General features: G+C 60.1%; 83 protein-coding genes and 2 tRNA genes (1 of these 85 running past the window's edge). 32 read left to right on the forward strand and 53 right to left on the reverse strand.

The features are described from left to right. Positions 1 to 55: 55 nt before the first annotated feature. From IGS55_RS06895 to gluQRS, 7 genes are all read left to right on the forward strand, one after another. The gene (locus IGS55_RS06895) at positions 56 to 919 is read left to right on the forward strand and encodes an outer envelope protein (protein WP_442908146.1); all 864 of its coding nucleotides are present in this window, start codon (positions 56 to 58) and stop codon (positions 917 to 919) included. A gap of 78 nt (positions 920 to 997) precedes the next feature. After that, positions 998 to 2,851 carry a type VI secretion system baseplate subunit TssF gene (gene tssF, locus IGS55_RS06900; protein WP_230515621.1) on the forward strand — a complete coding sequence of 618 codons (1,854 nt, stop codon included), beginning with the start codon at positions 998 to 1,000 and terminating at the stop codon, positions 2,849 to 2,851. Then, complete coding sequence (tssG, locus tag IGS55_RS06905) at positions 2,815 to 3,855, forward strand: type VI secretion system baseplate subunit TssG (protein WP_230515622.1); 1,041 nt, start codon at positions 2,815 to 2,817, stop codon at positions 3,853 to 3,855. The genes tssF and tssG overlap by 37 nt, the downstream gene beginning before the upstream one ends. Before the next feature lie 77 nt (positions 3,856 to 3,932). Continuing rightward, positions 3,933 to 4,595 (forward strand): type VI secretion system Vgr family protein, encoded by a 663-nt coding sequence (locus tag IGS55_RS06910; RefSeq protein ID WP_230515623.1) that lies wholly within the window; start codon positions 3,933 to 3,935, stop codon positions 4,593 to 4,595. Between the two features lie 137 nt (positions 4,596 to 4,732). Further along, the gene (locus tag IGS55_RS06915; protein ID WP_230515624.1) at positions 4,733 to 4,885 is read left to right on the forward strand and encodes a hypothetical protein; all 153 of its coding nucleotides are present in this window, start codon (positions 4,733 to 4,735) and stop codon (positions 4,883 to 4,885) included. Between the two features lie 41 nt (positions 4,886 to 4,926). Further along, a complete protein-coding gene (locus IGS55_RS06920) occupies positions 4,927 to 5,139 on the forward strand; it encodes a hypothetical protein (RefSeq protein WP_230515625.1) in 213 nt (70 codons plus the stop codon). A 103-nt stretch (positions 5,140 to 5,242) separates the two neighbouring features. After that, complete coding sequence (gluQRS, locus tag IGS55_RS06925) at positions 5,243 to 6,169, forward strand: tRNA glutamyl-Q(34) synthetase GluQRS (RefSeq protein WP_230515626.1); 927 nt, start codon at positions 5,243 to 5,245, stop codon at positions 6,167 to 6,169. 76 nt (positions 6,170 to 6,245) lie between these two features. Here gluQRS and IGS55_RS06930 read toward each other — a convergent pair whose 3' ends face one another. Both IGS55_RS06930 and IGS55_RS06935 read right to left on the reverse strand, forming a co-directional pair. Continuing rightward, positions 6,246 to 8,477: a TonB-dependent receptor gene (locus tag IGS55_RS06930; RefSeq protein WP_230515627.1), complete on the reverse strand. Its 2,232-nt coding sequence runs from the start codon at positions 8,475 to 8,477 to the stop codon at positions 6,246 to 6,248. Between the two features lie 308 nt (positions 8,478 to 8,785). Further along, entirely contained in the window at positions 8,786 to 8,995 is a 210-nt protein-coding gene (locus IGS55_RS06935; protein WP_230515628.1) for a hypothetical protein, read from the reverse strand. On the opposite strand from IGS55_RS06935, the gene IGS55_RS06940 reads away from it, so the two are divergent. Together IGS55_RS06940 and bla are read left to right on the forward strand one after the other, a co-directional pair. Beyond that, complete coding sequence (locus IGS55_RS06940) at positions 8,994 to 11,648, forward strand: hybrid sensor histidine kinase/response regulator (protein ID WP_230515629.1); 2,655 nt, start codon at positions 8,994 to 8,996, stop codon at positions 11,646 to 11,648. The genes IGS55_RS06935 and IGS55_RS06940 overlap by 2 nt on opposite strands. A 13-nt stretch (positions 11,649 to 11,661) precedes the next feature. Beyond that, a complete protein-coding gene (gene bla / locus IGS55_RS06945; protein WP_230515630.1) occupies positions 11,662 to 12,555 on the forward strand; it encodes a class A beta-lactamase in 894 nt (297 codons plus the stop codon). Here the strand turns inward: bla and IGS55_RS06950 are convergent, their stop codons facing one another. From IGS55_RS06950 to IGS55_RS07005, 12 genes are all read right to left on the reverse strand, one after another. Continuing rightward, positions 12,556 to 12,990 carry a DUF695 domain-containing protein gene (locus tag IGS55_RS06950; protein ID WP_099410510.1) on the reverse strand — a complete coding sequence of 145 codons (435 nt, stop codon included), beginning with the start codon at positions 12,988 to 12,990 and terminating at the stop codon, positions 12,556 to 12,558. It abuts the gene before it with no gap. Positions 12,991 to 13,029: 39 nt separating this feature from the next. Next, a complete protein-coding gene (locus IGS55_RS06955; protein ID WP_230515631.1) occupies positions 13,030 to 13,674 on the reverse strand; it encodes a hypothetical protein in 645 nt (214 codons plus the stop codon). A gap of 112 nt (positions 13,675 to 13,786) precedes the next feature. Next, positions 13,787 to 14,053: a PAAR domain-containing protein gene (locus IGS55_RS06960; protein WP_230515632.1), complete on the reverse strand. Its 267-nt coding sequence runs from the start codon at positions 14,051 to 14,053 to the stop codon at positions 13,787 to 13,789. A 13-nt stretch (positions 14,054 to 14,066) separates the two neighbouring features. Next, positions 14,067 to 15,686: a type VI lipase adapter Tla3 domain-containing protein gene (locus tag IGS55_RS06965; protein WP_230515633.1), complete on the reverse strand. Its 1,620-nt coding sequence runs from the start codon at positions 15,684 to 15,686 to the stop codon at positions 14,067 to 14,069. Positions 15,687 to 15,766: 80 nt separating this feature from the next. Continuing rightward, on the reverse strand, positions 15,767 to 18,037 hold the full coding sequence (locus IGS55_RS06970; RefSeq protein WP_230515634.1) for a T6SS effector phospholipase Tle3 domain-containing protein: 2,271 nt from the start codon (positions 18,035 to 18,037) through the stop codon (positions 15,767 to 15,769). An 18-nt stretch (positions 18,038 to 18,055) separates the two neighbouring features. Continuing rightward, on the reverse strand, positions 18,056 to 20,851 hold the full coding sequence (locus IGS55_RS06975) for a type VI secretion system Vgr family protein (RefSeq protein WP_230515635.1): 2,796 nt from the start codon (positions 20,849 to 20,851) through the stop codon (positions 18,056 to 18,058). Between the two features lie 211 nt (positions 20,852 to 21,062). Further along, the gene (locus IGS55_RS06980) at positions 21,063 to 22,058 is read right to left on the reverse strand and encodes an extracellular catalytic domain type 1 short-chain-length polyhydroxyalkanoate depolymerase (RefSeq protein ID WP_230515636.1); all 996 of its coding nucleotides are present in this window, start codon (positions 22,056 to 22,058) and stop codon (positions 21,063 to 21,065) included. A 124-nt stretch (positions 22,059 to 22,182) separates the two neighbouring features. Then, positions 22,183 to 24,393, reverse strand: a complete 2,211-nt coding sequence (locus IGS55_RS06985; RefSeq protein WP_230515637.1) for a TonB-dependent receptor — start codon at positions 24,391 to 24,393, stop codon at positions 22,183 to 22,185. Between the two features lie 147 nt (positions 24,394 to 24,540). Beyond that, complete coding sequence (locus IGS55_RS06990; RefSeq protein ID WP_230515638.1) at positions 24,541 to 25,350, reverse strand: alpha/beta fold hydrolase; 810 nt, start codon at positions 25,348 to 25,350, stop codon at positions 24,541 to 24,543. 126 nt (positions 25,351 to 25,476) lie between these two features. Then, positions 25,477 to 26,115, reverse strand: coding sequence for a TetR/AcrR family transcriptional regulator (locus tag IGS55_RS06995; RefSeq protein WP_035825265.1), 639 nt, complete (start codon positions 26,113 to 26,115; stop codon positions 25,477 to 25,479). Positions 26,116 to 26,221: 106 nt separating this feature from the next. Further along, complete coding sequence (locus IGS55_RS07000) at positions 26,222 to 27,178, reverse strand: bifunctional helix-turn-helix transcriptional regulator/GNAT family N-acetyltransferase (RefSeq protein WP_230515639.1); 957 nt, start codon at positions 27,176 to 27,178, stop codon at positions 26,222 to 26,224. 83 nt (positions 27,179 to 27,261) lie between these two features. Then, positions 27,262 to 27,753, reverse strand: coding sequence for a hypothetical protein (locus tag IGS55_RS07005; protein ID WP_230515640.1), 492 nt, complete (start codon positions 27,751 to 27,753; stop codon positions 27,262 to 27,264). A gap of 73 nt (positions 27,754 to 27,826) precedes the next feature. Between IGS55_RS07005 and IGS55_RS07010 the strand changes: the two genes are divergently transcribed. Further along, positions 27,827 to 29,038: a DUF1566 domain-containing protein gene (locus IGS55_RS07010; RefSeq protein WP_230515641.1), complete on the forward strand. Its 1,212-nt coding sequence runs from the start codon at positions 27,827 to 27,829 to the stop codon at positions 29,036 to 29,038. 13 nt (positions 29,039 to 29,051) lie between these two features. Here IGS55_RS07010 and IGS55_RS07015 read toward each other — a convergent pair whose 3' ends face one another. Then, positions 29,052 to 29,768 (reverse strand): SDR family NAD(P)-dependent oxidoreductase, encoded by a 717-nt coding sequence (locus tag IGS55_RS07015; RefSeq protein ID WP_230515642.1) that lies wholly within the window; start codon positions 29,766 to 29,768, stop codon positions 29,052 to 29,054. Positions 29,769 to 29,920: 152 nt separating this feature from the next. Here IGS55_RS07015 and IGS55_RS07020 point away from each other — a divergent pair, with 152 nt between their 5' ends. Both IGS55_RS07020 and IGS55_RS07025 read left to right on the forward strand, forming a co-directional pair. After that, entirely contained in the window at positions 29,921 to 31,225 is a 1,305-nt protein-coding gene (locus tag IGS55_RS07020) for an MFS transporter (RefSeq protein WP_230515643.1), read from the forward strand. Between the two features lie 337 nt (positions 31,226 to 31,562). Further along, positions 31,563 to 33,143, forward strand: a complete 1,581-nt coding sequence (locus IGS55_RS07025; protein ID WP_230515644.1) for an isocitrate lyase — start codon at positions 31,563 to 31,565, stop codon at positions 33,141 to 33,143. A 331-nt stretch (positions 33,144 to 33,474) separates the two neighbouring features. On the opposite strand, the gene IGS55_RS07030 is transcribed toward IGS55_RS07025, so the two are convergent. After that, positions 33,475 to 33,861, reverse strand: a complete 387-nt coding sequence (locus IGS55_RS07030) for a BPSL0067 family protein (RefSeq protein ID WP_230515645.1) — start codon at positions 33,859 to 33,861, stop codon at positions 33,475 to 33,477. Between the two features lie 751 nt (positions 33,862 to 34,612). Here IGS55_RS07030 and IGS55_RS07035 point away from each other — a divergent pair. The 7 genes from IGS55_RS07035 to IGS55_RS07065 all read left to right on the forward strand — a co-directional run bounded on the left by IGS55_RS07035 (position 34,613) and on the right by IGS55_RS07065 (position 43,552). After that, on the forward strand, positions 34,613 to 35,350 hold the full coding sequence (locus tag IGS55_RS07035) for a LemA family protein (protein ID WP_230515646.1): 738 nt from the start codon (positions 34,613 to 34,615) through the stop codon (positions 35,348 to 35,350). Continuing rightward, positions 35,347 to 37,080 carry an MAG1210 family protein gene (locus tag IGS55_RS07040; RefSeq protein WP_230515647.1) on the forward strand — a complete coding sequence of 578 codons (1,734 nt, stop codon included), beginning with the start codon at positions 35,347 to 35,349 and terminating at the stop codon, positions 37,078 to 37,080. The genes IGS55_RS07035 and IGS55_RS07040 overlap by 4 nt, the downstream gene beginning before the upstream one ends. A 712-nt stretch (positions 37,081 to 37,792) precedes the next feature. Continuing rightward, positions 37,793 to 38,704: a phosphoribosyltransferase-like protein gene (locus tag IGS55_RS07045; protein WP_230515648.1), complete on the forward strand. Its 912-nt coding sequence runs from the start codon at positions 37,793 to 37,795 to the stop codon at positions 38,702 to 38,704. A gap of 3 nt (positions 38,705 to 38,707) precedes the next feature. Beyond that, positions 38,708 to 40,711 carry an ORC-CDC6 family AAA ATPase gene (locus tag IGS55_RS07050; protein ID WP_230515649.1) on the forward strand — a complete coding sequence of 668 codons (2,004 nt, stop codon included), beginning with the start codon at positions 38,708 to 38,710 and terminating at the stop codon, positions 40,709 to 40,711. Continuing rightward, positions 40,692 to 41,636, forward strand: a complete 945-nt coding sequence (locus IGS55_RS07055) for a hypothetical protein (protein WP_230515650.1) — start codon at positions 40,692 to 40,694, stop codon at positions 41,634 to 41,636. Before IGS55_RS07050 ends, IGS55_RS07055 begins: the two co-directional genes overlap by 20 nt. A 17-nt stretch (positions 41,637 to 41,653) precedes the next feature. Beyond that, a complete protein-coding gene (locus IGS55_RS07060) occupies positions 41,654 to 42,325 on the forward strand; it encodes a dUTP diphosphatase (protein WP_230515651.1) in 672 nt (223 codons plus the stop codon). Between the two features lie 6 nt (positions 42,326 to 42,331). Continuing rightward, positions 42,332 to 43,552 carry an N-6 DNA methylase gene (locus IGS55_RS07065; RefSeq protein ID WP_230515652.1) on the forward strand — a complete coding sequence of 407 codons (1,221 nt, stop codon included), beginning with the start codon at positions 42,332 to 42,334 and terminating at the stop codon, positions 43,550 to 43,552. Between the two features lie 252 nt (positions 43,553 to 43,804). Here the strand turns inward: IGS55_RS07065 and IGS55_RS07070 are convergent, their stop codons facing one another. The 4 genes from IGS55_RS07070 to acs all read right to left on the reverse strand — a co-directional run bounded on the left by IGS55_RS07070 (position 43,805) and on the right by acs (position 47,408). Further along, entirely contained in the window at positions 43,805 to 44,005 is a 201-nt protein-coding gene (locus IGS55_RS07070) for a helix-turn-helix transcriptional regulator (protein ID WP_092798225.1), read from the reverse strand. A gap of 137 nt (positions 44,006 to 44,142) precedes the next feature. After that, positions 44,143 to 44,697 carry an integrase domain-containing protein gene (locus tag IGS55_RS07075; protein WP_230515653.1) on the reverse strand — a complete coding sequence of 185 codons (555 nt, stop codon included), beginning with the start codon at positions 44,695 to 44,697 and terminating at the stop codon, positions 44,143 to 44,145. Positions 44,698 to 45,058: 361 nt separating this feature from the next. Continuing rightward, positions 45,059 to 45,149: transfer RNA gene (locus tag IGS55_RS07080), tRNA-Ser, on the reverse strand. A 252-nt stretch (positions 45,150 to 45,401) separates the two neighbouring features. After that, positions 45,402 to 47,408, reverse strand: coding sequence for an acetate--CoA ligase (gene acs / locus IGS55_RS07085; RefSeq protein WP_230515654.1), 2,007 nt, complete (start codon positions 47,406 to 47,408; stop codon positions 45,402 to 45,404). A 294-nt stretch (positions 47,409 to 47,702) separates the two neighbouring features. Here acs and IGS55_RS07090 point away from each other — a divergent pair, with 294 nt between their 5' ends. From IGS55_RS07090 to IGS55_RS07105, 4 genes are all read left to right on the forward strand, one after another. Further along, positions 47,703 to 48,317, forward strand: a complete 615-nt coding sequence (locus IGS55_RS07090) for a YqhA family protein (protein ID WP_230515655.1) — start codon at positions 47,703 to 47,705, stop codon at positions 48,315 to 48,317. Between the two features lie 168 nt (positions 48,318 to 48,485). Beyond that, on the forward strand, positions 48,486 to 50,027 hold the full coding sequence (locus tag IGS55_RS07095) for a fumarate hydratase (protein ID WP_070218188.1): 1,542 nt from the start codon (positions 48,486 to 48,488) through the stop codon (positions 50,025 to 50,027). Between the two features lie 66 nt (positions 50,028 to 50,093). Then, positions 50,094 to 50,939 carry a glutamate racemase gene (murI, locus tag IGS55_RS07100; protein WP_230515656.1) on the forward strand — a complete coding sequence of 282 codons (846 nt, stop codon included), beginning with the start codon at positions 50,094 to 50,096 and terminating at the stop codon, positions 50,937 to 50,939. Positions 50,940 to 51,072: 133 nt separating this feature from the next. Beyond that, positions 51,073 to 51,148, forward strand: a tRNA-His gene (locus tag IGS55_RS07105). An 82-nt stretch (positions 51,149 to 51,230) separates the two neighbouring features. Here IGS55_RS07105 and IGS55_RS07110 read toward each other — a convergent pair. The 3 genes from IGS55_RS07110 to IGS55_RS07120 all read right to left on the reverse strand — a co-directional run bounded on the left by IGS55_RS07110 (position 51,231) and on the right by IGS55_RS07120 (position 52,679). Next, on the reverse strand, positions 51,231 to 51,698 hold the full coding sequence (locus IGS55_RS07110; RefSeq protein WP_329958114.1) for an STY0301 family protein: 468 nt from the start codon (positions 51,696 to 51,698) through the stop codon (positions 51,231 to 51,233). Continuing rightward, positions 51,695 to 52,081 carry a BPSL0067 family protein gene (locus tag IGS55_RS07115; protein ID WP_070291164.1) on the reverse strand — a complete coding sequence of 129 codons (387 nt, stop codon included), beginning with the start codon at positions 52,079 to 52,081 and terminating at the stop codon, positions 51,695 to 51,697. Before IGS55_RS07115 ends, IGS55_RS07110 begins: the two co-directional genes overlap by 4 nt. Before the next feature lie 151 nt (positions 52,082 to 52,232). Then, positions 52,233 to 52,679: a response regulator gene (locus IGS55_RS07120; protein WP_230515658.1), complete on the reverse strand. Its 447-nt coding sequence runs from the start codon at positions 52,677 to 52,679 to the stop codon at positions 52,233 to 52,235. Between the two features lie 288 nt (positions 52,680 to 52,967). Between IGS55_RS07120 and IGS55_RS07125 the strand changes: the two genes are divergently transcribed. Together IGS55_RS07125 and IGS55_RS07130 are read left to right on the forward strand one after the other, a co-directional pair. After that, positions 52,968 to 55,079, forward strand: a complete 2,112-nt coding sequence (locus tag IGS55_RS07125; RefSeq protein WP_230515659.1) for a TonB-dependent receptor family protein — start codon at positions 52,968 to 52,970, stop codon at positions 55,077 to 55,079. Between the two features lie 281 nt (positions 55,080 to 55,360). Beyond that, complete coding sequence (locus IGS55_RS07130; protein WP_034760117.1) at positions 55,361 to 55,810, forward strand: hypothetical protein; 450 nt, start codon at positions 55,361 to 55,363, stop codon at positions 55,808 to 55,810. Positions 55,811 to 56,129: 319 nt separating this feature from the next. Here the strand turns inward: IGS55_RS07130 and IGS55_RS07135 are convergent, their stop codons facing one another. The 21 genes from IGS55_RS07135 to IGS55_RS07235 all read right to left on the reverse strand — a co-directional run bounded on the left by IGS55_RS07135 (position 56,130) and on the right by IGS55_RS07235 (position 81,830). After that, complete coding sequence (locus IGS55_RS07135) at positions 56,130 to 56,519, reverse strand: hypothetical protein (protein ID WP_230515660.1); 390 nt, start codon at positions 56,517 to 56,519, stop codon at positions 56,130 to 56,132. 150 nt (positions 56,520 to 56,669) lie between these two features. Further along, positions 56,670 to 57,242, reverse strand: coding sequence for a hypothetical protein (locus IGS55_RS07140; protein ID WP_230515661.1), 573 nt, complete (start codon positions 57,240 to 57,242; stop codon positions 56,670 to 56,672). Between the two features lie 168 nt (positions 57,243 to 57,410). Then, positions 57,411 to 57,758, reverse strand: a complete 348-nt coding sequence (locus tag IGS55_RS07145; protein WP_034760455.1) for an energy transducer TonB — start codon at positions 57,756 to 57,758, stop codon at positions 57,411 to 57,413. Positions 57,759 to 57,821: 63 nt separating this feature from the next. Then, complete coding sequence (locus tag IGS55_RS07150) at positions 57,822 to 59,576, reverse strand: methyl-accepting chemotaxis protein (RefSeq protein ID WP_230515662.1); 1,755 nt, start codon at positions 59,574 to 59,576, stop codon at positions 57,822 to 57,824. 520 nt (positions 59,577 to 60,096) lie between these two features. Then, positions 60,097 to 60,558: a hypothetical protein gene (locus tag IGS55_RS07155; protein WP_230515663.1), complete on the reverse strand. Its 462-nt coding sequence runs from the start codon at positions 60,556 to 60,558 to the stop codon at positions 60,097 to 60,099. Further along, complete coding sequence (gene dusA, locus IGS55_RS07160; protein ID WP_442908150.1) at positions 60,558 to 61,508, reverse strand: tRNA dihydrouridine(20/20a) synthase DusA; 951 nt, start codon at positions 61,506 to 61,508, stop codon at positions 60,558 to 60,560. The genes IGS55_RS07155 and dusA overlap by 1 nt, the downstream gene beginning before the upstream one ends. A 164-nt stretch (positions 61,509 to 61,672) precedes the next feature. Next, positions 61,673 to 63,505, reverse strand: a complete 1,833-nt coding sequence (gene typA, locus IGS55_RS07165; protein ID WP_092716010.1) for a translational GTPase TypA — start codon at positions 63,503 to 63,505, stop codon at positions 61,673 to 61,675. A 254-nt stretch (positions 63,506 to 63,759) separates the two neighbouring features. Beyond that, positions 63,760 to 64,695 carry a tRNA pseudouridine(55) synthase TruB gene (gene truB, locus IGS55_RS07170; protein ID WP_230515665.1) on the reverse strand — a complete coding sequence of 312 codons (936 nt, stop codon included), beginning with the start codon at positions 64,693 to 64,695 and terminating at the stop codon, positions 63,760 to 63,762. A 2-nt stretch (positions 64,696 to 64,697) separates the two neighbouring features. Continuing rightward, the gene (gene rbfA / locus IGS55_RS07175; RefSeq protein WP_035825200.1) at positions 64,698 to 65,114 is read right to left on the reverse strand and encodes a 30S ribosome-binding factor RbfA; all 417 of its coding nucleotides are present in this window, start codon (positions 65,112 to 65,114) and stop codon (positions 64,698 to 64,700) included. Between the two features lie 120 nt (positions 65,115 to 65,234). Continuing rightward, positions 65,235 to 68,093 (reverse strand): translation initiation factor IF-2, encoded by a 2,859-nt coding sequence (gene infB, locus IGS55_RS07180; protein ID WP_034760145.1) that lies wholly within the window; start codon positions 68,091 to 68,093, stop codon positions 65,235 to 65,237. 46 nt (positions 68,094 to 68,139) lie between these two features. After that, positions 68,140 to 69,705 carry a transcription termination factor NusA gene (nusA, locus tag IGS55_RS07185; RefSeq protein ID WP_034760148.1) on the reverse strand — a complete coding sequence of 522 codons (1,566 nt, stop codon included), beginning with the start codon at positions 69,703 to 69,705 and terminating at the stop codon, positions 68,140 to 68,142. Continuing rightward, positions 69,702 to 70,190: a ribosome maturation factor RimP gene (gene rimP, locus IGS55_RS07190; protein WP_034760462.1), complete on the reverse strand. Its 489-nt coding sequence runs from the start codon at positions 70,188 to 70,190 to the stop codon at positions 69,702 to 69,704. The genes nusA and rimP overlap by 4 nt, the downstream gene beginning before the upstream one ends. A gap of 345 nt (positions 70,191 to 70,535) precedes the next feature. Beyond that, positions 70,536 to 72,623 carry a 23S rRNA pseudouridine(2605) synthase RluB gene (gene rluB, locus IGS55_RS07195; RefSeq protein WP_230515666.1) on the reverse strand — a complete coding sequence of 696 codons (2,088 nt, stop codon included), beginning with the start codon at positions 72,621 to 72,623 and terminating at the stop codon, positions 70,536 to 70,538. Continuing rightward, on the reverse strand, positions 72,616 to 73,410 hold the full coding sequence (scpB, locus tag IGS55_RS07200) for an SMC-Scp complex subunit ScpB (protein WP_034760153.1): 795 nt from the start codon (positions 73,408 to 73,410) through the stop codon (positions 72,616 to 72,618). Before scpB ends, rluB begins: the two co-directional genes overlap by 8 nt. A 204-nt stretch (positions 73,411 to 73,614) precedes the next feature. Further along, the gene (locus IGS55_RS07205) at positions 73,615 to 73,791 is read right to left on the reverse strand and encodes a hypothetical protein (RefSeq protein ID WP_160309317.1); all 177 of its coding nucleotides are present in this window, start codon (positions 73,789 to 73,791) and stop codon (positions 73,615 to 73,617) included. Between the two features lie 19 nt (positions 73,792 to 73,810). Then, positions 73,811 to 74,830 (reverse strand): glucokinase, encoded by a 1,020-nt coding sequence (locus tag IGS55_RS07210; protein WP_139090176.1) that lies wholly within the window; start codon positions 74,828 to 74,830, stop codon positions 73,811 to 73,813. A 378-nt stretch (positions 74,831 to 75,208) separates the two neighbouring features. After that, a complete protein-coding gene (locus tag IGS55_RS07215) occupies positions 75,209 to 76,171 on the reverse strand; it encodes a VTT domain-containing protein (protein ID WP_230515667.1) in 963 nt (320 codons plus the stop codon). A 27-nt stretch (positions 76,172 to 76,198) separates the two neighbouring features. Then, on the reverse strand, positions 76,199 to 77,890 hold the full coding sequence (locus IGS55_RS07220; protein ID WP_034760163.1) for an ABC transporter ATP-binding protein: 1,692 nt from the start codon (positions 77,888 to 77,890) through the stop codon (positions 76,199 to 76,201). A gap of 9 nt (positions 77,891 to 77,899) precedes the next feature. Then, positions 77,900 to 79,009, reverse strand: coding sequence for an ABC transporter permease (locus tag IGS55_RS07225; RefSeq protein ID WP_230515668.1), 1,110 nt, complete (start codon positions 79,007 to 79,009; stop codon positions 77,900 to 77,902). 9 nt (positions 79,010 to 79,018) lie between these two features. Further along, positions 79,019 to 79,957 carry an ABC transporter permease gene (locus tag IGS55_RS07230; protein WP_131374152.1) on the reverse strand — a complete coding sequence of 313 codons (939 nt, stop codon included), beginning with the start codon at positions 79,955 to 79,957 and terminating at the stop codon, positions 79,019 to 79,021. A 28-nt stretch (positions 79,958 to 79,985) separates the two neighbouring features. Then, complete coding sequence (locus IGS55_RS07235; RefSeq protein WP_230515669.1) at positions 79,986 to 81,830, reverse strand: ABC transporter substrate-binding protein; 1,845 nt, start codon at positions 81,828 to 81,830, stop codon at positions 79,986 to 79,988. Between the two features lie 611 nt (positions 81,831 to 82,441). Between IGS55_RS07235 and IGS55_RS07240 the strand changes: the two genes are divergently transcribed. From IGS55_RS07240 to IGS55_RS07250, 3 genes are all read left to right on the forward strand, one after another. Beyond that, entirely contained in the window at positions 82,442 to 85,234 is a 2,793-nt protein-coding gene (locus IGS55_RS07240; RefSeq protein ID WP_230537170.1) for a TonB-dependent receptor, read from the forward strand. A gap of 359 nt (positions 85,235 to 85,593) precedes the next feature. Then, positions 85,594 to 88,263: a TonB-dependent receptor gene (locus IGS55_RS07245; protein WP_230515671.1), complete on the forward strand. Its 2,670-nt coding sequence runs from the start codon at positions 85,594 to 85,596 to the stop codon at positions 88,261 to 88,263. A 355-nt stretch (positions 88,264 to 88,618) separates the two neighbouring features. Then, complete coding sequence (locus tag IGS55_RS07250; protein WP_230515672.1) at positions 88,619 to 91,465, forward strand: TonB-dependent receptor; 2,847 nt, start codon at positions 88,619 to 88,621, stop codon at positions 91,463 to 91,465. A gap of 83 nt (positions 91,466 to 91,548) precedes the next feature. Here the strand turns inward: IGS55_RS07250 and aroG are convergent, their stop codons facing one another. After that, positions 91,549 to 92,613 carry a 3-deoxy-7-phosphoheptulonate synthase AroG gene (aroG, locus tag IGS55_RS07255; RefSeq protein ID WP_329958115.1) on the reverse strand — a complete coding sequence of 355 codons (1,065 nt, stop codon included), beginning with the start codon at positions 92,611 to 92,613 and terminating at the stop codon, positions 91,549 to 91,551. Positions 92,614 to 93,111: 498 nt separating this feature from the next. Between aroG and IGS55_RS07260 the strand changes: the two genes are divergently transcribed. Further along, entirely contained in the window at positions 93,112 to 95,958 is a 2,847-nt protein-coding gene (locus tag IGS55_RS07260) for a TonB-dependent receptor (RefSeq protein WP_230515674.1), read from the forward strand. A 139-nt stretch (positions 95,959 to 96,097) separates the two neighbouring features. Here IGS55_RS07260 and tldD read toward each other — a convergent pair whose 3' ends face one another. From tldD to IGS55_RS07275, 3 genes are read right to left on the reverse strand one after another with little or no spacing between them, the layout of a single operon-like run. Continuing rightward, the gene (tldD, locus tag IGS55_RS07265) at positions 96,098 to 97,558 is read right to left on the reverse strand and encodes a metalloprotease TldD (RefSeq protein ID WP_139090169.1); all 1,461 of its coding nucleotides are present in this window, start codon (positions 97,556 to 97,558) and stop codon (positions 96,098 to 96,100) included. Between the two features lie 24 nt (positions 97,559 to 97,582). Further along, positions 97,583 to 98,383, reverse strand: coding sequence for a carbon-nitrogen hydrolase family protein (locus tag IGS55_RS07270; protein ID WP_268991801.1), 801 nt, complete (start codon positions 98,381 to 98,383; stop codon positions 97,583 to 97,585). 30 nt (positions 98,384 to 98,413) lie between these two features. Further along, entirely contained in the window at positions 98,414 to 102,595 is a 4,182-nt protein-coding gene (locus tag IGS55_RS07275; RefSeq protein ID WP_329958116.1) for a YhdP family protein, read from the reverse strand. Positions 102,596 to 102,852: 257 nt separating this feature from the next. Here IGS55_RS07275 and glnE point away from each other — a divergent pair, with 257 nt between their 5' ends. Further along, on the forward strand, positions 102,853 to 105,606 hold the full coding sequence (gene glnE, locus IGS55_RS07280) for a bifunctional [glutamate--ammonia ligase]-adenylyl-L-tyrosine phosphorylase/[glutamate--ammonia-ligase] adenylyltransferase (RefSeq protein WP_230515677.1): 2,754 nt from the start codon (positions 102,853 to 102,855) through the stop codon (positions 105,604 to 105,606). 13 nt (positions 105,607 to 105,619) lie between these two features. After that, the gene (locus tag IGS55_RS07285; protein ID WP_230515678.1) at positions 105,620 to 106,384 is read left to right on the forward strand and encodes a YoaK family protein; all 765 of its coding nucleotides are present in this window, start codon (positions 105,620 to 105,622) and stop codon (positions 106,382 to 106,384) included. A 195-nt stretch (positions 106,385 to 106,579) separates the two neighbouring features. Here IGS55_RS07285 and gap read toward each other — a convergent pair whose 3' ends face one another. Both gap and tkt read right to left on the reverse strand, forming a co-directional pair. Further along, positions 106,580 to 107,590 (reverse strand): type I glyceraldehyde-3-phosphate dehydrogenase, encoded by a 1,011-nt coding sequence (gap, locus tag IGS55_RS07290; RefSeq protein WP_046685413.1) that lies wholly within the window; start codon positions 107,588 to 107,590, stop codon positions 106,580 to 106,582. 76 nt (positions 107,591 to 107,666) lie between these two features. Further along, the gene (tkt, locus tag IGS55_RS07295; RefSeq protein ID WP_230515679.1) at positions 107,667 to 109,664 is read right to left on the reverse strand and encodes a transketolase; all 1,998 of its coding nucleotides are present in this window, start codon (positions 109,662 to 109,664) and stop codon (positions 107,667 to 107,669) included. 188 nt (positions 109,665 to 109,852) lie between these two features. Between tkt and IGS55_RS07300 the strand changes: the two genes are divergently transcribed. Continuing rightward, positions 109,853 to 110,578 carry a 16S rRNA (uracil(1498)-N(3))-methyltransferase gene (locus tag IGS55_RS07300; protein WP_230515680.1) on the forward strand — a complete coding sequence of 242 codons (726 nt, stop codon included), beginning with the start codon at positions 109,853 to 109,855 and terminating at the stop codon, positions 110,576 to 110,578. Positions 110,579 to 110,686: 108 nt separating this feature from the next. Here the strand turns inward: IGS55_RS07300 and IGS55_RS07305 are convergent, their stop codons facing one another. From IGS55_RS07305 to IGS55_RS07315, 3 genes are all read right to left on the reverse strand, one after another. Further along, entirely contained in the window at positions 110,687 to 113,743 is a 3,057-nt protein-coding gene (locus tag IGS55_RS07305) for a TonB-dependent receptor (RefSeq protein WP_230515681.1), read from the reverse strand. A 561-nt stretch (positions 113,744 to 114,304) separates the two neighbouring features. Beyond that, positions 114,305 to 115,099: a tetratricopeptide repeat protein gene (locus IGS55_RS07310; RefSeq protein WP_230515682.1), complete on the reverse strand. Its 795-nt coding sequence runs from the start codon at positions 115,097 to 115,099 to the stop codon at positions 114,305 to 114,307. 17 nt (positions 115,100 to 115,116) lie between these two features. Then, a protein-coding gene (locus IGS55_RS07315) for a hypothetical protein (protein WP_230515683.1) crosses the window boundary here: on the reverse strand, positions 115,117 to 115,343 show its 3' portion. Its footprint extends 76 nt past the window's final position; 227 of the gene's 303 nt are visible here — the last part of the coding sequence; its start codon lies beyond the right edge, outside the window — the gene reads right to left on this strand; the stop codon is at positions 115,117 to 115,119.

Raw genomic sequence — 115,343 nt, forward strand, 5'->3', positions numbered from 1 at the left:
CACTACGCACCCTGCTATCCCCGTTCCCGTTTTCTCACACCATCAGGAGCCGAAAGTGCCAAAAACCCTACCGTGTCTGTTGCTCTGCCTCACTACCACCCTCGGCGCGGGCGCGACCGCCCAGGCTGCCGAATGGAGCGATACCGCGCTGAGCTGGCGCGCCGGCAACGACTACCGCGAGCCGTTCAATCCGGACGACATCAAGAAAAACATCTTCGCCATCACGCACGCCAGCGGCTACAAATACGGCAGCAATTTCGTCAACCTCGATTTCCTCATGTCCGACAGCAAGGACCCTGGCGCACTGGGCAAAACGTCCGGCGCGCAAGAGGCCTATCTGGTCTACCGCAACACCATCGACATCGGCAAGGTGCGCGGCAGCGACATCAAGTTCGGCCCCGTGCGCGGCGTCGGCGTCACACTGGGCTTCGACGTCAACACCAAGAACGACGTCGGCTACAACTCGCGCAAGCGCATGCTCGTGGCCGGCCCGACCCTGATGTGGGACGTGCCCGGCTTCTTCAACACCAGCCTGCTGTTGCTGCGCGAAAGCAACGCCCCCAGCGGCGCCTTCCCGCCCATCTCGCAAGTGACGGGCCGCTACACGTATAAAACGCACGCCATGCTGACGGGCGCCTGGGGCATCCCCCTGTCGCCGCTGTTCTCGTTCGAAGGCTTCTTCAACCTCATCGATTCAAAAGGCAAGGATGAAGTGGGCCGTGACACGGCGGTGGAAACGAACATCGACATGCAAGTGATGTTCGACGTGGGCGCGGCCCTGGGCAGCGCCAAGAACACCTTCCGCGTGGGCCTGGAATACCAGTACTGGAAGAACAAATTCGGCAACTCGCCCGCCACCACGGGCAACGTGGGCCAGACGGCGAGGACGCCGATGATACGTGCGGAGTATCATTTCTAAAATACATTGTTACGCATCAACACTCACGGTCGCGCCTGATGCCAGCATGAAGCTTTCCTGCTGGCGGAGAGCGCGACCGTGGAACAACTATTACCGTATTACGAGCGCGAGCTGGGCTTGTTCCGCCAGTACACGCGCGAGTTTTCCAGCCGCTATCCGAAGGCGGCCGGGCGCCTGCTGATCGCCGGCGAGACGTGCGAAGACCCGCACGTCGAGCGCCTGATCCAGTCCGTTGCCCTGCTCACTGCCAGGGTCGCCAAGCGCCTCGACGACGCCTATCCGCAATTTACCCATTCCCTGCTCGAAACCCTGTACCCGCACTACCTGCGGCCTTTTCCATCGTGCTCCATCGTGCGCATCGCCGCCGACGAAGCGCCGGGCGGCAGCCAGCTGGCCCAGGTGGTGCATATTGCGCGCGGCACGGTGCTGCGCTCGCAGCCGGTGCAGGGCGTGGCTTGCAAATTCACGAGCGCATACGACGTGACCCTGGCGCCGCTGGCCATTTCCCGCCTGCACTTTTCACCGATCATCGACGCCCCGCCCGGCCTGCCCCTGCCCGATGGCGCCAGCGCCTTGCTCAGCATTCAGTTCACCAGCGGCAGCGACAACTACCACCTTGACCAGGCCGGCTTTGCCAGCCTGCGCCTGTTTGCCGATGGCGAACCATCGGTGCGCGCGGCCCTGCTCGACGCCCTGTTCCTGCACGGCGCGGGCGCGTACGTGGCGCTCGACGAACACGGCCCATGGCAAGCCGTCGATGGCGCGCCGCTGGCGCCGGCCGGCTATGCGGACGGCGACGCGCTGATCCCCATTTCCGCCCGCTCGCACCCGGCCCTGCGCCTGCTGACCGAATATTTCGCGTTTCCGGAAAAATTCCATTTCATCGATATCGCCTGGTCCCTGCTGGCGCCCTTGCTGCCGAAACAGTGCCGCCAGTTCACCTTGCACCTGCCGCTCAAGGGCGTGCGCAGCGACAGCCACGAAGCGCGGCTGTTGTCCGGCGTCAGCCGCGACAACCTGCTGCCTGGCTGCACGCCTGTCGTCAACCTGTTTGCCAAGTCCGGCGTGCCGATCCGCCTCACGCATACCGAGCCCGACTACGCCCTGGTGGCCGATGCCACGCATGCGTTTGCCTATGACGTCCACAGCATCGAGACCGTCACCCTCGTGCGCAAGGACGAGGCCGGCGAGCGCCAGAGCACCTTCTTGCCGCTGTATGCCTCGCTGCAAGGTGCACAGGCGGAGCATGGCCAAGAGCATGGACAGTACTGGCTGGCGCGCCGCGACGAAGCCGTGGCGGCTATCAGTCCCGGCCATGAAACGCGGTTGAGCCTGATCGACCCGCAGTTTTCACCGGGCAGCGCGGCGTGTGCCACCGTCTCGACGCAGCTGCTGTGCAGCAACCGCGACTTGCCCACGCAGTTGCACTACGGCTTGCCCGGCGGCGACCTGCTGGCCGAAGACGTGCCCGACGGCATCCCCGCGCGTTTCCTGCGCAAGCCCACGCCCAGCGTGCGTTTTCTGGCGGACACGCACTGGCGGCTGATTGCGCACCTGTCGCTCAACTATTCCAGCCTGACGCAAGCGGGCCTGGGCGAATTCCAGAAAATGCTGGGCCTGTACGACCTGCCGCGCTCGCCCACCACGCAACGCCTGATCCAGGGCATCGTCACACTCGAACACGGCAGTACGCGTGCGTGGATGCCCACCGTGCCGTTTCCCACCTTGATGCCCGGCATCGCCATCCGTGTGGGCATCGACGAGCAAGCCTTCGTCGGCAACAGCATCTATATTTTTGCCCAGGTGCTGCAACGCTATTTCGCCCTGAACAGCCAGCTCAACTGCTTTAGCCAACTGACGCTGCTGTCGCACCGCAGCGGCGAGGAACTGATACGATGCCCGGAACGCAGCGCCGACGCCACGCCAGCGTGATCCAGCAATTGCTCGATGCGCCGCAGCGCTTCGAGTGCTTCCAGGCCCTGCGCCTGCTGCTGGCCTGGCTGGCCGAACACGGCATCGACGAGCACACGGCGCTGGCAAAGCTCATACGCTTCGACAATAGCGTCTCGCTGCGATTTCCCGCCAGCCAGGTCGAGGCGCTCACAACCGGCGGCGCCGACGATGCGGATTCCCTGCTGCAAGCACTGCTGTCCGGCCAAGGCCAGCACATCCACCTCACGCCCGCCTTCATGGGCCTGCTGGGTTGCCAGGGAAGCTTGCCCAGCCACTATTCGGAACGCATTGCCGCGCACCAATACAGCGAACGCAACACCGGCCCGCGCGCCTTTCTCGACCTGTTTTCCAGCCGCGCCGTAGCCCTGTTTTACCAGGCCTGGCAAAAATACCGCATCGAGCAGGCCGGCCACAGCGGGGACTTCCTGTCGCGCCTGCTGGCCCTGGCCGCGTGCCGCCCGCAACAGGACGAGGCGGCAGCCGGCCTGTACAGCGGCCTGCTCCAGCAGCGCAACATCTCGTCCATCGTCATGGCGCGCATTCTCGGCGCGCACTTTGGCGTGCCCTGCCACATCGACGAGGCGACCGGTGTCATGGACGCCCTGCCGCCGCGCGAACAGACGGCGCTGGGCGGGGAAAACGCCGTGCTGGGCCAGCGCGCCATCGTCGGCAAGCGCTGCCGCCGCCCCGACCTGGCCGTGCGCCTGCGCCTCGGTCCGCTCACGGCGCAGCAGCACGCCAGCTTCCTGCCGCGCGGCCCCGCCAGCGAGGCACTGCGGCATATGCTGACGCTGTTCGGCCAGCCGCTCGTGCGCTACGACATCGTGCTGGTGCTGCACGCCAGCGAGGTGCGGGGCGTGGCCTTGACGGCCCCGCAGCAAGGCGGGCTCGGCTGCAACAGCTTCCTCGGCAGTGCAGCTCCGCCGCGCCACCGCGATGACATGGAGTACGCCATGCAATTGATGCCCTCACTCAACGATTAAAACTTGCGGCTGCGCAACACACTTGTGTTCGCGATTGCTACAGTCGGCAAACTATCTCTACCATAAAGCGACGCGCGATGAGCCAGTTCCCCGATACGACAGCGGCATGGACGGCATTAGCGGGCGACATGCAGGGCCAGCGCCTGCTGCGCCTGCGCTTTCCGCATGGCGATAGTCCCGCCGGCATCCAGTTCCTCGCCAACAGCCTGGCCGCCAGCGAAAGTCTGTCGCGCGACTTTTCCTATGTGGTGGAAGTGCTGTCCGACGACGCCGCCATCGCCCTCGACAAAGTCATGGGCAAGATGGTGACCATCGAACTGGTGCGCGAAGACGGCACCCTGCGCTACTTCAATGGCTATGTCTTCGAGTTCCGCTTCCTGCGCACGGACGGCGGCTTCGCGTTTTATGAAATGGTGCTGGAACCGTGGCTGTCGCACCTGCACTTGCGGCAAAACAACGTCGCCTTCCACGGCTTGACGGTGGCGGCGCTGACGGACCAGGTCTTCGATGACTACCTGATGCGCGACTACAAGCTGGCCGCCAGCGGAGCCGACCCCGCGATCACCTACACCTGCCAGCACAACGAGAGCGACCACAACCTGCTGCACCGCCACTGGGAGCAACTGGGCTGGCACTACCGCTACGAACATCGCTTTGACGGCCACACCTTGTGGCTGGGCGACGACAGCACCAGCAGCAAGCCCATCGATGGCGCATCGAACGCCATGCCATTCCGGTAAACAAAGATATTTGCGTAGCAAAAGGAATGGCAAAAGCAAATACACAATTTGGTAGCGGTGGTGCAACACAATATTACGTTTCCCCATCAGACATAGGTAGTCTTACTCCTGGCATAAGAAGAAAGATATAAATTAAAATGAAAGACAAAAAATATTGGAAAAACAACGGAACTAAAGAAAATCCCACATACGATTTCATATATCCTGATTCATGGAGCGAAGAAGAAATAATTGAGGAAAATAAAAAAAATATTGAAGCAATAAAAAAAATAAAAAATTCGAATGGGTAAATCATCTAGAGCATATGCCGAAAAATATAATGACAGCACTAATGAATGAGATTGAACAAGGAAATATACTAGAAAGCATAAGCAACAATAACTGGCCAAACAATGGAAGCATTGTAGTTAGTTTCAGAGATAAATTTCATGGGGAAAACAAAAAATTAAATGGAATTCAATGGCGCGAATTAAATGACCCACATTATTGCAAAGAAGAGATAGCGGAGATTTTCAATAAAATAGAGTATTTGCTGATCAACTAATCTGTCACCTATTTGACACGCCTCGTTCGCTCCCCGATACTTGCGCCAACCATAGCCAATTCCGCAAGTGCAGCTACCTGTGTAGCTGCTTGCGTCAGCACGAATGAACCGCTCTTTCTCCACCGCCCCCTACATCGGCCGCTTCGCCCCCTCCCCCTCCGGTCCCCTGCACATGGGCTCGCTCGTAGCCGCCATGGCCAGCTATCTCGATGCCAAGGTGCATCAGGGCACGTGGCTGCTGCGTATCGAGGATCTGGACTACGACCGCAATGTCGAGGGCGCCGATCTGGCGATCCTGGCCAGCCTGCAGCGCTGCGGCATGCACTGGGATGGCGAGGCGACGTGGCAGAGCCGCAGGCTGCCGCTGTACGAGGCGGCGCTGAAACAGTTACAGGACGATGGCCTCGTGTACGCGTGCGGCTGTTCGCGCAAGGAGATTCAGGATTCGGTACTGCAGGCGGGTGCGCCCAAGAGCGGCGCCGCAGTGTATCCGGGCACGTGCCGCCATGGCCTGGCGCCGGGCAAGGCCGCGCGGGCCTGGCGGCTGCGCGTGCCGCAGGGGCCGCAAGCCGGGTACGGTTTTACCGACCGCTGGGCTGGTCCACAGCGGCAAGACCTCACCAGCGAGGTGGGCGACTTCATCGTGCTGCGCGGCGACGGTTTTTGGGCGTATCAACTGGCCGTGGTGGTCGACGATGGCGCGCAGGGCATCACGCAGGTGGTGCGCGGCGCGGATCTGCTCGATTCCACGCCGCGCCAGCTGTATCTGCAGGATGTGCTGGGCTTGCCCCATCCCGGCTTTTTGCACGTGCCCGTCGTCACCAATGACAGCGGCGAGAAACTGTCGAAACAGACGGGCGCCCTCGCCTTCGATACGGGCACCGATGCGGCAGAACTGCTGGCGTCGGCACTGCTGCCGGCTGCCCGCTTCCTCGGCCTCGACGTGCGCACCGACAACGTGGAGGACTTCTGGCGGCAAGCCGTGCCCGCCTGGGCGCAGCGACTGGCGCGCCTTCCCGAGCGGGCATAAAAAAACCCGCCGCGGCGCGAGCCGGGCGGGTTAAAGCAGGCGTCAGCCGCAAGGGCTGGCGCCAGGCATCAGGCAATTAGAAGTTGCCTTTAAATTGCACCCCAAACTGACGTGGCTCATTGATGAAACCCGTACGGTTGTTGAAGTCGATGGCGCCCGTGATACGCTGGGTGTCGGTGATGTTGCGGCCAAACGCGGCCACTTCATACTTGCCGGCATCCCAGGTGTAACCCACGCGCAAGCCGCCCTCGACCATCGGCTTGCCGGTGAACTCGGTTGCCTCATACAGGAAGAAATTGATCTTGCTGCGGTAAGCCCAGTCCGTGAAGACGAAGAATTCGCCGTTTTCCATCGGGATCGAATAACGGCCCGTGGCGGTGATCGTCCACTTCGGCGCTTGCGGCAATGGATTGCCGTCGATGATGGCACGGTTGCCAGTGGTCAGCGAATCGGTCACGGTGCAACGCGTTTGGGCGCAGGTAGCGATCGACAGGCTCGGGTCCTTGATTTCCGTGAAGTTGTAGCTGCCGCCCAGGGACATCTTCAGGCTCGGCGTGACAAAACCTTCCAGTTCCAGTTCCGCGCCGCGGCCGTTCGTCTTGGCCGCATTGATCAGGCGCGTGATGTTCGACGTGCCGCCCACCACCGTCAGCTGCTGGTTTTTCACCTGGTAGTCATACACGCTGAACGCGACGCGGGCGCGGCGGTTGAACAGGTCGGCCTTGATACCCGCTTCGTACGAGGTAATCGTTTCCGCATCGGCCACGGTGACAGGCACGCTGGTGCTGGCCGGGGCGATACTAGGCGCGCGGAAACCGGTGGCGATACGCGCGTAGAAGTTCACGTCCTTGTTGTATTTATAGGTGCCGCTCAAGTCCCAGTTGACCTTGGCTTTGCTGACATCGGCGCTGGTCGGGTTGACCTGCACGATGTTGGTCGCTTCCACCGTGTCGAAATCCTTCTTGTCCTTGGTGTAGCGCAAACCGGCGCGCAGCATGAGGTCATCGTTGACGGCGTAGTTGACGGAACCGAAGGTAGCCCAGGCCGAGTTCTTCTGGCGGCTGGCCAGGTGCGTGGTCAGCGCATGCGTGTTGCTATCGAAATTGTCGGTGAAACCGTTGGCGTTTTCATTGAAGTAGTACACGCCAGCCTGCCAGTTCAAGGGACCGGCATTCTTCGATTCGGCGCGGAATTCCTGCGAGTATTGCTTCACGCTGGTGATGCCGCCGGCCGTTTCAACCTGGAAAGGAATGAAGCCGGGACCCGCCGGCGTGCCGCCGTCGATGTCGCCATGCGACACGTAATTGCCGACCTGTTCAAAGCCGGTGATCGAATACAACTTGACGCCGTCCAGGTCCCAGCTCAGGCGGGCGCTGGCGCCGTTGGTGCGCAGGCGCTGGAAATTCGGCGCATTCGTAAACGACTTGTTCGGGTCGAAACCGTCGACGATGTCGTTCGTGCCCTGCTTGATCATGTTGGCGTAGAAGACGCGCGCGCTGCCCGTGGTGTTGCGCTGGTGCACATTGAACAGGGCGTTGAACGTGGTGTTCGGTGCGTACAGCAATTGCACGCGTTCCGCATGTTCGTTGTAGCCGTCCAGCGCGTCTTTCTGGCCCGTAAAGGTATTGTCGACGTAATCGTCGCGGTGCTGGCGCAGGGTCGAGAAGCGCAGCGCCCATTCTTTGCTCAGCGGCACGTTGACGGCGCCGTCGAAGTTGGTCGTCTTGTGCGTGGCGGCCGAAACGTTGTAATAGCCTTCAATCTTGTCCAGCTTCGGCTTGACGGATTCGAACTTGACCACGCCGGCCGGCGTATTGCGGCCGAACAAAGTGCCTTGCGGGCCGCGCAGCACTTCCACGCCAGCCACGTCGAAAATCGGATAGCCCTTGAGGATGGGATTTTCTTGCACGACATCATCGTAAATCAGGGAAACAGGTTGCGATGCGAAGATGTTGAAGTCGGTATTGCCATAGCCGCGGATGTAGAAGCGGGGGAAGGTACGGCCGTTCGACGATTCCACGTTCAGGCTCGGCACTTTGCCGGCCAGCACGCGGATATCCTGACCGCTGGACACCAGCACGTCGAGCTTCTCGTCGCGCAGCAGCGACACGGAGACGGGCACGTCGCGGATATTTTCCTTGCGGCGCTGTGCCGTGACGGTCACGGTTTCCAGCTGGCTGGCGGCAGGGGCCGTATCAGCAGCGACTTCATCAGCGTAAGCCGAGCCGATAGGCAAGGCAGCGGACAGTGCCAGCATTGCGGCGCTTTTGGCGCACAAACGCTTGTGCATCTTGGACATCTTGATCATGTGGTTTCCCAGAAGTTTAAAAAAAGAATTGCGAAATCTGTCTTTCTTGCAACCTGTCTCCGGGTTATATACGGCGCTGGACCATCGTTTGCACCATCACGGTGCAGCAGCGCGAGCGGATGTTCCCCCGCTCTCGGCGTCACTGGCTCTGTCCTGGCTGTCACTCAAGTTGACAGCGGTTCCGGCCGCATCTCTGGGATGTCTGATGAACACCAACTTTTAAGTAAGGCGCCAATTTAATTCAAGCGCCTTATGCGCTGCAAGAATATTGTTATGTAAAATATTTATTCACCAACATAAAAGCCTCACTAGTGGTTATTCAGCCACAATACGCTCAGTGGCTTGCTGTTTTGCCCGTTTTCCCGCCCTGGCACCGCCATTGCGGCGAGGCGGCGAAATGCTGCCTGCAAGACGGGCCCGGGCCGGTATTTGACTGTAATATCGCCATACTTGAGCTTGCCGTGCTGCCCCATCCCAGTGCAGCGGCGGCGCGCAGCACCATTGCCGACCTTATCCATGCCAGAACCGAGCCAGCACAGCCACGACATTCCTTCCTCCCCCGCCGCCGCCCAGGCCGCGCATAGGCTGCTGGGCGCCCATTGCGACATCGTCTGGAGCACGAAAACCTTCGGCCAGTTCGATGCCGACCAGCCTTCCTGGCGCGCCTTCACGGGCCAGACGGAAGCCGAACTGCTGGGCCGCGGCTGGCTCCATGCGCTGCACCCGGACGACCGCAACTTGCCTTACGTTATGCCGTCACACATGACGACCGTGTTCGAAGCGGAATACCGGCTGCGCCACGTCAGCGGCGCCTACCGCAATATGCTCGTGCGCATGCTGCCCGTGCTGGCGCCCGACGGCAGCATTCTTGAATGGCTGGGTTCGCATTGCGACGTGACGCAGCAGCGGCAGACGGAACAGCGGCTGCGCCTGGCCATGCAGGGCGGCCGCATGGGCACGTGGGAAATCGACCTGGGCAGCGGCAGCATGGCCGGCTCCGATGCGTTCAAGGCCAATCTGGGCCTGCCTCCTGACAGCCACATCGATTACGCGCAGCTGACGGGCGCCATGCTCGACGGCGACCTGCAGCAATGGCAAGCGGTGGTGCACGCAGCCATTGCCAGCGCCGGCGATTTCGAGATCGACATCCGCGTGCGCTGGCCCAATGGCGCGCTGCACTGGGCGCACATGCGCGGCACCTGCGCCAGCGATGGCGCCGGCAACGTGATCGCCCTGTCCGGCATCTCGCTCGACCTGACGGCCAGCAAGCAGAACGAGGAAACCCTGCGCCTGACCCTGGCGGCCGGCGAAGTGGCCACCTGGAACTGGGACATCGTCGCGGACCGCGTCACGGCCGACAGCAATATGGCGCGCTTGTTCCCCGTACATGCCGATGCGACCACGGCGGCGCCGCTGGCGCGCTACCTGGACATCATCCATCCCGATGACCGCGAGCAAGTCAGCGCGCAGCTTGCCCAGGCGCTGCAGGCGCACGCGCCGTTCGAGGCCAGCTACCGCGTCGCGGCCGGCGATGGCCAGTACCGCTCGGTCATCGCGCGGGCCCGCGCGGAATACGCGCCCGATGGCACACCGTTGCAATTGCCGGGTGTGCTGCTCGACATCACGCGCCAGAAACAGGTGGAAGATGCGCTGCGCCGCAGCGAGGAACGCTACCGCACCCTGATCGAGCTGATGGACCAGGCCTTTTGCGTCATTGAAATGCTGTACGACGAGCAAGGCCGCCCTGTGGACTTCCGCTACCTGGAAGGCAACGCCGCCTTCGTCAAGCAATCGGGCCTCGACAATGCCATCGGCAAGACCATCCGCAGCTTCGTGCCCGACCACGACCAGCACTGGTTCGACCTGTACGACCAGGTCGTCAAGACGGGCGAGCCCGTGCGCTACGAAAACGAAGCCGTGGCCATGGAGCGCTGGTTCGAAGTCTTCGCGGCGCGCCTGGGCGGCCCCGGCAGCCGCCTGCTGACGGTGCTGTTCAGCGACATCAGCGAGCGCAAGCGCTCGGAACAACAGCTGCGCCAGCTGGCCGACAACCTGTCCGAGATGGACCGGCGCAAGACGGAATTCCTCGCCACCCTGGCGCACGAACTGCGCAATCCGCTGGCACCGATCCGCAACGGCTTGCAGATCATGCGCCTGGCCGCCGACAAGCCCGCCACCGTGTCGCGCGTGCGCGATGTGATGGAACGGCAAGTCAATCAGATGGTGCATCTGGTCAACGACTTGCTGGACGTGGCGCGCATCACGCGGGGCCAGATCGAACTCAAGCTCGAGCGCGCGGACTTGAAAACCATCATCGCCAGCGCCGTGGAAACAAGCATGCCGCTAATCGAAGCGAGCCATCACCAGTTGCAGGTGGTGCTCGACGAGCAGGCGCTGCCGCTCGAAGCCGACCCCACTCGGCTGGCCCAGGTACTGGGCAATTTGCTCAACAACGCCGCCAAGTACACACCCACGGGCGGCCATATCAGCTTGCGCGCGGTACGCGATGGCAACGAGGTCTTGATCGAGGTCAGGGACAGCGGCGTGGGCATCCCCGCCGAATCAATCGCCACCGTTTTCGACATGTTTACCCAGGTGGGACAGAACATGGGCCGCGCCCAGGGCGGACTGGGCATCGGCCTGTCGCTGGTGCGGCGCCTGGCCGAGTTGCACGGCGGTAGCGCCACGGCGGCCAGTCCCGGTGTCGGCCTGGGCAGCACATTTACCGTGCGCCTGCCGCTGCTGAACGAGGAAGCCACAGCCCCCGCCACACCGGACGCGCCTGCACCCGGCGCCAGTGCCCGCCGTTTCCGCGTGCTGGTGGTCGACGACAATGTCGATGCGGCCGATACCCTCGCCGCCGTGCTCGACATGATGGGCCATGCCACGCAAGTGGCCCACGATGGCGCGCAGGCGCTGGCCGCGGCGCCGCAATTCCTGCCTGACGTCATCTTTCTCGACATCGGCTTGCCCGGCATGAACGGCTACGAAGTGGCGCGCGCGCTGCGCCGGATACCGGCCGGCGCCAACGTCGTGCTCGTCGCATTGACGGGCTGGGGCGCCGAAAACGACCGCAGCCAATCGAGCGCGGCCGGCTTCGACCACCACCTGACCAAACCGGCCAACCTGCTCGCCATCGGCGAACTGCTGGCCACCCTTTCCACTCCATAAACATTGACAGACCATGACTGAATCCACGAACCACGTTCGCCGCCACCTCCTGCTGGCCGCTGGCGCCACCCTGCTGTGCCCGGCACCTGTGCTGTTCGCCGCACCCGCCACCAGCATCGCCACCGCCCACACGCAACTGGCCGCGCTGGAACAGGCCGCCGGCGGACGCCTCGGCGTTGCCGCCTGGCGCCAGGGCAGCGAACTGCGCCTTGCCTACCGCGCCGACGAACGCTTTCCCCTGGCCAGCACCTTCAAGGCCATGCTGGCAGGCGCCGTGCTGGGCCGCAGCGTCAGCCAGCCAGGCTTGCTGGACCAGCACGTGCGTTACGAAAAAAAGGAACTGGTCACGTATTCGCCGATCACGGAAAAGCATCTGGCCGACGGCATGAGCGTGGCCGAGCTGTGCGCCGCCACCTTGCAGTACAGCGACAATAGCGCGGCCAATTTCTTGATGACATTATTGGGCGGGCCGCAAGCCGTGACGGCGTTTGCGCGCAGCATCGGCAATACGGTCTTCCAGCTGGAACGCTGGGAAACGGAACTCAACAGCGCCATCCCCGGCGAAGTGCGCGACACGGCCAGCCCTGCGTCGATGGCGCACAGCTTGCAGCAATTGTTGTTGGGAAATAGTTTACCCGCGCCGCAGCGCCAGCAACTGGACACCTGGATGCGCGGCAACACGACGGGCGACAAGCGCATCCGCGCCGGCGTGCCGGCCGGCTGGCAAGTGGCCGATAAAACGGGCTCGGGCGCCTACGGCAGCGTCAACGACATCGGCGTCGCCTACCCGGCCAGCGGCGCGCCGCTGCTCATCGCCGTGTACTACACGCGCGAACAAAAAAACGCGGACACGAATCAGGACATCATCACGGCCGCCACGCGCATCGTGACGGCGGCGTTGGTGTAATTACTTCGGCAGGGCGGCCATGAAGCTTGCATACGTGGACCAGGCGGGATCGGCCGCGCTGCGGATTTCAATCGGGAATTTCGGGCGCGGCGCCAGCGCCGTATTGAGGCGATTGAAAAACTCTTCGCCCGACTGCGTGTAATAAATCCACTCGCGCAAGTTCTCGCCCGTCGACACGAGAGCCAGCGTGGCGAAGCCCTCTTCTTCCACCACGGGCGCCAGCGCCGCTTCCAGCTCTTCCATGTGCTCGCGCTCGTTCGGCGCGGGCATGCCCGTTTCATCTTCATAACGCCAGGCGATGATGATGCGGTCCGGCTGCGACGACAGGTCCCAGTCGTCATGGAAAGTGTCGACATAGCGGTAGATGATGGCCATCTCGTCGCTATGCGTGACGATGGTGCCCCAGCTGCGGGCGGAAGTGGAATTTTCGTTCATGGTTGCAACAGTCAAAAAAATAAATCGAGGGGGCGCAGCTTACAGCACTGGCGGGCAAGTCACATTCCACGCGTCATACTGGGCACCGCTCTTGCGCAGCCAGACGCGGGCGTAGCTGTCGCGGTCGCTCTTGAACACCAGCGCATAGCGCTCTTCGGCGCGCGGCGCGGCGGCGCCCACGTCGACGGCCGCCAGCGAGAATTTCAGCGCGCGCAAAGGTGCGCATGCCGTATTGCCAGCCATCAGCAAGCGCGCCCGCTCCAGCAGCGGCTTCTGGTACAGCAACACGCCTTCCAGTTCCACATCGGGAATCCGTTGCAGCATGCGCACGGGTTCTGCCACCGCGCGGCAGGTGCCACGGTCGAGCCAGGCGTAATACTCCATGCCCGCCTCCTGCCAGCGCGCCTGCTTGCCCTCGCCGTGCAGCACGAACTTGGTGCGCTGCGTACGGCACAGCGCGCCATGGCCGCGATACGGCGGCGTTTCCACGCTGCCCACCACTTCGCTGCCGTGACCGCCGACCACGGGCACGCTCTCGAACACGGTACGCGTGGCCGGCTCGCCCGGATATTGCTGCGCATAAAACTCCAGCAAGGACGCGCGCTGCTGCGCATCCACCACCGCCTCGGCGGCACTGGCAGAGAGGCACACAGCCGACACTACACACAGCACCAATGGGCGCACGAAATATCCTGGCATGTATCCTGGCATGGCATTCCTTCAATCGACGTTCAGGGGCGGGTATCGCCCAAGCGCCGATTATATAGTTACCAGGAAATACAGGGAGGACGCGGCGTCAGGAGGTCCGGAAGTTGACGCCGCCAGCCAGCAGCCTGGCGCCGCAGGTGGTGGTGTCGCCTTCGAAAGCGATGGCGATGCCGTTGATGCTATGCCGGGACGAGCCGCTGGCAATCTTGCAGCCCTGATGTCCCTTGATGGGGCAGCTGCACAAGTCCCCGACGCAGGCGACAGCAACACCATTGACCGTGAAGTGCGTGGCGGCACAACTGAGCACCTTGCCGCCATGCGACGTAGTGTCGCCCAAGCGGATAACTTTGCGCATGCTGTCTCCCGTTCTACTTGCCCGCCGAGCTTTCCAGGATGGCTTCCACCGATGGCGCCGCGTAGTTGGCCGGGTCGACGGCCGGCGTGACGCGGCTGCGAAAGATATCGCCATTGGCATCCTGCTGCTGGCGTTTCGCATCCGATGGTGGCGTAATAAAAATGATGCTGGCCTCATTGCTGTCGCGTAAATTAATCGCCGCACTGGCGCCTCCATCGCGATAGCTTCCCATCACGCCGATGGCCATCTGCATGAACCACGTGGCCGCGCCCGTGTTGCCCAGGCGAAGATCGGTATTGATGAACTGCGCGCTCTTGCCGCTGTCGATTTCGGGGCCGCCCTGGTCCGCGTAGTCATGCAGCATACTTTCCAACATCAGCAACTGCTCCGGCTGGTTTCCCGTGCCGGCCACGATGCGCGAAGGCCCCTTTCCGCGCTCGGCTTCCGGCAAGGTCTGCAACGCCTGCCGCCAGCCCGCGTTAAAAATATTCTGACGCGCATCGCGCCGCGTCACGGGCTTGCCTTCCTCATCCGCGAACTTGACGAACACGGGCCGGTGCACGAATCCAAACGAAGGCAGGCGGTCGAAGGTTTCCATCTGTTCCCGGTTCCACGGAATAGGAAACCACGGCGTCGGCTTCCAGTCGCGCGGCGGACGATTTTCCCAGGGATTGAGTTTATCGAAGGTGTGCAAGCCGACGCCACGGATGTCGGGCCGCTGGGCGAAAGAGGCGGCAGCAGCGAGCCATTCGGCGACGGTGGGTTGGCGAGGTATGGGAGGAAAATCCGCTCCTAGTTCCTTATCTGGTTTCGCCAGAGATTCCATCAATTGATAATACATCGCTCTGAATTGCTCTTGTACGAAGTTATTTCCGGGATCGTCCCATATCGCTGGCCGCAAAAAATCAACACGTTCGCGCCGTGCCAGGATAAATACTGCCGTGGCATCAGGCATATCAGGAATAAAATATCCGTTCACTAATTTCCTTGCAGTGCCTGGCTTCCGGTTGCCATCCCGCGTGCCAACACTGTCCTCGGAATGCAAAACGATGTAGGGTACATCAGGATGCCTATCGAAAAAATCAAACACATCAATCAGCAATTGGTCAGGATGCTCATCCAGCTTCCAGGAAGCAATCGAAAACAAGTGCCAAGCCATTCCCGATGTGCCAGCGCCAGCCACGAGTCCCGCCATCGGCTCAGTTAAGCTCGGTTGTGCCGCCGGGTCAAGGATGGGAGTACCTGCATAGAACGATGGCAGCCCCCAGTATAACGGGGTAAAATTGACACCATTTTCCAGCGCGTCATAGGCCCTGCTGCCACCTTCCCCGTCCTTGTCATCACCCGTCCACGGGTATTTCTTGGGATCTTGTTCGCGTATGCTGGTGTAAGCACTTCCTTTTTGCAAGGCCTCCCACAATTTGCCCTGACGATATTTATCCAGCGTCACTCCCAATCCGATCACTTCCAGCACGTACTCTTGCTCTGGCTCCATAGGTATCTTTGGCTGTTGCGCCTGCAACTGTGACGCAATTTCACGCGCCTGGCTCTTCGATAAGGCACTGAGCCATAACAAACCAAAAAATAAAATCACAACAACTATTGATATTCCCAACCAACGAAGCGTCATCATGATTATCACCTTTCGGCCTGCAGTTTCGAAGGAACAATAGTCGGAAGAAAATTATTACCGACGGGGCTACGACAATCCATTTATTTTGCTTTTTTTTCAGTCACTATTTTTGTATTTTTTGTTTGTGACACTACAATTTTCCACAATGGCCCTGATAGCAAGGGTAATCCTGCGGGCAAAACTCCAGTGTTGTAATAGTTAATGGTGCCATTGATCACGGCACTTCTCCAGGCAGGCTCGACGGATAAATATGGCGCAAACTCCAATACGAACTTTTCTTTTATCCGTATTCCATTGCGCCCTTTTTCGTTACTCTTTAGGTTCTTCACCCGCCAATCCGCCACCGCACATAAATACGCATAAAACTGCGGGTCCGAACTAGCCTTGCCGCTGCCAATCGCCACGTCATATGCAGTTACCTGGCTGTGATTTTTGGCGCTACCGATAATCGAACTGTGGAAAGACTTGGCGCTGACTTCGCGCTGCCAGCGCAAGCGTGCCTCATTCGGGCTTTCCTGGATGGTTGCCAAGACATTGCCGTCCGTGTAGCGGGTGGCGGCAATAACGTTGCGTTGATCGAGCGGCCCTTTGCCATCGAGTTTCTTTTCCTTGTTATAGGCAGCCGTCATCAAGGCTAATTCGGCCCCGCGTATGGCTTCATCGCGCTCCGGAAAGCGGCGATAGCCGGCCGGATCCGGGCGATCCTCGACGCTTGTGTGCAGGCCGCTTCCACTGGTAAGTGCTACTGATGCATCGCAGGGATCGACTTCTTCCACAGGTCCTTGATCTTCAGGTTTACGGTTACGCATCATGGAAGTTTTGGGAATATTGGGCGAATCGATTTGCGAGGTGCCGCGCAAATCGGCCGGCACCGGCTGTTTCAATGTTTCGCCAGTGATGGTACGTATGCCGTTACGCTGTTCCGTCTTGCTCAACCTCGTATTGATAGGCCAGGCCACCGCCTTGTGTTGCGCACGGTATTTTCGTAATGAAACATCGACGTGTGCCTGTTCGCTTTCTGTCTTGAGACGCAGTGGAAAATCAAAAGGCGGCGGCTTGCCTACCAACGACACCGTGGTCTTTCCAGTGGCCGGATCCAGCCTGGTCTTGTTGCTGAATATCCGCTGATAAAATCTGCCGCCCAGTTCCGCCAGCGCATTGCGTACCTGCTCGCGTTCCACGATGCGGGTATGTCCAGTAAAAACGCTGTTTCCATCAATGCTGGACGTCTCCTCTTCTTCCATGAGTTCACTTCCCATTGCATAATCCGGCACGCCATCCCACCCCATGCCCTGGATATTATCCAGCGCCACCGTCATATCTTCAGGACAAAAATACAGATAGACCTTGCGCCGATTGTCACGGTCCTCTCCGCTCTGCCAGCGGCTGCCAACCATGCCGCGATGCTCATCCTTTTTCAGTTCGGCAAACGACGGCTGGCAGGCCTGGCCACTGCCCTTTGCCACACCGGCCACGATATTCGCCAAAGTCTTCAGGCGGGCGCCCATGGTCTGCGTACCACTGAGCAAATGGTAATAAGGCTTCATCGCCGCATCCTCGCCGCCATCGAACCAGGCCGCGCCTCGCATCAGCAGAGGCAGGCTGTCCACCAGGCTGTATGGCGGATGCGTGAGTATCAAATTATCGGCCGGCGCCAGCCCCTTTTCCATCAGCATGGCTTGCGCCAGCAGCGACAGCAGACAGCCCTGGCTGTGCGCAACGATGCTGACGGTGTCCTCGGCGTCGTAATCGCGGATCATGGAAATCAGTGCGGCCAGGCGCTGCGCCGCCAGCACCATATACATGCGCCCGGGTGCCGTCTTCAGTGGCCGCAAGGCATCCCCCATGGGATCGCCAGGCGCATAGATACCCGGACGCCACATGTCGGGCAAACTGCTGGTGGCGTTGCCGAACGGACCGCCTTCCTTGGACAGATCCTTGTCGAGGCGGTTGCCGTAGCGGTCAACAAACTGGCCATTGATCGTTTTGCATTTCACTCCCACTTCACGGTAGCCCCAGTAAAATGGAATCACCGGACTGTTGGTATCCTTGGCAATCGTACGCTTGAAGAACACGGCATCGGGATCATCTTCCAGCCTATCCTTGTCCGCCGCCACAGGCATGCGGTAAGAAGCTGGCGTAAAGCCGCGGCCCAGCCTTTGCTTCAATCCCTCGCACAGTCCATCTTCCACCGCCTTGTAGCTGACGCCCACATCGTTGACGCCGTGAATAACGATGATATTGCCCGGCAAGTTGCGGCGTATTTTCACCTTCTTGCAGACGGTGCGTTCGCAATGCAGGAGCGTCACGTCTTCGCCCACCACGTACGGCACTTTCGGATAGCTGCCCATCGCACTCTCCTGGCGTCATCAATCCTTGTTGTTGAACACTTCGATGGCGGCCAGGTGCATCGCCGCGCGCTCCAGCACCTCCGTCTTGCCGTTCCCGTCGCTGCGGCCATCGGCCAACGAGCCATCGCCCAGCTTCACGGCAAACTGGGCTTGCGGCGCCAGCTGGGGAGCTGGCGGCACGCCATCGACGGGACTGTCGTCGCCCTCGTATTGAAAAATGAATTGCTGATCGGCCTTGCCCTCGGCAAAGCTTGGCAACTGCACGTCCATGCTTTGCGGGTCATTGAAGACGAAGTTGGGCGCATTGAAGTTCAGTGGCGACTTGCTGCCAAAGGTGATGCCATCGGCGATGCGGATGAAAGCGCCGTGCTTGGAGATGAGCACGATCTCGTCAGCCATGCCCGTCAGCTTGCCCTCGCTGGCCGTCAGCTTCAGGTTTTTTCCCGCATTGATTTCCATGTCGTCATGCTGGCTTTGCAGCAGGAACTTTCCATGGTGGGCGATGGCGCGGATGCCGTCCGCATGGGCGAACAGGGAAATGCCCTTGCCCGCGTTCACGCTGTAACGCTGGCCCGCCACCGCTTGCAGGTGCTGCTGCGCCACCGTATCGATATTGCTGACGGCATAGCTGACGATGGCTTTCGAGCTGGCAAAGCTGATGCCGGCGGGGGCCGTCACGGTGATCGCCGCCGCACCGCCCAGTTCGGCACGGGGCTGCGTATTGCTGCCGCCTTCCCAGCCTTTCAAGCTTTGCTGCAACTCCTGCTGCGCCTCGTCCGCGTTCTCCAGCGCCTGATGCGTGGCCGCATACCTGCTCAGCGAGCGAAACAATTCCAGACAGTTTTCCATCAGCCCCAGATATTCGCTGCGCGCCATGTGACTGCCCTCGCCGTTCAAGCGCTTCCACGCAGAGATCAGCATGCCCTTGCCCGCCCGCATGGCCAATTGCTCATCGGTGCGCAGCTCGGCGCCCTCGCCGCGTGCCACACCTTGGCCGTTACGCCGGTCCTGCGTCAGCCAGCCCAGGTTAAGCTGGGTGGAAGCATGATCGCTGGCAAGCTGGGCATTGATTTGCCCGTGCACATCGTCAAAGCGCAACTGGTTGCCACGCGAGCCCTTGATCTCGCGGCTCTTGATACCGGACAAATAACGGTTGCCCGGCAAGTCGCCAGCCTTGCTCAAGGCAACCGGCTGCGCGCTATGGTTGTACAGCTGTCCCACGATAATGGGCCGGTCCGGGTCGCCACCGAGGAAGGCCAGCAAGACTTCGCTGCCCACGCGGGGCAAGCCCAGGTAACCGCACTGCTGCGCGCTACCGGGACCATTGCCCGCCCATGTCGATGCAACGCGCACCCAGGCCGAATCGGCATCCGTGTCGGAGGCGCCCGTGCCGCCTGCATGCTGGTGATCCAGCGTGCGCGTAGCGGGAAAGCGCACCTTGACCCGGCCCATCGCATCGCAATGGACTTCCTCATTCGCCGGCCCCACCACCACGGCGCTTTGCATGGTAACTGGCGGCAGGTCGATGCGCGTGTCGTAGGCCGGAACGATAGCCACGCCGCGCCGCACAGCGCTCAATTCGATATGCATGCGCAAGGGGCCGTCGTCCACCGCCGTCGCCAGTTCGCGCTGCGGCAGCGATGCATCATCGGCCAGCCAGCGATTGCGCGCGAACAAACGCGCTACCCTGGCGGCCAGTTCCCGGGGTAAATTATTCTGCGCCGCCACCTGCAGCGCCGTCACGACAAAATCGCGCTCGGCCGGCGGAAGTGCGTCGATATCGGGATGTTCGGCCAGGCTAAAGTATTCGCCCGGACACAGGTCGCGCACGCTGCCCTCGGCATGAAAGCAATGGCTTTCGTAGTCATGCTGCTGCATGGCCAGCATGCCCAGCTGACACAATGCATCATGATCGCTCCCCGCACGTGGCGGCAGCACGCGGTAGTCATCGAGGCTGGCGGCAACGGCATTGCCATGCATGCCTTGCCGGCCCCGCCCCATGGCGTCGGCAGTCATGAACGGCCGCGCGCGTGGATGTTCCTCATTCCAGCTATGGCGTGTCACCTTGCCGGCCTGCAACTTGCGGACTTCGTTCCACGACGTCAGGGTATCGCGCTGTTCCGTCGCCCGGTCCGCGTGATAGCGCACGGTATCCGCCATGTTTTTCCGCAAGCAATCGGCATGGTTAAACAGCACCAGGGTATGTGCCGGTTCCGCATGGGCATCCGTACTGTCCGCCGCACGAAAAAACCAGGCAACGCCGCTGCGTTTGAGCAGGCGCCGCACGAAGGCTGCATCGGACTCATTGTGCTGCATGACAAATTCGCGCTGCGGGTACGTGTGCGCCTCGAAGAAATCGGCAAACGCATACTGGAAGGCATGCGCCAGCACGGTATTGCTGCGTATCCACTCATCCAGCAGGGTCTTGACGATCTCGATATCCGTCAGGCGCCGGAAGACACGCGTATTACAGCGTTTTTCCATGATGGCGAACGCGTCCGTCAGCACCAGCTGGTAGCTGGACAGCCCGCCATCGCTGTCGCCGGCGCTCGCTTGCGTAACGAGGCCGCAGATGCTGCGTAGCTGACCCTGGTCGGTGACGATATCGATAGCGACGGGCAAGGCTATCAAACTACTGAGCGGCAAGTCGGCATGCGTCGAGACACACAGCACGCGGTATTCGAGGCCGCCACATATCGCCTCTCTGCCGGCAATGCGCTGCGGTATCAGCACACCTGCGGGCACCTTGGGCGAAACACCCAGGCGCAGGCGCAAGGGACGCTGGGCACCCGATATCAACTCGTCACCGTCCATGGCGTTCTCCTCGTTCACACTTGCCTCTAGTCAAGCTGGAGAACCGACAATGCCATGGGATGACAGGGAAATACTTGATATTTAGTAAGAATCCGCCAAGGTGCCCAATACTTCCATCAACCTTTTCCGCTTGGCCAGCAGGGCGGGCCTTGAGCAGCACAATGGAGCGCCATCGCAACGCCCCATGCTCCAAGCTGCATTCCTCACGCCATCAGCGCTGGTAATTCTTGAAGAAATTCCAGCTGATCACGGTGGCGTCCGGACCCAGTTCATCGCTGAAGGGCCAGCCGGGAGGGCCGCCGCTCCACGCGTGGTTCATGCCCTCGACCGTGTACTTTTGCGCGATGACGGCGCCGTTGTGCAGATACGTGTCGATGGAATAGCTGCGGCCGTACGGCACCGTCTGGCGCACGATGCTGTCGGCACGGTAGCGCACGCTGTCATTGTCGAGGCCATCGTCGCCGACATCGCTGGTCTGCAGGAATTGCTCGATGGTTTGCTCGCCGTTGACGGGGTTGACGACGATGTCGGACGTGCCGTGGAACACCATCGTCGGCATCAGCCTGCGCGGCGACCCGGAGCAGCGCCAGGCATCCTTGCCCCGCACTTTCGGGTCGAACGAGCTGCCGTTGAACAGCGAGTCGGCGGCCGTGACCAGGCCGGTGGCGCCCTTGTACATGCCGCCCGAATGCACCATCACGGCGGCGAACACGTCGGAATAACAGGCGGCCATGATGGAGGCCATGGCGCCGCCGGCCGAGATGCCCGTCACATACACGCGGCTGTCCTGCACCGCGTAGTTATTCTTGACCTTGTTCAAGATGCCCATCAGCACGGCCGGCTCGCCCGTGCCCCGCTCCTGGTTCAAGGGCAACATGAAATTCCAGCAGCGCATGGGGTTGGCCGTGACGTTCTGGCGCGGGTAGACGACGATGAAGTTTTCACTGTCGGCCAGCTGGTTGTAGCGGCTGACGGCGGCCATGCTGTTCGGTTCCGAACCGCAGCCGTGCAGCATCAGCACCACGGGCAGCGGCGTGTTCGGATTGTAATTGCTCGGCAGCCAGACCTGGTATTCGCGCGAGCCCCACAGACTCGCGTACAGGCCGAAGTCCCACTGTCCGGCGGCAGCCGGCAGCGCGGCCAGCAAGCCGCAGGCGGCGATGAGTACAGATAACAAGTGACGCAGTTGATGATTCAGATGTGCCATGCCAGTCTCCTGATTATTATTCACGACGAAAACAGCGACAACAAACCGGCTTGACGCCCGCCAAGCCGGCACTTCCGACCCGCGAGGCCCGACCCAACGGGTCCGGCCCCGGCAGTGAAGAACTCTAAAATTTGTAGCCTGCCTTGGCGATGATCTGGCGCGGCGGACCGTAGAAACCGTCGAGGATGAACACGGCCGGAATGTTGTAGCCATCCGTGCGGTAGCGCTTGTTGCCCAGGTTGCTGCCGTGCAGGCTGAAGGTCCAGTTCTTCGGCGCTTCCCACACGACGCCGGCCGTCCAGATGCTGTAGCCGCCCTGCGCCAGGGTTGCGCTCAAGTCCGTGGTCGGGTAGACCTTGCTGCGGTAGCCATAGCCGACCATGCTGCGCAAGGCGCCGCCGAACACGTCGCGGTCCGTGCGCGTCAGGTTCAAGCCCACTTGCCGGGCTGGCGTGTTGCTGAACTTTTGCGTATCCGCGATGTTCTTGCCGCCGCTCATGAACTCGTCGTAGCCGGCATCGAGCAGGGCAAGGAAGCCGTTGACTTCCCACTGGCGGTTGGGCCGCCACGAAAATTCGAACTCGGCGCCTTTCACGGTCGCCTTGCCCGCATTCGTGAAGTCGCCATAGAAGCCCGGCACGCCGCCCGGCTGCACGTAACTGGTGAAGACGGACAACTGGATATCCTTGTAGCGGTTGTAGAACAGGGCCACGTTGGCATCGAAGGTATCGTCCGGCGCCGCGTATTTCATGCCCACTTCCAGCGCGTCGAGTTTTTCATCCTTGTACGGCCGCGCGGAATCGGGCACCACCAGATTGTTGGCGCGCACGTTGTAGCCGCCCGACTTGAAACCGCGCGACAGGTTGCTGTAGAAATTCGTCGTCTTCGACGCTTCGTAGCGCACGGACAGTTTCGGCGAGGTATTACTCACCGACAAGGACTTGTCGAAGTCGGCCGCCGTCTGGATGGGCCGCGTGAAGTCCACGTCGGCAAAAGCGCGGTTGAGCACGATGGCGCGCTTTTCCTCGCGCGTGTGGCGCAAGCCCGCATTGATGCTCCACACCTTGCCCAGCGGCCAGGTCCAGTCCGTGTACAGCGCCGTGCTGTCCGTCTCGACCGTGCTGACGGCGGCCGTGAACTGGCGCCCCAGGAAATTGTTGTAGATGCCGCCGCCGGCCGTGCCTTCGAAGCGGTACAGGCCGATCACGCCGGCGCCGTAATTCCCGCTGTACGACGCCTGCAATTCCAGGCTCTTCTGCTCGTCGCGCGAGTCGCCGAACACGTCGGCAATCGGCTGCGGCAAGCCGTCGAAGTCGATGGTTTGCTCGGACGTGCTGCGCCGCTTGGCGCCGATCACTTTGACGGACCAGTCGTTCGACAAGGTGTAGTTGGCCACCAGCGAGCCGCCCCGGTTGTGCGTGAAGTTGTTGCCCGGCATACCGCTCTGGATGTCATACGCATCCGTGCTGGCGGGACGCTTGAGCGGGTCGAAGGCGCTCACGCCCATGCGCTGGAAGCCGCGCACGCCCGATTTGTCGTCCGTGGCGTCCAGGCTCAGCACGACGGTGAGGGGGATGTCCTGCGGAAAGTAGCCGACGGACAGGCGCGCGGCCGTGCTGTCCTGGTCGCTGACCTGTTCGCCATTGAAGGTGTTGCGGCCGAAACCGTCGCGGTCCAGCTTGGCAGCGGCCAGGCGCGCGCGCCAGGTGCCGCTCTCGTTGGCCAGGTTGAAGGCAGCCTTGAAGTTGCGCTGCTTGTAATTACCGATGCCCACTTCCGCCGAGGCGCCGTTTTCCTTCGCCAGGGGGCGCGAAATGTACTTGATGGCGCCGCCGATGGTGTTCTTGCCGTACAAGGTGCCTTGCGGGCCGCGCAGCACTTCGATGCGCTGCACGTCGAACACGTCGAGCAGCGCGCCTTGCGGGCGGGCCATATAGACGTCGTCGAAATAAATGCCCACGCCCGGGTCCACGCCCCAGACGGGGTCGGCCTGGCCCACGCCGCGGATGAAGGCCGTCAAGGTGGTATTCGTGCCGCGCGAAGCGTACACGGTCAGGTTCGGCACGCGCTCCTGCAAGTCGGCCAGGTTCTGGATATTCGCCCGTTCCAGGGCCTTGGCGGAAAACGCCGTGACGGCCAGCGGCACGTCCTGCAGCCGTTCTTCGCGGCGGCGGGCAGAAACGGTGACGGTTTCCATGCGCTCTTTCGCATCGCTGGCTTCCTGGGCGCTGGCGGCGGCAGACGTGGCGGCTTCCTGCGCCAGGGCCTGGGTGGAAAAGCTGAACGCACCGGCAAGAGCGAGGGCGGCGGGCATCAATTTCAAAGCAAGTTTCATAGCGTCTCCAATGTCAGGCTTGCTTACCACCAGGGAAGACGGCCGGAAGCCAGGATCACAAGACGTCACGGTACCCGCGCGCGTGAAGCGAGCACCTGCCCTGCGATGACTGTTTCCCGGCCCCAGCCCGTGCGGCGAGTGGCCTGTTTATTTTGAATGTGTGGCGAGGAAGGACTGCAACAAGGTATTCACACGCTGCGCCTGGTCCAGGGGCGTGGCGTGGCGCGAGTTCGCGATGATCTCGATCTCGCACTGCTGAAACTGTGCGGCAAAGGCCCGCTTGCTGGCGACGGGCGTGTAATCCTGGTCGGCCGCCATGATGAAGACGGGCATGGCCAGGGCCTGGAAATGGATGTCGATATCCCAGTGGAAAATGGCATCGAGCGCGGCCAGGTAGGCGCGCTTGTCCATGCCCGCCATCTGCGTGGCGAAGCGCTCGACGAGGGCTTGCTGGGCCGGATCGGGAAACAGTTTCTTGCCGATGATCCTGCCCATGGCTTTCAGGCCGAAGGTGGCAATCACCGTGCGCCGCAGCCAGTAGGCAAACAGCAGCGAGGTCGGCTTGCTGCCCTGGAACGGTTGCGAGTTGATCAGGCACAAGCTGGCCACCCTGCCCGGCGCGCGGTTGGCCATTTCCAGGCCCACCATGCCGCCCAGGGAAAAGCCGACGATGTGCGCGCGCGGCACGTCGAGCTGGTCCATCAAATTGAAAAGGTCGTTGGCGAAGTCGCCGATCTGCCAGTCGCCGTCAGGCGCAGGGCTGGCGCCATGGCCGCGCAGGTCGGGCACGATCAGGCGGTAGCTGCTGCCGAGGGCGTCGATCTGCGGGCGCCAGTCTGCGGCGCAGGAGCCGAGGCCGTGCAACAGGAAAATAGGCTCTGACTGCGCGGGATCTCCCTGCTCCCTGCCCAGGTCGAGGTAATGCAATGGAACATCGGATGTCGTGTGACGCCGCATTCTGTCTCCTTGCTGTTGAACATGCTTTGTGTTCAGGTGCAGGAATATGTTTTCCTGCTGTTGGAAAACATAATACGGAATCCGAATTCCGATTTCAAGTTAAATCGCTAAATATCTTAGCTTATCTCAGGTCAGGTAATTTAAAGCAACACGCACCAGTTCATCCTCGAGCGCCGCGCCCGACAAAAAGGACAGCGAACCCGTCAAGGTATGCTGGTTCAGGATGCCCAGCAGCACTGGCGGCACCACCATCATCGCTTGCGTGGGGTTAGGGTGGCGGATGCTGGACGACTTGCTGGCCAGCACGGCGACCGTGCGTTGCGAAATCAGATGATTGATCTGATGCACCCTGTCGCGAAATTGCGCATCCTGAGAGGCGCGCGTGATCAAGGCCCGCAAGACGCCGCTGCGCCCGCCGTTCACAGCCACGAACATGGCCACCATGGCGCGGATGAACTCTTCCAGGCTGCGCCCCTCCCACTGGCGCAGCTCCGTCAGGGTCTCGACTTTTTCCACCATGTCGGAAAAAAAGCGCTGCAGCAGCAAGCGGCTCAGGGTGTCCTTGTCGCCCAATAAACGGTAAAACGTGCCCACCGAGGTTTCCGCCAGTTTGGCCAGGTCGGCCACGCCGATTTCATCGAAACGGTTTTCCGCCAACAACTGTTCGCCCACTTGCAGCAGGCGCTCGAACGCCTGTTTGCTGCGCGCCTGGGTGGGCTCCGGTGGAACGATCATCTGCGGGAAGGGCATCGGGAAGGAAGGCATGCGGCGTCGGCGTCTCTCGATAGTGGAACCGTGGTTCCGTTATGGGAGCACTATTGTAACGCGGGAGACGGCCGATGGGGAGCGCCGCGTGGCGCCCTGGCGTGTGCTACCGGCCCTGCCACTCCATGTAGACGTCGGCGCGCTGGTAATGGGCGTCGCCGGCGGGCCGCGCCACGTGCGTAAAGCCGCTGCTTTCATACAGGCGGATGGCGGGCGCCAGCTTGCTGTTCGACTCGAGGAACAGCAGCTTGGCGCCGCTGGCCTCGAAGGCGTCGAACGCCCGTTCGATCAGCCGGCGCGCAATGCCCAGCCCCTGGCATTCCGGCGTGACGGCCATCTTCGACAGCTCGATGCCGGCATCGCCTGCGCGGATCAGCGCACACGTGCCGACGATCTTGCCGTCCAGACGCGCGAGGAAAATCTGCCCGCCAGCGTCGAGGATAGAGCGTTGCGGATCGGACAGCACCTTGTCGTCGAGCGCCTCGACATAGAAATAGCGCTCCAGCCATGCGATATTCAGGCGCTTGAAGTCGGCCGCGTACTGGGCGGCGTACGCGATGATCTCCACGGCGGCCCGCTCGCGCTGGCGCCGGCACGCGGCGATGGTCTCGCCAAAGCCCTGCGCCTGCAAGCGCGCTTCGGCCCGGTCCAGGCTGGCCATCAGTTGCGGCGTGCCGTGTTCGAACACGGCATCGACGGCGGCGCGCACGTCGTCCCACAGGGGCGCCATGTCGCGCAGCAAGGCTTGCCCGGCGTCGGACAGCGCCAGCAGGCGGCGCCGCTCATCCCTGGCGTCCGGCAGCTCCGTCACCACGCCGGCATCGAGCAGCTTGCGCCCCAGCTGCACCACCACCGGATGCGTCTGCCCGATCTGCGCGGCCAGGGCCGTGATCGCCGTGGGGCCATTGTCGCGCAGCAGTAATAACAAAGGGAAACAACGCGACGTCAGCTCGACCCCGGCCGCCAGATAGCTGGTATCGACACCGGCATACAGTTGATCGGAAAGACGGCGCAGGCGGCTGGCCAGCATCAGGGAGCCGTAGGTTTGCAGGGTGGAAGACATGTTGGGCAGGATATATGTAAGTAGTTACGTATACCCTAACGTAAACGGGCTTTCGGCGTCAAGCGTCGGCGCTTGTTCATCGCTTATTCATCATTATCCTCATCGGCCAGCGCCGCCTGCAGCCTGGCCTGAAACACAGTCTCGACGACCTCCCCCAGCCCCGGCCACACCTGCGTCAGCCAGCGCCTGCCCTCCTCGCTCACCTCGACATACGGCGCGTCGCGCCTGGCGCAGTCCAGGCCGATCGCGATGACTTGCTCCGCCTCCTCCAGGCCACCGGCGATCATGGCGTCGATGGGGCATGCAATCAGCTCGGCGGTCAGATGCGGACGCAGCAGGCAGGCTGGGGCGATGATGGCGAACGATGCTTCCGCATAATTCCAGCAATTGGTGGGCCAGTGGGCATTTTTCACGTTGTCCAGGAAGGCAGCATCACTGAGCGTATCCGGATGGGCTTGCGCCCGCGCATAAAAGGCGGCCAGGGCGACGAGTTGGGGCGGGGAAGTCCAGGTGGGCATAGCGCATTGATCCAGGCAAAGCCGCACCGGGCTGGCGGCAAAGGCGGACTGTAGCATGTTCAATCAGCACGCTGAAACACCAATGATCGGGGCATAATCATGGCCGACGCCACTTTCGCCAGCCACAGCCATGCCAACTGCCTTTGAACTCTGGAAAGCCGAATTACTAATTGTGGGCAACATCGTCCAGGATGACGATACCTCCACGCCGCCCGATGAAGCCCAGCGGCGTTTCCAGCGCTACGGCGCCATGCTCGACGCGCTGACGGGTGATGAGGGCGCGCACTACGCGCTGGCCATTTTTCAGTCCGTGCAAGCCGAACACGACTACGGCGCCTACCAGACGGCCAACCGCGCCGCCTGGCGCTTCGGCGAGACGGCGTATTGCACGGCCCTGCTGCACGAACTGCCGCGCCTGATCGCCACCCTGCCCGACTGGGCCGGCGACTTTCTCGTCGGCATCGCCAATGGTGCCGGCACGCCCCACGCCTCGGCAATTAGCTGCTTCAACACCCTGCTGGCCGCCGCGCCGCCCGCGCAGCAGGCGCTGATCGCGGCATTTATTGTCACGGAAGAAGACGATGGCTGGTTCGAGCATTGCCCGGGCGTGCTGGGCGCCGCTGCCGGCGAGCGCTACGCGGGCGTGATGCCTGGCCAGGACGGCGCCGCCGGCTATCAGCTGTTCCTGCTGCCCGGCGAAGCCGATGCCCTGCCCTGGCAAGCCGCGCTGGACTGGGCCGCGGCGCGCGGCGCCTGCTTGCCGACGCGCAGCGAGCTGGCCTTGCTGCACGCCAACTTGGGCCACGCTTTCCCGGACGCCTGGTACTGGTCGTCGGAAGCGGACGCCATCCTGCCCCGCATGGCCTGGAGCCACGATTTCGACAACGGCACCCAGTACAACTATCGCAAGACCTACGCCGGCCGCGCCTGCGCCGTGCGCCGGGTCGAACTGCCGCCAGCGGCCGCCGCGCCTGTCCCCTTGCGACAGGGCGAACGCTACGCCGGCCTGATCCTCGGCGCGGATGGCGCGCCCGATTACCACCTGGCGCTGCTGCCGGACGAGCCGGAACTGGAATACCAGTGCTGGCAAGCCGCATCCAACTGGGCCGCCGGCCTCGGCCATAGCCTGCCGGATCGGCGCGAGCAGACCTTGCTGTATGCGACCTTGAAAGACGCGTTCCGGCCGAACTGGTACTGGTCGAGCGAGCCGGGCGACAGCGAGGACGAAGCCTGGTGCAAGGATTTCGACACGGGCGTCGCCTACCAGAACGCGCGCGAATTTGACGGCTATGCACGCTGCGTGCGCCGGGTGCTTGTCGAGGTCGACGGCAAAGACGCGTAAAGCTTGGAGTAGGCTAGAAACGCTCGTCGCGCAACGCCGGCAGCACCAGTTCGCGCACGAACGAGGCATTCGACAGGTTCAGCAGCATACGCACGACGGCGACGACGTCATGCACGGGGATCAGCTCGCCCTCGCCCCGCGCGGCGGCGTCCGCCAGCGGCACGGACAAGCCATCGTAGGTATTCAGATAGCCGAGCTGCAGCGCCGTCACGGCCAGCCCCTGTACGCGGAAACCTTCGCGCAAGGCGTCGGCGATGCCGTTCAGGGCGAATTTCGAGGCGCTGAACGTCACTTCCGGGCGGCCGCTCTGGCGCAGGCCTGACGTCGAGCCCGTGAGGATCAGCTGCGGCTTGCTACTGTTGAGCAAGCGCGGCACCAGCCGCTTGAGCAGCAGGATGGTTGACGTGATGTTGGTATTGACCATGTCGACGATGGCCTCGTCCGCATCGCCGAGAAACGCGTAGTCGTCGCTGAAGGCCTTTTCTTCCCATATGCCCAGGTTGTAGATCACCGCGTCCAGCGCGGCGGGCGCTGCGTGGGCGATGCGTTCGACGGCCTCCGCGGGTGCGGCCAGGTCTGCCGCGATCCATTGCAGCTGTGTATCCTGGCCGGCAGGCAAGTCGGCGGGTTGCTGGCGCGATACGCCGATGACGGCATGGCCGTCAGCGAGCAAGCCGTCCACCAGCGCGCGTCCCAGGCCCCGGCTGGCGCCCACGATCATGATATGCATACTGTGTCCTTTCCAATGAAGTCAACGCGGATGATAGCGGCGTTGTATTAAGCACAGCTGAGGCGGCTCCCCATACGCGCCGCATTTACTCACGCGGCGGAAATGCGTATGCTAGATCTGGCAATCTCCGATAACACACAAGAACGAGACACATGCCTACTTCCAACACCGCCGCACTCCACGCCGCAAGCCGTCCCCTCACGCAACAAGACTATAAAACCCTGTCGCTGGCCGCTCTCGGCGGCGCGCTGGAATTCTACGATTTCATCATCTTCGTCTTCTTTGCCAACGCCATCGGCCAATTGTTCTTCCCGCCGGAAATGCCGGAATGGCTGCGCTTGCTGCAAACCTTCGGCATCTTTGCCGCCGGCTACGTCGTGCGTCCGCTGGGCGGCATCGTCATGGCCCACTTTGGCGACTTGCTCGGGCGCAAGCGCATGTTCACCCTCTCCATCCTGATGATGGCCGTGCCGACACTGCTGATCGGCCTGCTGCCCACCTACGCCAGCATCGGCCTGGCCGCCCCGCTGCTGTTGCTCTTGATGCGCATCTTCCAGGGCGCGGCCGTGGGCGGCGAAGTGCCGGGCGCCTGGGTGTTTGTCTCGGAACACGTGCCGAGCCGCTACACGGGCTTTGCCTGCGGCGTGCTGACGGCCGGCCTGACGGTGGGCATCCTGCTCGGTTCGCTCGTCGCGACGGGCCTCAACACCGTCTATACGCCGGCGGAAATCAGCGAGGGCGCCTGGCGCTATCCCTTCCTGCTGGGCGGCATCTTCGGCTTCGGCGCCATGTATCTGCGCCGCTGGCTGCATGAAACCCCCGTCTTTGCGGAAATGCAGCAACGCAAGGCGCTGGCCACGGAAATGCCCCTGAAATCCGTGCTGCGCAGCCACCGCGGCGCCGTCGCGGTGTCGATGCTGCTGACGTGGATGTTGTCGGCCGGCATCGTCGTCGTCATCTTGATGACGCCCGCCCTGCTGCAAAAGATCCACCACATCGCCCCGCGCACCACCCTGGTCGCCAATACCGTGGCAACCCTGTGCCTGGCCTTCGGCTGCATCATCGCCGGCATGCTGGCCGATCGCCTGGGCGGCAAGCGCGTGATCTTCACCGGTTCCGTGCTGCTGGCCATCAGCACGTATCTCTTCTACACCACCGTCGGCACCCGCCCCGACCTGCTGCTGCCCCTGTACGCGATGACGGGCCTGTTCGTCGGCGTCGTCGGCGCCGTGCCCTACGTGCTGGTGCAAGCGTTCCCCGCGCAGGTGCGCTTCTCGGGACTGTCGTTTTCCTACAACTTGTCATACGCGATTTTCGGCGGTCTGACGCCCGTGGTCGTGACCCTGATGCTGAAGAACAATGTGCTGGGTCCCGCCTATTACGTGATCGGCGTGTGCGTGATCGGCATGCTGACGGCGCTGTTCATCAAGGATCAGCGGCAGACCGTGGGACGCTAAATCAGCCGCCAGCGGCCAAGGCCACCTTCGGGTGGCTTTTTTTTCGCCCCGATTTGTCGCGCTGCACCAAATTCTGAAAAGACGTTTCACATCGCAAAATCTCAAGCGGCAAACTCAGCCATGAATCCTCTCACTTTTTGAAAATTCATTTCACATCATGAAAAATAATAATTAAGACCTTAAAAAACAAAGACTTAATTTAAGTTATATGTCTTATATAAGACTTGAAGATGAGCGCGAATCGGCCTACTATTTAGTCATGCAGTTTGCTTCGACAAGACGTTGTGGCGCACTCGGCGATTTTCTCAAACATAGCTTTTCTTTTTAGGAGATTCACATGTCCCAATATCAAGACGACATCAAGGCTGTTGCTGGTTTGAAAGACCAACAAGGCAGCGCATGGAACGCCATCAATCCCGAGTCCGCCGCCCGCATGCGCGCCCAGAACAAGTTCAAGACCGGCCTGGACATCGCCAAGTACACGGCGAAGATCATGCGCAACGACATGGCCGCCTACGATGCGGACCCATCCAAGTACACCCAATCGCTCGGTTGCTGGCATGGTTTCATCGGTCAGCAGAAGATGATCTCGATCAAGAAGCACTTCAACAGCACCGACCGCCGTTACCTCTACCTGTCCGGCTGGATGGTCGCCGCCCTGCGCTCCGAGTTCGGCCCGCTGCCGGACCAGTCGATGCATGAAAAAACCGCCGTCTCGGCCCTGATCAAGGAGCTGTACACCTTCCTGCGCCAGGCCGATGCCCGCGAACTGGGCGGCCTGTTCCGCCAGCTGGACGCGGCCCAAGGTGCTGACAAGCAAGCGATCCAGGCCAAGATCGACGGCCACGTCACCCACGTCGTGCCCATCATCGCCGACATCGACGCCGGTTTCGGCAATGCCGAAGCCACCTATTTGCTGGCAAAACAGTTCATCGAAGCGGGCGCCTGCTGCATCCAGATCGAAAACCAGGTATCCGACGAGAAACAATGCGGCCACCAGGACGGTAAAGTCACGGTGCCACACGAAGACTTCCTGGCCAAGATCCGCGCCATCCGCTACGCCTTTTTGGAACTGGGCGTGGACGACGGCATCATCGTCGCCCGCACCGATTCGCTGGGCGCCGGCCTGACCAAGCAGATCGCCGTCACGAATGAGCCAGGCGACCTGGGCGACCAATACAATTCCTTCCTCGACTGCGAAGAAGTGTCGGCCGACGCGCTGGGCAATGGCGACGTCATCATCAAGCGCGAAGGCAAGCTGCTGCGTCCAAAACGCCTGCCGAGCAACCTGTTCCAGTTCCGCGCCGGTTCCGGCGAAGAGCGTTGCGTGCTCGACTGCATCACCTCGCTGCAAAACGGCGCCGACCTGCTGTGGATCGAAACGGAAAAACCGCATATCGCGCAAATCGGCGGCATGGTCAGCGAAATCCGCAAGGTCATCCCGAACGCCAAGCTGGTGTACAACAACAGCCCATCGTTCAACTGGACCCTGAACTTCCGCCAGCAAATCTTCGATGCGATGAAAGCGGCAGGCAAGGACGTGTCCGCCTACGACCGTGCCCAGCTGATGAGCGTGGAATACGACCAGACGGAACTGGCGGTCCAGGCCGACGAGAAGATCCGCACCTTCCAGGCCGACTCGGCCCGCGAAGCCGGCATCTTCCACCACCTGATCACCCTGCCGACCTACCACACGGCCGCCTTGTCGACCGACAACCTGGCCAAGGAATACTTCGGCGACCAGGGCATGCTGGGCTACGTGGCCGGCGTGCAGCGCAAGGAAATCCGCCAGGGCATCGCCTGCGTGAAACATCAAAACATGTCCGGCTCGGACATCGGCGACGATCACAAGGATTACTTCAGCGGCGAAGCGGCGCTGAAGGCGGCTGGTAAAGACAACACCATGAACCAGTTCTGAGCTTTCGGCTTGACTGTAGAGTGACAAAAGCCCGCTTCGGCGGGCTTTTTTGCGTCCGCGCCGCCGGCGGGCGGCAGTTGCGTAGGTCGGCTTGGCGCAACGCGTAAGCCGGCATGCACAGCCGCAGGCACTGATTGCAGCGGCCTGCGATCCCCCGGCAATAGCGCCGATATACGGCGTCCAGCCAGCCGGCACGGCATTCAGGCTGATCATTGTCGCAGGCACGCTGTCCGGGCAAGCATTCACGGCGGGCATCGCAGCCTGCGCGAACAGAGGGAATAGGCAGCAGGCGGCACCGGTCAACAAACGTTGATGTCGCATGGACACTCCCCTATTCGATGACAAAAAAAGCGTCGGCATTGTTGCCGGGATCGATATGCAAGCCATTCTTGTACTGGCCTTTGGAACGCAAGGTGCGCGAAGTCACGATGCCCGGGCGCTTGCCCGTCCACTGGTCCATGACAATGATCGCGTCCAGCGCCTGCCCCATATACAAGGCCGCGTGATTGCCTTGTTGCTGACCCGCATACTTGCCGTTGACGAATGTGGCAATGGCCGTGCCTTTGCGCAGCAAGCGATTTCCCAGCACTGCCTCCCCCTGCTTCCAGGCCAACGTAGCTGGGGCGCCTGCGTAATGACGGACCAGCGCGACGCATTGATGGTTGCCCACCATGGCGGTTTTTTCCAGGTCGTCGACTTTGGTGCAGGCATAGGGCACGGGACTCTCCGGCTTGATGGGAGAGGCTTACGATACATGCGGGAAACTGTGCGGGGTTTGAGGAGCAGCAAGATTTGAGGCAGGGAGTCGGTTACTTCGTGTGATGGGTCAATAGGCTCTGAGACAGGCTCGTCATTCAAAGTGACACAGCTTTATGCAGAAACGGCATCTAAATAACGCGTTGGAAACAAGATTAAGCAGATATTGTTAAGTAATCCGTTAGATAAACAACTGAGGTTGTATCCGAATGGCGGAAGTATCACCATGCACGCCGTCGCTGTATTGCAGCCACGTCCTGCATTTCCTCTATTTGACGATGGCAGAGCCTTAATAAATTCTTGATCATTTATTTCTCCGCAAAGTCTGGTCTGGCGCAGCCGAAGATTCGGTGGCCCGCGGGGATTGGTTACAGGCTCGGAAGGAATTTATTGGAAGGCTGCGGCCGGCTGGAAGCTGGTATCCGTTATCCAGTGTCCCGCCGTCCTGCTGCCGGACTGATGCAAGCGCTTGACTGAAAACTGGCCGCACCGGAAAGTGTCCAAGATTTTTCCGAAATTTAACATGAAATATCGGCTTGACCGCCCTTGATTGGGTCTCGTCCTTCAAGATATGATGGCAAAAAAATTAATTTTGGGAAACTTACACAATCCACCGACATTTCGCTCCCGCACGTCAAAAGCTACAGCGAAATATTTTGCAACCGAGCGAGAGACGCTCAATCAGAAACACTCAATACAAAGGATTTTCAAGCATGGCAAATGATTTGGACGAAGTAACTGGCCCAATAAATGAACAGGGGCGCGACATCAACGTCATCAGCAAGCAAATTTCCGTCCAAGTCGGCACCGGGTCGCTCATATTTGAAATCGCCCTGTGGGCGGTCCTTCCGTTGATCGGAGGCTTGGCGCTGCTGACCGGTGCGTTGCCGCAAACGTACAGCTTGGCACTCCTGGTGCTGGGGGCACTGCCAGGCCTGGTCTTCCTGTTCATGAAGATCTCCGCCCTGGCGTATCTGCGCAAACTACAGCAGAAAATCCAGGCCGATGCGTCACAGATCGACAATTATCTGGAACAGCGCGTCGTCGTCCTGAACAACGTGGTTGGCCTGGTCGCGAAAGCGATCGACCTCGACAAGGACGTGATGAAGTCGGTAGCGGCTTACCGGAGCGGACACAACGCCGACGCCGAACGCAATCAGGCATCCCAGAAAATCGACGGGATTTTTTCCCGCATTAACCTGGCGTTCGAAGCCTACCCGGATCTGAAGGCACAAGCCGTCATTGCCGATGCCATGCGCCAGAACAGTTATCTGCAAAAGGAAGTGACCGCCGCGCGCACGCTGTATAACGATACCGTCGGCATGTGGAACCAGGACGTCTTTGCCTGGCCGACCAAGCAAATCGTTGCAGCGCGGCAAGGTTATACCACGCGCATTCCTTTCACTGCCTCCGCCGAAACCAAGGCTGCCGCCCGGAGCGTCTTCTTTTGATCAACGACGTCCATGAACCATTGGAGCAGTATTCTTCCCATTTCAAAAATGCTCACGCCAGCAATACGTCGGACTTTTTCGAAGACCTCGTGCGCCATTCCGGCGTGGACGAGAACGCCAACATCGCGACGGTGCAGGAACTACGCGTGCTCGAAAAGCAGGCCGCAGGCGCCGGTTCCAGCAACAAATGGTGGCGTATCCTGCGCGGCGCCAGCATCGTCGCCGCGCTACTGGCGGCACTCTATCTCTACGCCTATTACGCATGGCCATGGCTCGTGGTTCCAGCGATTGCGCTTGCCGTTGCGATTCATACGCTCAACCGCATCATCAACGATTCCGACGCGCAGTTAAAGCGGCTGCAGGAAGCCTGCGACGAAAAGCGTGCCGTGGCCTGGGGCCAGATGGTGCCGTTGAACCGCCTGTACGACTGGGATATCGTGGCGAAGCTGATGCAACAAACAGTGCCTCGCATCGCATTCGACCCGTATTTCAGCAACGGCCGCATGGAAGAGCTGCGCACCAGCTTTGGCTGGTATGGCAATCTTGGTGACGACCACTCGATCGTGTTCTCGCACAGCGGCGTACTGAACGGCAACCCGTTCATTCTTGCGCGCACCTTGTCACACTCGATGGGCAGCAAGAAATACGATGGCTCGCTGGCTATCAGCTGGACGGAACAGTACCGCAATTCGCAAGGCAAATTGGAAACCAGAACCCGCCACGAAACTCTGCGGGCCTCGATCGAGCGTCCGATGCCCGAGTACGAGAACCAGACGTTTATTGTCTATGGCAACGAAGCGGCGCCGGATCTCGTATTCAGCCGTCACCCGTCGAAACTTTCCCGCCTGGAGGACGGCTTCTTCGACAAATGGCGGAAGAATCGCGCCATCAAGAAGCTGGAAGAAAAGTCGCGCGATGTCGACGAGGGACATACTTTTACGGTGATGGCCAACCGCGAATTCGACGCCTTGTTCGATGCCACGGACCGCAACCATGAAGTACAGTTCCGGCTGTTGTTCACGCCGTTGGCGCAACAGGAAATGCTCAAGCTGCTCAAGGATAGTCAAACAGGTTTTGGCGACACATTCGTATTCGAAAAAACCCGCATGATCAACGTGCTGGAGTCGGGACATATGCGCGCTACCGATATCAGCGGCGCCCCGGAGAAATTCTTTGCCTACGAACTCGCTCAGGCCCGCCTGTTTTTCAACTCCTATCACAACGATTTCTTCAAGTCGTTCTACTTTGGGATCGCCCCGCTGCTTGCCATCCCATTGTACCAACAGCATCGGCCGCACTCGGACATCTATCAAGACACGTATTCGCAGAAACCATGTTTCTGGGAGCATGAAGCGATTGCCAATTACCATGGCGAGGCGATGTTCAAGCATCCCGAGTGCGTCACGCGAAGTATCCTGAAGACATCCATGCAACAAGAGTCCGACGGATCGCAGAAAGTGCAGGTAACGGCCAGCGGCTTCCGCAGCGTCGCGCGCACCCATTACGTCTCGGTGAGAGGCGGAGATGGCCGCTCCCATCAAGTTCCAGTGCATTGGGACGAGTACTTCGAGGTCGAGAATAGCGCCAACATGCTGGTAAAGGAAACGGCTGCGCCAGACAACACTGCGACGGATGATGTCGCGCTGCCGCCAGCGTTTTCACAGCGTGGCATCGATGCCGGGAGGACTGTGCTGCGCCGGTCGATTGTTTCGGCGGTATTGGCTGGTTAGGGCGCCTTCGCGGATTGCAGTGGCAGAAGTTGAGCGCTACAGTATGAAATCAGAAAGCGGCGTGTCGGGTCACGTCCGCCAGTTGGACACGAACTGATGCGCTAGGCGTCGTAGAAGCATACTCCTTCGCAAAGCTGATTAGAACCACGGACGCGCGCCGCAGGCGCGCGGGGCTGCCTCGCAGCGGCAGCAGTTGGTCGATCCGGAGAGGGCCGCGCCGGTAGGCCCGCCCCTTCGAATCCCCTGCGTACGCCCCGCAGGGGGCGGGCGTCTCTCCGCCGGACATACAAACAAAAAGGCCACCAGAAGGTGGCCTTTTGAGAGAGGGGGATTCCTATAGCAAGCCGCAAGCCACATCAATACCGGAATTTTGAACGTCGAAATGTGCGTGTACCCCATTCTGTGCCCTTGCCTCACCTCGCAGTGGCTAGCACCTCCCCGTCTGATCAACCTCTCCGCACCATCGAGCTTGCCACTCGGGAGACCTGTCGGGTTAGCGGCGGCAGGGGGCTCGCTGAGTGTGCAACGCAGCATAGGTAACTCAACCTAAATTTTGACGCTCTCCGCGCAATAGCCATACATGGACAGCCACGGCCGTACGACATACACTTATCATATTTCCTCCCAGCACCGGCAAAGTGTAACAACGGCTGAGTTTATAAATCAATCTCTAGCCTTAGCATGCAACGGCAACCTACTTTAAGGTGACAGATTGAACTTTACAGTACCAAACGGAGGGATCGACTACTCAGACCGTGTGTTCGCGCGTACGAAGCAATTGATCTCAGCTGGGCTATGGGACATTCCTTACCAACGGCTCTTAGGATGGCATGACGGGTTTAATGGTCGCGAACAACTGTACTTCGCGGCGTGTTTGCTCGACTCCTTGATTTATCGGACCCCAGGACAATTTTCTGCATCGTTGTCGTCCTTGTATCGAGGGGGCGTCGCACACGCATGCTCATCCCATATTCATATCGAACATGATCTAAGTTTAATACCCTTGTTGCAGAATCGTTGGGTAGATCCACTAATTCGTCTAGTTCCGGTCATCTCTGACTTCGATCCACCTTCCAAATCTGGCCCACTTGTGATGAGGCGGCTGAAAAAGGAGATCGGCATTGCCGACAAATGGATGATTTGGCCTTGGCAGATCGAAGATGCGATCAGTAAAGGTACCAAATTAATCATTCTGGTGGACGATATGATGGGATCAGGGAATCAGATAGAAGATTTCTGTAAAAAGGAGAAAATCAGAGAAGCAGTAGGTACCGCAAAGGTAGTTTACGCTCCTACTGTTGCTCACCAAACTGGCATCAATCATATAAATTCGATTTGGCCAACTCTGCAAATTGTTACTGCTGAATTATTAACTGAAGAACATAACTTTTTTAGTCAAGACAACTGGGATAATCTTTCTCAAGGAAAGATTAATGCTGATGACGCACGAGATTTTTATGTCGAGTCGATTCTTCCCCAGATTGGGTTTCGAAAGGGATCGGTACCTGCTTTAGGATACGGTGAGCTTGCACTCTGCTTTGGCTTTTCGCATAGCACTCCCAATAATACCCTCCCAATTTTTTGGTATGAAACCAATACATGGCCAAGCCTATTGGAAAGATGAATTATGAAAGATATACGGTTAGCATATGCACAGAATCGCGCGGAGGAACAACCCCGTGATATTTGGGAGGAATTCGTAATTCCACCGTATTTCCCCGATCTTCCTTTTGGGGAGCAAAAAAAATCTATTCATATCCAAGGAGGGCGTGGGTGCGGAAAAACCATGTTGCTAAGATACTTGTCGCACACTTCACAATTTTCGCCGCGCCGCGAAACATTAACAGTTAATGACGTTAAATACATCGGGCTGTACTTACGCGCCGATACAAGCTATCTAGCCGCAATGCAAGGCGCCGATATTGCAGAAGGCATTTGGCAACGAGCGTTTAACCATTGGGTTGCATGTAGTCTTTCGTTAGAATTTATTGATTCTTTATATTCAATAAATTCTACAGAAGCCAGGATCATTAAATTTGGCGAATTGGAAAAGATAGACTTTAGCAAAGCAACCCAAGTTTATCCTTATTTGGGCAACGATCTTTCTTCGCTTCAACGATCACTGCACTTAGAGCGCGACAAATTAACAGCTTGGATAAATAACCTCGACAATTTTCAACGACCCATATTTCTTCCGGGAAAAGATTTTTTACTAAGCATTGTTAAAATTGCGCAAGACACTCTTGATTATCTTAAAGACGGAATGGTTGCGGTATTCATCGATGAGTATGAAAACCTCTTAGCTTATCAACAGCAAATTATCAACGAATTTGTAAAGCACGGTGCGGCACCGCTAATAGTTAATGTTGCGGCCAAGAGAAATGGCTTAAACAACGCCACTACACGAGGCCCGGAGTCTATTCAAAATATTGGTGATCTAAGGTTAATTGATATAGAAGACAGTCTAGATAAAGACTTCGATCTTTTTGCGGCCGAACTCCTTTTCTTCCGATTAGCAGAAAAGGCTCCCGAATTACAATCTCAGATGCCAATCAGTTTAAAAACGCTTCGCGATCCGACGAAGGTTAGAGAACGGGTCGAAAACGATGAATATCGTAGAAAGGTCATTGCCTCTGCGAGCAAAGTTTTTCCCAAGATGACCGAAAAAGAGTTAGCCAAGGATACGTACACTAGCGATGTTCTGCGCGCTCACCTGGTGGACAATATTGAATCCGGACTTCAGATTTGGAATAGCAAGATTGACCCTAATAAATTCATGATTGTCGAAATTCCGGAAGCAAGTTTAGTGTCAGGAGCACTGCTTAATCGAGGAGTCAACACTCCAGAGGAAATCCTAGAAGAACTGATAAAGTATCGAAACGGTTTACAGAGCCGCTTCGAATCATCAGAATGGATAAAGAATAATCTAGTAGGCGTAATTCTTCAGCTTTACTCGAAAATAAACAAATGCTGTCCGCTATTTGCGGGCTTTGAGACAATCGTACTTATTTCAAAGGGGAATGTCAGACACTTTCTCGAAATGGTACACCAGTCTTTTTTAAAGGCAGTAGTAGCTGGGGATTTAATTCCCGAGTTAGATGTCCACATTCAAGCCGATGCTGTTCGGACAGCAAGCTCTGAATTTCTTCTTGGAGTGCGTAGCTCCGGAGCTTACGGAAACCGTCTTCACGGACTTATCTTGTCTTTAGGATCTATTTTCCGGGAAAAACAGCGCCAAATATCACAAAGCGAGCCAGAAATAAACCATTTCAATATAACTTCGGATATTGGAGACCAAGTTCAGATGTATCTTAATGAGTCAGTTAAATGGTCCGTTTTATACGAAGAACGCGAAACAAAGAAGAAAAACGTTGGCGTACGGCAGGTCGAATATATTCTTAATCCGATTTTTTCGGCGTATTTTCAGATATCATATCGAAAAAAACGCAGCATCTCCATATCATCAACTGACCTTCTGGTGATGCTAGAGGCGGACGTAAAGAGCAAAGATGAAGTAGTGCGAAGATTAACAAGATCTACCGAGTCCGGCCGTTCCATTAAAAAGAAGAATGCCGAAAATTTAACTCTCCCACTAGACTTCTCGGATTCGAATGAGCAAGCCTCAAATTAATTTTACTTCGCACGTTTTGACGTCTCCATCATCACTAGCCGACGCTTCTATGTGCGATATCTTGTTTCTAGGGCCTGCAGTAGATGACCGCGGTGAGGCTGTTCTTTCCGAACTGTCTATGCGCGCTAAAACGGTCATCACCTTAGGCTTTAATAACCTCACGTTGTTCGTCAACGGCATCGAGTCAAGTGCAAAAAAACTCGCCCGTATGTTGAAGTCGGAAGATGTTGTGCGGTTTGAGTCAACTACGCTAGGGTTAGCGGAAATTCTTCGTGGGCTCCAAGCTGTCAAAGAAGCAAAGATAGATAGTGTGGAGGTTTGCTATATTGAGCCAAAATTTTACAGTAACCATGATCTGCGACAGACTGAAATATTAAGCTCACGCGAATTTGAACTGACGACAAATAGCGCCTTCGTGGGCCTGCAAGGTTTTAATGCGGAATATCGAGACGGCCAGCAAGCACATCATGTGTATTTTTTAGGTTATGAGTCATCTAGGCTCTTACAAGCATTTGAACAGCGTGGCGAATACAATTCTGTCAATTATCATCGGTTTTTTGTCATTGGTGTGCCAGCTTTTTCACCAGGATGGGAAAATAATGTTTTAGCCAATCATGTTCAAATCCTTCAACGGCTGGGTGTCACTGCTAACTCAATCCGATATTGCACGGCAAACAGTATTACCGAGGGCTATCATTTACTATGGGATATGTACAGGGACATTGGCAATGAGAGTAGTACTTTTTGGGTTTCACCTTTCGGAACAAAGCCGCATACTTTTGCCTCTGCGCTCTTTCTATTAGAAACAAAGGGGGCGATGTCAAATTCAAGTTTGTTTTATGATCATCCCGTTAGGACCAATAAGCGTTCGGAAAAAATCGCAAAGTATCATTTCGTAAAAATTTCAGGACTTCAAGATTTTTAATTTATCGATTGATAATTATGAATAAGTTAAATATTAAACAATTGCAGGAAATTTTGCGCCTACAAGCCTCGATGAATGAAAAAATCAACGAGAATTGGCTTACTGCTGGATATCCATTCTTGCGAGCAGTCGTAATCGAAGCTGGAGAGGCTCTTGAGCACGCTGGATGGAAATGGTGGAAAAAACAAGAACACGACCTAGTGCAAGTTCGAATTGAGCTCATCGACATCCTACACTTCTACTTATCTGCGATTCTGATTGAGGTTAGCGGTGATATTGAATTAGCTTCGCAAAGTGTACTGAAAAAGCTGAGTTCATCTGGGACGGTACAATTCGATGGCCGCCAGTATATTTTGCGTGAAAAGAATTTATTGGAGCTCTTAGAACTTCTTGCTGGCCTAGCTGCCGCGAGAAGACTGGAGGTTGGCGTCCTGGACGAGTGTTTCAAGCAGTGTGGTCTAGAGTGGACTGAAGTAATTAACATATATATTTCGAAAAATGTTCTAAATATATTCCGTCAAGATCATGGATATAAAGATGGAACATACATCAAGATATGGAATGGGGAAGAAGATAACGTTGTGCTAGCCCGACTAGCAAACTCCGTCAGCAAAGAATTTGGCCAATTTTCGACTGCTTTATATACGGCATTAAAACAGGAATACGTGAAAATCGTTTCCATTAGTTAGGCTTTTATGCAATTGACTCGAACTTCAAAAACCTCTGATCGTTACGGGCGATATTACACGGACCAGAAAGTAGCAAATTTACTAATCCGATCTATCTACCGTCGCACTCCCAAACTCATTCTAGACTTAGGGAGTGGTGGCGGCGTGTTGGTGAACGCAGCTCGTAAAAAGTGGACTACTTCTGAGTTCATTACCGCAGACATCGATAACACGACCGTAAACACTCAGGACGCGGAGAGTGTCAATGGCTCTGCAAAACATTATGTCGTTGATGCTCTAAGCAGTGCAATTGATAAAAAAATTGGCGTGCCGTTCGGCTCTGTAGATATAAGCTTATGCAATCCCCCTTATGTTAGACCTAAGTGGCGGAAACACTTTGGAGAAATATTGGAAAGCGCTGGCTTAAGTCAGATCTCCCCACAGCTTGGATCTCTCCCTGCCGAGGTTTTATTCGTCGCACAAAACTTACGATTTTTACAGTCTGGAGGTAAGTTAGGCTTGATATTACCAGACGGAATTATATCTGGGGAAAAGTTTAAAAACCTTAGATCCGTGCTTGCCCAGTCTCATCGTATCGATAAAGTCGTTGAACTTCCAAGAAGAATTTTTCACAGAACAGATGCTAAAGCACATATACTAGTGCTTTCCAAAAATGTATCGCCAAACGATCATATTAACGTTTATAGAGTCGGGCGCGATGGAGTCTTGACATCTCCAGTTTGCGTTCCGACTGAGCAGGCAGGAATGAGACTTGATTTCTCCTATTTAGTTAGCCGTTCGAGTCTTGAGGTGAGGAGCTCACACACTGTCACTTTGCGGGATTTTACCCAATTCATTAAACGAGGAACTCATTCGTCGGCAGAACGGGCAGCCCTCACACTGCCAGTATTTCATACTACCGATTTCGTTTCCGATTCGATTCAAATTCCTTCAGGATTTATATTGAAGAAATCACAAATTGCGAATGTTATCGGTGTATTCGCCGAGAAAGGGGATATTCTCATCGCCAGGGTCGGGCGCAATCTATCAAAGAAGGTATGTATGGTGAAACATGGATATGTGCTTATATCAGATTGCGTAATCGCTCTACGAATCTGTGCGGACCAACGAGCTAAAGTGTTCAATTATCTTGTGAGCGAGCAGGGTAGTGAAGCGCTTGAGTCAATATCGCACGGGGTGGGAGCAAAATTTGTTACGATCGATGGAATTCTTGCGCTAAGTATCTGATAAAGCCTCACTGCGCCAAGTCGCTGGCGAACGCACTAGGGTCAGCTCCTCCATTCGGACACAGACTGATGCATTGGACGCCGTAAAAGCATGCTCAGTCGATACCTAATTAGAACCACGAACGCGCGCCGCAGGCGTGCGGGGCTGCCGCGCAGAGGCAGCAGTTGGAAAATTCGGAGAGGACCGGCAAGCCCGCCCCGTGACGTCTTACGAGGTGGGGGCACTTTTAATCCAGCCACTGTTAATTCCCACTCAAGCGATTCCACGCCTAGCGTCAATACAGCGCTGCTGCCATTCGGCAATTTCGGCTGCGTCCCAGGCGACAGACTTGGGGCCGATGGGAATAGGTGCTGGCAACACGCCTGCCTTCACCTTGCGCCAGATTGTGGCGCGGGACCAGCCGGTGGCCTCGATGACCGCAGGCAAGCGGAGGAATTTTTTAGTCGTGGTCATAAGATTCTCCTTCGATTGATGAACAGCAAACAATGGAGAATCGTGCCGACTCTCCCGCGATCATTCCGGCAGCGCCAGGGCTGCACTCCTTACATATCTTCCGCTCCATGCGCTGCTGCCCTGATACAAGTGGGCGGTCATCTACCCAGATAGATGGACGTGACCTGTTCACGCCCATGCCCCATCTCCGTCGAAATCTTCATCCGCGCAGCTTGATCTGCGAGTTTTTGTGAAGCATCCAACTGCCTGGACGTCGCCCCGCCACTGGCCGGACTAGGTCGGCCAGTCAGCTCGGCATAGCGCCGCTGCGCGTACTCATGGCGCAGCCCATGCACGCCATGGAGGCCCGCCTTGTCGCACTGCGCCCGAAAGCGGTTCAACTGGTCCCGATACCGCAACTGCGCCGGGATCAAGCTGCCTTTTCCCGCCAACGCCTTCGCCGCTTCCAGCACGGCACGCTGCTGCATGGTGGTAATCGGCACCTCCCGGTATTTGCCGCCCTTGGTCCAGCTATCCTGCAGCCGCAGGATGTTCCCGCCATCGGCCCATCCCGGCTTGATCTTGATGCTTTCCTCGCGTCGCAAACCAAACGCCGCCTGCAGCTGCAAGGACATGCGCGAATACGGATCGTTCACGCGGGCCAGCGTGTCGGCGTCGAGCACCTTGGCCTTCGAAACATTGGTGACAAGCACCCGCTCCGCGATGCCGTATTCGCCGTTGGTGCGCGCAATGATGTTCTCCTTGCCGATCTTCTCGGCCCACCAGCGGGGGCCAGGGTCAGGGGGCCAGGGTCAGGTCCGCTATTCGGACACGGACTGATGCATTGGGCGCCGTAGAAGCTCGCTCAGTCGAAACCTGATTAGAACCACGAACGCGCGCCGGAGGCGCGCGGGGCTGCCGCGCAGCGGCAGCAGCCAGTAGATTCGGAGAGGGCCGGGCCGATAGGCCCGACCCTTCGAATCCCCCGCGCACGCCCCGCAGGGGGCGTGCTTCTCTCCGCCGGGCACAAAAACAAAAAGGCCACCCGAAGGTGGCCTTTTGCTTTTGTGTCTATGGCGGAGAGAGGGGGATTCGAACCCCCGATAGGCTATGAACCTATACACGCTTTCCAGGCGTGCGACTTCAACCACTCATCCACCTCTCCTGCAGGCAATGCGTCTACTGGCTCGCATTGCGTACTATTTCTCGCTTGTCGCGAAGCCGCAGATTATAGCAAAGATTCTACGGACTGCCAAAGTTATTTACCGTGGGGTAAAACATTCAGGTATCGAAAGTAAACCCGGAAGGACTAGGGTCGGACCCTGAGGGTCCGACCCTAGATGTTGATTTGGGTTTCGACTACCCAAGCATCATCGGCATAATTGGAACGCCCGACCCCAGTTGTTGCTTGGGGCCGTTACGACGCTTCCTTCAGCTGATCCAGAATCGCCGGGTTTTCCAGCGTCGACACGTCTTGCGTGATCGTCTCGCCCTTGGCCAGTACGCGCAGCAGGCGGCGCATGATTTTGCCGGAGCGGGTTTTTGGCAGGTTGTCGCCGAAACGGATTTCCTTCGGTTTCGCGATCGGGCCGATTTCCTTGCCGACCCAGTTGCGCAGCTCCAGGGCCAGCTTCTTGGCTTCCTCGCCTGTCGGACGCGCCTGCTTGAGCACCACGAAGGCGCAGATCGATTCGCCGGTCGTATCGTCCGGACGGCCCACCACGGCAGCCTCGGCCACCAGCGGGTTGGCCACCAGGGCCGATTCGATTTCCATCGTGCCCATGCGGTGGCCCGACACGTTCAAGACGTCATCGATGCGGCCCGTGATGGTGAAGTAGCCCGTTTCCTTGTTGCGAATGGCGCCGTCGCCCGCCAGGTACATCTTGCCGCCCAGCTCTTCCGGGAAGTAGCTGGACTTGAAACGCTCGGGGTTGTTCCAGATCGTACGGATCATCGATGGCCATGGGCGCTTCACCACCAGGATGCCGCCCTGGCCGTTCGGCACGTCCTGGCCCGCTTCGTCGACGATGGCGGCCATGATGCCCGGCAATGGCAGGGTGCAGGAACCGGGGACCATCGGCGTGGCGCCCGGCAATGGCGTGATCATGTGGCCGCCCGTTTCCGTTTGCCAGAAGGTATCGACGATCGGGCATTTCTCGCCGCCGATATTTTTGTAGTACCACATCCACGCTTCCGGATTGATCGGCTCGCCAACCGTGCCCAGCAGGCGCAAGCTCGTCAGGTCGTAGTTACTTGGGTGGACTTTCGGGTCCACGTCGGCCGCCTTGATCAGCGAACGGATGGCCGTTGGCGCCGTGTAGAAGATGCTGACGTTGTGCTTCTTGATGGTTTCCCAGAATCGGCCCGCGTTCGGGTAGGTCGGGATGCCTTCGAACACCACTTGCGTGGCGCCCACGGCCATCGGGCCGTACGCGATGTAGCTGTGGCCCGTCACCCAGCCGATGTCGGCCGTGCACCAGAACACGTCGTCGGGCTTGATGTCGAAACTCCACTTCATCGTCAGCGCGGCCCACAGCAGGTAGCCGCCGCTCGAGTGCTGTACGCCCTTCGGCGTGCCCGTCGAGCCGGAGGTGTACAAGATAAACAGTGGATGCTCGGCATCGACCCATTCCGGTTCGCATTGCGCGCTCTGGCCTTCGACCAGGTCGTGCAGCCATGTGTCGCGGCCGGCCACCATCGGCAGGTCGCTGCCCGTGCGTTGATACACGATGACGTTTTTCACGGAATCGCAGCCGCCCAGCGCCAGCGCTTCGTCGACGATGGATTTCAATGGCAACTTTTTGCCACCGCGCAATTGCTCGTCGCCCGTGATGACGGCCACGGCGCCCGCGTCGATGATGCGTTCCTGCAAGGACTTGGCCGAGAAGCCGCCGAACACGACGGAATGGGTGGCGCCGATGCGCGCGCACGCTTGCATGGCGGCCACGCCTTCGACGGACATCGACATATAGATGATGACGCGGTCGCCCTTGGCGATGCCCTTGGCTTTCAGGCCGTTGGCGAACTTGCAGACTTTTTCGTGCAGCTCTTTATATGTTGCCCTGGTAACGGTGCCGTCGTCCGCTTCGAAGATGATGGCCGTCTTGTCCCCCAGGCCGTTTTCGATGTTGCGGTCGAGACAGTTATACGACACGTTCAGCTGGCCGTCTTCGAACCATTTGTAGAACGGGGCGTTGTCTTCGTTCAGGGTGCGGGTGAACGGCTTTTTCCAGCTCAGGTTCTCGCGCGCCAGCTTGGCCCAGAAGCCTTCGTAGTCGCGTTCGGCCTCGGCCACCATGGCGCGGTAGGCGTCCATGCCGGAAATCGTTGCCTGTGCGGCAAACGCTGCCGACGGTTCAAATACGCGCGACTCTTCCGGTCCCTGCTGCTCAGTGCCCTGCCCTTGGTTCTCTATAGCGGCCATGCTAGTCTCCAGTGTAGTAATTGTTTGCTAACACAATATTCCTGCTGTCTTACGGACGCCTTACAGTCGGCGTTTTCCTCGGTCCATTCTAACCATAATCGCCACAGGCGACGGGCGTCAAGCGGACGCCGCCCAGCATTCTGGATGGAAAAACTGATAACAAGTCAATTAGTTGGCGTCGCTTTGTGTTTCATCAAGCCCAACAATCCAAATCGAGGGCATGCGCAGTGATCAGCAGCAAGTGTAAAATGTCGGGCATACCAAAAATTGGTATTTACCCCCAGGAAACTCCAGATGATCGACCACCTACAAAAGCCCAAACATAGCAAACTGCATCCCCTGTCCGCCTTCATCTTCATGTCGCGCTGGCTGCAACTGCCCTTGTACCTGGGTTTGATCCTTGCGCAATGCGTCTACGTATTTCACTTCTGGGTGGAACTGTCGGACCTGATCGGCGCCGTGTTCGGCAATGACGCGGCCCTGCAGCACGTCTTGACGGCCGTGGCCGTACCAGGCGGCACCCTGCCGACCAAGCTCAATGAAGCGACCATCATGCTGGTGGTGCTGGGCTTGATCGATGTCGTCATGATCTCGAACCTGCTGATCATGGTCATCATCGGCGGCTACGAAACGTTTGTGTCGCGCATGCACCTCGATGACCACCCGGACCAGCCGGAATGGCTGTCGCATGTGAATGCGTCCGTGCTGAAGACGAAACTGGCGATGGCCATCATCGGCATCTCGTCCATCCACCTGCTGAAGACCTTCATCAACGCCAACTCGTACAAGATCGAAGTGATCATCGCGCAAACGGTGATCCACATGGTCTTCATCCTGTCGGCGATGGCGATTGCCTACACGGACCGCATCATGACCGTGACACAGAACCAGGCCCGAGCACCCCACTAAGGAGCATCCATAAAAAAAGTCCATGGCGTTGTTGCCTTGCCGAGTCGTACATTCGTACTGCCTTCGGCAAGGCGCCTGGCCCTGAACATTTTTCTGGCACTCCTATACTGATTAGCAAACAGCAAACAGCATCAAAGTCTTACCCTTCTTATCCACCGCGAGAACACCATGACTGTCATAAAGCAAGAAGACCTGATCGAATCCGTCGCCGCAGCGTTGCAGTACATTAGCTACTACCACCCTGCTGATTACATCGAGCACCTGGCGCGCGCCTACGCGGCCGAGCAAAGCCCGGCGGCAAAAGATGCGATCGCGCAAATCCTGACCAACTCGCGCATGTGCGCGGAAGGCAAGCGTCCTATCTGCCAGGACACGGGTATCGTCAACGTCTTCCTGAAAATCGGCATGGGCGTGCGCTTCGAAGGCTTCTCCGGCACCGTCACCGACGCCGTCAACGAAGGCGTGCGCCGCGCGTACAACTTCGACGACAACAAGCTGCGCGCTTCCATCGTGGCCGACCCGCATTTCGACCGCAAGAACACCAAGGACAACACGCCAGCCGTCGTGCACATGGAACTGGTCGAAGGCAATACCGTCGACGTGAAAGTCGCTGCCAAGGGCGGTGGCTCGGAAAACAAATCCAAGATGATCATGATGAATCCGTCCGATTCGCTGGTGGACTGGGTCATGAAGACCGTGCCGACCATGGGCGCCGGCTGGTGCCCGCCTGGCATGCTGGGCATCGGCATCGGCGGCACGGCCGAAAAAGCCATGCTGATGGCCAAAGAGGTGTTGATGGAAGACATCGACATGTTTGAGCTGAAACAGCGCGGCCCGCAAAACAAGCTGGAAGAACTGCGCATCGAGCTGTGCGACAAGATCAACTCGCTGGGTATCGGCGCGCAGGGCCTGGGCGGCCTGACGACCGTGCTCGACGTGAAAATCATGATGCACCCGACGCACGCCGCGTCGAAGCCGGTCGCCATGATCCCGAACTGCGCCGCCACGCGCCACGGCCACTTCGTGCTCGACGGTTCGGGCCCTGCCTACATGACGCCGCCATCGCTGTCGTCGTGGCCGGAAGTGCACTGGACGCCGGACACGGAAAAATCCAAGCGCGTCGACCTGAACACCCTGACGAAGGAAGAAGTCGCTTCGTGGACGCCGGGCCAGACCTTGCTGTTGAACGGCAAGATGCTGACGGGCCGCGACGCCGCCCATAAACGCATCCAGGACATGCTGGCCCGTGGCGAGGAATTGCCGGTCGACTTCAAGAACCGCGTGATCTACTACGTGGGTCCCGTCGATCCGGTGCGCGACGAAGCCGTCGGCCCGGCCGGTCCGACGACCGCCACGCGCATGGACAAGTTCACCGACATGATGCTGGAAAAGACGGGCCTGATCGCCATGATCGGCAAGGCCGAACGCGGCCCCGTCGCCATCGAATCGATCCAGAAGCACCAGTCGGCCTACCTGATGGCCGTGGGCGGCGCCGCCTACCTGGTGTCGAAAGCCATCAAGCACGCGAAGGTGCTGGGCTTTGCCGACATGGGCATGGAAGCGATCTACGAATTCGACGTCGTCGACATGCCGGTGACGGTGGCCGTGGATGCGAAGGGCACGTCGGTGCACAACACGGGCCCGAAAGAGTGGCAGGCGAAGATCGAGCAACTCAATAGCGTGAGCAAGATTCCCGTGACGGTTGCTTAAACAAGCTCTACCATAGACGCCGCGCGGCAACACAGCGCGGCGTTTTTTTATCTTCTTCGGCTTTATATGACTTCTATTGCAAGCACTGCCCGCCCAGACGCGCCCATCGGCATTTTTGATTCCGGCGTGGGCGGCCTGTCGGTGCTGCGCCATATCCGCGCGCAGCTGCCGCAGGAAGATCTGATTTACTTTGCCGATTCCGCCTACGCCCCGTATGGCGACAAGACGGAACAGCAAGTGATCGACCGTTCGCTGGCGATCACCGCCTTCTTGTTGCAGCAAGGCGCGAAAGCGCTGGTCGTGGCGTGCAACACGGCCACCATCGCCGCCATCAAGGCGCTGCGCGCGCGCTACCCGGACTTGCCCATCGTCGGCGTCGAACCGGGCTTGAAACCGGCAGCCGCCATCAGCCGCAACGGCAGGATCGCCGTGCTGGCCACGGAACGCGCCTTGCGCGGCGACAAGCTGCTGGCCTTGCGCGAACAAGTGAGCAGCGCCACCGGCGCCACCTTCATCTTGCAGCCCTGCATAGGCCTGGCCGACCGCATCGAGCAGTGCGAGCTGGGCAACGACCCGCTCGACGCCACCAGCGCCATGCTCGATCGCTACATCGCCCCCATGCTGGAACAAGGCGTCGACACCCTCGTGCTCGGCTGCACGCACTACCCGTTCGTGCAGGACGCCATCGCACGCTCGGTGCGCGCGCATACGCAGGAAACGATCACGCTGGTCGACACGGGCGACGCCGTGGCGCGCCAGCTGGCCCGTTTGCTCGACGCGGCAAGCTTACGCCGCATCAACAACGATGCGCCCCAGCTGCAGGGCTACACGACGGCCAAGGTCGAGTCCCTGGCGCAAGCCTTCTCCGGTTTGCTGGACTTGCACCCGCCTGTCGAACACCTGTCCGTGTGAGCGAAAACAGGCGTTTTCATGCAATCTTTCGATTCTTGAAAAAAGACTGCATTTAGATTTGCCACTTTGCCGAGTTCTTTGTATAATTCGGCACCTGTTCAGCAAAACAGCTAAACAGGCAAGTAAGACAGTGGTGGCTGTAGCTCAGTTGGTAGAGTCCAGGATTGTGATTCCTGTTGTCGTGGGTTCGAGCCCCATCAGCCACCCCACAGAATAAAGAAGAGCCCGGTTTTCGAACCGGGCTTTTTCTATTTCAGAGCAGGTTTTTATGGCGTAAATCAAACACCATGACTATCTGCACAGGATGGCGATGTTGCGCTCACCGACATGCTCACCTTGCCGATAAGTAAAAGTACAGCTGTCGATACTGTCGTCGAGCCGCATCGCCAAAGTCAGCTGACCCGTGCCGCCGTAACGACAGGCCAGCCATTTCCCCTCCGGAAACTTGCCATCGAGCCGATAAGTATCTACCCAACCTTTTTTCAAGCGCTTTTGCCGGAAGTCCGACAGCTCGCCCAACTGCTCCGGTGGCCCGTTCATCGGCGCCGCCGCATGCAGGTAAAGTGGCGAACCGACATAGCTGGTCCAGCCTTGCGGTACATCGGCAAGCTGCAGCGAGCCCTGGGAAATCGACACTGGGCAGGCAACGGGCGCGGCGCTGGCTGTCGATTGCAGGCACGATATGGCCAGCAGTGCCATTGCAGGCCAGCAGGTCCGTGCTGCCATTGTCGTTTTTGAGTATGCCATGACCAACCTCATTCAATCACGGAAAATGCATCGGCGTTATCGCTGGCGTGGATGTAATTACCGCGCTTGTCCTTGCCTTGCGAGCGTATCAGCCGCACCGAAATTTCGGTCTTGCCGTCGGCTTTCCATTGGTCTGCAATATAGATGCCGCCTATCGCCTGTCCGATGAACAAGGCGGCATGATTGCCATGTGGTCGGTTCGGGTAACGCCCCCTGACAAATGTGGCGATCGCGGTTCCCGGTTTGATGATGGCGTTCCCCAGCACCGCTTCACCCTCGCGCCAGTTTGCCGTGACTGGCGCGCGAGCATAGTACTGCACCAAAGCGACGCAGTGGCGACTACCGACAACGGGCCTGCCTTTCAACTCGGCGACATTGGAATAAATATAGGGCATGAATCATCTCCTTGGGATAGATGTCATGCCACTCTATGCCGGATCAGGGACGCCGCTTTTAAGCAAGCACAACTGTTTTTCCAATCCCAGGCGCATTCTTGCAAAAAAGCCGGCATGCAGCCGGCTCTCTTCGTCATTTACTGCAGGATACCTATCCCGCCAGCACCGACTGCACCGTCGTCGCCAGGTCGTCCAGGCGCACGGGTTTGACGAGGAAGTGGCGGAAGCCCACTGCCAGCGCGTCGTCCATGTACATGGGCAGGCTGTGGCCGGTGACGGCGATCAGCACGGCGTTGGCCGTTTCGGGATTGTGATGCAGGCGGCGGCCGATTTCGATGCCGCTGATGCCGGGCATCTCGATGTCGAGGTAGACGGCGTCGGGCACGCACAGCTTGACTTGCTCCACGGCCATCTGCCAGTTGCGCACCACCACCGCGTGGTGGCCCAGCGCTTCGAGCAGCATGGCCAGCGATTCGCCCACTTCCTGGTTGTCGTCGACCACCAGCAGATTCAATTTGCGCGCAGCACTTGCCGGCTGGTCGCCCTGGCGGCGTTCCACAGAGGAATCGCCTGGTATCGTTTCAGTTATCTGGCTCATTGTACGTTCACGTCTGACGGCTGCAAAAGCGGGAGTATACAAGAAGCGCCCGCAATGCCGCCGCACCCGAGCAATGGTGCCAAGCGGCAATCCATGCGCCCCGCTGTACCGCGCCAGCAACACTTCCCCACCCAGCAGGCAGGTATAGCGCCAGTACGCGCTATTCGCAATTGACGGATAAAATGAGAATCATTATCATTCTTATCCCCTTGCGCCGGATGTCCACGCCACGAAGTTGTCGCGCCGCCTTACCGAACGCGCAAACATTGTCACTACGGAGATCCATGCATGGCCGCTACACTGTCCCCACTGCCTTTTTCGCTGCGCCCATGCGCGCTGGCCATCGCCCTCGCCTGCCTGGGTGCCCCGCTTGCCGCGCAGGCGCAGGACGCCAATACCGCTGATAATGCCGGTCCCATCCTGGAATCGATTCAGGTCAGCAGCAACCTGCTGGGCACCAGCATGGCCGCCAGCACGAAGAACTTCGCGGGTGCACGCACCGTAGTGCAGAAGGACGATATCGAAAACTCGGGCGCAACCAGCCTCAGCGACGTGATGCGCCGCATTCCCGGCGTGCAGATCAGCGACAATTCGGGCAGCGCGGGCAGCGCCATCTCGCTCAACATCGGCGTGCGGGGACTGGCCGGACGCTATTCGCCGCGCAGCACGGTGTTACTTGACGGCATTCCGATGTCGGTCGCGCCGTATGGCCAGCCGCAACTGTCGTTCGCGCCCGTCAGCCTGGCCAATGTCGAGACGGTCGACGTGGTGCGCGGCGGCGGCGCCGTGCGCTTCGGCCCGCAAAACGTGGGCGGCATCATCAATTTCAAGACGCGCCGCGTGCCCACCACGCCAGGCCTCACGGGCGACGCCACGGTGCGCTACAACGCGTACAGCGAAGTGGGCCACAACACGCAGGCCAGCGTCTTTGCCGGCACCCAGCTCGACAGCGGCCTGGGACTGGCCGTGCTGTATTCGGGCATCCGCGGCAGCGACTGGCGCGTGGGCAGCGATGAAAAGGTCAACGACTTCGCCCTCAAATTCCGCTACGACCTGAGCCCCACGGCCGAGGTGTACGCCAAGCTGTCCTACTACGACGTGACGTCGCGCACGCCGGGCGGCCTGACCGCCGCGCAATACAAGGCCGACCCGTTCCAGAACACGCGCCCCACCGACTTCTGGAGCGGCGAGCGCAAGGCCTTCGACATCGGCTACCTGAATGCCATGTCGAACACGCAGGAATTCGAGGTGCGCGCCTACTACAACAAGAGCTCGCGCGAAAGTACCCTGATCAATGCGAACCGCACCGGCCTGGGCCGCCAGCCGCGCAACTATGAAACGACAGCCATCGAGCCGCGCTACACGCAGCGTTTTATCACCGGCAAGGTCTCGCAGGACGTCACCGTCGGCTACCGCTACCTGGCCGAGCGCGCCGATGAAAGTATCTACAATGTCGTCATCGCCAGCGGCGTGCAACAAAAGCCGACGCGCTTCGCCGACAACGCCACCGATGCGCAAGCCGTGTATATCGACGACAAGATCGCCATCGACGCGTGGCGCATCACGCCGGGCGTGCGCTACGAGCACATCAAGACGGAACGCTTCAATCACTTGCCGACCGACCAGAAGATCGATCTGCTTAACAACAAGGCCCTGCCCTCGCTGAACGTGGCCTACTTGCTCAACAACAACGTGACCCTGTTCGGCAACTACAACAGCTCGTTTGGCGCCGTGCAAAATACGCAGCTCAATGCGCAGTCAAGCAAGAACCCGCTGCAGCCGGAACTGGCGAAAACGGCCGAGCTGGGCGCGCGCTGGAAGAGCGGCCAGCTGTCGGCCGAAGCGACCTTGTTCAACATCAAGTTCGACAACCAGATCCAGTCCATCGGCAGCGGCGAGAACGTCGTCTTCTACAACGTCGGCGCCACGCACCACCGGGGCCTGGAATCGGCCATCGACTACCACTTCGACAAGTCCGGCCCGCTGGCCGGCTTGAACGCCTACGCCACCTACACCTACACCAAGGCGACCTTGCAGGATGGCGTGAACGCGGGCAACGACGTACCCTTCTATTCGCGTACCACGGACACCATCGGCGCCCACTACCAGCTGGGCGCCTGGGGCTTCGACCTGTCGAGCAGCCACCAGAGCCGCCAGTTCGCCGACGAGGCCAACACCGTGGCGGAAAACGCGGCCGGCAACCTGGGTGTGATTCCCGGCTTCCGTACCTGGAACACGCAAGTAAAATGGAAAGTACCGGGCCAGAACGGCCTGGAGCTGGTTGCCGGCGTCAACAACCTCGCCGACAAGCGCTACTTCACGCGCACCTCGGACGGCAACCTGGGCAAGCTGGTGGGCGCGCCGCGCATGGTTTACCTGCAGGGTCGCCTGGCGTTCTGATGTCCGTGCACAGCTGCGCCCGTCGAAGCGCAGCGGACGTAAAAATGCCGCCCCGCCGTATGGCCGGGCGGCATTTTTCATGAAAAGATAGGTGCGCCATATCAATAAATGTTGCCATAAAGAATTAAATTGGCGCTACAATAGCGGGGTATCAAGCAATGCCAAGCATCGCTCCGCCAGGGCCCCTACCCCGCCCTGATCATCAGCACGCATTTTTTGAACAGGAAGGCTGGCACCACCGGGCCCGATTGCGCTCCCGGCACGGCCACCGCACACGCACCATGTCCGCAGAAAAAACCATTACCGAAACGAGTTCCTACGGCAAGGAAACACCCGTGGGACGTCCCGACATCGATGGCCGCGCCGGCATTTTCGTGCCCACGGCGGAATTCGACATCAGCAACAACACCACCATCCGCAAGGGCGCGGGCATTGTCGGCTTCGGCAACCTCGATGGCACCCTGACCGTGTATTTCGAAGCGAACCGCTTCGACGAAAGCAATCTGCACAAGTGGGAACACAAGGCGCGCAAGGCATATGACCGCATGGTCATGGGCGCGCCCACGGTGTCGAAGGCGAAAATCGATGCGCGCATGCTGGAACAGGTGGGCATCATCGATGGCATGGGCATCAATCTCAAGCACCCGGAACGCCTGACGCACTGGCTGACGATTTCGAACGTGCCGGACACGGCGCCGGAAGAGCCGGTAGTGCGCTGGAAAAACCGCTAGACAGCCGGAGAGCGAGGCGGGGCGCCAGGCGCGAGGTGTTGTCCTACATCATGGCGGACATTCATCCGATGCCCAAAGGCATCAACTCATCCTATGATGAAAGCCTGACAACACACCTCATTCCACTCAGGAGTACGACATGTCCCGCCTCATCCCGATCAGCTTTGGTGCCTTGCAAATAGGTCTGGCAGCGGCGGCGATGTACATCCTGTGCTCGGCGGACGTGCTGCACCAGACGGCCGTGTATTTCCACTAATAAAATGACAAAGCCGGGCAAGCAATGCTTGTCCGGCTTTGTCCTGCATGCAAGTACGATAGATTAGCGGCGACCGTGGTAGCGGCCATGTCCGCCCCAGCCGCCACGGTGGCGGTGTCCACCATAGCGCCCAAAGCCAAACATGAAGTCCAGCCCGATCGTCACGGGCGGATTGTAATAATACGGTTGCGGCGCGTACACGGGCGCCGGCACATACACGGGCTGCTGCACGTACACCGGCTGTTGCTGTACATATACGGGTTCATTCGTGTATTCCACGCGCGGCGCGCTCATCACGCGGCCCGACTGCACCGGCTCGGACGAGACCGTATGCCATTCATAGGGATTGTAAGCCCCCTGCGGCGCGCGCGAACCGTAATATGCGGGACCGGGGGGCGCCACGGCGCAGCCACCCAAGGCGGCCAGCGAAATTACTGCCAACAGGGTTTTCATCGTAATTCTCCTAATGTGTACTACCTTAATTAACCACTATAAGAAATTACGCCGAGCTTTGCTGCGCTTTTACCGATTGTTACACCCGGACGCACGCCGCAACATGAAATGTGGCAATGGCGCCACAAGCGGCCCGCGCGGCATGTTTCCTCAAATAAATGGAATCGCGCACGTATCGATGGCCTTGCCGGCCGCATCGTAGCGCTGCACGCACACCTGGTAGCGCACGCCGTAATCGAGCTCGACCTGCTCGACCTTTCCATACTTCAATTTCCAGCTGGGCTGCACCTGTTGCCGCCCTTCCAGCGCGGCCACATCCTGGGGAATCGCCATCGCCGTTTGCGTCTCGCCCTGGCGCGCATCCTGGCGCCGCGCCACGTCGATCGAGACGCTTACGGCCAGGTCCACGCCGCCATCCGCATAGCTCAGCGTCGGTGCGCCACGCTGCGCGCGCATCACGCCCCAGGCGCAAGGCTTGCCGCCGGCCTCGCATTGCTTCAGCTGCGCCAGCGGAAAATATTCAGGGGCAATCTGGCCATTCTTGATGGGCCAGCTCGTGCGCACACCGTCGCGCTTGCCCGTCAGCGGATTGTCCCAGCTCAGGCTGTTGACGACGGCGACGGTCTGCCCCGCCTGCAAGCCCACGGGCGTGCCCAGTGTAGCGCAGGCGGAAAGCAGCAAGCCGGTGGCGGCCAGGGAGGAAAGTGTCAGGATGCGCTGCATGATAAGCCTCTTGTGGTGAGAGATCCCGAAGGTATGTTTCGAGGGTAACAGAATCGGCGGCGACAGCGCCGTTGGCTGCCGCACATAACAATACGGGCGGCACCCTCGCAGGCGCCGCCCGTAGCGGATACGGTCATGCCGGGAGCGGCGCTCCCGGCGATACGTGGATCAGTCCAGCTTCCAGGCGTAATCGACCTTGGTCCAGGTTTGCGCCGCGGCGCCATCCTTGGTGCCCGGCTTGAACTTGCAAGCGGACAGGGCCTTGATGGCGGCCTTGTCCAGGTTCTTGAAGCCGCTGCTTTTCTCGACTTTCGAATCGGCAACACTGCCATCGGCATTGACCAGGAAGGACATCGATACGGTGCCCTGCTCTTCGTTCATCAGCGAGGCTTTCGGATAGTCGGCCTTGCAGTTCTTGGCATCGAACGACGCCGGCACTTCGGCAGCGAAGGCTGCGGAAGAAACGGACACCAGCAAGGCTGCTGCAACACTCATCAAACGCTTATTCTCAAACATGTGCTTCCCCATGATTATTATCAAATACGGCAGTTACCATTTCCTGTGCGCTGTTGGCCGCGCTTAAAACTCTTCCCACTCGTCATTGCTGCCCGCGCCTGCCGCCTTGCGTGGCGCAGCGGCAGCCACGGGAGCGGCGGCTTCGGTCTTGCGCGTCAGCGACTTCACCGGGCGCAATGCCGGCACCGGCTTGCGCACGGGCACTGGTGCGGCGGCCACGGGGGTCGGCACATACGCTGCCGGTTTCTCCTCGCCTTCGACCAGTTTGAAGATGCTGACCACGTGGGCCAGTTCGGCCGCCTGGTCCTGCAAGCTTTGCGCCGCGGCGGCCGCCTGCTCCACCAGGGCCGCATTTTGCTGCGTCATGCCATCCATCTCGATGATCGACAGGTTGACCTGTTCGATGCCGGCGCTCTGTTCCTGGCTGGCACTGGCGATCTCGCTCATGATGTCGGTCACGCGGCGCACGCTGTCGACCACTTCGCCCATCGTCACGCCGGCCTGGCCGACCAGACGCGTGCCGCGTTCCGTCTTCTCGGCCGAATCGTCGATGAGTATCTTGATTTCTTTCGCGGCGCCAGCGGAACGCTGGGCCAGGTTGCGCACTTCCGACGCCACCACGGCAAAGCCGCGGCCTTGCTCGCCGGCACGTGCCGCTTCCACGGCGGCATTCAGCGCCAGGATGTTGGTCTGGAAGGCGATGCCATCGATCACGCCGATGATGTCGACAATCTTCTTCGCCGACTCATTGATCGAGCTCATGGTGTCAACCACTTGCGACACCACAGAGCCGCCCTTGATGGCGACATCCGATGCCGTGGCGGCCAGCTTATTGGCTTCGCGCGCATTGTCCGCATTCTGTTTCACGGTCGAGGTCAGCTCTTCCATGGCCGACGCCGTTTTTTCCAGCGCGCTCGCTTGCATTTCCGTGCGCGACGACAAGTCGATATTGCCGTCGGCAATTTCGCGCGAGGCCGTGCCGATGGTTTCCGTGCCGACGCGCACCTGGCCGACGATGCCCACCAGGCTGTTGCGCATTTCCTTCATTTCCGCCAGCAGGCTGGAATTGTCCGATGGCTGCGTGTGGATGCCGATCGACAGGTCGCCATTGGCGATGCTGCCGGCGATCGATGCCGTGTAGTCAGGTTCGCCGCCCAGCTGTTTCAGCAGGCCGCGGGTAATCACCAGTGCCGCCGCCACGCCCATCGCCACGGCCAGTACGCCGAGAATGATCATGAACAGGCGCGCGCTATCGAAGGCCTTGCGGGCATCCGATTGCATCTGCTCGTTGAGCTTGTCTTCCAGCACGGCCAGTTGCTCCAGCGCTTCCATCCATTTTTTCTGTACCGGACGGATTTCCTTGATCATCACGCGCGTGGCGCCTTCCGCATCGTTGGCCATCCACAGCGCGGAGGCCTTGGCGATGGCCGGCATGGCGGCCGCTTCGTATTCCTTGATCGAGGTCAGCAGCGCTTTTTCTTCAGGAGTGGACTCGACGGCGAATTTCTCTTCAAGCTTCTTCTGCGTTTCCTGATAGGTGCTCGTCTGCGTCTTGATACGCGCCATTTCCGGCTCCATATCGCCCGCGTCAGTCATCAGGGTCAGGATGCGCAGCGAGGTGATGCGGTCGCTGACGTTGCCACGCATATCGATCACCAGGCGGGTGACGACGTTGTTGACATTGATCACGTGATCGAGACGCTCCTGGATTTGCGCCATGCGCGCGATGCCGAGGACGGTCACGGCCACCAGCAGAACCAGTACCAGGGCGAAACCCAGGCCCAGGCGGGTACCAACCTTCATTTTTGCTAAATTCATTTCGGCTCTTCGTAAATGAAACTATTGATAAGGATTTTTGCCCGGCACGACAAGACGAAGGCTGCGCAACACCGGCATCCGCCCTTACCCATTGGTATGCTGGCGGTATCCGGCCGCACGCAGCCCGGGGTACTTCCTGGTCTTTCAGCAGCCCTGGAAATGCCAGTGACTGCGAATGCAAACTTGTTCCGCACGCTGAATTTTTGACACCGTTGATGTGAGATCAACATCAAACATTCATATGAGAAATATTTGTCTATAATCAATTATAGGTGTAAATTTTGCCTCAAAGCAAGCAATATGTACCCGAATAAATGGCTGATTAACTTTCTTCGGGGAAATGGCAACAACGCCGTTTCTTGCCTCTTAGAAATGCCCCACGACAGTGCGGGCGTGCGCCGAAACGGCGCATTTACAACACATGGCGTAGCCATATTGCATCGTTTTGGAAGAGGCGCTCAGAGGAAGGGGAAGTACGGACAATACCAGTGCGCAGGGGCAGCGGTATAGACAAGTTGGATCAGCTGTCCCAGCTGCAATGCATCACATAGGCGTGGCACTCTGTGCCGAAGACAAAGACGCTCCAGATGGCGCCCAATTGCCCGGCCAGGCTGCGCTGGCCAGACGATACCAGTTGATACCAGCGGGGCTCGGCGCGCAGCAGTTCGGCCAGTTCGCGCTCGAAACCGTCATATAAACGGGCGTCGAGCGGCTGGCGATCCGCCTCGCTCGTCGGATGCAGGCGCTCGAGCAGCCACTGGCGCGGCGTACACAAGACGCCGCTGCACACGACCGTTTCGATCGGCTGCAGGCGCAAGCCATCGGGCGTCACATCCAGTGCGCGGCACAAGGCATCGAACGATGCCTGCGGCGCGGCGGGCCCCAGATACGTGCAGAGCAAGTCGCTGCCGTCATCCTTCAGCGCGCTGACGGCTTGCAGATAGCCGTCGATGTGGCGCGCATGGCCGTGGCAATCGTCCATTACGCAGGCAAGGACAAGCGCGCCGCCGCTTCCAGCAGCAGACGCGGGTCGCCCGAAGCCAGCTTCTTCGAATCGGACAAGGTCTGGCGGAAGCCGCGCGCGCCAGGCAGGTTTTGCATCAGGCCCAGCATGTGGCGCGTGACGCTGTTCAGTTTTAATCTGCCCGCTTCCTTCTCCAGCTGCGCGCTGATATACGGAATCATCGCTTCGAGCACCTGCTCGCGCGTTTTGACGGGCGCTTCGTCGCCGTAGTAGCGCTGGTCGAACTGCGCCATCACGTACGGATTGTGATATGCCTCGCGGCCCAGCATCACGCCGTCCAGGTGCTGCAGGTGCAGGTCGATTTCATCGAGCGTCTTGATGCCGCCGTTGATAATGAACTCGAACTGGGGAAAGTCGCGTTTCAGGCGGTAGGCATAGTCATACTTGAGGGGCGGCACTTCGCGGTTTTCCTTCGGGCTCAAGCCTTTCAGGATGGCATTTCGCGCATGCACGATAAATGTCTTGCAGCCGGCGTCGGCCACGGTGCCGACGAAGTCGCGCACGAAGTCATACGATTCGCTGTCATCGATGCCGATGCGGTGCTTCACCGTGACGTCGATGTCGACCACGTCGCGCATGGCTTTCACGCAGTCGGCCACCAATTGCGGCTCGGCCATCAGGCAGGCGCCAAACGCGCCCTTTTGCACGCGCTCGGACGGGCAGCCGCAGTTCAGGTTGATCTCGTCGTAATCCCACTGCTCGCCCAGCTTGGCGCTCGTGGCCAGATCCTTCGGATCGCTGCCACCCAGCTGCAGCGCCACCGGATGTTCTTCCTCATTGAAGCGCAAATGGCGCTCCACGTCGCCGTACACGAGCGCGCCCGTCGTCACCATCTCGGTGTAGAGCCAGGTATGGCGCGTGATTTCGCGGTGGAACTTGCGGCAATGGCGGTCGGTCCAGTCCATCATCGGGGCGACGGACAGGCGGCGGGAAGGCAAAGAAGAGGAAGTCATGGTGTCTACAAAAAACAGGGGCTGCAAATGACAAACCCGCTGCGTGCATCACCAATAGCAGTGACGCGGCGCAGCGGGCTTGGACGCGGCATGGCCCGCAGGCCATGCTCTACGACATATTAAGAATCACGCGACGCTTTTTTACGCTCATGCTCTTTCAGGAAGCGCTTGCGCAGACGGATCGATTTAGGCGTGATTTCCACCAGTTCGTCGTCCTCGATGAATTCGACTGCGTATTCCAGCGACATCTGGATTGGTGGTACCAGGCGCACCGCTTCGTCGGTACCCGACGAACGCACGTTGGTCAGCTGCTTGCCCTTGATCGGGTTGACGACCAGGTCGTTGTCGCGCGAGTGGATACCGATGACCATGCCTTCGTAGACCGGGTCATTGTGCGACACGAACATGCGGCCGCGGTCTTGCAGTTTCCAGATCGCGTAGGCAACGGCGGCGCCGTCATCTTGCGAGATCAGCACGCCGTTACGACGGCCGGCCATTTCGCCACGGGTGTTGTCGACTGGCGCGTATTCGTGGAATACGTGGCTCATCAGGCCGGTGCCGCGGGTCAGGGTCATGAATTCGCCCTGGAAGCCGATCAGGCCACGCGCCGGGATCAGGTACTCGAGACGCACGCGGCCCTTGCCATCCGATTCCATGTTTTGCAGGTCGCCGCGACGACGGCCCAGTTCTTCCATGACGCCGCCCTGGTTGGCTTCTTCCACGTCGACGGACAGGTTTTCAAACGGCTCGTGGCGCACGCCATCAACCATCTTGAACACCACGCGTGGACGCGATACGGCCAGCTCGAAGCCTTCGCGACGCATGTTTTCGATCAGAATCGTCAGGTGCAGCTCGCCGCGGCCCGATACTTCGAAGATCGTGTCGTCGTCGGTTGGAGCCACGCGCAGAGCAACGTTGGCTTTCAATTCTTTTTCCAGACGGTCACGCAGCTGACGCGAGGTCACGAACTTGCCTTCGCGGCCAGCCAGCGGCGAGTTGTTGACCATGAAGTTCATGGTCAGGGTCGGCTCGTCGACGGTCAGCATCGGCAGCGCTTCCGGGGTATCCAGTGCGCACAGGGTCGAACCGATGCCGATTTCGTCGATACCGTTGATCAGGCAGATGTCGCCGGCAACAGCTTCGTCAACCAGCACGCGCTCCAGGCCCTTGAAGTTCAGCACCTGGTTGATGCGGCCTTTGATAGGCGTAGCGCCTGGGCCATTGATGACCAGCACGTCCTGGCCGACTTTGACGGTACCGCGGTTGACGCGGCCAATGCCGATCTTGCCGACGTACGACGAGTAGTCCAGCGAGGTGATCTGCATTTGCAGCGGGCCTTCCGGATTGTCGTCGCGCACTGGAACGTGTTCCAGGATGGCGTCGAACATCGGCTTCATGTCGCCGCCGCGCACGTCTTCGGTCAGGCCGGCATAGCCGTTCAGGCCCGAAGCGTAAACGATAGGGAAATCCAGTTGCTCGTCGGTGGCGCCCAGCTTGTCGAACAGTTCGAACGTCTGGTTGATGGCCCAGTCCGGACGTGCGCCTGGACGGTCGATCTTGTTGACGATAACGATAGGCTTCAGACCCAGTGCCAGCGCTTTGCGCGTGACGAAACGGGTTTGCGGCATCGGGCCTTCCTGTGCATCGATCAGCAGCAGAACCGAATCGACCATCGACAGAACACGTTCCACTTCGCCGCCGAAGTCGGCGTGGCCTGGGGTGTCGACGATGTTGATGTGGGTGCCTTCGTACTCAACGGCGCAGTTCTTCGACAGAATCGTAATGCCGCGCTCCTTTTCCAGGTCGTTCGAGTCCATGACTCGGGTGTCGACCGCTTGGTTTTCACGGAAGGTGCCGGACTGGCGCAGCAGCTGATCCACCAGCGTGGTTTTGCCGTGGTCAACGTGGGCGATAATGGCGATATTACGAATTGCGCGTTTTGTATTTGACATGGTCGTAGTAGTTACTGAAAAACTGCGGAGTGCGTACAAGGTGTACGAGATACCCGAATGCTAATCTATTTCCGGAACCGCGTAGTATAGCATGTTGCGTTGCAACGCTATCTAAAAATGCTGGCGGCTCTTGCAGTCGGGGACGATTTGTTTAAAAAAGCGACACTGTTTGAAGAGTGCATGCCGGGGTCAGACCCTCAATCCCGCCAACTCAGAGGCTTGCGCCAACGGTCGAGGGGGTCTGACCCCAGCTTTTATTGATGCGCCGTGGCAATGAGACGCTCTGGCGCCAGGATGCTGTATTCCTGCAACTGGCCCGTGCCCAGCAACTTGCTGTCGTGATACACGCGCACCCTGCCCGGCTCGGCTGGCACGGCGACGTCTTCCTTGCCCAGCGCGATGCGCTGGCCGTGCAGGAAGCGCTTGGCCAATTCTTCCGTCAGCTGGACGGCAGGGAAACTCGACAGCAAGGCATCGACGGGAGCCAGCAGGCTCAACGGCGCAGCATGCGCCGTCAGCTCATCCAGGGTAACTACGCCGTCAAGCGTCAGGTTGCCCACCTGCGTGCGGCGCAAGGCGTTCAGATGGCCGCCGCAACCGAGGGCATGGCCGATGTCTTCACCCAGCACGCGGATATACGTGCCCTTGCTGCACATCACGGACAATTTCAGGAACGGGGCTTCATAGCCGAGGAACTCGAGCTTGTGGATGGTCACCGGGCGCGCTTCGCGCTCCAGCGTGATGCCTGCCCTTGCATACTCATATAAGGGCTTGCCGTCCCGTTTCAAGGCCGAGTACATGGGCGGCGTCTGCAAAATCGGCCCGCGGAACCGCGCCAGCACGGCCTCGATCTGCTCTTCGGTGACATTGACGTCGCGCGTTTCCAGCACGTCGCCTTCCGTGTCGCCCGTATCCGTCGTCTGCCCCAGGTGCACCAGGGTTTCGTAGGTTTTATCGGCTTCCAGCAAGTCCTGCGAGAACTTGGTCGCCTCGCCAAAGCACAGCGGCAGCAAGCCCGTGGCGAACGGATCCAGGGTGCCCGTATGGCCCGCCTTCTTGGCGTTCAAGACGCGCTTGGCCTTGATCAGGGCGTCATTGCTGGACCAGCCCACGGGCTTATCCAACAGCAAGACGCCATCGACCAGGTCGCGCACCCGCTTGATGCCGGGCGGTTTCTTCGGACCCGCCACTGTTATTGCTCGTCCGCTTCGGGTTTGACATCCGGCTCGGCGTCGGCCGCGCGCGTGGCGTTGGCCTTGTCGATCAGGAGCGACATTTCCATGCCGCGCGAGGTCGAGCTGTCGTGCACGAAATGCAGCATCGGCAGGGTGTGGATGTGCAGGCGCTTGCCCAGCAAGCCACGGATGAAGCCGGACGCGGCCATCAGGCCTTCGGTGGTGTTCTTGATGGCTTCCTTGCTGTCTTTCAACATCGTGAAAAACACCTTGGCGTGCGCGTAATCGGGCGTGATCTGCACTTCGGTGATGGTGATCATCGTGCCCACGCGCGGGTCCTTCAATTCGTAGGCGACGATTTCAGCCAGATCGCGCTGGATCTGGTCGGCCACGCGCAAGCCGCGCGCCGGCATGGTTTTGCTATGTTTAGCCATGATTTTATGCTGTCCTAAGTGCCGCAGGGCGCATGAGTCAAACGGTTGCCCGTTGACCAATGCGCCCCACGTGTTTGCGCGGACAACGGTATGTCCGCGCGGTTTTCATTGCTGCTGCGATTACAGGGTACGAGCGATTTCCTGGACTTCGAACACTTCCAGGGTGTCACCAACCTGAATGTCGTTGTAGTTCTTCAGCGACAGGCCGCACTCCAGACCGGCGCGAACTTCTTTCGCATCGTCCTTGAAGCGTTTCAGGGAGTCGATCTCGCCGCTCCACACCACGATGTTGTTGCGCAACAGGCGGACGGAAGAAGCACGCTTGACCACGCCATCGGTGACCAGGCAACCGGCAATCGCGCCCACTTTCGAGACCAGGATAACCTGGCGGATCTCGACCTGGCCGATGACGGTTTCGCGTTTCTCTGGTGCCAACATGCCCGACAACGCCGATTTGATCTCGTCGATCGCATCGTAAATGATGTTGTAGTAGCGAATGTCCACGCCATTCGACTCGGCCAGCTTGCGTGCCTGGGCATCAGCACGGGCGTTAAAGCCGATGATGACCGCTTTCGAGGCGACTGCCAGGTTGACGTCCGATTCCGTGATGCCACCGACGGCTGCGTGCACAACTTGTACGCGCACTTCGGAGGTCGACAGTTTCTGCAACGAGCCAACCAGCGCTTCTTGCGAACCTTGCACGTCTGTTTTGATGATCAATGGCAAGTTTTTCACTTCGCCTTCGGCCATCTGGTCGAACATGTTTTCCAGTTTCGCAGCTTGCTGTTTCGCCAGTTTCACGTCACGGAACTTACCTTGACGGAACAGACCGATTTCACGCGCTTTGCGCTCGTCAGCCATGACGACGACTTCTTCACCGGCAACCGGCACTTCCGTCAGACCCTGGATTTCGACCGGAATCGAAGGACCCGCTTCAGCGATCGACTTGCCGTTCTCGTCCAGCATGGCGCGAACACGGCCATACGAAGAGCCAGCCAGAATCACGTCGCCGCGCTTCAGGGTACCGGACTGCACCAGGATCGTCGCCACAGGACCACGGCCCTTGTCCAGACGTGCCTCGACTACCAGGCCGCGCGCAGGCGCATCGACCGGTGCCGTCAGTTCCAGCACTTCGGCTTGCAACAGCACTTGTTCCAGCAGGTCGTCGATACCTTGACCCGTTTTGGCCGAGACCGGCACGAATGGCGATTCGCCACCGTATTCTTCCGGCACGACTTGTTCTGCGACCAGTTCCTGCGTCACGCGGTCAACGTTGCCGCCTGGTTTGTCGACCTTGTTGATCGCCACCACCAGCGGTACGCCGGCTGCTTTCGCATGGGCAATCGCTTCTTTCGTTTGCGGCATCACGCCATCGTCGGCGGCAACCACCAGAATCACGATGTCGGTTGCCTTGGCGCCACGGGCACGCATCGCGGTAAACGCTTCGTGGCCCGGGGTGTCGAGGAAGGTGATCATGCCGCGTGGCGTATCGACGTGGTAAGCGCCGATATGCTGCGTAATGCCGCCCGCTTCGCCGGAAGCAACCTTGGCGCGACGGATGTAATCGAGCAACGAGGTCTTACCATGGTCGACGTGACCCATGACGGTGACCACCGGTGCGCGTGGCTTGGTTTCGAAGTGCGCGTGTTCGCCCACATCAGCCAGCAGCGCTTCCGGATCGTCCAGTTCGGCGGCGAACGCCTTGTGGCCCATTTCTTCCACCAGAATCATGGCGGTTTCCTGGTCCAGCACCTGGTTGATCGTGCACATCTGGCCCAATTTCATCAAATGCTTGATGACTTCGGATGCCTTGACGGACATTTTGTGCGCCAGTTCGGCCACGGTGATCGTTTCTGGCACGTGCACGTCTTTGACGACGGCTTCCGTAGGAGCCTGGAAGTTCGATTCACGGTCGTCATGGTGCGTCGGGCGACGGCCCTTCGCGCCACCGCGCCAGCTGTCACGGCCGCCTGGGCCGCTGTTGCCGCGTGGCTTGGGACCACCGGTGGTGCCGCGTTTTTTCGCGTCATCGGACCAGGTGGACGACACATTGGCCGACTTGATGGATTTCTTGTCTGCAACAGCAGGCTTCTTGTCGCCCGGCTTGTCGCCAGGTTTCTTGTCAGCAGGCTTGTGCAGGGTGCCTTCCGGCGCCTTCGGCTTGACGGGAACCGGTACGGGTTCCGGTGCCTTGATGGCGCGGCGTGGCGCGTTCATCATGGCCTTGATCTGGGCAACTTCGTCGGCAACAGCCTTGCGTGCACGCTCGGTGGCTTCCGCTTTGTCAGCGGCTTCCTTGGCAGCAACAGCAGCGGCAGCGGCTTTCTTCTTCGCTTCTTCAGCGGCAGCAGCTTTCTTCGCTTCGGCGGCGGCGTCGTCAACGACAGGCGCAGCGGCGCTGGCGGCAGGCGCGGCGGCAGCCTTGGCGGCCGCTTTCTTCGCTTCCGCTTCCGCTTCTTTCTTCGCAGCCAATTCAGCCTGTTGCGTGGCTTTCGCCTGGGCTTCTTTTTCCGCGTCGAGCTTGGCCAGACGTTCTTGCTTTTCGCGCAGATCGGCTTCCTGGCGGGCGATCAGCTCAGCCTGTTTACGGGCTTCTTCTTCACGGCGCGCCACGTCGGCGGGATCGATCACCGGTGCGGCAGGCGCGACCGGTTCTGCCGCGACCGGCGCAGCTTCGTCACGCTGGACGAAAGTGCGCTTCTTGCGCACTTCCACCTGGATGGTGCGCGATTTGCCGGTGGCGTCAGCTTGCTTGATCTCAGTCGTTTCCTTGCGGGTCACGGTGATTTTTTTCTTTTCTGTGTCAGCCGCTGCGCCGTGTGTACGGCGCAGATGATCCAAAAGCTTGTCCTTATCATCTTTCGACAATGGATCTGACGTCGAACTTTTCTCGACGCCGGCAGAACGCAGCTGCGTCAGCAGCAAATCTGCAGGCATCTTCAGTTCGGTGGCAAATTGGGCTACGTTGTTACTCGCCATTCAGTCCTCTTTTCTATGTGTCGCGGAGATGATAAAGATACTCAAATTAAGCCTTTGCGGATTCGGCCAGACTCCATGCCTTGGCTTGCAACGCCTTGGCACGATCGTCGTATTTCGAGTCAACCAACTTCATCTCATCGTCGGTCACATCTTTAAATTCACTTGTAATCAGTTCACGCGCACGGTCCGCAGACAAGGCCAGGATTGCGCCAAATTCGTCGTATGCCAGTGCTGCAAATGCTTCAACGGTCTTGATACCAGCCAGACCCAGCTTGCCGGCGGTAATGCGGTCCATGCCTTCCAGACCCACCAACGCCTCGTCCATGCCTTCCAGACCCTCTTCCGAAGCAATCGCTTCGGTAACCAGCGCATCACGCGCACGGGTACGGAGTTCATTGACGGTATCTTCGTCAAACGATTCGATTTCCAGCATTTCGGAAATTGGCACGTAAGCGATTTCTTCCAGACTGGCGAAACCTTCTTCCACCAGAATATCGGCCACTTCCTGATCGACATCGAGCTTTTCCATGAACAGGATGCGCACGGCAGCCGTTTCCTGGGCAGCTTTGTCAGCCGATTCTTCGGCCGTCATGATGTTGATCTTCCAGCCGGTCAGGTCCGAGGCCAGGCGCACGTTCTGGCCGGAACGGCCGATCGCGATTGCCAGGTTTTCTTCGTCCACGACGACATCCATCGCGTGTTTTTCTTCATCGACCATGATCGACGACACGTTCGCCGGCGCCAGGGCGCCGATGACGAACTGCGCCGGATCTTCCGACCACAGCACGATGTCGACACGTTCGCCACCGAGTTCGCCGGTCACGGCCTGCACGCGCGAACCGCGCATGCCGACGCAAGTACCGATCGGGTCGATGCGCTTGTCGGCCGTGTAGACGGCGATCTTGGCGCGGACGCCGGCATCGCGGGCTGCGGATTTGATTTCCAGCATGCCTTGCTCGATTTCCGGCACTTCCAGTTCGAACAGCTTCATGATGAATTCCGGCGCGGTGCGCGACAGAATCACTTGCGGGCCGCGCATGTTGCGGTCGATACGCAAGATGAAGGCACGCACACGGTCGCCGATACGCAGATTCTCTTTCGGGATCATCTGGTCGCGTGGCAGACGCGCTTCGATCTTGCCTGATTCGACGATGGCGTCGCCGCGTTCCATGCGCTTGATGGTGCCGGTGACGAGCGAATCGCCGCGTTCCAGGAAGTCGACCAGGATCTGTTCGCGTTCGGCGTCACGTACGCGCTGCAGGACGACCTGTTTGGTATCCTGGGCGAAACGGCGGCCGAATTCGACGGATTCGATCGGTTCTTCGATATGGTCATCGACTTCGATATCGGCGATCTGTTCTTTTGCCTCGAAATGCAGGATCTCCTGATCCGGCAATTGCAGGCCCGCTTCATCGGGCACGACGTGCCAGCGGCGGAACGATTCGAATTCGCCCGTTTCGCGGTCGATCGAAACGCGGATGTCTACCTCACCCTCATACCGTTTCTTCGTGGCTTGCGCCAACGCGAATTCGAGGGCGCCGAAGACGACATCTTTATCGACGTTTTTTTCGCGCGCCAGCGCGTCAACCAATAATAAAACTTCGCGGCTCATGCTTTGCGTCCCTTAAAAACCACCTGCGGCACCAAGCGTGCCTTATCCACATCGGCGAGCGTAAACTCCAACATCGCCGGACCATCCTTACCTTCAAATTCCAACGACAATTTATCGCCCACGGGTTCTTGCAGAATCCCCTGGAACGATTTCCGGTTGTTCGTACCCGGCATCGCCACAGTCAGCTTGACGATGATTTCCTGGCCTGCGAAACGGACGAAGTCTTCCAGCTTGCGCACCGGACGATCGAGACCCGGGGAAGAAATCTCGAGACGCTCGTAAGGAACGTTCTCTACCGTCAACACATGCGATAACTGGTGACTCACCGTGGCACAGTCTTCGACCGTGATCGGACCTTTTTCAGCGGCATCGGCGGCGCTGAAATCAATAAAGACGCGCAGCAGCCCGCGCTCGGCACGTTCGACATCAACGAGCTCATAGCCCAGACCTGTAACTGTCTTTTCAATTAATCCCAACTGCTGCAAAAAATTCTCCAGAAATAAGGCCCGTTTTCGGCATGACGGCGCCGCAATGAGCGCCGACACCATGCAAAAACACGCATTCAAGTCATATATGGCGCCTTGCTGGCGCCATTACAAACGGTTCAACAAAAAAAAAATGGGCATCTGCCCATCTTCTTGTATTTCCCCAACCAGATGAAAGCACTCCCCACCAAACAACCCTGCGGAGAACTTTTATTAGGCTGCAGATTATAACCTCTTATTAACTTCGCCGCAATGCCGCACACGAGGAGCGGCCCGGCTTACAACAGTTACAAGAGCGCGCACCCGCGGCAGATCAGCGGGCGCGCAAGAAGAAACTCTTCCCGATTAACCTTTGCTGCGGCGGCGCGGCATGCCATCCATGCCGCCACGATCCATGCCGCCACGCGGCTGGCCACCGGAACGCGCCTGCCCACCGGCGCCACCGCCCGTATTGCGGCGCGGACCCGTGTTGGCGAAGCCGAATGCCGTTTGCAGCGGATCGGGCTGGCGCGGACCGCGCTGCGGCGCGCGGCCTTCGCCGCCACCGGCCGGACGACCTTGACCCTGGCCTGCCGCACGCGGCGGACGGCCCTGGCCTTGCGGCGCGCCTTCGAACGAGGCCGACGAACGCGGCTGGCCGCCCTGGAACGGACCTTGCGGCTGGCCACGGCCAGGACCACGGGCTTCGCCTGGACGACCGGCGCCGCCTGGACGACCCTGGCCTTGCGGACGGGCAAACTGGCCTTGCGGCTGGCCACGGCGCGGCGCGACCGGGAACGGATCGGCGTTGCGGTTGCTTACATCGATGCGGTTGCCATTCGGCTCGTCATCGCGGCTCGCCTTGCGCGCTTCGCGGCCCTTGGCGGCGCCAGCGGCACGGGGGTCGCCCGATGCCGGCATTTTCTTTTCGATGCCGTAGGCGGCCAGCAGGTCGCGCACGGTGTTTTCATCCATCTCTTCCCAGCGGCCGCGTTTCAGGCCGCTCGGCAGGGTCATGGCGCCGTAGCGGGTACGGATCAGGCGCGACACGGTCAGGCCGATCGCTTCGAACATGCGGCGCACTTCGCGGTTACGGCCTTCGCCGATCACCACGCGGTACCACTTGTTGATGCCTTCGCCGCCGCCATCGGCGATCTTCGAGAACTGCGCCAGGCCGTCTTCCAGTTCGACGCCGGCCAGCAGCTTCTGGCGCATGCCCTCTTCCAGCTCGCCCAGGGTACGCACGGCGTACTCGCGGTCGATGCCGTAGCGCGGGTGCATCAAACGGTTGGCCAAATCGCCGGAGGTGGTAAACAGCAGCAAGCCTTCCGTGTTGAAATCGAGGCGGCCAACGGCCAGCCACTTGCCCGCCTTCATGGTCGGCAGGCGGTCGAACACGGATGGGCGGCCGTCCGGGTCGTTGTGGCTGACGATTTCGCCGGCCGGCTTGTGGTACACCAATACGCGCGGCGGCTTCTTGCTGACGCGGCGCTGAATCAACTTGCCGTTGATGCGCACGTGGTCGGTCGGCAAGATGCGCTGGCCGATGTGGGCCGGCTCGCCATTGACGGACACGCGGCCCGAAATGATCAGGTCTTCCATGTCGCGGCGCGAACCGAGACCGGCTTCGGCCAGCACCTTGTGCAGCTTCGGCGCGTCGTCGTCGGACGTCAGGTCGCGGCGCACGGCCACTTTTTGCATACGGCCCGTGCCGCCCTCTTCGCTGTCGAACGCGTCGGAGGTGACGAACGAGAACACGGCATCAGCATCGCTGAGCTTGCCTGGCGCAGCCTGGCGGCCCTTGCCCTTTTTACGGCTCTTGCCGGCATTCTTGCCGGCGCCCGGCACGTCGTTGCGCGGGCCGCGCGGCAGGCGCGGACCGGACACGAGGTTACCCTCGGCATCGAACACATCGGCGACCGGCGCGGCGGCTTGCTCGGCGACAGGCGCGGCATCGGCTGCCTGCGGCGCTTCGGCGCGCGGCGGCTGGCGCAGTGCGCGCTCCGCCTGCACGCCACGCATCTGGCGCGGACCGCGGGTCGGGCGCGCTTCGGCCGGCTTGTCGGCGACGGCTTCGGGCGCCGTTTCAGCGACGGCGGCAGCGGCCTTGGCGGCGGCGCGGGCGCGCGGCGGACGCGGCGCAGGGGCGGCAACCGCCTCGGCAGCCGCTTCCGCGGCATCGGCCACGGCCTTCAAGGCTGGCTTGGCGCGGGTTTTCTTGACGGCTGGCGCAGCTTCGGTTTCAGCAGCAGCGGCGGCGACGGGCGCGTCGGCGGCCACGTCGGCTTTCGTGCGGCGCTTCGGCTTGGCGGCGGCGGTGTCGCCGGCAGCAGGCGTTGCAACGGCAGCAGCGGCCGTATCGGCTTCGATCTGGGCCTTGGTGCGGCGCTTGGGCTTGGCAACGATGGCTTCGTCGCTGGCGGTTACTGTCTCGGGTGTGTTCGGATTATTCATTCTTCGTTTCTTGGCTGTGCTGACCTGGCGCAGCGTCAACCGTTAGTTCTGGCGCAGGGTCGTGAGTGTAGGCTTCGTCCGTGGGCGAAGCATCGGGGCCGGCATCAAGGCTTGCTGTCACATCTACATCTGTCACAGCCGTATTGCTACCTGCACCAAGCTGGGGGACAAGCTCATTGCTTGCCTTGTCAAAATTTTCCTGCAGGGCCGCTTCCAGGGCTTCAAGCCCGTTGCCCTGCATCTCGCTGATTTGCTGCAAAGGCGGCAGCTGGGACAGCGATTGCAAACCCAGGTCATCCAAAAATTGCTTGGTGGTGGCCAGCAAGGCCGGCCTTCCCACCACGTCGCGGTAGCCGATGGCATCGACCCAGCCACGGTCTTCCAGCATCTTGATCGTCTGCGAATTGACGGCAACGCCGCGAATTTCCTCGATATCGCCGCGCGTCACCGGCTGGCGGTAGGCGATGATGGCGAGGGTTTCCAGCGTCGCCCGCGAATACTTGGGCGGCCGCTCGGGTGTCAAACGGTCGAGATACATCTTCATTTCCGGGCGGCTTTGAAAGCGCCAGCCGGAAGCCAGACTGACGATCTCGATGCCGCGCCCTTCCCACTCATCGCGCAACTCTTCGAGCAACTGCTTGATCGTATCGGCGCCAACGCCGACACCGCGCACGCGACCATTCTCGTCCGCATCGACGAACAGCTTCTTCAAGCTGTGGATCGTCAGCGATTCACGAGCGCACAGCAACGCGGTTTCGAGGACTTTTTTAGCCTCAATTGTATTCATAGCAATTCTGTGCGGATGTGTGTTGCAATTCGTATGCAGAGAAAGAAATCAAAAACGTTCATTTCAACGTAACAGATGGCAGACATCGATGATGACGCCGTGCTGGGTTACTAGTTGAGGCTGTTTTTCCGACGCCTTGGCCGATGCGCGCAAAGCGGGACTAAAGCGGATGCAGTGAAAGTCCTGCCATCCATGGTGCTGGCCTTAAATAACCAGCAATGAAACGAACTCCGGAGCAGCTGCTTTTCCCGTGGCGGCGAACCAGCCAGACAGGAGAGCGACAGTCGTCGTTTCATCCAACGATGCCAATTGTACCTGATAAAAAGCGGAAAAGCGCAAAACCGGGCAAAACACGCGTTTTACCCGGCCCTGGCGCGACATATCGCCCCCTACTCGCACATCACTGGGAGGCGAGTTTCTCCGAGAGAATGGCCGATGCGCCCAGAAACGCCGGGTATTGCGCCGTGATGACGAAGGTCGGCACTTGCGAGACGTAATTGGCGAAGCGGCCCTTGCGCTCGAAGCGGGCGCGGAAACCGGAGCGGTCGAAACGCGCGCCCAGGCGTGGCACGATGCCGCCGCCGATATAGATGCCACCCAGCGCGCCCAGGGTGACGGCGACGTTGCCCGCCACCGTGCCGAGCATGCAGCAGAACGCTTCGATGACGTCGTCGCACAGCTGGGATTCGCCGGCCAGCGCGCGGCGCGTGATTTCCGCCGCCGGCAAGTCTTCCGCCGGCACGCCGGCGCGGTCGGCCAGGGCGCGGTAGATCAGCTCCAGGCCATCGCCGGAAATCAGGCGCTCGGCCGAGACGTGTTCGTATTCGCGCCAGGCGAATTGCAGGATGCTCACTTCCACTTCATTGAACGGCGCAAAGCTGACGTGGCCGCCTTCGCTTTGCAGGGCGATCCAGCCGCCGTGCGACGGAATCAGGCCCGACACGCCAAGGCCGGTACCGGCGCCGATCAGGCCGATGGCCGTGTTCGGACGGGCCGTGCCCGCGCCCACCTGGTGCTTTTGCTCGTTTGACAGCTGCGGCAGGGAGCGCGCCAGCGCCGTGAAATCGTTGACCACGTCCAAAGTCGTGAAACCGCACTCTTCGCGCATGGCGCGGATCGAGAACGACCAGTGGTGGTTCGTCATGCTGAGGAAATCGCCGTCGACCGGGTTGGCGATGGCGATCACGGCATGGCGCACGGCTTGCCCGCCGGCGGCAGCGATGTGCGGCAAGGCAAGATAGGCTTGCAGGGCGGCGGACAGGCTAGGGTAATCGGCACAGGGCAACACTTCCACCAGGGTAATGTGGCCAGCGGCCACTTCCAGGGCGAAACGGGCATTGGTGCCGCCCACGTCGGCCAGCAGGCGCGGTCCATCGGCGAAGGCGGAAGTCGGCAGTACAGGAGAAGACGAAGCGCTCATGATTTTAAATGATGAAGTGGGACGCATGGGACGCCAAGCTTAAAGGATGAATGCGCCCGGAGGCAAGCGAAGTTTGTAGTTTAAGTACATCAAAACAAGCCTTTATTGGTAGTTCCACTCCAAATGCAACAGGCAACGCCAAAATTGCTTAGAAACAATGATTTATAGTAAGTGCTTGCACTCATCGGATACACGAAAAGCATGCTGCACAGCAGCAGGAGCAGCCTTGAAAACAGAGTATGCCGGAGTTTGCGCAAAGCCGCTTTGTACGCGGCGGCGCGGGTGTGACGCCGCTGTCCTGGCGCTGCCGCAAAGCGATTTTCGTATTATTACTACCGGTTTTTGACTGCCCTTCCGGCGAGCAGGAAGGAGCGGAAATCAGGAGGGCAAGCCCTCGCCCAGCAGGCTGGCGGGCGCCGGCTGATCCGAGCGGTAGGCGGCATTCCACGCGTCCAGACCGCCGTGCAGGGGCTTGGCACGGTGAAAGCCGTGCTGGTGCAGCAACTTGGCCACTTGCGCGGCCGTCACATCGTTGGGACAGCTGCAATACACGATGATGTGGCGGTCCTTGTCCATGGCGATCATGGCGGGCACGGGCTCCTTGCCATTGAAGAACAAGGCGCCCGGCACGGCCGGCTCCAGCGCCTGCGCCGTGGCGCTGCGCGCGTCGACCATCAGCGGCTCTTCGCCCTGCTCTATGAGTTCGAGCAATTCATCGATGCCGATGCGCTCGATCTGCAAGGCCTGGCGGAAACGCCGGCGTTCGAGGAATTTGTACAGCAGGAACAAGCCCAGCAAGGTGGCCAGCATCAGCAAGGCCGTGCTGCCCATGGTGCTGAGCAAGTCGAGCACCTGTTGCACGCTGGCATGGAAAATCACGCCGACGGCGATGCCCGTGCCGCTCCACAGCAAGGCGCCCAGGCCCGCGTACAGGAAGAACAGGCCCGGCGGCGTGCCCAGCGCGCCCGACATCGGGGCGGCCACGGTATTGAACCCCGGCACGAACTTGGAGACGACGAGGGCTTTCGGGCCCCAGCGCTTGAATTTGTCTTCCGTCTGGCTGACGCAGTAATCGGGCGACAGCGAGATGCGGCACAGCAGCCGCAGGATGCGCTTGCCGAAATGGCGGCCCGCGCGGAACCACGTGAAGTCGCTGATCAGGCAGGCACTCAACGCGGCGGCCAGCACCAGCGCCCCATTCATGTCGCCATCGACGGCCAGCGCCCCCGCCACCACGAGGATGGGAAAAGCGGGAATCGGCAGGCCGAGCTGCTCCACCAGCACGATGCCAAAGACTATCAGGACACCGTAATGTTCGAGCAGGTAAATGAGGTTGGGCATGGTCGCTATCTTACCGTAAAAGCGTGTTTAGATTTGCACGCCCTTCGGTATGGCGCTGAGCAGGGTGCGCGTGTACGGATGCACGGGATTGCGGTACAGCTCGTCCGAATCGGCCAGTTCCACCACTTGTCCCTTGTGCATCACCATCACCTGGTCGGCGATGTATTTCACCACCGACAAATCGTGCGAAATGAAGATGTAGGACAGGCCGAATTCATCCTGCAAGTCCTGCAGCAGATTGAGCACCTGCGCCTGCACGGACACGTCCAGCGCCGAGACGGATTCGTCGCAGACGAGGATTTCCGGCTGCATGGTCAGGCAGCGGGCAATCGCGATGCGCTGGCGCTGGCCGCCCGAGAACTCGTGCGGATAGCGGTGGAAGGCCTGTTCCGGCAAGCCGACTTTATCGAGCAGCCAGTAGGCCTTGGCGATGCGCTCCTTGTCATCGGCGCCGATGCTGTGGATGCGCATCGGTTCGAGCAAAATCTGCCCCACCGTAAAGCGCGGGTTCAGCGAGGCATACGGATTCTGGAAGATGATCTGGATGCGGCGCTTATACGGCAAATACTCCTTGTTCGGCATGGCAATCAGGTCCTTGCCATGGAACATGGCCGTGCCGCCCGTCGCCTGGTGCAGGCGCAGCAGGGTCAAGCCCACCGTCGTCTTGCCGGAGCCGGATTCGCCCACCACGCCCAGCGTCTTGCCGCGCGGCAAAGTGAAGGACACGTCCTTGACGGCCTGGAACTCGCGCTTGCCGAACAGGCCCTCGCGCGTATAAAAGCTTTTGCTCAGATTATTCACCACCAGCACGGGCTCATCGCCCGGCGTGTAGCCGCGCGTGCGCTGCTTCACCTCGACGCCGGGGCCGGCCTTGCCTTCCATGTAATCGGCAATCACGGGCAGGCGCCACGGGCGCTCGTCCAGCGACGGGCGGCAATGCAGCAGGGCTTTGGTATAACTGTCTTGCGGCGCTTCGAATACTTGCCGCACCTCGCCCGTCTCGCGCACTTCGCCGTGGCGCATGACGATCACCTGGTCGGCGATCTCCCCCACCAGGCCCAGGTCGTGGGTAATGAAGAGCACGGACATTTGATGTTTCTTTTGCAGCGCCGCGATCAAGTCCATGATCTGTTTCTGGATCGTCACGTCCAGCGCCGTCGTCGGTTCGTCGGCGATCAGCAGTTTCGGTTCGCAGGCGATCGCCATGGCGATCATCACGCGCTGCTGCTGGCCGCCCGACATCTGGCTCGGGTAGGCGTCGATCTTGGTGGCCGGATCGGGAATGCCCACTTCCTCGAGCAGCGCCAGGGTGCGCGCCCGCGCCTGCTTGCGGTTCATGCCCATGTGCTGGCGCAACACTTCGGCGATCTGGAAGCCGACCGTGAATACGGGGTTCAGCGACGACATCGGCTCCTGGAAGATCATCGAGATATCCTTGCCGCACATGGTGCGGCGCTCGGCGATCGACAATTTGAGCAGGTCGCGACCGCCGAAATGGATGCTCGATGCGGGATCGATGATGGTGTTATCCGGCGGCAGCAAGCCCATCACGGCCAGCGAACTGACGGACTTGCCGCTGCCCGATTCGCCCACCAGCGCGACGGTGCTGTTGCGCGGCACGTTGAACGAAATGCCCTTGACGGCTTCGAACGTGGTCTTCTTGTCCAGGCGGAAAGTGACGCGCAGGTCGCGCACTTCCAACAGGTTATTCTGGTCCATGAGCAACTCCTATTTCACTTTGGGGTCGAGCGCATCGCGCAAGGCATCGGTAAACAGCGAGAACGCCGTCACCAGCACGGCCATCGCCGTGGCGGCGGCTGTCAGCTGCCACCATTTGCCCAGGATCAGTTCATTTTGTGCCTCGTTGAGCATGCTGCCCCACGAGACGGTACCCACCGGCACGCCAAAGCCGAGGAAGCTCAAAATCACTTCCGCCTTGATGAAGCCCACCACGAGAATCGACATTTGCACCAAGGCCACATGGCTCACGTTCGGGAAAATGTGCGAAAACATCTTGCGCCAGTGCGAAGCGCCAATCGCGTCGGCCGCCATCACGTATTCGCGCGCCTTGTGCTTGATGTATTCGGCGCGGATCAAACGGTACGGCCCCGTCCAGCCAGTCAGTCCCAGGATCAGCACGATGGTCAGCACGCCCTTCTGTTGCAGCACGGCCGCCACGGTCAAGATCATCAGGATCGATGGAATCGACGTAAAGATGCTGTAGAACCAGTTGAAGAAATCATCGACGATGCCGCCGAAGTAGCCGGACACGGCGCCGAACAAGGTGCCCAGCACCACGGCCAGCAAGGCTGCCACCAGGCCCACGACGATCGACGTCTCGCCGCCCTTGATGGTTTTCTGGATGATGTCATGGCCCCACTTGTCGGCGCCGAACGGCAAGGTCGCCGCCTTGTGCGTGACGAGTTTCTTGGCCTTGCCCATGCCGGCGCGCAAAGCCGTCAAGTCGTCGGCCAGCGGGTCCGTCACGCCGTACATCTCGACGCCAGCCGATGGGTTACTACCCATCTGGGCGCGCAGTTCGGCGATGTCGTCGGCCAGCGGATCGAGCACGTTGACGGGGGTGGGCGCGCTGCGCTCATCGGCCAGGGGAATGGCGCCATCGGCGGCCACGTCCTTGTCGGCGCCGACAAACGTGGGCGGCGCATAGCTGACGGCCACTTCGTCTTCCCAGTTCGAGGCGACCAGGCCGCTGGCCGACGCCAGCACCAGCAGGAAAAAGGCGCCGACCACGGCCAGCGATACCATTGCAATCTTGTCGCCGCGCAAACGGCGCCACGCCAGGGCCCACAGGCCGGGCGATGTATGAGGTTTCGACATCGTCTCTTTCTACTTCAGTTGTACGCGAGGATCGACCGCCTGGTACAGCAGGTCGGTGAGCAGGTTGAAGAGCATGGTGGCGGCGGCAACATACACGGTGATCGCCTTGATCACCGGAAAGTCGCTGCGCTCGACGGCCAGGATCACTTCACGCCCGATGCCGGGGATGCCGAAGAAGCGCTCGAGCAGGAAAGCGCCGATCAGCAGGGCCGGCAAGTTCGACATCACATAGGTAATGATGGGAATGGCGGCGTTGCGCAGCACGTGGACCCACATGATGCGGCCTTCCTTGAGGCCTTTGGCGCGCGCCGTGCGCACGTAATCCTGGTTTGCCTCGTCCAGCACGAACGTGCGGAACAGGCGCAGGGTCGGCGCGATGGAGACGGCCAGGCCGATCAAAATCGGCAAAGTGGAATAGCGCAGCAGGTTTTCCCAGAAGCTGTCGCCCCAGCCCTGCACGGGGAACAGGCCCAGTTTATAAGCAAAGCCGTACTGGAAGACGATGATGTAGACGAGAATGGAAATCGACATGCCCACCGTGCAGGCGATCATGACGGCGCGGTCCGTCAGCGAGCCGCGCACGAAAGCGATGGCCAGCGCCAGCGCCACGCCGAAAAACGTTTCCAGCACGGTCAGCGGGATCAAGACCATCATCGACGGGCCCAGGCGCGAGGTGATGATGTGCGACACGGTTTCGCCCGTCGCCCAGCTCTGGCCGAAGTCGAACGTGACGATCTGCTTGATGAAGATCCACAGCTGCACGTAATACGGCTGGTCGACGCCGAGCTGGCGGCGGATGTTGGCGATGCTTTCCGCACTAGACATCTTGCCGGCCAGGATGTAGGCGGGGTCGCCGCCCACCCAGTTGAACAGGATGAAGACCAGCAGGACGACGCCCAGCATGGTGGGCAGCATCTGCCACAGGCGGCGCAGGATATAAGCAAACATAATGATTCCTTGTCTTTATAAGCCGCGCTTATTTATTGGCCGAGGCCGCAGGGGCTGGTACCACCGGCGCACCCGTGCTGTCGATATCCATGTACGCCCATTCCTGGAACAGGATCGGGTGCTTCTTGTAGCCGAGCACCGACTTTTGCGCCAGCATGTTGCGGTAGCGCGCGTAGCCGATCAGGGCGCCCGCGTTCACTTCCAGGCGGCGCGCCATCTTGTGGAACAGCTCGTCGCGCTCGGGGCTGGCCGGCATGGCCTGGCTGGCCGCGTACCACTTGTCGTATTCAGGATCCTGGTAGCAGCCGTTGTTGTTCTGGTGCGTGTTCGGGCCGTAGAACAGCTGCATGAAATTGTCGCCGTCCGGATAGTCGGCCAGCCACGGCGCCGTGCGCGTCTGCATCTTGCACTGCTTTTCCGTCTTTAAAATGTCGGAAAAGATCATGCGGTCGTTTTCCATGCGGATGCCCAGCGAGTTGTACGTCTTGCGCCACATTTCCGCCTGCAGCACGCCATTGGCTTCGTTGCGCGAGGCGTAGCGGATCAACAGCGGTTTGCCATCCGGCAAGGTACGCCAGCCATCGGCGCCCTTCTTGTAGCCGAATTTATCCAGCAGCTTGTTGGCCAGCACGGGATCGTATTGCAGCAGGGATTTATAGTGCGGGTCGTAGCCGACCACGCCGGGCGGGATCGGATAGTCGAGGCGCTTGGCCTGGCCATTCCAGATGATGCGGATTTCTTCGTCAATATTGTGTGCCATGGCAATGGCACGGCGCAGGGCGATCTTTTCCTTGCTGAAGCCACCCAGGGTCGGGTCTTCCATATTCCAGTAGTAATAGCTGATTTCCGGGTCCAGCAGGCGCGACAGCTGCACGCCCTTCTCCGCCAGCTCGGGCCGCAGTTTGCCGTTGAGCAGCGCTTTCGGCGCCAGCGGGCCATCGAGCCAGAACACGTCCGTGCCGCCGCTCTGGAACGACAGCCAGCGCGACTGATCCTCGATCATCACGGAAATTTCGATGCGGTCGATGGCGGGAATGCGTTTACCTTGCATCTGGCGCACGATGCGCTGGTCGTCCGGATCATCGCCAGCCAGGAAATTCCATGTTTCCGGCAAGTGCTGCGGGTTGCGGTTCAGGACGATGCGGTTGCCGCGCGTCCATTCACCCAAGGTGTAGTAGCCGGTGCCGACGGGATTCGAACCCACTTCGCCCTTCACATCGCCATATTTCTCCACCACTTCGCGTGCCACGGCGGACGTCGGCACGTACGCGAGGATCATGGGGAAATTGAAATCGGTCTTGGTGAGGGTCACGCGCAGGGTGTACGGGTCGAGGATATCCAGGCCGGCCACCTTCTTGCTGTAATCGAGCTTGTTCGACTTGGCCGCGTCCTTGGCCAAGTCGTCCAGTCCCACCACCTTGCCTTCGAACAGCCAGCTGTGCGGCGAGGCCAGGCGCGGGTCGAACAGACGCTTCCACGAATACACGTAATCGGCCATCGTCAGTTCGCGGCGCTTGCCGCCGAACGCGGGGTCCGGCGTGTACAGGATGCCTTTTTTCAGGCGGATGGTGTAGGTCTTGCCGTCGGCGGACACTTCCGGCATGGCGGCCGCAGCACCCGGTACCACCTTGACGGGGCGCGCCAGGTAATCATAGGTGTACAGGGTGTCGAAGACGGCCTGCGTGATGTGGTTCGAATACAGGTCGCGCGCGGTGGCCGGATCGAAGCCCGTCTCGGCGGCCGGCAGGATATAGCGCAAGGTTTTCACCGGCGCGGCGGCTGCAGCAGGCGCAGCATCGGCGGCAATGGCCGCCAGCGGCAGGGTGGCCAGGCAGGCGAGCAGCGCCACGCGCCGCATCCATGGTGACTTCATGTAATACCCTTCATCTCGATTATCTGTCGCACCGTATTGGTGCGCTTGTACTGGCTTCCCCCTGGGATACAGGATTCCACCGCCAAAACCAGTCCATCCTCGCAAGATCTATGCCTTGTTCAGGGCCAGCAGCACCGCATGCAGGCGAGCCGGAAAAAGGCGTAACGATAACGCATATTCTGTTCGCCGGGCGAAAAGCCGCAGCACTGGCGTGCCGCGCAGCCACGACCGCCTGCCTCGCGGGAGAAATCTTCCGCAGCGCAGCATAGACAGGCGGCGTCCATGAAAAATCGGCCTGGCAGCAACCCTTATGGTTGCCAATGACAGCTGTTTTTATGGCAGTACGGAAAATACGCATCGCACTGCAACATTAAAGTAATTGCAATTATTGAAATGCATCAACATGATAAAAAACACTGTTGTTTCCATGCTGAAAGCAGATGTGTGCGCGTTGACAAGGTTTCTCGGCAAGTGGTCTTATCAATGGCGGCAACTCACACAATATGCCGTTTGATCCACAGCGATTGCCGACGCAGCAATCTTTATCACCCTGGCAAAGCTGTGCCGCACGAGGGCCAGCCGAGCACACTTTCGGAGTTCTGAGAATGATGATGGAAACAGTGATATCCCGCTCCGTACGCCTGATTTTTTCGGGTAGCGTAGCAGCGCTCAGCCTGGGCATGATGGCTGCGCCGGCCATGGCGCAAGACGCCAATGTTCAACGTGTGGAAATTACAGGCTCGAGCATCAAACGGGCCACGGCCGAGACCGCATCGCCGGTACAGGTCATCAGCCGCGACGACTTGATGAAATCGGGCAAGGCCACCGTCGCCGAGTACCTGCAAACCCTGACCGCCGATGGCGCCGGCTCCCTGCCGACGGGCTTCGGCAACGGCTTTGCCGCAGGTTCCACGGCCATCTCGCTGCGAGGCCTGGGCGCCACCTCGACCCTGGTCTTGCTCAATGGCCGCCGCATGGCGCCGTTCGCGCGCGCCGATGACGGCCAGAAGAGCTTTACCGACCTGTCCACCGTGCCGATGCAGATCGTCGAGCGCATCGAAATCCTGAAAGACGGCGCCTCGTCGACCTACGGCGCGGACGCCATCGCCGGCGTCGTCAACATCATCTTGCGCAAGGACTTCGAAGGCCTGACCCTGAAAGGCGACACGGGCATCTCGGGCGACAGCGACGCCAAGCAGCACCGCGCCTCGCTGACCTTCGGCAAGGGCAACCTCGATACGGATAAATTCAATGTCGTTGTCAATGCCGAGTACAGCAAATCGGACATGCTGATGAACAATGACCGTGCCGGCCGCAAATGGATAGGCAAGGCCGACCTGCGCCCGTATGGCTATGCGATCAACACCCAGTTCGCCGGCGGCTACATCAATGGCAACAACGATGCGAATGCCTCGCCAGCGGGTCTGATCCGCGACCCCGTCACCAACAACTATGTTTCCCTGCCCGGCTGTTCCACCTTGTCCGTGTCTTCGCCGCAAGATCCGAAGGGCGGCTGTTTGTGGCACCACGACCAGTTCCGCTCGATGCAGCCGAAGATCGAATCGATCAACCTGTATACGCGCGGCACCTGGCAAGTCAATGCCGACACCCAGGTGTACGCGGAAGCGGGCTACTCGAAGCGCGATACGGCCTTCACCCTGATACCGCCATCGATCACGCCGACCATCGCCTTCCCGCCCAACGCCACCAGCCCGACTGGCGTCGTCAACTACGGTTCCGGCGCCGGCACCACCATTGTGCTGGCCGCCAACCATCCGCAAAACCCGTATGGCGTGCCGGTGCGCGTACGCTACCAGGCCTTCGACGTCGGCGCCAGCACGCGCCAGGCCAACAACGAGTTCAACCGCATCGTGCTCGGCGTCAAGGGCAACGCCATGGGCTGGGACTACGACGCCGGCTATACGCATTCGGAATCGAAGCTGCACCTCGATTACAGCAACATGCTGAACATGGCCGTCGTCAAGGATGCGCTGGGCAATCCGAACAGCCAATATTTCCCGTACTACATCGGCGCGCAGGCGGGCAAGAATCCCGCCTCGCTGTACGCAGCCATGGTGACGAACGCCACCTCCGATTCCACCACCAAGCTCGACATCATCGACTTCAAGGCGTCGCGCGAGCTGATGCAATTGCCTGGCGGCGCCCTGGGTCTGGCCGTGGGTGCGGAACACCGCCGCGACAAGCTCGACAATCCATCGCTGTCGGGCACGGAAAACGGTTCCATCAACTCGAGCTACGTGGCAGCCAAGGGCGACAGCAAGGTCTCGGCCGTGTTCCTCGAAGTGCTGGCGCCCGTCATCAAGACGGTGGAACTGTCGGGCGCCTTGCGTTACGACAAATATGACCGTTTCTCGTCGACCACGCCGAAACTGGGCGCCAAGTGGACGCCGCTGAAAACCTTCGCCGTGCGCGGCACGTATTCGGAAGGCTTCCGCGCACCGGGCCCCGCCGAAAGCAATGCCAATTCGCAATCGACGGGCACGTCGACCGTGAGCGATCCCGTGCGCTGCCCGGGCGGCACCCGCCTGCCGGGCGCCAATGCCAGCGACTGCGAACTGCAAGTAGCCGCCGTCAAGATCGGCGACCCCAGCCTCAAGCCGGAAAAATCCAAGGGCTACACCCTGGGCCTGGTGTGGGATCCGTTCAACGATACCAGCCTGTCGCTCGATGGCTGGAAGATCAAGCGCGAAAACGAGATCAACCCGCTGCCCTACAACGAAGCGGCCGCCCTGCCGACGGCCATCCGCGCCGACAACAACCTGACCATCAATGGCGTCGTGGTGCCGAACACGGGCACCTTGCTGATCACCAAGGCGCCGTACCGCAACTCCAGCTTCACCGAGATCAAGGGTATCGACCTGGACGTCAAGCAGCGCGTGCGCCTGGGCGACTACGGCCGCGCCACGTTCGGCCTGACCTGGACCCATATCGCTTCGTGGGTGCGGGCCGAGTCGTCCACCGTGCGCTACCAGTTCGCCGGCACGCATGGCAATTGCGATACCTCCAACTGCGCCGGCACGCCGAAGGACAAGATCAACCTCACCGGCTCGTGGGACCTGGGCAACTGGAACGTCAGCGGCGTACTGAACTACCGTTCGGACATGAAGAACATCCTGTTTGAAGGCAAGCCCTGCGCTTCCAAGCTGGCCGACAGTACGCCGGCGCCAAACGGTTGCAAGATCGCCTCGTTCACCACGCTCGACCTGTCGAGCCGCTGGAACGTCAACAAACAATTGCAATTGTTTGCTTCGATCAACAACGTGACCGACAAGATCGCGCCGCTCGACCCGCTGACCTACGGCGGCATGAGCTACAACCCGATGGATGCCAGCGGCGCCATCGGCCGCTACTTCAAACTGGGCGCCAGCTACAAGTTCTTCTAAGCGTCCGCCCAGGCTGCCAAGCGCAGCCTGGGCACTCGGCAAGGCTGCGTCACTATCGCCATGCCATCCACACCAACGCCCGTTGCACTGCAGCGGGCGTTTTTTATTTTGCGCACGAGGACGATGGCAGCCTCGTCAGAAATGGGGCACAAAATGCACTTTCTTTGTTCCAAATCAGTACCTATCGTGCACTACGTTGTTTAGGCACACAAACCTGTGTGCCATGTTGACAAGGACTTTTGCAGATCATTACAGTGGATCGCTTGAAAAGATATAAATACTTTTCAATGTTCTCGGTGCGCCAACCAGCGCGGCCGTTCTTGCCCTTCTAGCCAACCGCTTTTCCAGGAGTCTTGAACATGATCAGAGAAACACGCTTGTCCCGCTCCATCCGTTTGATCTGCGCCGGCGGACTCGCCGCCGGCCTGCTCAGCCAGCAGGCGCTGGCGCAAGAAGTCAGCGACACGAGCAGCATGCAGCGCGTCGAAGTCACCGGTTCCTCCATCAAGCGCCTCGTCTCGGAAACGGCGACACCCCTGTCCATCTTCAAGGCCGAGGATTTCGCCAAGCAGGGCCTGACGACGGCCCAGGAAGTGCTCAGCAAGATCCCCTCCAATTCCTCCAGCATGGGCAGCGGCAATGCCGTCGGCGGCAATACCAGCGGCTTGCCAACGGGCGGCCAGGCGAGCGCCGACTTGCGCGGCCTGGGCGGCGACAAGACCCTGGTGCTGCTCAACGGCCGGCGCATCGCCAACCATCCGTATGACGGCGCCAGCGTCGACCTGAACATCATCCCGATTGCCGCCCTGGAGCGTGTCGAAGTGCTGCGCGACGGCGCCTCGGCCATCTACGGCACGGACGCCATCGGCGGCGTCATCAACTTCATCACCAAGCGCTCGGTCAACGTCACAAACATCACCGCCGAGGTCGTCGCGCCCGAACACAAGGGCGGCGGCGAGCACCGCATCAATCTGTCGACGGGTTTCGGCAAGCTCGACACGGATGGCTACAATATTTTCGGCGTGCTCGACTACCACAAGCAAAAAGTACTGACGTCGCAGGACCGTGACTTTTCCAAGACCGGCATCATTTCCGAGCGGGGCCTGTCGCTGACCAGCGGCACCACCTTCCCCGGCAATTACTTCGATGCGGCGGCCAACGGCGGCGACGGCCTGGCCGGCAATCCCTACGCGGCCAGCGGCTGTTTGCCGCCACTGTCGGTGGCCGCAGCCAACGGTACCTGCCGCCAGGATTACACGCGCCAGATCGACAACCTGCCCGCCCAGGAACAGCTGGCCTTCTTCGGCAAGGGCGCCTTCAAGCTCGGTGGCGGCCACCTGGCCACGGTGGAATATCTGCATTCGCAAAACAAGGTGAAGGCGCGCACGGCGCCGCCGCCGCAAACGGGCTTGATTCTGCCCATCAGCAGCAAATACTATCCGGGCAATGCGGGCGGCGTGCCGGCACAGCCGGGCTTGTCGGGCCAGCCGCTGAGCGTCAACTGGCGCCCCGTGGAAGCGGGCCAGCGGCAGATCGATTCGGACGGCAAGACGGACCGCCTGGTGCTGGCGCTCGAAGGCGAGCTGTCCGGCTGGGACTACAAGACGGGCCTGAGCCACGCGATCAGCAAGTCGTCGGAAAAATTCACGGGTGGCTATGTGCAGGATGCGGGCTTTGCCGCCGGCGTGCTGAATGGCATCCTGAACCCGTTCGGCGTGCAGGATGCGGCCGGCAAGGCTTACCTCGACAGCACCGCCCTGCGTGGCGAGGTGCAGAACGCCAAGGTCACCACGACGGGCTTCGACATCAAGGGCAGCCGCGAACTGATGCAGCTGGCCGGCGGCCCGCTGGCGATCGCTTTGGGTGGTGAACTGCGACGTGAAAAAGCCGACTTCAATGTCAACCGCGATATCGCCGGCCAGGCCAGTAGTTCCGGTCTGTCCGGTTCGCTGTCGAAGAGCGGTTCGCGCACGATCCAGGCCGTCTTCGGCGAAGTCAACTTGCCGCTGATCAAGGACCTGGAAGTGCAGCTGGCCGCCCGCTTCGACCACTACAGCGACGTGGGCAGCACCACCAATCCCAAGCTGGCCTTGCGCTACCAGGCCAGCAGCGCGCTGGTGCTGCGCGGTTCGGCCAGCACGGGTTTCCGCGCTCCCACCTTGTTTGAAAAGAATGCGCCGCCGTCGAAGAACGATACCAACGATTCCTACGACGATCCCATCCTCTGCCCGGGCGGCGTGCCGCAGCCCGGTGCCAACCCCCTGCGCGATTGCGACTTGCAGCAATTCAAGCTACAAGGGGGCAATGAAAAATTGAAACCGGAAAAATCCACCACCTTTGCCGTCGGCCTCGTGCTCGAACCGATCAAGGAAGTCACGCTTGCCGTCGATTACTGGAACATCCACCTGAAGGACAAGATTTCCTCCCTGCCCGAGCAATCGATCTTCGGCAACTACGAAAAGTACAAGGCCTTGTTCCTGCGCAATCCCGATGGTTCGCCCTACGCCATTCTGGACTTGAACGACAACCTCGGCGAAGTGAAAACCGACGGCATCGACGTCAGCCTGAATGCGCGCCTGGGTCGCGGCGCCTACGGCGACTTCAGCCTGTCGGTCGACGGCACCTGGACCCACAAGTATGACTACCAGAACGAGCGCGACGGCGAATTCATCGCCAACGTGGGCCGCTATGCGGACAACAATCCCGTGTTTCGCTGGAAACATACGGCTGCGCTGAACTGGCGCATGGGCAACTGGGGCGCCACCGTATCGCAATCGTTCAAGTCCGGCTACACGGATCAGAACCAGGTGGACCCGCAGTACCGCCACGATGTGCCTTCCTACAGCCTGCTGAACGTGTCGGGCAGCTACACATGGAAAGGCTTGTTGCTGACGGCCGGCGTGAAAAACCTGTTCGACAAGGAACCACCGTTCTCGAACCAGGGCACCCTGTTCCAGAAAGGCTATGACCCGCGCTACACGGACCCGATCGGGCGTGCCTACTACTTGCGCGGCAGCTATACGTTCTAAGGGGGATGACGGAAAAGAGACAGGACAGACAGCGCTGACCAGCGTTTGCCAGCCATGCCAAAGACGGCGCCATCAGCGATGATGTGCGCCGTTTTATTTTACGCATCTGAGCAGGACTGACAAGGGTCCGCGATACTTTATTGCTGAAGGATTACAAAAAAAATAGGGAAATGTTGCATTTCGTCCAAAAAATCCGCACGAAATTGACAATTTGAATCGTGAATGTTTTGATGAGGGCCCTGAAAATTTACAGAATTTTCATTGGTGGATTTGTAAAAAGGCAAATAAATTGTTAGTAAGCAACAAGTTATTTCAAAATAATTGCCGCCTTTATCACAATAACAAGGAATTTCAGATGATGATAGAAAATGTAATATCGCGGTCGCTGCGCCTGATGTTTGCAGGCGGCATGGCCCTGAGCATGCACGCCGCGTATGCGCAAGAAACAACAGATGGCGCCATGCAACGCGTGGAAGTCACGGGTTCGAGCATCAAGCGCATCGCTTCCGAAGCGTCGCTGCCCGTGCAGTCGTTCAACCAGAAAGACATCAAGAAAACCGGCGTCACCACGGTGACCGATTTCATCCAGCAAATTCCTGCGATGCAGGGCTTCTCCGTGGCCGCCGATTCGGTGGGCGGCGGCGGCGGCGGCGTCACCACGGCCTCGATCCACGATATTGGCGCAGCCTACACCCTGGTGCTGCTGAACGGCCGTCGTATTGCCCCATCCAATTCGGGCACCACCATCGACCTGAACTCGATCCCCCTGTCGGCCATCGAGCGCGTGGAAGTGCTGACGGACGGCGCCTCGGCACTGTATGGCGCCGACGCCATCGCCGGCGTGGTCAACTTCATCCTAAAAAAAGGCGCATCGCCGCTGGAAATCAATGCCAAGTACTCGCGTCCTGAAGAAAAAGGCGGCGCCAGCAACTCGATTTCCATCAGCAAGGGCTTCGGCGACATCGACGAAGACGGCTACAGCATCTTCGTGTCGGCCAGCCATGACGAACAAAAATCGCTGAAAGCATCGCAGCGCAGCTTCGCGAAAAGCGGCATCATCAATTTCAACGATCCGAAGAACGGCAAGGCACTGCAATTCATCAACGGTTCCTCGCGCTCGGCGCCAGGCAACGCCGCTGTCGATTACAACCGCACCGATCCGGTGACGGGCGCCGTAGTCATCAATCCGGAGACCAACAAGCCCTTCGTCGACAGCGTCAACCTGAACCCGTACGCACTGGCCCATGGCGGCAAATGCGCCGCCAGCAACATGGATTTCTATGGCAACGGCAACTGCTACTTCGATTCGCCATCGACCATCGAAATCAATCCGGAATCGAAGCGCGACGCCATCTTCAGCTCGGGTACCGTCAAACTGGGCAAAACCGGCTTCCAGGGTTTCTATGACCTCGCCTACACGGAAGCGCGCGTCGTCGCCAGCATTGCGCCGTACCCGGCCGATTTCTCCGTCGATGTGGGCTCGCCGCTGTTCAACAAATATCTGGCGCCAAACCTGACGCCGGCGCAGTTGGCCAACGCCACGGGCGCCGTCGCCAACTACCGCCTGTCGGAAATGGGCAACCGCGTCTACGATTACGGCACCAAAGCCACCCACATCGTCGCCGGCATCGATGGCAATGCATTCGGCTGGGACATCAACTCCGCCGTGACCTACTCGAAAAACAAGCAGACGCAGAAATACGTCAGCGGTTTCCCGCTGGCGGACAAATTCGACGCGCAAGTGGCCGCCGGCAATATCGACCCGTTCGCCTACCCGGTCGGTTCCATGCCGGACGCCATGCGCCAGGCACTGCTGGGCACGGGCTTCAGCGGCACCTACAACACGCAAACGGTGGAAATGAAGGGCATCGACGGCCGCGCTTCGCGTCCTGTGTTCTCGCTGCCAGGCGGCACGGCCATGCTGGGCGTGGGCGCCGACTTCCGCAATACCTCGTACAAGGTGAAGCAGGCCGACGTCGCCAGGCAGGCGCAAATCCTGTTTGACAATGCACAAGTCGACAGCGAATACGCGCGCGACAATGCGGGCGCCTACGCCGAGCTGATGATGCCGATCTCGAAAAAACTGGAAATGACCGGCTCGCTGCGTTACGACCAGATCGGCGCCATCGACGACAAGCTGACGGGCAAGACGGTAGGCAAGAAAGAAAACGCCACCACCTGGAAAATCAGCGGCAAGTATTCCGCCACCAAGAGCCTGATGTTCCGCGCCGCTGCCGGTACCGGCTTCCGCGCCGCCAGCATGCAGGAAATCGCCGGCCCACTGGAAGACTGGGGCGTCACGGGCGGTAACTACCAATGCCCATTGACGGCGGCGAACGGCATGGGCGGCCATCCGCTGGCCAGCTACTGCAGCGGCGTGGGACGCCAGCAGTTCGAAGCTTTCCAGGGCGGCAATCCGGACCTGAAGCCGGAAACGTCGAAGCAATGGAGCATCGGTACCGTGTTCGAGCCAATCGACAGCCTGTCGATGTCGTTCGATCTGTGGAACGTGGAAATCCGCGACCAGGTGACCGCCGTGTCCGAAGGCCTGATCTTCAACGATCCTGCCAAGTACGCCAACTTGTTCACCACCAAGCACATCAGCTCGACGGGCAAGGACGTGCTGGCCATCAAGCTGCTGCCGATTAACATCGGCAAGGTGGAAAACCGCGGTATCGACTACGACTTCACCCACAAGATGAAGCTGCTGGACGGCCGCCTGACGAGCCGCCTGATGGGTACCTACCTGCTGCGTTCGCGCTACACGACGCCAGGCACCGATGATCAATGGGAAACCAGCCTGAATCGCTACGGTTCGAACGACAAGGTCAGCTTCCGCAACATCATCCGCGCCACCACCTCGTATGAGACGGCCAAGTTCACGCATACGCTGAGCGCCAGCTACCGCAACGGCTATACGGACAAGGAACAAACGGTTGACGATTGCGCCGTGATCGTGGCCGGCAGCCCTGGCGAATGCTATGGCATCCAGCTGGAAGTGCCGAGCTACACCACCTTCGACTTCCAGACGGCTTACCGTCCTATGAAGAACGTGGAAATCACGGGCGGCATCCTGAACCTGTTCGACCGCAATCCGCCGTTCACCCTGCGTAACACGGGTTCGCATCAAGTGGGCTACAACCCATCGTACTCGAGCGCCCTGGGCCGCCAGTTCTACCTGAGCGGTTCCTACAAGTTCTAAGCTGACTGCGCCTGCTCTCGGCAGAAAACTGAAAAGCCCGGAAAGCTTAGCTTTCCGGGCTTTTTTTCATGCTGCGCGCCACTTTATTCCGCGTCGCCCTTCAAGCGGCGCTGCTTCACGGCTTGCGCCAGGTTTTCCAGCACGGCCACGCTGGCGCTCCAGTCGATGCAACCGTCCGTGACGGACTGCCCGTAGATCAATTCCTTGCCCGGGATCAAATCCTGGCGCCCCGCCACCAGGTGCGACTCCACCATCACGCCGACGATGCGGCCATCGCCGCTAGCCACCTGGCCGGCGATATCGGCACATACGGGAATCTGGTTTTCCGGTTTTTTCGAGCTGTTCGCATGCGAGGCGTCGATCATCAGGCGCGCCGCCAGTCCCTGCGCCGCGATGGCCTTGCAAGCGTCGTCCACGCTGGCCGCGTCATAGTTCGGCGTCTTGCCGCCGCGCAAGATGATGTGGCAATCCTCGTTGCCATTGGTCGAAACGATGGCCGAGTGGCCACCCTTCGTGACGGAAAGAAAATGGTGCGGCTGCGAGGCGGCCTTGATGGCTTCCACGGCAATTTTCACATTGCCGTCCGTGCCATTCTTGAAGCCGACGGGACAGGACAATCCCGACGCCAGCTCGCGGTGCACCTGCGACTCCGTCGTGCGCGCGCCGATGGCGCCCCAGCTGATCAGGTCGGCGACATATTGCGGGCTGATCACGTCGAGGAACTCGGTACCGGCCGGCAAGCCCAGCTCATTGATATCGCGCAACAGTTCGCGCGCCATGCGCAAGCCGTCGTTGATGCGGAAGCTGTTGTCCATGTACGGATCGTTGATCAGGCCCTTCCAGCCCACCGTGGTGCGCGGCTTCTCGAAGTAGACGCGCATGACGATTTCCAGTTCGCCCGCGAAACGCGCACGCTCCTTGACCAGCAGGCGCGCATATTCCATCGCCGCCTTGGTATCGTGGATGGAGCAAGGCCCGATCACCACCATCAGGCGGTCGTCCTGGCCGTGCAGGATACGGTGCAGGGCAATACGGGCGCTGGCGGCGGTCTGTTCGGCTTGCTCCGAGCAGGCGAATTCGCGGATCAGGTGGGACGGCGGGGTCAATTCCTTCATTTCGCGAATACGCAAATCATCGGTGCGGGGCATCATTTTCTCCAAAATTTAAGGAAGGGTAAAACATCTGGGTAAAAAAAAACCGCCATCGGTGGCGGTTTTTTAGAATTTGCTGGGATCTCGTTTTGCTGCTACGTGAACCGACCGCTACTCCACCGCCTTTGGGTTGGAATTGCTAAAGTAAAAATAAGCGGTAAAAAAGTGGCGAGCGAACATGTGAGTCATCCGTAAGTGATGATCGACTATAAACCTAAATTGCAAGGGTTGGCAAGCATATTTATCGGCAAAGCCGCGTGTCGCCACCGTTTCACACTGCAAAATACGTCAAAAAGCATAAAAAGTTGCGCACTGTCGATACCCACTCGCGGGCCACTACCGCTGTGTCCGTCGTGGCAACCACGCCACGCCAGCCATTCTATCGACGACAAGCAAGACACTACTTGATGTAGATCTACTCTCGGCATCGCCGCACGGGCAAAACTCAAGGACGCATCGACGATTTCTGACTGCCTGACCTTTCCGGAGAACCGCATGATCCCTACACCATCCTTACCATCCGCTACTTTTTCACCACCCAGACTGGGCCTGGCGCTGGCCAGTGCGCTGCTGAGTCTACCCGTCCTGGCGCAGGAAGCTGCCCCCGTTGCCCGCGTGGAAATCACCGGTTCAAACATCCGCCGCGCGCAAGCGGAAACGGCGTCGGCCGTACAAACCCTGAACGCGGCCGACATTGAAAAATCGGGCAAGTCCAGCGTGGCCGAACTGCTGCAGACCCTGGCCGTCGACAACCAGGGCTCGGTGCCCACCACCTTCGGCAACGGCTTTGCCGCCGGCGCTTCCGGCGTGTCGCTGCGGGGCCTGGGCACGGCCTCGACCCTGGTGCTGCTGAACGGGCGCCGCGTCGCGCCGTATGGCTTGGCCGACGATGGCCAGAAGGTATTTGCCGACCTGAACATCATTCCCCTGGAAGCGGTGGAACGGGTGGAAATCCTCAAGGATGGCGCCTCGGCCATCTACGGTTCGGACGCCATCGCCGGCGTCGTCAACGTGATCCTGCGACGCGACTACCAGGGCACGGCCATCAAGGGCAATTACGGCAAGACGAAGGAGTGGGACGGGCGCGACGCGCGCGCCGCCATCACGCACGGCTTCGGCGACATCGACAGCGACCGCTACAACGTGCTGCTGAACCTCGAGTACAGCGAAAAAGCCGCAATCTGGAACCGCGACCGGGCCGGACGGGGCGCCGTGGGGCGCGGCGACTTGCGCGACCTGGGCTTCAGCGCGCAGGAGTCGCTCAGCGGCGCGGGCGCCATCACCACCAACAACGCGGCCGGCAGCGCCGTCAACGGCAATGTGCGCAATCCCGACACGCTCGACTACTACAACCGCGGCAACCTGGCCGGCGCGGGTTTTACGCGCACCTTCCCCGGCGCCGCCTGCGGCAACTTCACCACGCACCCGCAAGGCGACCCGGGCGGCGGCTGCCTGACGGACGCGGCGCAGCAGTACGGCCAGATCCAGCCGAAACAGAAGAACATCAACTTCTTTGGCCGCGCCGCCTGGCAGCTGACGCCGGCATTGCAAACGTATGCCGAACTGAACGTGTATCACAGCGAATCGCACTCGGCCACCACGCCGTCGACGGTCAGCGGCTCGGTCGGCTACCCGGGCGGCCCCGTCAGCAATGCGGGCGTGGCGCTCGGTGCCGCCCACCCGGACAACCCGTATTTCGGCACGGCGGCGCGGCTGCGCTATCTGGCGGCCGACGTAGGGCCGCGCCTGTCGGAAGTCAACTCCACCTTCACGCGCTTTGTCGCCGGCATCAAGGGCGCCGTGGCGGGCTGGGATATCGACAGCGCCCTGCTGTATTCGCAAAACAAGGTGTCGAACGACTTGAACGGCTACCTGCAGCGCGACGTCGCCTTCGCCCTGCTCAACCCGACCGCCACCAACGTGGCGGCGGCCAGCCTGAACCCCGCGTATGCGGCCCTGCCGGCCGGCAGCCTGTGGCGCATCGCGGAAAACGCGGGCCTCAATTCGCCCGAGCTGTACGCGGCCCTGTCGCCGCGCATCTCGAACGATGCCAAGACGCATATCGCGCAGATCGACTTCAAGGCCAGCCGCGAGGTGGCCAAGCTGGAAGGCGGCGGCCTGGGCGTGGCCGTGGGCGCGGAATTCCGCCACGAATCGACGGAACTCAAGCCCACCACAGGCACGGAACGGGGCAATATCATCGGCCTCGGCTATTCTGCCTACAAGGGCAGCCGCAACGCCTCGGCCATCTATGCCGAGGTGCTGGCGCCCGTGCTGAAAACCGTCGAGCTGTCAGGTGCCCTGCGCGCCGACCATTTCACCGACGTGGGCAATTCCTACACGCCGAAAGTGGGCGTGAAATGGACACCCATGCGCGAACTGGCCCTGCGCGGCACCTTCGCCAAGGGCTTCCGTGCGCCGAGCGCGGCGGAAAACGGTGTCGGCGGCTTGGCCGCGTTCTCCACCGCCAGCGATCCACTGCGCTGCGCGCTGGGCGTGGAAGTGGCGTGCGATCCCGCGCCGATCGCCGTCATCACCTCGCCCAATCCGAACCTGTCACCGGAGCGTTCGCGCAGCTTTTCCGTCGGCGCCGTGTGGGACCCGCTGCCGCGCAGCAGCATTTCCGTGGACCTGTGGCAAATCCGCCGCAAGAATGAAATCAACCAGGAGCAAACGGATGCGGCCATTGCCGCCGGCAACGTGGCGCGCGACCCGTCCACGGCCACCGGCATTGCCGGCGATCCGGGCGCCATCACGGCCGTGCTGGCCAACTATGTGAATTCGGCGCAAACAACGGTGCGCGGCATTGATATCGACGCCCGCCAGCGCTTCAACCTGGGCGGCGACTATGGCAACCTGACCTTCGACCTGAAGTGGACGCATCTGTACAAATGGCTGCGCACGGAACGCGATGGCACGCAGCGCGATTTTGCCGGCACACATGGCAATTGCGACGTGTCCAACTGCATGGGGACGCCGGACGACCGCATCAACCTGGGCGCCACCTGGGAACGCCAGAACTGGCGGGTCACGGCCAACGTCAACTACCGTGCGCCGCTCGACAACATACTGTTCAAGAATGACCCGGACGGCTGCGCCACGCATTTCGCCGACGGCACGGACGCGCCGCGCGGCTGCCGCATCGCCTCGTTCACGACGGTGGACCTGACGGCCCGCTGGCTGGCCACGCCCAAGCTGGAAGTGTTTGCGACGATACAAAACCTGTTCGACAAGATCGCCCCGCTCGACCCGCTGACGTATGGCGCCACGGGCTATAACCCGCTCGACTACGCGGGCGCGGCGGGACGCTTTGTCAGTGCGGGGGTGAAGTATAAATTCTGAGAAATAGCGGTGGTGTCGGGTTACGCCCTTCGGGCTAACCCGACCTACACGATCAGCATGCCAGAAATGTAGGTCGGATTAGCGGGGCGCAGCCGCGCGCAATCCGACACCGTTGTTGGCCGCGCAGTGCCCGAAAAGATCAGGCAGTCCCGCCAACCGTAATACCATCGAGGCGCAAGGTCGGCTGTCCCACGCCCACGGGCACGCTTTGCCCTTCCTTGCCGCAGATGCCCACGCCGGAATCGAGGCGCATGTCGTTGCCAATCATGGAGACGCGGTTGAGCACGTCCGGGCCATTGCCGATCAGAGTCGCGCCCTTCACCGGATAGCTGAGCTTGCCATTTTCGATCATGTACGCTTCACTGGCCGAGAAGACGAACTTGCCGTTCGTGATGTCGACCTGGCCGCCGCCGAAGTTGACGGCATACAAGCCGTTTTTGACAGACGCAAGGATCTCGCCCGGGTCCTTGTCACCGCCCAGCATATACGTATTCGTCATGCGCGGCATGGGCAGGTGGGCGAACGATTCGCGGCGCGCGTTGCCCGTCACGGGCATCTTCATCAGGCGCGCATTCATCGTGTCCTGGATGTAACCCTTCAGGATGCCATCCTCGATCAGGGTCGTGCATTGCGTCGGGTTGCCCTCGTCATCGATATTCAGCGAACCGCGCCGGCCAGCCAGGGTACCGTCATCGACCACGGTGACACCCTTGGCGGCCACGCGTTCACCGACGCGGCCCGAAAACGCGGACGAACCCTTGCGGTTGAAATCTCCTTCCAGGCCATGGCCGATCGCTTCGTGCAGCAGGATGCCGGGCCAGCCCGGGCCCAGCACGATGGTCATGGGGCCGGCTGGCGCGGGGCGCGCTTCCAGGTTCACCAAGGCCGAATTGACGGCGTCCGTCGCGTATTGTTCCAATACGGCATCGCTGAAATAGTCATAGCTGAAACGCCCGCCGCCACCGGCCGAGCCCGTTTCGCGGCGGCCATTCTGTTCCGCGATCACGGTCAACGACACGCGCACCAGCGGGCGGATGTCGGCCGCCAGCACACCATCGCTGCGCAGCACCAGCACCACGTCGTATTCGCCGGCCAGGCCCGCCATCACTTGCACCACCCTGGGATCTTTCGCGCGCGCCATCTTTTCCACGCGTTCGAGCAATTGCACCTTGGCCGTGGCATCGAGCGAGGCCAGTGGATCGTTGGGCAGGTACAAGGAACGTCCGCCCTGCGGCTGCATCTGGCCCGCGATCTTGATTTTGCCGGCGCCCGCGCGCGCAATCGTGCGCGTGGCCGCCGCCGCTTCCAGCAGGGCCCGTTCGGAAATGTCGTCGGAATACGCAAACGCCGTCTTGTCGCCGGACACGGCGCGCACGCCCACGCCCTGGTCGATGGAAAAGCTGCCCGTCTTGACGATGCCCTCTTCCAGGCTCCAGCCTTCGCTCTTGGTCGACTGGAAATACAGGTCGGCATAGTCGACCTTGTGCGTAAACATCGTGCCCAGGGCTTTGAGCAGCTTGTCTTCGTCCAGGCCAAACGGCGTGAGCAGGATATCGCGCGCCACGGCCAGGCTGGACAGATTGGGTTCAAATGGAATCATGGCTATCTTTTCTCAACATTCAAGTTACATGGTCCGGTGGGTGAGCGCGGGCAAGGACTCCCTCACGCCAGCCAGGAACACCAGGTCGATCTCGCCGCTGACCACGCCCTCGCCTTCGGGCAGCACGGCGATCACTTCGCCCCACGGGTCGATCAGCATGCTGTGGCCCCAGGTGCGCCGACCGTTCGGATGCAGGCCGCCCTGCGCCGAGGCCAGCACATAGCACTGGTTTTCGATGGCGCGCGCGCGCAGCAGCACTTCCCAGTGGGCGCTGCCCGTCGTATGGGTAAACGCGGCGGGCACGACGATCAGCGCGCAATCGCCCATGGCGCGGTACAGTTCGGGAAAGCGCAAGTCGTAGCAGATGGACAGGCCGACACGGCCGAACGGCGTCTCGATCGAGCGCACTTGCGCACCGGGCACGATGGTGCGCGATTCATTGTACGACTCGGTGCCGCGCGTAAAACCGAACAGGTGGATCTTGTCGTAGCGGCCGGCCGGCTCGCCTTGCGGGTCATACACGAGCGTCGTATTCAAGACCTTGCCCTCCTGGCCCGAGATCAGGGGCAAGGTGCCGCCGATCAGCCAGATGCCGTGCTGGCGCGCCATCTGCGCCATGCCATCCTGGATGGGGCCGCTGCCGGGCTGTTCCGCATGCGCCAGCTTGTCCGTTTCCTGCTTGCCCATGATGGCCCAGTATTCGGGCAGCACCACCAGCTGCGCGCCACCGGCGGCGGCCTGCGCCACCAGGCGCCGCGCCGTGGCCAAGTTGTCTTCCACGGAAGGCGAGGAAATCATTTGTACTGCTGCGACTGTATGCATCATTGCCACCTCTTATCCATTCGAACGCCTCGCCTATTTCGCCACGGCCTCCACCGCCGCAGCGGCAGCGGCAGGCACGGCGACAGCTTCCAATTTACCACCATCGAGCTTGGTCACGACGGGCGATTTCCACGGGCCGGCGATCTGCATATGGTAAGTGAGCGCCTTCATCACGGGCGCACGCAGGAACAATTGCGCCAGGAAACTGCCCAGGCCGATGACGGGATTGACGGCCAGCGCATACACGAGCGGCCCCGTACCCAGGTTAAATTCCGGGATCACCACCACGTGCAGATTCGTCGTTTCATTGGCGATATCGGCTGTGCCATCCATCAGCACGGTGGCCGCCACGCCATGCATCTTGAGGTTGTTCGTCGTCACGACGCCGCGCTTGATGCTGGCGTTGGCCGTGATGCCGTCGAAAGCCAGGCCTTCGGAAAACACGTCGTGGAAATCGAGTTTCAGCAAGCGGGGCAAGGCTTGCAGGCTGAGCACGCCCAACAGCTTGGCCGCGCCCGGATCCTGCTTGAGGAACTGGCCCGACTCCACGTTCATCTCGATCTGCCCCGACAAGGTGGGAATGTCGAGCGAATACGGCAAGCCGTTCCAGGCGATGTCGCCGCTCAGGCGGCCCTTGCCGCGACGCACCGTGTCGGCAAAGCCGAAGCGGTCGAGCAGCTTGCCCGCGTCGACGATGTCAAGGCCGAAACGCAGGCTGGTCGTGCTTTGCCCATCCTTGATGACCCATTTGCCACTGCCGCTCAGCGCGCCATCGGGGTTCGACAGTTGCAGCTTGCCCACGCGCCACTCGCGCCCGCCCGCCGCCATGGTGTTATAGGCCTGCAACTCCAACCGGCCGATCTTCTTGTTGAACAGCTCGAACTGCTCGGCGACGATATCGAGCGAAGGAATCGACTGGGCGCCGCTTTTTCCTTCCAGTAAATTTTTCACATCGTTGGCGGCCGACTCCGGAATGATCAGCGACGACAGCCGTGCCGTCATCTTGCCCAGGCCGGATGGTGTTTCCAGCCACGTCACATAGCCCGACACCTGTTTCGCGTCGATATTGGCTTGCCACACATCCTTCTGATGCGTGGCGCCCACCACCACGTTTTCCAGCTTGCGCTCGCCCAGCATCAGTTCGCTGGCGCGGGCCGCCATCATGTCCGGCACCACGTATTGCGCGATATCGGGCGCATCGTCGGCGGCACCGCTGTCGGCGGACGCCGTGGCGTTGCCGGCGATCTCGCTGCCGGCGGCAATCCAGCTGTCCACGTCCAGGGTTTTCATGTTGACGTTGAGCATCATGCCGCTGTCCGGTTCCGGCGCCGGCACGTTCACGCCGATGCCGCCGCGCAGCAGGCGCCAGGCATCCTTGCCCTGCTTCTGGCGCTGGTAGCGCGCGGCGATGCCGGAACCCAGCGCGATGCGGATATCGTCCGTGCGCAAGCCGGCGCCATTCGCCGCATTGCCCGTCAGGGTGAATTTCACGGGCAGGCTGTCGCCGGCGGGCTTTTTCAGGGGAGCGGGAAAATCCAGGCCCAGGCCCGTCAGCGGCGACTCGACATTGACCACCACCTGGTGGTCGCGCGCCGTGATCACGCCGCTGTAACGGGCGCCGCCATTCAAATGTTTTGCCAGGCGCTGCAGCACGGGCGCCGGATAGGTCTTGCGCAAGCCGTCGATGGTCATGTTGCCGGCCAGTTTCACCTGGATGGAACTGTCCGGCTGGGTGCCGCCCGAGATGGCCAGCGGCCCGCCCAGCAGGCTGCCATTCAAACCATTCAGGTTGACGCCTTTTTCGTTGAACTCGATCTTGCCCTGCGTGCCCAGCACGGGCGGCATGTCGTGGAACAGCACCACGTCGTTGCCCGCCAGCTGCAAGCTGCCTTGCACGGTCGACTCGAGCATGCGCTCGATCGGCAAGTGCAATTTGAGGGCCAGCTTGGCGTTGCCCGTCGCCGTCGTTTCATCCGTGAAATGCTCGATCCAGCCCAGCACGGGGCTGGCCGTCACGTACTTGAGAAATTCCTGCATCGGGCCGGCCGCATTGCCGTCGATATCGAGCAAGGTGTCGAACACCGTCAGGTCGGGGATCACGGCTTTGACATTCGTCAATGCCACGCCGCCCGTGGTGGCCGTGTCGCCGCGAATTTCCATGCGCGCCCGCTCGAACACAAAACTGCCCTTGATCTTTTCCGCCTGCGGCCACAGGGGCGCCTTGCCCGCCAGCGGGCCGCTTTCGGCAAATTCGCCGGGCGCATAGTTCAGCTTGCCATTCTCGATCTTGCCGGCAATACGGAAGTCGCCACGGTTGCGCTGGGCGGCATTCCGCTGGGCGGGTGTATCGACCTTGAACGGAAAATGCTCGAGTTCGCCGCGCAGGCGCACGCTGACATCGTGCGCCATGCCGCCTTCCAGCGCGCCCGTCAGCCAGTGGCGCAGATGCTCGGGCGTTTGCAGCGGCAGATAGCGGCCGATGGTGTTGATCTCGAAATTATCGATGGTGCCCGCCAAGTCGACCTGGCCCAGGTTCTTGCCGTCGAGCGGCATCCGATGCGAACCATGCAGGGCGACTCGCATGCCTTGTTGATTAAGATCAAGCCTGTCCAGGTCGACTTGTAGCATATTGTCTGCTTGGAAAGCCCAGCGCGCCTCCATTTCGAACTGTTCGAACGGCAAGGCCGGCTCACTCAAATAGGAGGCCAGTTGCAATACCAATCCCCGTGCATCGATATCGACCTTGCCGCCCTTGTCGCTGGCGTCGATACTGCCAGTCAAATGTTCGAAACCGGGAATAGCCGGTGCGGCTGCCTGCGCGGGGCCGGTCGCCGTCTTCGCCACAGCCAGGCGCACCGGCTGCGCGTTCAGGCCCAGATCGATGAACTTGCCGCGCAAACGGTAGCTGGCCGGTGTCGCCATTTCGCCTTCCCATTGCGCGGCAAAATCCTGCAAACGCCCGCGCGGCGCCAGGGCGTCGAGACGCTGGCGCTGCTGTTCGCCCAGAGGCAGCTTGTCGGCCAATGCGGCCAGGGTTTGCAAATCGAGCGACTTGGCCGTGATTTCCGTGCGCGCCGGCTTGCGCTTGGTGGCAGCAATGAAACGCTCGGACAAAGTCGTGGGCGGCAGGCTGAGGCCGTCTCGGGTTTCCACCGCGAAATTCGTCAACTCCACCTGATGCCCATTCGCGCCAAACGTTGGTTTGCCGTCGGGTGCCTGCGCCGAGAACTCTTCTTTTGCCGAAATGCGTCCGCTGACCGACAGCAAGTCGAGCGGCGCGATATGCTCGCCCAGCTGCGCCGTCACATCCGTCAAACCCACGTCCGCCGTGAAACCGGCCAGGCGCGCGTGATCCAGGCTCAGCCAGGCGCGCAAGGCGCCCTTGCCCTGGCTCAGTTCGAACGGATAATCGAGGTAGCGGCGCCAGGCGGCCAGGTCGGCGTTTTTCAGGTCGGCGTACAGCTCGCCCTTCCACATCGACACATCGGAGATGCGCGTGCTGAAAGGCGGATGCGTGAAGTGAGCGCGCACATCGATGGGTGCGGCCAGACTGGCGGGCGGCGTGGCCTGCACGCCCAGGCGATGGCTGCGCCAGCGGTTGCGCAGCAGCAGATTGACTTGCGATAAAGCCAGCTCGGGTGTCCCACGCACCTCGTCCGTCCAGCGCACCTTGCCATCGCGAATGATGATGTCATGTTGCGACAGCAGCCAGTCGGCCCCCTTGCCATCACTGCCTTGCTTACTGTCGATCAACACCCCGGCCACGTACAGCTTGCCATCCTTGCTGCGCCGCACGTCCAGGTCGGGCCGCGTGATTTCCAAGGTAGTAAAGCGCACGGAACCGAGCACGCTCCACCACGACACGGTGGCCGATATGCTCGGCAGGCTCAGCGCCTGGCGGCCCGCCTGGTCGCGCAGGGTCACGTCGCCAAGGAAAAGATTCGGCCGCACGCCATGCCAGGAGGCATAAATACGCGCAATGCTGACAGGGTTGCCCAGCGCGCGGCTGGCCGCCCGCTCGATATCGCCTTTGTAATAATCGATATTCGGCAGAATCGCGTAGCGCAGGAATAAAAACAGCACGGCGAAGGCGAAATACGCGAGCAGCACCAGTTTGATGGTAAAACCCAGCACATGGTGGGTGGCCAGGTTGGCCATGCGATAGGCGGCACGCAGCCGCTGCCAGCGCAGAGCCAATGGCACATGTTCTGTCACGCTTGCTTCTGGCGGTTTTTGCATCAATAAGCTAATAAACTGGTCCGGCGTCAAATAATGGCAAAAATCGTCTGCATTCGTGGTGCGCGCCTGCATCCTTGCGCTTGCGTCTGTGCAAAGCCTCCCTTACCATCGTCCGGAAGAGCACGCAATGCCGGCCGTGAGGCCAGCGGCATAATTTTACCGCATCCCCCGCCGTTCACAGCCAAGTTAAACAAGAACATGCACACCGCATTCACGAGACACTTACCGATACCATGAGCACACAGCCTTTGATCTCCGCCTCCCGTTTCTACCAGCGCTGGCTGGACGCCGCCCCCGAGCGCGCCGCGCAGGTAGCACAACTGGTGCGCGCGCCGTTGGACGGGCTCGATTTTGCCGCCGAGCTGGCCGCCCATGCGAACGCCGCCACGCCGCCGCTGCCGCCCGAGCGGGCCATGCGACGCCTGCGCAACCTGCTCGTCTGCGGCCTGATCGCGCGCGATCTGGAAGGCCGGGCCGACTTGAATGAAGTCGTCACTGCCATGACGGGCTTTGCCGATTTCGCCATCCGCACGCACGTGGACGCCATCATGGCCGAGATGGTGGCGCTGCACGGCATGCCTGTCGGCGAAGAATCGGGCGAGGAACAGGCCTTGATGGTGTTGGCGATGGGCAAGCAGGGCGGCGGCGAACTCAATGTTTCGTCCGATATCGACCTGATCTTTGTCTACCCGGAAGATGGCGATACGCAAGTCACCGTACCGGGCCAGCGCAGCCTGTCCAACCACGAATTTTTCATTCGCATGGGCAAGAAACTGATCGCCGCCCTGGCCGAAATCACGCAGGATGGTTTTACTTTCCGCGTGGACATGGCCTTGCGCCCGAACGGCAACTCGGGCCCGCTGGCCGCCAGCCTGGGCATGGTGGAGCAATACCTGATCGTGCAGGGCCGCGAATGGGAGCGCTATGCCTGGGTCAAGGCGCGCGCCGTGACGGGCAAGCCGGAAGATATCGCGTCACTTGACGCCATCGTGCGCCCGTTCGTCTTCCGCCGCTACCTCGATTTCGGCGTCATCGACGCCATCCGCACCATGCACGGCCAGATCCGCGCCGAGGTCAACCGCCAGGAACGGCTGCATCCGGACCGCAGCAACAATGTCAAGCTGGGCCGCGGCGGCATCCGCGAAATCGAATTCCTGGCCCAGGTATTCCAATTGATACGGGGCGGGCGCGACGCCGAGCTGCGTGACCGCTCCACGCGCGCCACCTTGCGCACGGTCGCGGACAAGGGGCTTTTGGAGCCGGCCATCGTGGAACAGCTGCTTGGCTCCTACACTTTCCTGCGCAACCTCGAACACCGGCTGCAGTATCTTGACGATGCGCAAACCCACACCCTGCCCTCCAACGAGGCCGACCGCCTGACCGTGGCGCAGATGATGGGCTTGCCCGACACTGCCACCCTGCTGGCCCAGCTGGAAGCGCACCGCGTGTTTGTCGCCGGCCAGTTCGACGAAATGTTCAGCGACAAGAGCGGCGGCACGCCGCCGGCCGACACGGGCATCGACCCACAAACGTCGAACGACTGCGCCGCCTCGGACCAGCAGGAAGCCATCGAAGCGCGCTTCGCCGCACTCGGCTTCCATGAGCCGGCCGCCTGCGCGCGCCGCCTGCTGGCCACGTGGCAGGCGCCGCGGCTGCAATCGTTGCCCGAGGCAAGCCGCACGCGCCTCGTCGCCCTCGTCAATTCCGCCCTGCCCCTGATCACCGATTGCTCCGTGTCCAACGGCAATGCCAGCCAACTGGCCACCTTGGGCCGCCTGCTCGATTTCCTGGAAGCCATCGCGCGCCGCTCGGCCTACCTGTCGCTGCTGACGGAATACCCGCACACGCTCGAGCGCGTCGTGCGCATGGTGTGCGCCAGCGGCTGGGCCGCCACCTTCCTCACGCAGCATCCGATCCTGCTCGATGAACTGTTAGACGAGCGCATCCGCAACACGGTGCCGGACCCGGGCGCCCTGGCGCTCGACCTGCGGCGCCAGCTCGACGATGCGCCCGGCGACACAGAGCGGCAGATGGATATCCTGCGCGAAATGCACCACGCGCAACTGTTCCAGTGCCTGGCGCAAGACCTGGCGGGCGACCTGAGCGTGGAAAAACTGGCCGACTACCTGTCGCAGCTGGCCGACATCATCGTCGCCGCCACCGTGCAAGCCGTCTGGCAAACCTTGCCGACGCGCCACCGCGAAGTGCCGAAATTCGCCGTCATCGCGTATGGCAAGCTGGGCGGCAAGGAACTCGGCTATGTCTCGGACCTCGACGTCATTTTCCTGTTCGACGACGACGACCAGGAAGCGCCGGGCCTGTACGCCAAGCTGGCGCAGCGCTTCATTACCTGGATGACCTCGCACACCTCGGCCGGCATTTTGTTCGACATCGACATCGCCCTGCGCCCCGACGGCGCCTCGGGCATGCTGGTCTCCAGCGTGCAGGCCTTCGAGCGCTACCAGGGCAGCGCGGCCTGGGTGTGGGAGCACCAGGCGCTCACGCGCGCGCGCTTTTGCGCGGGCGACGCCACCATCGGCAAGCATTTTGAGCGCATCCGCGACACGATTTTGCGCAAGGAACGCCCGGAAAACGGCCCGCTCAAGGGCGAAGTGGTGGCCATGCGCAAGAAGATGCTCGACGCCCATCCGCCCCGCACCGGCAGCTTCGATTTGAAGCAGGATCCGGGCGGCATGATCGACATCGAATTCATGGTGCAATACCTGGTGCTTCAGCATGCGGCGCAGTATCCGCAGCTGACGGCCAACTCGGGCAATATCGCCCTGCTGCGCCTGTGCGGCGAACTGGGCCTGATCGACGCCCAGCTGGCCGCCCAGGTCGCCGACGCCTACCGCGCGCTGCGCAAGCTCCAGCACCAGTTGCGCCTGCAGGGACAAGACCTGGCCCGCGTGGAACCGGAACGGGTGCGCGTGCATGCGGACAACGTGATGCGCCTGTGGCAAGCCATCTTCGGCGCCACCGCCTGAGGCCGGCCCGGGCATGCCGCTCCATTACCTGTCCCGGCTGAGCGGATCGGCGCGCGATACGCAAGCCAATCTGCAGCTGGGCTGCGTGCTGGCGCTGGTGGCCGGCGCCGTGAATGCGGGCGGCTTTCTCGCCATCGGCGGCTATACCTCGCACATGACGGGCATCGTCTCCGGCATGGCGGACGACCTGGCGCTGGGCAATATCACGGTGGCCCTGGCCGCGCTGGGCGCGTGGCTGGCCTTTGTCAGCGGCGCGGCCGTGACGGCCATCATGGTGAACTGGGGCAAGCGGCGACGGCTGCACAGCCAGTTTGCCGCCAGCCTGCTGCTGGAAGCGGCGTTACTGCTGCTGTTCGGCTTGACGGGCAATTACCTTGCCGCCATGCCCGACGTGCTGGGCCCCGTCACCATCTTGCTGCTGTGCTTTGTCATGGGTTTACAGAACGCCATCATCACCAAGATTTCGGGCGCCGTCATCCGCACCACGCACGTGACGGGGCTGTCCACCGATATCGGCATCGAACTGGGCAAGATGGCGTATTACAACCGGCGCCACCTGCCGGACCGGATGGTCAAGGTCAACCGCGGCAAGCTCAGAACGCACAGCTTGCTGATCGCCTGCTTCTTCATCGGCGGCGTCAGCGGCGCCCTGGCCTTCAAGCACATAGGCTTTCCCGCCGCCACCATCCTGCTCGCCGGCGTGCTGACCCTGCTGTCGGGCGTGCCCGTGCTGCGCGACTTGCGTCTGCTGTGGCGCTTTTACCGCCGCCGCTTGTAGGTACACCGAACAAAACCTACTGCGCGTCGCGCTTTGCGGCCGGCGATGCTCACCGGCTCGGCGCCCCCGTACTAAAGTACGGTTGCGCTTCTCGGCCACAAATCACTGCCGCTCGCTACGGTTTTGTTAGGCGTCGCAAATTCACGAATGAAAAAAAACGCCCCGAAGGGCGTTTTTTCTTATGCGGTCAAAAAATTACTTGGCCGACATCAGTGCGACGGTGGTGTCGAGCATGCGGTTCGAGAAACCCCACTCGTTGTCGTACCACGACGATACTTTCACCAGGCGGCCCGACACTTTGGTCAGGGTCGAATCGAAGTTCGACGAAGCCGGGTTGTGGTTGAAGTCGATCGAGACCAGCGGTTCGGTCTGGTACGTCAGGATGCCTTCCAGCGCGCCTTCCGAAGCGGACTTCATCAGCGCGTTGACTTCTTCCACGGTGGTGTCGCGCTTGGCGATGAACGACAGGTCGACCAGCGACACGTTGATGGTCGGCACGCGGATGGCGAAGCCGTCCAGCTTGCCATTCAGCTCAGGCAGCACCAGGCCCACGGCGGCGGCGGCGCCCGTCTTGGTCGGGATCATGCTCATGGTGGCCGAACGGGCGCGGCGCAGGTCTTCATGCATCACGTCGGACAGTACCTGGTCGTTGGTGTAGGCGTGCACGGTGGTCATCAGGCCCGTTTCGATGCCGATGGCGTCGTTCAGCGGCTTGACCAGCGGTGCCAGGCAGTTGGTGGTGCACGACGCGTTCGAGATGACGGTGTCGGTCGATTTCAGCACCGAGTGGTTCACGCCGAACACGACGGTCGCATCGACGTCCTTGCCGCCGGGTGCCGAAATGATGACTTTTTTCGCGCCGCCCTTCAAGTGAGCCGAAGCTTTCTCTTTGGTGGTGAAGAAGCCCGTGCATTCCAGCACGACGTCCACGCCCAGCTCGCCCCATGGGATTTCAGCAGGATTGCGCTGTGCGAATACGCGGATCGGATCGCCATTGACGATCATGTTGTCGCCTTCGACGGTGACCGTGCCCGGGAACTTGCCGTGCGCGGTGTCGTAGCGGGTCAGGTGGGCGTTCGATTTGGCATCGCCCAGGTCGTTGATGGCAACGATCTGGATATCCTGTTTCTTGCCGCCTTCGTAGAAAGCGCGCAATACATTACGGCCGATGCGGCCGTAGCCATTGATTGCAACTTTGATCGTCATACTCTGCTCCTGATTAAAAAAGAAGGTACATGCACGGCCCCGACGAGCACATCGCCAGGACCGTTAAAAATCAATATTAGCCAGCGATAACGGCTTTCACCTTGGCGACGACGTTCTCGACCGTGAAGCCGAAGTGCTTGAACAGCACGCCGGCCGGGGCCGATTCGCCAAACGTGTCGATACCGACCACGGCGCCTTCCAGGCCCACGTATTTGTACCAGAAGCTGGTCACGCCCGCTTCGATGGCCACGCGCGGCACGCCTTTCGTCAACACGCTGGCCTTGTAGGCGGCGTCCTGGCGATCATACACGTCGGTCGAAGGCATCGACACCACGCGTACGGCGATGCCTTCGGCGGCCAGCGCGCTGGCGGCGGCGACGGCCAGCTCCACTTCGGAACCGGTGGCGATCAGGATCGCCTTGGCGTCGGCCACGTCGTTCAGCACATAGCCGCCACGGTAGATGTTCTCGATCTGTTCGGCGCTACGTTCTTGATATGGCAGGTTTTGACGCGAGAAGATCAGGGTCGACGGGCCATCCTTGCGGCGCACGGCGGCGCCCCAGGCAGCGGCCGACTCGACGGTGTCGCATGGACGCCAGTTGTCCAAGTTCGGGATCAGGCGCATCGACGAGACGTGCTCGACCGATTGGTGCGTCGGGCCGTCTTCGCCCAGACCGATCGAATCATGGGTAAACACGAAGATCGAACGCAGCTTCATCAGGGCAGCCATGCGCAGGGCATTGCGGCTGTAGTCGGAGAACGTCAGGAACGTGGCGCCGAACGGGATGTAGCCGCCGTGCAAGGTGATGCCGTTCATGATGGCGCTCATGCCGAATTCGCGCACGCCGTAGTTGATGTGGTTGCCAGGCTGGCCCGAACGCACGGCCACGCACTCTTTCCAGTTGGTCAGGTTCGAACCGGTCAGATCGGCCGAGCCGCCGAGGAATTCCGGCAGGGACGAAGCGAGCGCCTGGATGGCGTTCTGGCTGGCCTTGCGGGTGGCGATGTTTTCTTTCTTTTCCACGCAGGAAGCGATGGCGGCGCTCAGGGCCGCTTCGAATGCCTGTGGCAGTTCGCCTTGCATGCGGCGGGTCAGTTCAGCGGCTTGCTGCGGGAATTCGCGGCTGTAGGCGGCAAAGCGCTCGTTCCAGTCCGCTTCCAGCAGGGCGCCCTGCTCTTTCGCATCCCAGGCCGCGTACACGTCGGCCGGCATCTCGAACGGAGCGGCATCCCAGCCGATGTATTCGCGCACGGCAGCGATTTCCTTGTCGCCCAGCGCGGCGCCGTGGACCTTGTCGCCGCCTTGCAGGTTCGGCGAACCCTTGCCGATAATGGTCTTGCAGCAGATCAGGGTTGGCTTCGATGCGGTCTTGGCGGCGGCGATGGCGGTAGCCACGGCGGCAACATCGTGGCCGTCGACGGCGCGGATGACGTTCCAGCCGTACGCTTCGAAGCGCGCCGGGGTGTCGTCCGTGAACCAGCCTTCGACCTTGCCGTCGATGGAAATGCCGTTGTCGTCGTACAGGGCGATCAGTTTGTTCAGGCCCAGGGTGCCAGCCAGCGCGCACACTTCGTGCGAAATGCCTTCCATCAGGCAACCATCACCGACGAAGGCGTAGGTGTAGTGGTTGACGATGTCGTGGCCAGGCTTGTTGAATTCAGCGGCCAGCAATTGCTCCGACAGGGCCATGCCGACGGCGTTGGCGATGCCCTGGCCCAGCGGGCCGGTGGTCGTTTCCACGCCTGGCGTGATGTCGACTTCCGGGTGGCCCGGGGTTTTCGAATGCATCTGGCGGAAGGCCTTGATGTCATCCATCGACAGCTCGTAGCCAGTCAGGTGCAGCAGCGCGTAGTGCAGCATGGAGCCGTGACCGTTCGACAACAGGAAACGGTCGCGGTTCTGCCATTTCGGGTTCGCGGGATTGTGGCGATAGTGACCACTCCACAGGGCAACTGCGATCTCGGCCATGCCCATCGGCATGCCTGGATGGCCGGAGTTGGCCTTTTGTACAGCGTCCATTGCCAGTGCGCGGATCGCATTGGCCATTTTGGTAGTCGGGAGCGTAGTTGTCATGATGGTGTGGGTCAGTCGCGAGTTTGGGATTCGTGTGCAACAGCGCGGACAGGGAAGCCGGCTGCTTTCTGTAGTCAACTATTTTACCAGACTGGGGGGCCGCAAATTAGAATTGCGGCGTACTGGCCAGCCAAATGGCTATACTTTGACGTCTTTCCACCCCACTTACTCCCCCGTTGAGGATTTGCATGCCGCGTTTTTTCTGCCCCCAGCCGCTCGTCGCCGGCGCCACCGTCTCCCTGCCGGAGGCTGTCGCCCACCATATTCAGGTCGTGCGCCTGGCGCCGGGCGATGTCATCACCCTGTTCAATGGCGAAGGCGGCGAAGTGCAGGCGAGCCTGGTGGCGGTCGCCAAGCGCAGCGTGACGGCGCAAATCCAGGCGCACGTGGCGCGCGAGGCGGAACTGCCCTACGCCGTGACCCTGGCCCAAGCGCTGCCGGAAGCGTCCAAAATGGACTGGATTATCGAAAAAGCCATCGAACTGGGCGCGGCCGGCATCGTGCCGCTGTCGGCGCAGCGCTGCGTCGTGCGCCTGTCCGCCGAGCGGGCCGAGAAAAAACTCGCGCATTGGCAAGGCATCATCGTATCCGCATCGGAACAATGCGGGCGCAACCGCCTGGCGCAGCTGGCGCCATTGCAAGACTTTAATAGCTGGAGCAGCCAGCAAGATTTACATAAACGCATCATCCTGACGCCGCGCGCGCAGCAGCCGCTGGCCGACTGGGCGCGCCACCAGCCGCCGCAAGCGATCACCGTGATGGTGGGGCCGGAAGGCGGTTTTACCGAGGCAGAAGAAAAGGCGGCCATCGCGGCTGGCGCCATCGGCCTGTCCATGGGCCCGCGCATCCTGCGCACGGAAACGGCGGGCCTGACGGCGCTGGCCACGCTGAGTGCCTTGTGGGGCGGAATGTAGGAAATCAAGGCTTGACGGTCAGGCAAAAAAAACCGCTAGCTTGCGCTAGCGGTTTTTTTCTTTTCGCCTCTTGCCGTGAGACACGGCAAGGAGTGAAAAACAAGTCAATTAAAACTTGTAGTTGTACTCAGCCGTCAGCTTGACCGCGCGTGGCGAGGTATAGCTAATGCCGCGGCCATACAAAGGGTTGACTGCGTTATTACCAGCAGCAACGTTGTATTGCTCTTCAACCACTTGCACGGTTTGCTTGTTGAACACGTTAAACACGTCCATTTTCAGCGTCAGGCCTTTGAGCAGCGATGGACGGTAGGCGACGTTGGCGTCCAAGCGGACATCCCAAGGCAGTTTGCCGTAGCTGCCACGTGGCGCATTTTTGCCATCGCAGAAGAAGTAGACGGAACCATAATTAGGCGCGTCTTCTGCCAGGTCGTCCTTGTTGCCGAAGCAGCTACGTGGACGACCGGAAGCCAGCAAGGCATTACCACCAACGCTCCACTCTGGATTCAGCTCGTAGTAACCGAATGCCTTGATCTGATGCTCACGATCATTTGGCAGCAAGCCGTCAGCGCCATACATCAACTCAGGCGTATCCCAAGTCGACGTGGCAGCCACGTCGGTTTGAGCATTGTCCGAACGGGTTTGACCTTCGGTATTACCCTTGCTGCGCGACCAGGTGTAGTTCACACGACCATACCAGCCGTTGCGGAATGGATGTTCAGCAAACAGATCGATAGCGGTGTAAGTACGTTTCGCTTTGTCGAAGCCAAGCTCATCGGCGCTCAGGTGAACCAGGGTGTACTTCTTGTCGCCATTGAAGTCGACACGGAAGGTGTTGTCCTTACCTGGATTGAACGTAACGCAACCCAGACCACCCCAATTCGAGGTATCCACGCTGTTACGGTCAGCCCAAGCCTGAACCGCACGGTCATCGCAATAGTCATCGATCGTTTGACGCAGCTTGCGATACGTGACCTTGGCACCGAAGTTCAGGCTAGGCGAGAACGCTTTTTCAAAGCCCAGGGTCAGTTCATCCTGGTAGGTTGGCTTCAAATCCACAGCCGTAACAGTGCGGTAGTCTTTTTCCTGACCCAATTCGTTGTTGGTCGAGAAAGCACCCGTCAGTGGGTTCAGGCCTGTCGGTTGACCATACTGGTCGGTACCGGTATAGGTGTAATACTGGTAGGTGAACAGCGAACGGCTGGCGCCGCGCACGGCCAGATGGGTAGGAATCTGCACCGCGTAGCGACCGGCGCTACCGTAGACTTTCAACGACGCATCGCCGTTCACGTCCCAGGCGGCAGCCAAGCGTGGCGACAATTGGTTTTTGATTTCCAGGAACTTCTGGCCGTCACCGTTTTTGTTGGTGAAAGATTCGTTACGCAAACCAACCGTTACCAACAAGTCTTTAGTTGCCTGGTAGCGGTCTTCCAGGTATTGAGCCGACTGGTCAGAGAACGCATCGGTACGGGTGTCAAACAACTGTTTGCGCACGTAGTAACCTTGCGTACCGTAACCACCGCCACTGGCCGTCGAGACGCGGTAGCCGCCACCAAAGTTCAGCAAAGCGTTCGGGTTGGCCGTTTTGGAGTAGGACCACTGACCGCCGCCGCCCATGATTTCACCAGCGTTTTCCGACGACAGTTTGTTGTTATCAAAACCACCGCGCAGGGTATGCTGGCCAATCTTGTATTCCAGGTCGAAACGTGACGACTTGACCTTGTTGCTCGCTTCCGGAGCATCGATCGCACCACTCAGCACTTGCGGGCTGGAGTAGTTCAAACCAGGAACGCGGTTATTCGAATTGGCAACAACTTGGTACAGATCGGCTGGCGCCGTACCGATCGGATCGTATTTCGAGCTGCTAGGTGTCTTGCTTTCACCATACAGCGCCGTCACAGTCAAGTTATCGGTCAGGTTACCCAAGTAGCGCAAAATTTGCGTTTCTGCACCAACGGATGGCGAGAAGTTGGCATTGTTTTTGTAGTGCTGCTGAGCCGTTTGTGCGCCGCGCTGGCTGGTCGAGTAGTCGTAGCCGTACAGATTGCGGTCGGTCTTGCCTTCGTCGCCGATCAAACTCAATTCCAGGCGATGATTGTCGGTGATATTCCAGTCGAACTTACCGAAGTAGCGATCGATCTTGTCTTTATTGGTGACAAAACCAGTGGTGTTGTTCGATGCCGAAGTACGAGTGCCATTCACGCGCGCCCAGTCAGTCGAGCGTGTTTCTGCCGACAGGAACATGAACAATTTGTCCTGGATGATCGGACCACCAACATAGGCGCCGTAGATACGCTCTGTTTTCGAGTTTTCGCTGTTGCGACGCAGCAAGGTGCCGTCTGTCGCCGAATTTTCAGGCGCGCCAGTCACAGCATACATGCTGTTTTTATACGTCGAACGCAGGGAGTCCGGTTCGATGCTGGCAGTGGCGCCGAATTCCCAGTTATTCGTACCGCTCTTGGTGGTGATATTGACCACGCCGCCAACCGAACGGCCGAACTCGGCGCCGAAGCCACCGGTCAAGACTTGTGCTTGAGCAATCGCGCCGAACGGCAATTCCGATGCACCCAATTGGGTCAATGGGTTGGTGACCGGGAAGCCGTTGATGTAGTAGGCATTCTCGGAAGCGCCACCACCACCGAACGATGCGCCGGCCGCGTAACGCGAGTCGGCACGGGTGGTGTTTGGCGCCAGTTGGATAATCGCAGCCACGGTGTGGGCGATAGGCAGGCGATCGAGTTCTTTGGCGGTGAAAGTCGCGCCATTGTTCGAGCTGGAGACGTCGATACGGTTGCGGCGACCCGTCACTTGCACCGCTTGCACGCCAGGAGTAGCGTTGGCAAACGACGCATCAACACCCTGACCGACCAGAACATCAACCTCAACCGTCTTGCTGACCTGACCATCGCGTACCAATTCCACTTTGTAGTGGCCTGGTGGCAAGGCGGTGGCGAAGTAACGACCGGTTGAATCCGGCACGATGGTGCGTTTCAGGCCGGTGTCAGTATTGAGCAGGACAACAGTGCTGCCAGCTGCGGCTTCAACGTTACCGTAGATGTTACCAGCGGCATTCGATTGTGCCAGCGCAGTCGGTACAACGGCAGCTGTCAGGGCTGCAGTGCTAAATGCGATGGACAGCGCGCGTACTAAAACAGTTTTTCTCAACATGTGGTTTCCTAATTATAAAGCCACTCTGATAGGGTGGCTTGGGTAAATTGTAAGCACTAAATCATGTTCAATACGTTTTTGTTTCCGGTTTTAGTTTTTGAGTTAATTACATTCTCCATCCTCGCTGGTGGCGCGGACTCCCAAACGAATAGTGCAACAAAGTCTATTCGCTAAGCAATACATAAAACCATATCGCGTATCGCAGTGTCAATAACGACAAGCCGCGTTGTGCACAGAAACAACAATATTGATGTGTAAGCTTATTCGGAAAATGTATTCATAATGATGCACGCTCGCACCAAAATGGTGCGGTGCGAAATAAACTTTTTTGCATATGCTAACTCGGTATTCTCTTATGGCAGATAGCGCAGAGGCTGGTTGGAGACGGTGCGCACGCGCCAATTGGAAGCACTGCAACATGAGCGCTGCGGGTGCAATGAAGAGAGGAGATGCGGGGAAAAGCGGACTGGCCTACGGTGCGGGCGGATGCGTCACCGCGGCCAAAGTCGCAGAAATACAACAGGTGTCACTACGATGAATACTTTAATTTAATTAATAAAATTATTTATTCATTCCGACTGCCTTTACTTGGGTACGCTGCATCAATTCCCTTTGTGCAATACCCATTTTATTTATTTCATTTTCCGTGTTCATTCTTCCACTTTCTACCTTTGCATTATTTTCCGCAGCGAATTTCTCTGTGGCATTCTTCCAGGAAACACTGTCATTACCAATTTCTTTTTCAATCGCCGACGCTTGCGCCAAAATTCCGCCATATACTTTCCCGATCAAGGCAGTAGATTTCAAAAACTCGTCATTATTCATCAATTTAAGGACATCGGGTTGAATGGTCTGTTCCGGCGCCGCGACATTTTTCAAATTGGCAATAAACCGGCCATAGCATTCGGTCCAGGTATTAATTCCCGCATTGACTGCCGCCACTTCGGCATTCGTGGTGGAGCGGGCTGGGATCTGCGGCCGAACGCAGCCAAATTTTGCGTAAGCGGCATTGGCGCCATCGAAATTGCTGGTGTAATAGGCAATGTCGTTGTGGCGCGCCTGCCGCTGCTTCACGAGCTCAAGCGAACCGGCGGCCTCAGGATTTCCCTTGCTGGCGGCCTGCTTCAACCAGTATTCGGCCCTGACGGGATCTTCCCCCGTTCCTTCGCCGAAACCATACATTTCACCGAGCTGTAACTGTGCGCTGGCATCACCAGCCTCAGCTAATTTATTAAAAATCTGAAAGGCTTTGTAAAATTCCTTGCCGTCCCATAATTTTTGCGCATTTTCAAGTTCACCGCCATGTGCCACGTTAAAGCCTACTATCAACATCATTGCCAGTGCCATTTTTTTCATCTGAGTTCCCCTAATAGTTAATTACTTAGCGACAACAGCTTCACCGAACAGCAGGAAATATTGAGAATTTGCAAATGCAGATGTGACAGAAAACATGGCAAGGTTATGGCGCCCTGCCATACCCAGCTGTTAGGGGCATAAGTTTCCCTAATACATCCTTTCCATAGAGTGCCATAGTCTTTGCCGCTTACGCCAAACAATCCGCTTTCATCTGAAAGTTCGTTGCCAAAAAAATACAGATGAC

Source organism: Janthinobacterium sp. EB271-G4-3-2, from assembly GCF_020858035.1.
In the GTDB taxonomy this organism is placed as follows: Bacteria; Pseudomonadota; Gammaproteobacteria; order Burkholderiales; family Burkholderiaceae_D; genus Janthinobacterium; species Janthinobacterium aestuarii.

Bases quoted from the DNA above. Each gene is read 5' to 3' on its own strand.
- tssG (WP_230515622.1), top strand. From the start codon at position 2,815: ATGCCCGGAACGCAGCGCCGACGCCACGCCAGCGTGATCCAGCAATTG.
- IGS55_RS06910 (WP_230515623.1), top strand. From the start codon at position 3,933: ATGAGCCAGTTCCCCGATACGACAGCGGCATGGACGGCATTAGCGGGC.
- IGS55_RS06915 (WP_230515624.1), top strand. From the start codon at position 4,733: ATGAAAGACAAAAAATATTGGAAAAACAACGGAACTAAAGAAAATCCC.
- IGS55_RS06920 (WP_230515625.1), top strand. From the start codon at position 4,927: ATGAATGAGATTGAACAAGGAAATATACTAGAAAGCATAAGCAACAAT.
- gluQRS (WP_230515626.1), top strand. From the start codon at position 5,243: ATGAACCGCTCTTTCTCCACCGCCCCCTACATCGGCCGCTTCGCCCCC.
- IGS55_RS06930 (WP_230515627.1), bottom strand. From the start codon at position 8,477: ATGATCAAGATGTCCAAGATGCACAAGCGTTTGTGCGCCAAAAGCGCC.
- IGS55_RS06940 (WP_230515629.1), top strand. From the start codon at position 8,994: ATGCCAGAACCGAGCCAGCACAGCCACGACATTCCTTCCTCCCCCGCC.
- IGS55_RS06935 (WP_230515628.1), bottom strand. From the start codon at position 8,995: ATGGATAAGGTCGGCAATGGTGCTGCGCGCCGCCGCTGCACTGGGATG.
- bla (WP_230515630.1), top strand. From the start codon at position 11,662: ATGACTGAATCCACGAACCACGTTCGCCGCCACCTCCTGCTGGCCGCT.
- IGS55_RS06950 (WP_099410510.1), bottom strand. From the start codon at position 12,990: ATGAACGAAAATTCCACTTCCGCCCGCAGCTGGGGCACCATCGTCACG.
- IGS55_RS06960 (WP_230515632.1), bottom strand. From the start codon at position 14,053: ATGCGCAAAGTTATCCGCTTGGGCGACACTACGTCGCATGGCGGCAAG.
- IGS55_RS06965 (WP_230515633.1), bottom strand. From the start codon at position 15,686: ATGATGACGCTTCGTTGGTTGGGAATATCAATAGTTGTTGTGATTTTA.
- IGS55_RS06970 (WP_230515634.1), bottom strand. From the start codon at position 18,037: ATGGGCAGCTATCCGAAAGTGCCGTACGTGGTGGGCGAAGACGTGACG.
- IGS55_RS06975 (WP_230515635.1), bottom strand. From the start codon at position 20,851: ATGGACGGTGACGAGTTGATATCGGGTGCCCAGCGTCCCTTGCGCCTG.
- IGS55_RS06980 (WP_230515636.1), bottom strand. From the start codon at position 22,058: ATGGCACATCTGAATCATCAACTGCGTCACTTGTTATCTGTACTCATC.
- IGS55_RS06985 (WP_230515637.1), bottom strand. From the start codon at position 24,393: ATGAAACTTGCTTTGAAATTGATGCCCGCCGCCCTCGCTCTTGCCGGT.
- IGS55_RS06990 (WP_230515638.1), bottom strand. From the start codon at position 25,350: ATGCGGCGTCACACGACATCCGATGTTCCATTGCATTACCTCGACCTG.
- IGS55_RS06995 (WP_035825265.1), bottom strand. From the start codon at position 26,115: ATGCCTTCCTTCCCGATGCCCTTCCCGCAGATGATCGTTCCACCGGAG.
- IGS55_RS07000 (WP_230515639.1), bottom strand. From the start codon at position 27,178: ATGTCTTCCACCCTGCAAACCTACGGCTCCCTGATGCTGGCCAGCCGC.
- IGS55_RS07005 (WP_230515640.1), bottom strand. From the start codon at position 27,753: ATGCTACAGTCCGCCTTTGCCGCCAGCCCGGTGCGGCTTTGCCTGGAT.
- IGS55_RS07010 (WP_230515641.1), top strand. From the start codon at position 27,827: ATGCCAACTGCCTTTGAACTCTGGAAAGCCGAATTACTAATTGTGGGC.
- IGS55_RS07015 (WP_230515642.1), bottom strand. From the start codon at position 29,768: ATGCATATCATGATCGTGGGCGCCAGCCGGGGCCTGGGACGCGCGCTG.
- IGS55_RS07020 (WP_230515643.1), top strand. From the start codon at position 29,921: ATGCCTACTTCCAACACCGCCGCACTCCACGCCGCAAGCCGTCCCCTC.
- IGS55_RS07025 (WP_230515644.1), top strand. From the start codon at position 31,563: ATGTCCCAATATCAAGACGACATCAAGGCTGTTGCTGGTTTGAAAGAC.
- IGS55_RS07035 (WP_230515646.1), top strand. From the start codon at position 34,613: ATGGCAAATGATTTGGACGAAGTAACTGGCCCAATAAATGAACAGGGG.
- IGS55_RS07050 (WP_230515649.1), top strand. From the start codon at position 38,708: ATGAAAGATATACGGTTAGCATATGCACAGAATCGCGCGGAGGAACAA.
- IGS55_RS07055 (WP_230515650.1), top strand. From the start codon at position 40,692: ATGAGCAAGCCTCAAATTAATTTTACTTCGCACGTTTTGACGTCTCCA.
- IGS55_RS07060 (WP_230515651.1), top strand. From the start codon at position 41,654: ATGAATAAGTTAAATATTAAACAATTGCAGGAAATTTTGCGCCTACAA.
- IGS55_RS07065 (WP_230515652.1), top strand. From the start codon at position 42,332: ATGCAATTGACTCGAACTTCAAAAACCTCTGATCGTTACGGGCGATAT.
- IGS55_RS07070 (WP_092798225.1), bottom strand. From the start codon at position 44,005: ATGACCACGACTAAAAAATTCCTCCGCTTGCCTGCGGTCATCGAGGCC.
- acs (WP_230515654.1), bottom strand. From the start codon at position 47,408: ATGGCCGCTATAGAGAACCAAGGGCAGGGCACTGAGCAGCAGGGACCG.
- IGS55_RS07090 (WP_230515655.1), top strand. From the start codon at position 47,703: ATGATCGACCACCTACAAAAGCCCAAACATAGCAAACTGCATCCCCTG.
- IGS55_RS07095 (WP_070218188.1), top strand. From the start codon at position 48,486: ATGACTGTCATAAAGCAAGAAGACCTGATCGAATCCGTCGCCGCAGCG.
- murI (WP_230515656.1), top strand. From the start codon at position 50,094: ATGACTTCTATTGCAAGCACTGCCCGCCCAGACGCGCCCATCGGCATT.
- IGS55_RS07110 (WP_329958114.1), bottom strand. From the start codon at position 51,698: ATGAGGTTGGTCATGGCATACTCAAAAACGACAATGGCAGCACGGACC.
- IGS55_RS07115 (WP_070291164.1), bottom strand. From the start codon at position 52,081: ATGCCCTATATTTATTCCAATGTCGCCGAGTTGAAAGGCAGGCCCGTT.
- IGS55_RS07120 (WP_230515658.1), bottom strand. From the start codon at position 52,679: ATGAGCCAGATAACTGAAACGATACCAGGCGATTCCTCTGTGGAACGC.
- IGS55_RS07125 (WP_230515659.1), top strand. From the start codon at position 52,968: ATGGCCGCTACACTGTCCCCACTGCCTTTTTCGCTGCGCCCATGCGCG.
- IGS55_RS07130 (WP_034760117.1), top strand. From the start codon at position 55,361: ATGTCCGCAGAAAAAACCATTACCGAAACGAGTTCCTACGGCAAGGAA.
- IGS55_RS07135 (WP_230515660.1), bottom strand. From the start codon at position 56,519: ATGAAAACCCTGTTGGCAGTAATTTCGCTGGCCGCCTTGGGTGGCTGC.
- IGS55_RS07140 (WP_230515661.1), bottom strand. From the start codon at position 57,242: ATGCAGCGCATCCTGACACTTTCCTCCCTGGCCGCCACCGGCTTGCTG.
- IGS55_RS07145 (WP_034760455.1), bottom strand. From the start codon at position 57,758: ATGTTTGAGAATAAGCGTTTGATGAGTGTTGCAGCAGCCTTGCTGGTG.
- IGS55_RS07150 (WP_230515662.1), bottom strand. From the start codon at position 59,576: ATGAATTTAGCAAAAATGAAGGTTGGTACCCGCCTGGGCCTGGGTTTC.
- IGS55_RS07155 (WP_230515663.1), bottom strand. From the start codon at position 60,558: ATGGACGATTGCCACGGCCATGCGCGCCACATCGACGGCTATCTGCAA.
- dusA (WP_442908150.1), bottom strand. From the start codon at position 61,508: ATGATGGACTGGACCGACCGCCATTGCCGCAAGTTCCACCGCGAAATC.
- typA (WP_092716010.1), bottom strand. From the start codon at position 63,505: ATGTCAAATACAAAACGCGCAATTCGTAATATCGCCATTATCGCCCAC.
- rbfA (WP_035825200.1), bottom strand. From the start codon at position 65,114: ATGGCTAAACATAGCAAAACCATGCCGGCGCGCGGCTTGCGCGTGGCC.
- infB (WP_034760145.1), bottom strand. From the start codon at position 68,093: ATGGCGAGTAACAACGTAGCCCAATTTGCCACCGAACTGAAGATGCCT.
- nusA (WP_034760148.1), bottom strand. From the start codon at position 69,705: ATGAGCCGCGAAGTTTTATTATTGGTTGACGCGCTGGCGCGCGAAAAA.
- rluB (WP_230515666.1), bottom strand. From the start codon at position 72,623: ATGAATAATCCGAACACACCCGAGACAGTAACCGCCAGCGACGAAGCC.
- scpB (WP_034760153.1), bottom strand. From the start codon at position 73,410: ATGAATACAATTGAGGCTAAAAAAGTCCTCGAAACCGCGTTGCTGTGC.
- IGS55_RS07205 (WP_160309317.1), bottom strand. From the start codon at position 73,791: ATGTCGCGCCAGGGCCGGGTAAAACGCGTGTTTTGCCCGGTTTTGCGC.
- IGS55_RS07210 (WP_139090176.1), bottom strand. From the start codon at position 74,830: ATGAGCGCTTCGTCTTCTCCTGTACTGCCGACTTCCGCCTTCGCCGAT.
- IGS55_RS07215 (WP_230515667.1), bottom strand. From the start codon at position 76,171: ATGCCCAACCTCATTTACCTGCTCGAACATTACGGTGTCCTGATAGTC.
- IGS55_RS07220 (WP_034760163.1), bottom strand. From the start codon at position 77,890: ATGGACCAGAATAACCTGTTGGAAGTGCGCGACCTGCGCGTCACTTTC.
- IGS55_RS07225 (WP_230515668.1), bottom strand. From the start codon at position 79,009: ATGTCGAAACCTCATACATCGCCCGGCCTGTGGGCCCTGGCGTGGCGC.
- IGS55_RS07230 (WP_131374152.1), bottom strand. From the start codon at position 79,957: ATGTTTGCTTATATCCTGCGCCGCCTGTGGCAGATGCTGCCCACCATG.
- IGS55_RS07235 (WP_230515669.1), bottom strand. From the start codon at position 81,830: ATGAAGTCACCATGGATGCGGCGCGTGGCGCTGCTCGCCTGCCTGGCC.
- IGS55_RS07240 (WP_230537170.1), top strand. From the start codon at position 82,442: ATGGAAACAGTGATATCCCGCTCCGTACGCCTGATTTTTTCGGGTAGC.
- IGS55_RS07245 (WP_230515671.1), top strand. From the start codon at position 85,594: ATGATCAGAGAAACACGCTTGTCCCGCTCCATCCGTTTGATCTGCGCC.
- IGS55_RS07250 (WP_230515672.1), top strand. From the start codon at position 88,619: ATGATGATAGAAAATGTAATATCGCGGTCGCTGCGCCTGATGTTTGCA.
- aroG (WP_329958115.1), bottom strand. From the start codon at position 92,613: ATGCCCCGCACCGATGATTTGCGTATTCGCGAAATGAAGGAATTGACC.
- IGS55_RS07260 (WP_230515674.1), top strand. From the start codon at position 93,112: ATGATCCCTACACCATCCTTACCATCCGCTACTTTTTCACCACCCAGA.
- tldD (WP_139090169.1), bottom strand. From the start codon at position 97,558: ATGATTCCATTTGAACCCAATCTGTCCAGCCTGGCCGTGGCGCGCGAT.
- IGS55_RS07270 (WP_268991801.1), bottom strand. From the start codon at position 98,383: ATGATGCATACAGTCGCAGCAGTACAAATGATTTCCTCGCCTTCCGTG.
- glnE (WP_230515677.1), top strand. From the start codon at position 102,853: ATGAGCACACAGCCTTTGATCTCCGCCTCCCGTTTCTACCAGCGCTGG.
- IGS55_RS07285 (WP_230515678.1), top strand. From the start codon at position 105,620: ATGCCGCTCCATTACCTGTCCCGGCTGAGCGGATCGGCGCGCGATACG.
- gap (WP_046685413.1), bottom strand. From the start codon at position 107,590: ATGACGATCAAAGTTGCAATCAATGGCTACGGCCGCATCGGCCGTAAT.
- tkt (WP_230515679.1), bottom strand. From the start codon at position 109,664: ATGACAACTACGCTCCCGACTACCAAAATGGCCAATGCGATCCGCGCA.
- IGS55_RS07300 (WP_230515680.1), top strand. From the start codon at position 109,853: ATGCCGCGTTTTTTCTGCCCCCAGCCGCTCGTCGCCGGCGCCACCGTC.
- IGS55_RS07305 (WP_230515681.1), bottom strand. From the start codon at position 113,743: ATGTTGAGAAAAACTGTTTTAGTACGCGCGCTGTCCATCGCATTTAGC.
- IGS55_RS07310 (WP_230515682.1), bottom strand. From the start codon at position 115,099: ATGAAAAAAATGGCACTGGCAATGATGTTGATAGTAGGCTTTAACGTG.